Annotated in this window: 89 protein-coding genes and 4 tRNA genes (2 of these 93 only partly in view); 28 read left to right on the plus strand and 65 right to left on the minus strand. The window is 49.1% G+C overall.

Annotated features, from left to right (window positions below; genetic code table 11):
* The 3 genes in view from nrdG to B9Y77_RS06750 are tightly spaced (at most 20 nt apart) and all read right to left on the minus strand, a layout consistent with a single transcriptional unit that may run on beyond the window.
* Window positions 1–44, minus strand: partial view of an anaerobic ribonucleoside-triphosphate reductase activating protein gene (nrdG, locus tag B9Y77_RS06745; protein ID WP_085490944.1) — the start only. 517 nt of this gene lie to the left of the window's left edge; 44 of the gene's 561 nt are visible here — the first part of the coding sequence; it begins with the start codon at window positions 42–44; the stop codon falls past the left edge of the window.
* Window position 45: 1 nt separating this feature from the next.
* Window positions 46–192 (minus strand): anaerobic ribonucleoside-triphosphate reductase, encoded by a 147-nt coding sequence (gene nrdD, locus B9Y77_RS15765; protein ID WP_109573654.1) that lies wholly within the window; start codon window positions 190–192, stop codon window positions 46–48.
* 20 nt (window positions 193–212) lie between these two features.
* Window positions 213–2543, minus strand: a complete 2331-nt coding sequence (locus tag B9Y77_RS06750; RefSeq protein ID WP_085490945.1) for an anaerobic ribonucleoside triphosphate reductase — start codon at window positions 2541–2543, stop codon at window positions 213–215.
* Between the two features lie 209 nt (window positions 2544–2752).
* Here B9Y77_RS06750 and B9Y77_RS06755 point away from each other — a divergent pair, with 209 nt between their 5' ends.
* Window positions 2753–3280: an NAD(P)H-dependent oxidoreductase gene (locus B9Y77_RS06755; RefSeq protein WP_085490946.1), complete on the plus strand. Its 528-nt coding sequence runs from the start codon at window positions 2753–2755 to the stop codon at window positions 3278–3280.
* Here B9Y77_RS06755 and B9Y77_RS06760 read toward each other — a convergent pair.
* The 6 genes from B9Y77_RS06760 to B9Y77_RS06785 form a co-directional block, all read right to left on the minus strand.
* Window positions 3272–4057: an SIMPL domain-containing protein gene (locus B9Y77_RS06760; protein ID WP_085490947.1), complete on the minus strand. Its 786-nt coding sequence runs from the start codon at window positions 4055–4057 to the stop codon at window positions 3272–3274. The genes B9Y77_RS06755 and B9Y77_RS06760 overlap by 9 nt on opposite strands.
* A 153-nt stretch (window positions 4058–4210) precedes the next feature.
* Window positions 4211–5053, minus strand: coding sequence for an FISUMP domain-containing protein (locus B9Y77_RS06765; protein WP_085490948.1), 843 nt, complete (start codon window positions 5051–5053; stop codon window positions 4211–4213).
* Between the two features lie 181 nt (window positions 5054–5234).
* On the minus strand, window positions 5235–6734 hold the full coding sequence (locus tag B9Y77_RS06770) for a sodium:solute symporter (RefSeq protein WP_085490949.1): 1500 nt from the start codon (window positions 6732–6734) through the stop codon (window positions 5235–5237).
* 3 nt (window positions 6735–6737) lie between these two features.
* A complete protein-coding gene (locus B9Y77_RS06775) occupies window positions 6738–8483 on the minus strand; it encodes a sensor domain-containing diguanylate cyclase (protein ID WP_254899947.1) in 1746 nt (581 codons plus the stop codon).
* Between the two features lie 74 nt (window positions 8484–8557).
* Entirely contained in the window at window positions 8558–9658 is a 1101-nt protein-coding gene (locus tag B9Y77_RS06780) for an LptF/LptG family permease (protein ID WP_085490950.1), read from the minus strand.
* Window positions 9655–11055: an LptF/LptG family permease gene (locus tag B9Y77_RS06785; RefSeq protein ID WP_073423366.1), complete on the minus strand. Its 1401-nt coding sequence runs from the start codon at window positions 11053–11055 to the stop codon at window positions 9655–9657. The genes B9Y77_RS06780 and B9Y77_RS06785 overlap by 4 nt, the downstream gene beginning before the upstream one ends.
* Window positions 11056–11119: 64 nt before the next feature.
* Between B9Y77_RS06785 and bamD the strand changes: the two genes are divergently transcribed.
* The 4 genes from bamD to B9Y77_RS06805 all read left to right on the plus strand — a co-directional run bounded on the left by bamD (window position 11120) and on the right by B9Y77_RS06805 (window position 15979).
* On the plus strand, window positions 11120–11971 hold the full coding sequence (gene bamD, locus B9Y77_RS06790) for an outer membrane protein assembly factor BamD (RefSeq protein ID WP_073423367.1): 852 nt from the start codon (window positions 11120–11122) through the stop codon (window positions 11969–11971).
* 42 nt (window positions 11972–12013) lie between these two features.
* Window positions 12014–13138, plus strand: a complete 1125-nt coding sequence (locus tag B9Y77_RS06795) for a hypothetical protein (protein ID WP_254899948.1) — start codon at window positions 12014–12016, stop codon at window positions 13136–13138.
* Window positions 13138–14757, plus strand: a complete 1620-nt coding sequence (locus B9Y77_RS06800; RefSeq protein ID WP_085490952.1) for a CehA/McbA family metallohydrolase domain-containing protein — start codon at window positions 13138–13140, stop codon at window positions 14755–14757. Before B9Y77_RS06795 ends, B9Y77_RS06800 begins: the two co-directional genes overlap by 1 nt.
* Window positions 14758–14935: 178 nt before the next feature.
* Window positions 14936–15979, plus strand: coding sequence for a rhomboid family intramembrane serine protease (locus B9Y77_RS06805; protein WP_085490953.1), 1044 nt, complete (start codon window positions 14936–14938; stop codon window positions 15977–15979).
* 8 nt (window positions 15980–15987) lie between these two features.
* Here B9Y77_RS06805 and B9Y77_RS06810 read toward each other — a convergent pair whose 3' ends face one another.
* Entirely contained in the window at window positions 15988–16236 is a 249-nt protein-coding gene (locus tag B9Y77_RS06810; RefSeq protein WP_254899949.1) for a hypothetical protein, read from the minus strand.
* Window positions 16237–16425: 189 nt separating this feature from the next.
* Entirely contained in the window at window positions 16426–17112 is a 687-nt protein-coding gene (locus B9Y77_RS06815; protein WP_085490955.1) for a tetratricopeptide repeat protein, read from the minus strand.
* 113 nt (window positions 17113–17225) lie between these two features.
* On the opposite strand from B9Y77_RS06815, the gene B9Y77_RS06820 reads away from it, so the two are divergent.
* Together B9Y77_RS06820 and B9Y77_RS06825 are read left to right on the plus strand one after the other, a co-directional pair.
* Window positions 17226–17298: transfer RNA gene (locus B9Y77_RS06820), tRNA-Thr, on the plus strand.
* A gap of 210 nt (window positions 17299–17508) precedes the next feature.
* Window positions 17509–19284 (plus strand): DNA repair helicase XPB, encoded by a 1776-nt coding sequence (locus tag B9Y77_RS06825; protein WP_085490956.1) that lies wholly within the window; start codon window positions 17509–17511, stop codon window positions 19282–19284.
* Between the two features lie 234 nt (window positions 19285–19518).
* Here B9Y77_RS06825 and B9Y77_RS06835 read toward each other — a convergent pair whose 3' ends face one another.
* The 18 genes from B9Y77_RS06835 to B9Y77_RS06920 form a co-directional block, all read right to left on the minus strand.
* Entirely contained in the window at window positions 19519–21666 is a 2148-nt protein-coding gene (locus B9Y77_RS06835; protein WP_254899950.1) for a T9SS type A sorting domain-containing protein, read from the minus strand.
* 101 nt (window positions 21667–21767) lie between these two features.
* On the minus strand, window positions 21768–23477 hold the full coding sequence (locus B9Y77_RS06840; RefSeq protein WP_085490958.1) for a Na/Pi cotransporter family protein: 1710 nt from the start codon (window positions 23475–23477) through the stop codon (window positions 21768–21770).
* A 213-nt stretch (window positions 23478–23690) separates the two neighbouring features.
* Window positions 23691–27401 carry a peptidase A26 gene (locus B9Y77_RS06845; protein ID WP_085490959.1) on the minus strand — a complete coding sequence of 1237 codons (3711 nt, stop codon included), beginning with the start codon at window positions 27399–27401 and terminating at the stop codon, window positions 23691–23693.
* 133 nt (window positions 27402–27534) lie between these two features.
* Entirely contained in the window at window positions 27535–28020 is a 486-nt protein-coding gene (gene ispF / locus B9Y77_RS06850) for a 2-C-methyl-D-erythritol 2,4-cyclodiphosphate synthase (protein WP_073423378.1), read from the minus strand.
* A gap of 52 nt (window positions 28021–28072) precedes the next feature.
* The gene (locus tag B9Y77_RS06855) at window positions 28073–28648 is read right to left on the minus strand and encodes a hypothetical protein (protein WP_139829270.1); all 576 of its coding nucleotides are present in this window, start codon (window positions 28646–28648) and stop codon (window positions 28073–28075) included.
* Window positions 28649–28735: 87 nt separating this feature from the next.
* The gene (locus B9Y77_RS06860; RefSeq protein ID WP_085490961.1) at window positions 28736–30220 is read right to left on the minus strand and encodes an NADH-quinone oxidoreductase subunit N; all 1485 of its coding nucleotides are present in this window, start codon (window positions 30218–30220) and stop codon (window positions 28736–28738) included.
* Window positions 30210–31850 (minus strand): complex I subunit 4 family protein, encoded by a 1641-nt coding sequence (locus tag B9Y77_RS06865; protein ID WP_085490962.1) that lies wholly within the window; start codon window positions 31848–31850, stop codon window positions 30210–30212. The genes B9Y77_RS06860 and B9Y77_RS06865 overlap by 11 nt, the downstream gene beginning before the upstream one ends.
* Window positions 31850–33793 carry an NADH-quinone oxidoreductase subunit L gene (gene nuoL / locus B9Y77_RS06870; RefSeq protein ID WP_085490963.1) on the minus strand — a complete coding sequence of 648 codons (1944 nt, stop codon included), beginning with the start codon at window positions 33791–33793 and terminating at the stop codon, window positions 31850–31852. The genes B9Y77_RS06865 and nuoL overlap by 1 nt, the downstream gene beginning before the upstream one ends.
* 6 nt (window positions 33794–33799) lie before the next feature.
* Window positions 33800–34114 carry an NADH-quinone oxidoreductase subunit NuoK gene (gene nuoK / locus B9Y77_RS06875; protein ID WP_085490964.1) on the minus strand — a complete coding sequence of 105 codons (315 nt, stop codon included), beginning with the start codon at window positions 34112–34114 and terminating at the stop codon, window positions 33800–33802.
* A complete protein-coding gene (locus B9Y77_RS06880) occupies window positions 34114–34656 on the minus strand; it encodes an NADH-quinone oxidoreductase subunit J family protein (RefSeq protein ID WP_014546782.1) in 543 nt (180 codons plus the stop codon). Before B9Y77_RS06880 ends, nuoK begins: the two co-directional genes overlap by 1 nt.
* Window positions 34656–35222 (minus strand): NuoI/complex I 23 kDa subunit family protein, encoded by a 567-nt coding sequence (locus B9Y77_RS06885; protein WP_015732213.1) that lies wholly within the window; start codon window positions 35220–35222, stop codon window positions 34656–34658. The genes B9Y77_RS06880 and B9Y77_RS06885 overlap by 1 nt, the downstream gene beginning before the upstream one ends.
* The gene (locus B9Y77_RS06890) at window positions 35222–36577 is read right to left on the minus strand and encodes a complex I subunit 1/NuoH family protein (protein WP_085490965.1); all 1356 of its coding nucleotides are present in this window, start codon (window positions 36575–36577) and stop codon (window positions 35222–35224) included. The genes B9Y77_RS06885 and B9Y77_RS06890 overlap by 1 nt, the downstream gene beginning before the upstream one ends.
* Window positions 36577–38166: an NADH-quinone oxidoreductase subunit G gene (locus tag B9Y77_RS06895; protein ID WP_085490966.1), complete on the minus strand. Its 1590-nt coding sequence runs from the start codon at window positions 38164–38166 to the stop codon at window positions 36577–36579. Before B9Y77_RS06895 ends, B9Y77_RS06890 begins: the two co-directional genes overlap by 1 nt.
* Before the next feature lie 4 nt (window positions 38167–38170).
* Window positions 38171–39478: an NADH-quinone oxidoreductase subunit NuoF gene (gene nuoF, locus B9Y77_RS06900; RefSeq protein WP_073423386.1), complete on the minus strand. Its 1308-nt coding sequence runs from the start codon at window positions 39476–39478 to the stop codon at window positions 38171–38173.
* A 2-nt stretch (window positions 39479–39480) separates the two neighbouring features.
* A complete protein-coding gene (locus tag B9Y77_RS06905) occupies window positions 39481–40542 on the minus strand; it encodes an NADH-quinone oxidoreductase subunit NuoE family protein (protein WP_085490967.1) in 1062 nt (353 codons plus the stop codon).
* Complete coding sequence (locus B9Y77_RS06910; RefSeq protein WP_085490968.1) at window positions 40539–41732, minus strand: NADH-quinone oxidoreductase subunit D; 1194 nt, start codon at window positions 41730–41732, stop codon at window positions 40539–40541. Before B9Y77_RS06910 ends, B9Y77_RS06905 begins: the two co-directional genes overlap by 4 nt.
* Window positions 41729–42331: an NADH-quinone oxidoreductase subunit C gene (locus B9Y77_RS06915; protein WP_085490969.1), complete on the minus strand. Its 603-nt coding sequence runs from the start codon at window positions 42329–42331 to the stop codon at window positions 41729–41731. Before B9Y77_RS06915 ends, B9Y77_RS06910 begins: the two co-directional genes overlap by 4 nt.
* 4 nt (window positions 42332–42335) lie before the next feature.
* The gene (locus B9Y77_RS06920; RefSeq protein ID WP_085491464.1) at window positions 42336–42971 is read right to left on the minus strand and encodes an NADH-quinone oxidoreductase subunit B; all 636 of its coding nucleotides are present in this window, start codon (window positions 42969–42971) and stop codon (window positions 42336–42338) included.
* Window positions 42972–43199: 228 nt separating this feature from the next.
* Between B9Y77_RS06920 and B9Y77_RS06925 the strand changes: the two genes are divergently transcribed.
* Together B9Y77_RS06925 and B9Y77_RS06930 are read left to right on the plus strand one after the other, a co-directional pair.
* Entirely contained in the window at window positions 43200–44039 is an 840-nt protein-coding gene (locus B9Y77_RS06925) for a TIGR02147 family protein (protein WP_073423909.1), read from the plus strand.
* Window positions 44036–45508, plus strand: a complete 1473-nt coding sequence (locus tag B9Y77_RS06930) for a carboxypeptidase-like regulatory domain-containing protein (protein ID WP_085490970.1) — start codon at window positions 44036–44038, stop codon at window positions 45506–45508. The genes B9Y77_RS06925 and B9Y77_RS06930 overlap by 4 nt, the downstream gene beginning before the upstream one ends.
* A 133-nt stretch (window positions 45509–45641) precedes the next feature.
* Here the strand turns inward: B9Y77_RS06930 and B9Y77_RS06935 are convergent, their stop codons facing one another.
* Window positions 45642–47114: an amidophosphoribosyltransferase gene (locus B9Y77_RS06935; protein WP_085490971.1), complete on the minus strand. Its 1473-nt coding sequence runs from the start codon at window positions 47112–47114 to the stop codon at window positions 45642–45644.
* 253 nt (window positions 47115–47367) lie between these two features.
* Between B9Y77_RS06935 and B9Y77_RS06940 the strand changes: the two genes are divergently transcribed.
* Window positions 47368–48117, plus strand: a complete 750-nt coding sequence (locus tag B9Y77_RS06940; protein ID WP_085490972.1) for an MBL fold metallo-hydrolase — start codon at window positions 47368–47370, stop codon at window positions 48115–48117.
* A 4-nt stretch (window positions 48118–48121) separates the two neighbouring features.
* On the opposite strand, the gene B9Y77_RS06945 is transcribed toward B9Y77_RS06940, so the two are convergent.
* Genes B9Y77_RS06945 through B9Y77_RS06965 form a run of 5 tightly spaced genes read right to left on the minus strand, consistent with a single transcriptional unit; the run spans window position 48122 to window position 53294 of the window.
* Window positions 48122–49066 (minus strand): glycosyltransferase family 8 protein, encoded by a 945-nt coding sequence (locus B9Y77_RS06945; protein WP_085490973.1) that lies wholly within the window; start codon window positions 49064–49066, stop codon window positions 48122–48124.
* A 21-nt stretch (window positions 49067–49087) separates the two neighbouring features.
* The gene (locus B9Y77_RS06950) at window positions 49088–50104 is read right to left on the minus strand and encodes a glycosyltransferase family protein (protein ID WP_085490974.1); all 1017 of its coding nucleotides are present in this window, start codon (window positions 50102–50104) and stop codon (window positions 49088–49090) included.
* 2 nt (window positions 50105–50106) lie between these two features.
* Complete coding sequence (locus B9Y77_RS06955; RefSeq protein WP_085491465.1) at window positions 50107–50922, minus strand: glycosyltransferase family 32 protein; 816 nt, start codon at window positions 50920–50922, stop codon at window positions 50107–50109.
* A 39-nt stretch (window positions 50923–50961) separates the two neighbouring features.
* The gene (locus B9Y77_RS06960; protein ID WP_085490975.1) at window positions 50962–52419 is read right to left on the minus strand and encodes an oligosaccharide flippase family protein; all 1458 of its coding nucleotides are present in this window, start codon (window positions 52417–52419) and stop codon (window positions 50962–50964) included.
* Window positions 52419–53294, minus strand: coding sequence for a glycosyltransferase (locus B9Y77_RS06965; RefSeq protein WP_085490976.1), 876 nt, complete (start codon window positions 53292–53294; stop codon window positions 52419–52421). The genes B9Y77_RS06960 and B9Y77_RS06965 overlap by 1 nt, the downstream gene beginning before the upstream one ends.
* Window positions 53295–53400: 106 nt before the next feature.
* Between B9Y77_RS06965 and B9Y77_RS06970 the strand changes: the two genes are divergently transcribed.
* From B9Y77_RS06970 to B9Y77_RS06980, 3 genes are all read left to right on the plus strand, one after another.
* Window positions 53401–53913 (plus strand): hypothetical protein, encoded by a 513-nt coding sequence (locus B9Y77_RS06970; RefSeq protein ID WP_139260770.1) that lies wholly within the window; start codon window positions 53401–53403, stop codon window positions 53911–53913.
* 4 nt (window positions 53914–53917) lie between these two features.
* On the plus strand, window positions 53918–55798 hold the full coding sequence (locus B9Y77_RS06975) for a UbiD family decarboxylase (RefSeq protein WP_085490977.1): 1881 nt from the start codon (window positions 53918–53920) through the stop codon (window positions 55796–55798).
* 72 nt (window positions 55799–55870) lie between these two features.
* Window positions 55871–57466, plus strand: coding sequence for a hypothetical protein (locus tag B9Y77_RS06980; protein WP_254899951.1), 1596 nt, complete (start codon window positions 55871–55873; stop codon window positions 57464–57466).
* 87 nt (window positions 57467–57553) lie between these two features.
* Here B9Y77_RS06980 and B9Y77_RS06985 read toward each other — a convergent pair whose 3' ends face one another.
* Genes B9Y77_RS06985 through B9Y77_RS07000 form a run of 4 tightly spaced genes read right to left on the minus strand, consistent with a single transcriptional unit; the run spans window position 57554 to window position 63027 of the window.
* Window positions 57554–59161, minus strand: coding sequence for a glycoside hydrolase family 57 protein (locus B9Y77_RS06985; RefSeq protein ID WP_085490979.1), 1608 nt, complete (start codon window positions 59159–59161; stop codon window positions 57554–57556).
* The gene (locus B9Y77_RS06990; protein WP_085490980.1) at window positions 59161–60354 is read right to left on the minus strand and encodes a DUF4912 domain-containing protein; all 1194 of its coding nucleotides are present in this window, start codon (window positions 60352–60354) and stop codon (window positions 59161–59163) included. Before B9Y77_RS06990 ends, B9Y77_RS06985 begins: the two co-directional genes overlap by 1 nt.
* Before the next feature lie 22 nt (window positions 60355–60376).
* Window positions 60377–61621, minus strand: coding sequence for a hypothetical protein (locus B9Y77_RS06995; protein WP_085490981.1), 1245 nt, complete (start codon window positions 61619–61621; stop codon window positions 60377–60379).
* Complete coding sequence (locus tag B9Y77_RS07000; RefSeq protein WP_085490982.1) at window positions 61621–63027, minus strand: hypothetical protein; 1407 nt, start codon at window positions 63025–63027, stop codon at window positions 61621–61623. The genes B9Y77_RS06995 and B9Y77_RS07000 overlap by 1 nt, the downstream gene beginning before the upstream one ends.
* Before the next feature lie 170 nt (window positions 63028–63197).
* Here B9Y77_RS07000 and thrC point away from each other — a divergent pair, with 170 nt between their 5' ends.
* Window positions 63198–64538, plus strand: a complete 1341-nt coding sequence (thrC, locus tag B9Y77_RS07005; protein ID WP_073423410.1) for a threonine synthase — start codon at window positions 63198–63200, stop codon at window positions 64536–64538.
* Between the two features lie 552 nt (window positions 64539–65090).
* Here the strand turns inward: thrC and B9Y77_RS07010 are convergent.
* Window positions 65091–66389, minus strand: coding sequence for a hypothetical protein (locus tag B9Y77_RS07010; protein WP_073423411.1), 1299 nt, complete (start codon window positions 66387–66389; stop codon window positions 65091–65093).
* Between the two features lie 101 nt (window positions 66390–66490).
* Between B9Y77_RS07010 and mutL the strand changes: the two genes are divergently transcribed.
* Complete coding sequence (gene mutL / locus B9Y77_RS07015; RefSeq protein ID WP_085490983.1) at window positions 66491–68386, plus strand: DNA mismatch repair endonuclease MutL; 1896 nt, start codon at window positions 66491–66493, stop codon at window positions 68384–68386.
* Here the strand turns inward: mutL and B9Y77_RS07020 are convergent.
* From B9Y77_RS07020 to B9Y77_RS07030, 3 genes are all read right to left on the minus strand, one after another.
* Window positions 68348–69514, minus strand: a complete 1167-nt coding sequence (locus B9Y77_RS07020) for a glycosyltransferase family protein (RefSeq protein WP_085490984.1) — start codon at window positions 69512–69514, stop codon at window positions 68348–68350. The two genes, mutL and B9Y77_RS07020, sit on opposite strands and share 39 nt — an antisense overlap.
* Entirely contained in the window at window positions 69501–73358 is a 3858-nt protein-coding gene (locus tag B9Y77_RS07025; protein WP_085490985.1) for a DNA polymerase III subunit alpha, read from the minus strand. The genes B9Y77_RS07020 and B9Y77_RS07025 overlap by 14 nt, the downstream gene beginning before the upstream one ends.
* A gap of 72 nt (window positions 73359–73430) precedes the next feature.
* The gene (locus tag B9Y77_RS07030; protein ID WP_085490986.1) at window positions 73431–75047 is read right to left on the minus strand and encodes a LamG-like jellyroll fold domain-containing protein; all 1617 of its coding nucleotides are present in this window, start codon (window positions 75045–75047) and stop codon (window positions 73431–73433) included.
* A 215-nt stretch (window positions 75048–75262) separates the two neighbouring features.
* Here B9Y77_RS07030 and B9Y77_RS07035 point away from each other — a divergent pair, with 215 nt between their 5' ends.
* Complete coding sequence (locus B9Y77_RS07035) at window positions 75263–76372, plus strand: glycosyltransferase family 4 protein (protein ID WP_085490987.1); 1110 nt, start codon at window positions 75263–75265, stop codon at window positions 76370–76372.
* Between the two features lie 12 nt (window positions 76373–76384).
* Here B9Y77_RS07035 and B9Y77_RS07040 read toward each other — a convergent pair whose 3' ends face one another.
* Window positions 76385–77008 carry a class I SAM-dependent methyltransferase gene (locus tag B9Y77_RS07040; protein WP_085490988.1) on the minus strand — a complete coding sequence of 208 codons (624 nt, stop codon included), beginning with the start codon at window positions 77006–77008 and terminating at the stop codon, window positions 76385–76387.
* Between the two features lie 59 nt (window positions 77009–77067).
* Here B9Y77_RS07040 and B9Y77_RS07045 point away from each other — a divergent pair, with 59 nt between their 5' ends.
* Window positions 77068–78009 carry a lysylphosphatidylglycerol synthase transmembrane domain-containing protein gene (locus B9Y77_RS07045; protein WP_085490989.1) on the plus strand — a complete coding sequence of 314 codons (942 nt, stop codon included), beginning with the start codon at window positions 77068–77070 and terminating at the stop codon, window positions 78007–78009.
* Between the two features lie 66 nt (window positions 78010–78075).
* Here the strand turns inward: B9Y77_RS07045 and B9Y77_RS07050 are convergent, their stop codons facing one another.
* From B9Y77_RS07050 to B9Y77_RS07075, 6 genes are all read right to left on the minus strand, one after another.
* The gene (locus B9Y77_RS07050; protein ID WP_073423419.1) at window positions 78076–78714 is read right to left on the minus strand and encodes a hypothetical protein; all 639 of its coding nucleotides are present in this window, start codon (window positions 78712–78714) and stop codon (window positions 78076–78078) included.
* Window positions 78715–78816: 102 nt separating this feature from the next.
* A complete protein-coding gene (murI, locus tag B9Y77_RS07055; RefSeq protein WP_085490990.1) occupies window positions 78817–79626 on the minus strand; it encodes a glutamate racemase in 810 nt (269 codons plus the stop codon).
* On the minus strand, window positions 79610–81910 hold the full coding sequence (locus B9Y77_RS07060; RefSeq protein WP_085490991.1) for a UvrD-helicase domain-containing protein: 2301 nt from the start codon (window positions 81908–81910) through the stop codon (window positions 79610–79612). The genes murI and B9Y77_RS07060 overlap by 17 nt, the downstream gene beginning before the upstream one ends.
* A 130-nt stretch (window positions 81911–82040) precedes the next feature.
* Entirely contained in the window at window positions 82041–83057 is a 1017-nt protein-coding gene (locus B9Y77_RS07065) for a lysylphosphatidylglycerol synthase transmembrane domain-containing protein (protein ID WP_085490992.1), read from the minus strand.
* Window positions 83054–84187, minus strand: a complete 1134-nt coding sequence (locus B9Y77_RS07070; RefSeq protein ID WP_254899952.1) for a glycosyltransferase family 4 protein — start codon at window positions 84185–84187, stop codon at window positions 83054–83056. The genes B9Y77_RS07065 and B9Y77_RS07070 overlap by 4 nt, the downstream gene beginning before the upstream one ends.
* 41 nt (window positions 84188–84228) lie before the next feature.
* Window positions 84229–85005, minus strand: a complete 777-nt coding sequence (locus B9Y77_RS07075; RefSeq protein ID WP_073423424.1) for a class I SAM-dependent methyltransferase — start codon at window positions 85003–85005, stop codon at window positions 84229–84231.
* A 351-nt stretch (window positions 85006–85356) separates the two neighbouring features.
* Between B9Y77_RS07075 and B9Y77_RS07080 the strand changes: the two genes are divergently transcribed.
* Window positions 85357–86169, plus strand: a complete 813-nt coding sequence (locus B9Y77_RS07080) for a sigma-70 family RNA polymerase sigma factor (protein ID WP_014545470.1) — start codon at window positions 85357–85359, stop codon at window positions 86167–86169.
* Between the two features lie 78 nt (window positions 86170–86247).
* Here B9Y77_RS07080 and B9Y77_RS07085 read toward each other — a convergent pair whose 3' ends face one another.
* Window positions 86248–87408 (minus strand): coproporphyrinogen-III oxidase family protein, encoded by a 1161-nt coding sequence (locus B9Y77_RS07085; protein WP_085490994.1) that lies wholly within the window; start codon window positions 87406–87408, stop codon window positions 86248–86250.
* Window positions 87409–87506: 98 nt separating this feature from the next.
* Here B9Y77_RS07085 and B9Y77_RS07090 point away from each other — a divergent pair.
* From B9Y77_RS07090 to B9Y77_RS07100, 3 genes are all read left to right on the plus strand, one after another.
* Window positions 87507–87579: transfer RNA gene (locus B9Y77_RS07090), tRNA-Gly, on the plus strand.
* A 410-nt stretch (window positions 87580–87989) separates the two neighbouring features.
* A tRNA-Gly gene (locus B9Y77_RS07095) sits at window positions 87990–88062 on the plus strand.
* A gap of 198 nt (window positions 88063–88260) precedes the next feature.
* Window positions 88261–88333: transfer RNA gene (locus B9Y77_RS07100), tRNA-Gly, on the plus strand.
* A gap of 811 nt (window positions 88334–89144) precedes the next feature.
* On the opposite strand, the gene B9Y77_RS07110 is transcribed toward B9Y77_RS07100, so the two are convergent.
* The 4 genes from B9Y77_RS07110 to B9Y77_RS07125 form a co-directional block, all read right to left on the minus strand.
* On the minus strand, window positions 89145–89933 hold the full coding sequence (locus B9Y77_RS07110) for a hypothetical protein (RefSeq protein WP_085490996.1): 789 nt from the start codon (window positions 89931–89933) through the stop codon (window positions 89145–89147).
* A 302-nt stretch (window positions 89934–90235) separates the two neighbouring features.
* Window positions 90236–91777 carry a sodium/proline symporter PutP gene (putP, locus tag B9Y77_RS07115; RefSeq protein ID WP_085490997.1) on the minus strand — a complete coding sequence of 514 codons (1542 nt, stop codon included), beginning with the start codon at window positions 91775–91777 and terminating at the stop codon, window positions 90236–90238.
* A 42-nt stretch (window positions 91778–91819) separates the two neighbouring features.
* The gene (locus tag B9Y77_RS07120; protein ID WP_085490998.1) at window positions 91820–92539 is read right to left on the minus strand and encodes an NAD(P)H-binding protein; all 720 of its coding nucleotides are present in this window, start codon (window positions 92537–92539) and stop codon (window positions 91820–91822) included.
* Window positions 92536–93603, minus strand: a complete 1068-nt coding sequence (locus tag B9Y77_RS07125) for a histidine phosphatase family protein (RefSeq protein WP_085491466.1) — start codon at window positions 93601–93603, stop codon at window positions 92536–92538. The genes B9Y77_RS07120 and B9Y77_RS07125 overlap by 4 nt, the downstream gene beginning before the upstream one ends.
* A 234-nt stretch (window positions 93604–93837) precedes the next feature.
* Between B9Y77_RS07125 and B9Y77_RS07130 the strand changes: the two genes are divergently transcribed.
* Window positions 93838–94461 carry a GNAT family N-acetyltransferase gene (locus tag B9Y77_RS07130; RefSeq protein WP_085490999.1) on the plus strand — a complete coding sequence of 208 codons (624 nt, stop codon included), beginning with the start codon at window positions 93838–93840 and terminating at the stop codon, window positions 94459–94461.
* A 153-nt stretch (window positions 94462–94614) separates the two neighbouring features.
* Here the strand turns inward: B9Y77_RS07130 and B9Y77_RS07135 are convergent, their stop codons facing one another.
* The 5 genes from B9Y77_RS07135 to B9Y77_RS07155 form a co-directional block, all read right to left on the minus strand.
* Window positions 94615–95589: an Rpn family recombination-promoting nuclease/putative transposase gene (locus B9Y77_RS07135; protein ID WP_085491000.1), complete on the minus strand. Its 975-nt coding sequence runs from the start codon at window positions 95587–95589 to the stop codon at window positions 94615–94617.
* A gap of 571 nt (window positions 95590–96160) precedes the next feature.
* On the minus strand, window positions 96161–99274 hold the full coding sequence (locus B9Y77_RS07140; protein ID WP_085491001.1) for a restriction endonuclease: 3114 nt from the start codon (window positions 99272–99274) through the stop codon (window positions 96161–96163).
* Entirely contained in the window at window positions 99271–101178 is a 1908-nt protein-coding gene (locus tag B9Y77_RS07145; RefSeq protein WP_085491002.1) for a site-specific DNA-methyltransferase, read from the minus strand. Before B9Y77_RS07145 ends, B9Y77_RS07140 begins: the two co-directional genes overlap by 4 nt.
* A 13-nt stretch (window positions 101179–101191) precedes the next feature.
* Entirely contained in the window at window positions 101192–101998 is an 807-nt protein-coding gene (locus B9Y77_RS07150; RefSeq protein ID WP_085491003.1) for a PD-(D/E)XK nuclease family protein, read from the minus strand.
* On the minus strand, window positions 101999–104629 hold the full coding sequence (locus B9Y77_RS07155; RefSeq protein WP_085491004.1) for a UvrD-helicase domain-containing protein: 2631 nt from the start codon (window positions 104627–104629) through the stop codon (window positions 101999–102001).
* 288 nt (window positions 104630–104917) lie between these two features.
* Between B9Y77_RS07155 and B9Y77_RS07160 the strand changes: the two genes are divergently transcribed.
* The 3 genes from B9Y77_RS07160 (at window position 104918) to B9Y77_RS07170 (ending at window position 108821) form a co-directional block, all read left to right on the plus strand.
* The gene (locus B9Y77_RS07160; RefSeq protein WP_085491005.1) at window positions 104918–105112 is read left to right on the plus strand and encodes a hypothetical protein; all 195 of its coding nucleotides are present in this window, start codon (window positions 104918–104920) and stop codon (window positions 105110–105112) included.
* Window positions 105113–105294: 182 nt separating this feature from the next.
* Window positions 105295–107769, plus strand: coding sequence for a glycogen/starch/alpha-glucan phosphorylase (locus B9Y77_RS07165; RefSeq protein ID WP_073423442.1), 2475 nt, complete (start codon window positions 105295–105297; stop codon window positions 107767–107769).
* A gap of 116 nt (window positions 107770–107885) precedes the next feature.
* A complete protein-coding gene (locus B9Y77_RS07170) occupies window positions 107886–108821 on the plus strand; it encodes an N-acetylmuramoyl-L-alanine amidase (protein WP_085491006.1) in 936 nt (311 codons plus the stop codon).
* A gap of 51 nt (window positions 108822–108872) precedes the next feature.
* Here the strand turns inward: B9Y77_RS07170 and B9Y77_RS07175 are convergent, their stop codons facing one another.
* Together B9Y77_RS07175 and B9Y77_RS07180 are read right to left on the minus strand one after the other, a co-directional pair.
* A complete protein-coding gene (locus B9Y77_RS07175) occupies window positions 108873–109802 on the minus strand; it encodes a Gfo/Idh/MocA family protein (protein WP_085491007.1) in 930 nt (309 codons plus the stop codon).
* Window positions 109803–109809: 7 nt separating this feature from the next.
* Entirely contained in the window at window positions 109810–110679 is an 870-nt protein-coding gene (locus B9Y77_RS07180; RefSeq protein ID WP_085491008.1) for a sensor domain-containing diguanylate cyclase, read from the minus strand.
* 144 nt (window positions 110680–110823) lie between these two features.
* On the opposite strand from B9Y77_RS07180, the gene ybaK reads away from it, so the two are divergent.
* Together ybaK and B9Y77_RS07190 are read left to right on the plus strand one after the other, a co-directional pair.
* Window positions 110824–111327 (plus strand): Cys-tRNA(Pro) deacylase, encoded by a 504-nt coding sequence (gene ybaK, locus B9Y77_RS07185; protein WP_085491009.1) that lies wholly within the window; start codon window positions 110824–110826, stop codon window positions 111325–111327.
* Window positions 111328–111351: 24 nt separating this feature from the next.
* A complete protein-coding gene (locus B9Y77_RS07190) occupies window positions 111352–112359 on the plus strand; it encodes a glycoside hydrolase family 16 protein (RefSeq protein WP_085491010.1) in 1008 nt (335 codons plus the stop codon).
* Here the strand turns inward: B9Y77_RS07190 and B9Y77_RS07195 are convergent.
* Window positions 112349–113029: a 4'-phosphopantetheinyl transferase family protein gene (locus tag B9Y77_RS07195; RefSeq protein WP_254899953.1), complete on the minus strand. Its 681-nt coding sequence runs from the start codon at window positions 113027–113029 to the stop codon at window positions 112349–112351. The genes B9Y77_RS07190 and B9Y77_RS07195 overlap by 11 nt on opposite strands.
* Window positions 113030–113114: 85 nt before the next feature.
* Here B9Y77_RS07195 and rd point away from each other — a divergent pair, with 85 nt between their 5' ends.
* Window positions 113115–113276: a rubredoxin gene (gene rd / locus B9Y77_RS07200; RefSeq protein WP_073423447.1), complete on the plus strand. Its 162-nt coding sequence runs from the start codon at window positions 113115–113117 to the stop codon at window positions 113274–113276.
* A gap of 53 nt (window positions 113277–113329) precedes the next feature.
* On the opposite strand, the gene B9Y77_RS07205 is transcribed toward rd, so the two are convergent.
* Complete coding sequence (locus tag B9Y77_RS07205) at window positions 113330–114475, minus strand: GGDEF domain-containing protein (protein WP_085491011.1); 1146 nt, start codon at window positions 114473–114475, stop codon at window positions 113330–113332.
* Between the two features lie 121 nt (window positions 114476–114596).
* Window positions 114597–115343: the 3' end of a threonine--tRNA ligase gene (gene thrS / locus B9Y77_RS07210; protein WP_085491012.1), read on the minus strand. It continues 1191 nt past the right edge of the window; the window shows 747 of its 1938 coding nt (coding positions 1192–1938); its start codon lies beyond the right edge, outside the window — the gene reads right to left on this strand; the stop codon is at window positions 114597–114599.

Below are 115343 nucleotides of genomic sequence, written 5' to 3' on the forward strand. Positions count from 1 at the left end.
TCGGGCTCAATCCCTGCAATCCGCAGTGGAGGATATTCATCCATCTTATACGCCGTGCTTCACGCGATCGTTGACTTCAGCGCGCTTGGCGTTGTTGAAGCGGTCGACTGTACCGACGAGGTAACCTGTAATGCGGCGGATGCGTTCGAATCCGACACCTTCACCATACTGAGACATTTCTTTTTCAGACATTTTTTGCACTCCTTGTAAAATCATCTGATCCCTCTGAAAGCGGGCATTCCAGGGAATTTCTTTCTAAGTTCTTCGAGCTTTTCGCAAGAGATAGCGTGGCCTTCGCTACGTCCGCAACGCGGGCAAACATCGCCAATCACACCCACAAATCCGCAAACCGGATCGCGGTCCACCGGATGGTTGATGGAGCCGTAACCGATACCGACCTTTGCCATGTACTTCACGATCTTTTCGAAAGCGTCCAGGTTCTGCGTCGGGTCGCCATCGAGTTCGATGTAGCTGATGTGGCCAGCGTTGGTGAGCGCATGGTACGGAGCTTCGAGCGAGAGCTTCTTGAAAGCAGAAATCTTGTAGTAGACCGGCACGTGGAAAGAGTTGGTGTAGTAATCGCGGTCGGTAACGCCCGGGATAATGCCAAACTTCTTCTTGTCCATGCGCACAAAACGGCCCGAGAGGCCTTCAGCCGGCGTTGCAAGCAAGCTGAAATTGAGGCCAAGGCGTTCGGATTCCTTGTCGCAGAATTCGCGCATGTGGCCGATAATCTTGAGGCCGAGTTCCTGAGAAGCTTCGGATTCACCGTGGTGCTTGCCCGTAAGCATCACCAACGTTTCGGCAAGGCCGATAAAGCCAATCGAGAGCGTACCGTGCTTGATGACTTCGCCCACGGTATCTTCCCAGCCGAGCTTGTCGGAATCAATCCACACGCCCTGTCCCATGAGGAACGGGAAGTTCTTGACCTTGCGGCGGCTCTGCACGGCAAAACGTTCCATGAGCTGATCGCTCACGAGTTGCATCATGCGGTCGAGTTCCTTGAAGAACAGGTCCACGGACTTCATCTTGATAGCGATACGCGGGAGGTTGATCGAGGTAAAGCTCAAGTTGCCACGACCGTAAGAGATTTCGCGGCTCGGGTCGTAATGGTTGCCAATCACGCGGGTACGGCAGCCCATGTACGAAATTTCGGTTTCCGGATGGCCCGGCTTGTAGTACTGCAGGTTGTACGGAGCGTCCTGGAAGCTGAAGTTCGGGAACAGGCGCTTGGCACTCACGCGGCAAGCGAGCTTGAACAAGTCGTAGTTCGGTTCGCCCGGATTGAGGTTGATGCCATCCTTGACGCGGAAAATCTGGATCGGGAAGATAGCCGTTTCGCCACCGCCGAGGCCTTCTTCGGTCGTGAGGAGCAAGTTCTTCATGACCATGCGGGCTTCGGGTTCGGTGCACATACCATAGTTGATGCTAGAGAACGGAGTCTGGGCACCAGCGCGGCTGTGCATGGAGTTCAAGTTGTGGACAAAAGCTTCCATTGCCTGGAACGTCGCCTTGTCGGTTTCTTCATAAGCCATCTTTTCGGCAAACTTCTGGGCGTTCTTTACCGTTTCGACGTCATAAGTTTTGGAAAGTTCGTGGACTTCAGTTGTCTGGAACTTTTCATTCGGCACGAGCGTTGCGACCATGCCCATTTCAGCCATTTCGCCGTGGAGCTTTTTCACCACCGGCAGGACTTCTTCTTCGGTTTTGCCCGTCAAGAGCATGAGAGCCTTGACCATGTTCGAAAGGTAAGCCTTGCGGTACGTGATGCGCACACCGTTAGCCATGGCGTAATCGAAGTTCGGCACGGACTGTCCACCGTGCTGGTCGTTCTGGTTACTCTGAATGGCGATAGCGGCCAAAGCGGCGTAGCTGCGGATATCCTTCGGTTCGCGCAAGTGACCGTGACCTGTGTTGAAGCCGTTCTTGAACAACTTAATGAGGTCAATCTGGCAGCAAGTCATCGTAAGAGAATAGAAATCGAGGTCATGGATGTGAATGTCACCATCCATGTGGGCACGGCTATGTTCCGGCTTGAGCATCATCATCGTGTAGAAGTGCTTAGCGGATTCGCTCCCGTACTTGAGCATGGTACCCATGGCGGTATCGCCGTCGATATTGGCGTTTTCGCGCTTGAGGTCGGATTCCTTGGCAGAGCTGAACGTAATGTCGTGAAGCGTCTGCATGAGACGGGTGTTAACTTCACGTACGCGGGTACGTTCGGCACGATACAAGATATAGCTCTTGGCGGTATCAGCGTAACCGCCTTCGGTCAAAGCTTTTTCAACAGCATCCTGGATTTCTTCGATGTCCGGCTTGGTCTTATTCTCGGCTTCAAGATGGCCAACAGCTTCGGCAGCAACCTTAAGAGCAACGTTTGTCAGAAGGTCGTCGTTTCCAAGCAAATTCATTTGAGCTTGGGAGGCCTTAATCTGTTCATCCAACTCGCCAGAGGCTCTAAAAGCCTTAATTACGGCATCAGCAATCTTCTCAATGTTGAACGGCATTTCGCGGCCGTCGCGCTTTTTCACAGTAAAAATCATCTAAAAAAAACCTTCAATTCCCGATTCCTCAAATATAGTCAAATTTTTCTGATTTTACTATATCTTGTGTCCGAGGTCGAACCACACCCACAAGATGTAGGTCGACATCAATACAAGTATAATAAATCTTAGCCTTTTTTGAAAGACTTTTTGCATGTTAGATGTAATTTTTTTATAATATATCATCAACTTATCAACAAGAAAAAATAATGAACAATCAAATCACAATTCTTCTATCGCATCCGAACATTTCTAACTCAATGTTTAACAAACACTTAGTGGATATCAACAGAAAAAATCCCAATTTTGTATTTCACCACCTTGACAAAAACCGAGTTAATGGCTACTTCGACTTGGAAGCCGAAAAGAAATTGTTGAGGGAGTCCAAGGCGATTGTGTGGCAGTTCCCTATATATTGGTATAACTCCCCCGCAAGTTTGCGTGACTGGCAAGATCAGGTCATGAGTCCGATTGTGTACAGCGCCGACAACTTCTTGAAGGGTATGCCCGTACGCGTCGTATTTACGGCAGGCGCCGCCGCCGAACATTACACTCACGAAGGACTCAACCGCTACACCGCAGACGAGATGCTCATTCCATTCGAAATGACGGCAAACGCCGCCGGGATGAAGTGGTTTAAGCCTCTCGGATTCTACGGTTGCAGCCCGGATATGACAAAAGCCGCCCTCGAAAAGGCGGCTCAGGAATACGAAAAAAGCCTGTTAGAACTACTTTAGTTCATAAACGACGCGAACCGAAGCGCTTACCTCGACGGAGTCGGCAATAGCCGTTTCGTCGGGAGCGGTGGCACCGTCCATCATAGCGTTTGCCGCAAGCATGACACCCTTGGCGCGATAGACGCGATTGTACTGGTTGTAAATAATTCCGCCACCTTCGCCATTGATTTGAAGAACGCGGCCAAGCTTGGCACCAACGCCTTCGGCATAATCATTAGCCTTGGCGGTAGCCTTTTTACCCGCCGCCTTGATGACTGTAGACTGCACAGCATCCACATCCTTGAGCTGGGCGGACGTGCGCTGGATTTCGACATCCGGTTCCGAAGAAAGCGCCTGCACGAGAGCGGCGGCATCAATCTTACGATTCACCGTAATCACAAAGCTCTGTGTCGCCACATAACCGACGAGTTCGCGCTTGCTATTGCGATAAGACCATTCCTTGTGCATTTCGACGCTGTTCTGTTCTACGTTGGATTGCGGAATTTCAAGCGATTTCACGTTTTCGAAAATCACGGAACGGCGTTCTGCCAAGCGCTTGGAAACCGATTCTTTGTCCTTGCCGCGGATTTCGAGGCTAAAGCCCATTTCGAACTTGTCAGCGGCAAATTTCTTGGTTTCGGACGCCGAAACTTCGATTTTCGGGACTTCAAACACCGTTGTGCCATTAGATGCAGCTACAGGAACTGCAGCTGGTTCCGCCTTCACGACGCGAATGAGAACGCACACGCAGACGATCAGCAGTACGAGATAGATGATATTGAGCAATTTTGAGATCATCAAATGACCCTCCATAAAAAATCTGTTTTTAAATTAAAATTTTTTGCAGCGAGAGACCAACACAGAAAAAAGTTTTACACCAAAACAACAAAAGGCAAATCCATTTGGAATTGCCCTATCTTGACGATAACAATAATTCAGAAAGTATGATAGTTAGTCCATTACGCAACGGAGATATGTAAATATTGATGTTTTGCTCTTCGCTTCGACCTTTATCGGTTTAGACGGTTCTTCACAATAAAGCACAACCGCATAATTTTTTGTTGAATTAGCTTCATCAAGCGCCAGGAACTCTGGGATATTTTCTTCATCTTCATTAGCGGCGTTCAACGACAAGCCATAATCATCCGTGCCAACAAAATAACGCATTTTCCAGTCAGTCGAAAGGAGCTCTGTTAACGGAGCGGCATTAAAAAGTTCTTGCCATTCATCAATTGAAGGAATATGCCATCCTGTTGGGCAAAGTCCTTGATGGGGCTGTTGAATTTCCGATTTAGCCAACTGTTCTTCGTACTTGCATGAAATCTGCATCGCGGTCATCCAGCCATAGTGATGACCGTACTTTTGCAAAACAGCTTCATCTTTTATAGTGTAATCGTAATAGTTGCTAGAGCAATCGTCTAAAGTATTGGGATTTTCCAAACGCAGATTCTGAGCCATCCAAATCTGGTTCCCAACCTTAGCGGTCTTATAGACATTGCCATCGCGTTCATCGGTCAGCAATCCCGTTGCAGGATCATAGTTCGAAACAACCTTTTTCGAGCTACTCGATGCAACCGAAGAGCTGCTGGCAACATTATTTTCGGCAGAGCTTGACTGTCCATTATCTGCAATGGACGAACTAGAAGCTACAGAAGCAGAGCCATTATCAGAACTTGAAAGCGGGGCAACCGCAGAAGAATTCGGAGTATTTTCGGTAGCAGGTCCCGAAGAACTATCATCACCACAAGCCGCAAAAAGAACAGCAGCCCCCAAAAGCAAGTATTTGCACTTCATATAAAATCCTTTTATTTTGTTACACTTCGAATATAACAAAAACTAAAGGCAAAATAATTCTTCGCCGCAGAAAACCAATAAAATTACCGGATCCTGCTCCTACGAACCTAATTCAACTAAGGCACTAAAGTGCCAAGTTTCATATATCGACTCAGCTCAGGATGACGCGATTAATCCATTCTTATTTGCGTTTTGCGCAAACAGCATTCGCCACGAAGTTCACGACAAGCGCTACGACGATGGTGGTGGTCATGCTGATGAAGGGCAACCACGGCCAGCTAAAGACGCCGTCGAATACGGCTTTCACGCCAAACGCAGGGATTCCCTGGAACAAAACGAGGCTAGCCATGCCGCAAAGCACGGCGACAATCACAACCCACGCGCGTAACGCTTTTTCAGCGGCTCCAAAAATTTTGTCGGCAAAGAACGCAAGGAGAAACATGCCAAGAAGCGGTCCCGTGAAAAGTCCCGTAAAGAAGATGGCGTTCTTGAGGAGGCTTCCCTGCTGCGTTGCTGCAAAGAGCGCAAAGAACACGCCGAGCACGCCCCAGACAACCGTCCAGATTTTTGCACGCTTAAGCCCGCCCATTCCCGTCGATTCGCCCCAACCAAGGAAGTCGCGCTCGGACGTATTGCTGAGAGAATTGATGGCACTAGAAAGGCTACTCATCGCAGCCGCGCAAATGGCGGCGACAATCAAGCCCGTCACACCAGACGGAAGGCCGTTCACGATGAAATACGGGAACACGTCATTTTGACCAAGGTTTTCCGGAAGCGTAGCGACCTGAGCCTTTTTGTAAAAGACAAAGAGCGCGGCTCCGACCCAGTAAAAGAGAATCGAAACGGCGCAGCCAAGCACCATCGAAAGTACGCTCGAGCGGTTCGCCGCCTTCACATCCTTGCAGCTGAGGTAGCGCTGAACAAACTGCTGGTCGCAACCGCGAATGGCTATTTCGAGAATCGCATACGCAAAACCCGCCGAGATGAGCGTGCGTGCATCAGAAATGTCCATCGACGGATTCCACCAGCGCGTTTTGCCCGCTTCGCTAGCGAGTGTCGCCATTTCGCCAAAGCCACCCACCTGACTTGCGATAATCAAAAGCACAAGCACGCCACCGCCAAAGAACACGCAGAATTGCATCACGTCGGTCCAGATGACCGCCTTGATGCCGCCAAACCACGTGTAGAAAATGGCAATCGCCGCCGAGACGATAATTGCAAGTTTCAAGTCAATGTGCAAAATCTGTGCAAGCACAAGCGAAGGCGCGTAAAGCAAAATGCCCGTACGCAAAAGCAAATGCAAGCAGTAAAAAATCGCAGCCAAGCGGCGCACCGAGCGGCTCCCAAAACGCACTTCGAAAAGTTCATAAGCGCTCGAAATGCCCGACGAGCGGAGCCTCGGGATAAACACAAAGCCCACCACAAAAATGCTAAGGAGCGCACCGATCTGGAACATCAAAAAAGTCATGTCATCGCCGAAGACATCGGCAGGCGCGCCAAGAAACGTCGTTGCACTCACGGAAGTCGCAATGAGGCTAATCCCCACAGCCACCCACGGCATCGAACCGCCGCCGAACATGTATTCCTTGAGGTTTTTGTTGCCACGAGAAACCCAGAGCCCAATCGCCAAGGATAAGAGCAAGTAAGCGACTAAGACAATCCAATCGAGAGCTGTGAACATAAACTACGCCGTTACGGCTTCAGATTCTACGGTTTCAAAACGCACGACCTGATTGCGGCCGCCATCCTTCGCCTTGTAGAGCGCCTGGTCGGCATTGTTCACCGCCTTCTTCATGTCCGTAAATTCCGGTTCCACAAGGAAGGCGCCAATGCTAACCGTCACGCGGAGCGGGTCCGTCAAGTGCACGTTGAATTCGAGCTTGCCCACCGCCTTGCGGATGCGTTCTGCCGTTTCAATCATGCCTTCCGGAGTCGTATCGATAAGCGCCACCACAAATTCTTCGCCGCCATAGCGAGCCACGACATCAATTTCCTTGCGGATTTCACCGCTAATCGCCGTAGCAATACCCTTGATGACTTCGTCACCAACCGGGTGTCCATACGTATCGTTCACGTTCTTGAAGTGGTCAATGTCCATCATCAAGACGCCAATATTATACTTCTTGCGGTCAGCGCGAATCTTTTCGGTGCGCAGCGTCTCTTGCAGAGAGCGGTGGTTCATGAGCCCAGTAAGGCCGTCGCGTGTAGCAAGGTCCTTGTCCTTTTCAACCTGACGGGCACGGGCGTAAGCAAAGCCTGCGACACCCGCAAATGCCTTGAGGAGTTTCTTTTCGTGATCCTGATAGCGGTTCGTGTAACGGCTTTCAAGGCAAATAGCAAGTTCAGCCGTTTTCGCTTCGGGTTCCGAAGCCACCGGCATTACAAACAACTGACGCAATTCCATATTGCGCTTTTCAGAATCGTTCAAACGAGGCACGTAATCGGTATATCCCGACGTAAACGAACGGAACACCGGACGGTTCCTCATGAGAGCAAGAACAAAGATGCCCTTATCGGACAACGTAAATTTCTTATTGGCAAACTGCTCGGAATCCACACCCACGCAGTAGACCACACGACCGACACCTTCATCCAGCCTATCCATAGCGAGAATCGTCAAGCGGTCAAACGGGATATTTTCCTTCACGTATTCGAACATCTGCTTGTAAATATCCTTGACCGTCATCGTCTGGAAGAACTTGCGCTGGTAGCGGTAAAGCGTACTGAACTGTTGCTGTTCGATGTAGTTCTGCGCCGAGGCATAGCTCTTGAAACTGACCATGTACATCGCATGCGAAATGAACGTAAGAGCCTGGGCTTCTGCAGCAGTAAACGCATTCGGGTGCAAGGAGTCCACCAAGATGATTCCCAAGCGGCGTTCTTCGCGGTCCAAGAGCGGCACACCGACCAAGGAGCGGATCATTCGATTTTCAATGTAGTACGGGAGGCGCTTGCCGACAAGCAAATCGCCTTCCAAAATGCGAGAGACTTCCGGGCGCAAAAGCTGGCTCAAGATACCCATGTTCTCGGTAATCTTAGCCCCCGTATCGATACAGTTCGGGATATCGCTCTGGAACGTTCTCAAACGGAACTCGGTTGCACTACCGCCATTCGTAAAAATCGTAATCGTGTTAGCCTGCGGCATCAACACCTTGAGGCAACGCAACATATCGCCAAACGCCTTGTCGACATCCGCATTAGCACGGGACCAGATCTGGTTCACACGGAGCGAGGAATTCGGTTCATTGGTATCCATCTTGACATCGTTCGTAAACTCGTTACGAATATCCGGAGACACAACCGGAGTAAGCGCCGTCGAACGCTTGTTCTTGATCACAGGAATAACAGTCGTGCCATTCGGGAGACTCGGACGGTTCATGATGGCAAGTGAAAACGCAACGACAGCAAAGGGGGTAAGGAAAAGAAACATGCCCCCCTGAAAAGCAAGACCTATTAACGCACCAGCGACAACAAACAATATCTCAGATACGGACATACAACCCTCTACAAGCGGAATGATCTATATAACATGACAAATGCGAGACTGGCATAAATAAAGTGACTGTTCCACGCCGCCCAGAACGGCGACAGAGCCCCGTTTTCACCCATTTTAAGTCCAATCCTCTCTAGAATATAATAGCTAAAAACAAGCAACAAGCCAACACCAAATTTCTGGGAGAGCCCCCCAGAACGGCTATACCGGTGGCAAAGCGCAGCCCCTATCAAAAGGACAATCAGGTTCATCCAGTGTGCGGAATACTTAAACTGGAGCGCCGTCTCCATCGCACGGGTATCTTCACCTGAACGGCGAAGCACATCGATACGAGCCTTGACCATCTTGGAGTCCATTTCGTCGGCAAGCTGCCTTTCGTTAATCAAGTCATTCGGGTGCGTGCTGACCTTGCCCTTCATATTTGCAAAACGGACCGGGAAAACCTGAACGGAACCATCCTTTTTGAACTTGCGGTGGAACCCGTTTTCGAACCTCCAGAATCCATCACCGGTCACAGAATCTTTTACGATCCAGCGGATGGCACGAACATCGTAACGTTCGACCAGACGCCCTTGCTCGCGGATCAGGAGAACCACATCTCGCCCGACTTTACTTTTGCCCGAGTAATGCTTGAAGAACCAGCTATTCTTTTCGCTATCAATAAACGTAAAGTCCTGTTTTTCCTTGATGCGCGGGTTCTTACGCTTTTGCGCGTTGGTTTCCATGATTTCAAAGCGTTTGTGGTTAGCATCCGGGAGCCAATGTTCACTCATTTCGTACGAGCCAATCGACATGAGGATGCCCAAGAAGAATATCGGCATTAGCGTCTTGAACGGACTTTGGCCCGAGCTCTGCATCGCACACATTTCGAGGTGGCGTGCCATATTGCCCACCGATGCTAGGACCGCAATAAACAGAGCGACCGGGGTAATCAAGTACAAAATATACGGAAGGTAGCTCAAGTAGTAATCGGTCACCGCCTTCATCTCTCGGGCTGACCAGGTCTTGATATTACCGACAAAGTCAATTACCACAAAGATAAGGACTGCACCGCAGACCACGATGAGGAACATCTTCAAAAAATTCCAGATAAGGTATCTTGAAAATTTCATCCGAACCTCTTCGTGATTTTACCAAAGAATCGACCAATCTTCCTAAAGAAGCGGGAAATTTTGGAATCGCCCGAGAAGCGGTCGCGAATCATCGCACGCGTCAGGAATATGCCGAATATGCCGATAATGATATTCGAAATCCACATGGCAAGTTCCGGAGAGACCACCAGGCGGTCGGCAAGGTTTTCGCCACCGATAAGGCAAATCCAGTAGATGACAAAGAACGCAAGGCTATAGAGAATGCCTGTGCCAATGCCACCCTTGCGCGCCATGATTCCAAGCGGAGCGCCGATCAGCACGAACACAAAGCATGCAAAAGCGGTGCTGAACTTTTTGTGGATTTCAACCATGTACTGGGCGGCACGCTTGAGTTCGCCTTCCATGCGCCCCCAGGCACGTTCTGTGGCACGAAGCGAAGCCGTTTCCTGCACGCGAACTTTACGGAGGCTCTGCACAATCTGCATCGAATCGCCCAAAGGAAGTCCCTTGACGTCAGCCGAGAGAACACTATCGCCATCGACAAAATCACGGATGCGAAGGAGAGTCGGCAAGCGGCGGGTCTTGGCTTGCACTGCTGCCGTATCGTAGTTCTTACGGGCTTCCGTCACCACGTCCCACATCATTTCGACAGGCATTTCGCGGTCACTGCGGTAACTGCGGCTGCGGCGTTCCAAGCGGTCATCCACATTCTGCATCGCAAGATCCTGCGAGAAGAATCGGATGCGGAAGTAGTTATCGGCATCATCCGGATCAACGAGATGCGTTTCACCACTGCGAAGCCTAAGCATGAGAGTCGCACCGTTGTCCACATAGTCCATCGAGGCGCTATCGGCATAGACAATACGCGGAGCGCCCTTCTTTTCCATTTCGAAAATCTGGATCCCGTACAAGGTTCCCGACACGGGGTCAATTCGGTTTACCCAAAGTTGCACGCCGGGGAACTGCGTAATCAGGCGCCCGGCATCAATAAACACGTGCGGTTTCTTGCGCGACACCGCATTCATGAGTTCCACAGACCTATGGTTTGCCTCCGGGAGCACCCAGTTATTGAACACGACCATCAAGACCGAGAGAAGCAGCGCCACAAGCAACACCGGGCGCATCAGCGACAAAGGCGATATGCCTGCTGCCTTGACCGCCGTAATTTCCTGGTCGCCAGACATACGACCAAACGTCATGAGGCTTGCGACAAGCACCGCCATCGGGATCGACAGCGAAAGCATCCACGCCAAGTTGAGCACAAAAATTTCAAGAACTGTAGATGTAGGCAAGCCCTTGGACAACACATTGTCCAAGATTTTGACCAAAAAGTCAACTACAAACAAAAAAGTAATGCCAAAGAGCGACGCCAAAAAAGGGGCAATTAGCTCTTTCAAGACATAGCGGACTAAAATCATTTTTCTCTAGAGTCGTTTTTTTCTACTTTACAGCGTGAAAGTTAGAATTAACCAAAGAAAAAAAATGAAAAAAGTTTTCAAGTATACCCTGTTCGTTCCTTTTTTCCTTTATATGGCAACTGTGATGGGTTGTTCTTCGACCTCCAACAAAAAAATGACCCACACGGAATGGTGCAAAACGCGCTACGAAGCCGCCGAAGAACTCTACAAGGCAAAAAAATACGGCAGAGCCACCGAAAAACTCGAAGAAATCCTTTCTACCTGCGCCGGTTCCGGATACATGGAACAAGCCCAGTTCTTGCTTGCCGAAAGCCGTTTCAACCTGGAGCAGTGGATTGAAGCCCGTGGCGAATACGGAAGCTTTATCGTAAACTTCCCGGGTTCTCCGTTTGCTGAAACCGCCGAATTCCGCAAGGCAGTCTCTTCGTTCAACATGGAATACAAGATTGACCGCGACGAATCCAACACGACAACCGCCATGAAGGATTTTGAACGCTACTTGGCAAACCACCCGGAAACCCCGCTCCGCGACTCCGTCAACTACTACTACAACCTCCTCGTCGACCGCGTTGCCGAAAAGGAATTCCAGACGGGCCGCCTCTACTTGCGCATGGAAAAGCCGCAGGCAGCCGTCATCTACTTCAAGGAATTTTTGGAAACGTACCCCAAGGCAAAACGCCGCCAGGAAGTACTCTTCCTCATCTCCGACGCTTACACGGACCTCGACCAGTTTGAACCGGCAAGGCAGTACCTCGCCATCGCCCAGAACGAAGCCAGCGATGATCAGGACATTCAAAAGCGCGTGAAAAAGGCTGAAGCCAAAATCGCTAGCGCCGAAGAATCCTACGAAAAGCGCCTGAAGAAAGAATCTGAAAAGAAGCGCCTCCAGAAAGAAGAAAAGAAACTGGCTGAATAAGGCAACAGGATGAAATCGAAATCCGGAAAGATATTTTCACTTTTGGCATCTTTGCTGTTCTCTGCAAATGCCTTTGCTGCAAGTGAAGAAAAACTGGATCACGACAATTCCATCCTTTCTGTATTTGTACAGCCGTCGATTTCGTTCATCAGCTTTGAAGAACGAAAATACTTCCAAGAAGCCATCGATACCATTTATTACGGATTTAGGGCAGAAGCCGTTACCAGCGCCGAAACGCTAAACGTCGCCAAGCAGGATTTCCAAAAAGTGAACTTCTGCTTCCCGATTACGGCAGGTATCCAGTGGCAATTCATGGAAGACCAATTTTTAAGCGCGGGCATCGGATTTATCTACGACAATGAATCAGTCGTCTTGACCGACCGCAGGAGCGGCACCCACAGTTACGAATACACGCTGCAAGGCATTCCGCTGTTCCTCGAATACCGCTTGGCACTCCCCAAGAACTTCATCACGCTCAGCACGGGCGGGCTCTTTAGCATAGCCGTCCGTTGGTACTGGGTGTTACCGGGCACAGAAATCTACACGACCTGGGGTTACCTCGGTGCAGAAACTCCACTCCTTGGAGCAGGCTTTGGCGTAAGCGTGGGTTACCTTTTTGCAAGCTGGAAAAACTTTAAACTCTATGGCGATATTGGGTTCAATTCCATTTCGGTGAAGTCGGACAAGAAGTTCTCGGACATCGTCCCGAACGGTCCGGAAGAAAAAGCAAAGTGGAACTTGGGTGGAATTCAGTTGCAAATCAGAGGTTCTTTTGGTTTCTGGAACAAGCCGGAACCCAAAGACGATGAAGATGACGACGACGATGACGATGGAGACAAGAAACCCAAAGTCAAATTTATCGACGATACGAAAAAAGATTCTGTGAAGGTCGATTCAGTGAATGTCGCCGCACAGGATAGCGCAAAGATTGATACGAGCGTAGTTCGTGATACATCCGCAGTGCAAGACTCCGCCGGAATTGCAGATTCACGGAAAACTGCAGTGCAAGATTCAACAGCTGCACAAGATTCCGCAAAAATCGATACGAGCGTCATGAAAGCTTCTGTTGGTACGGCTCCGGAAAATGCGCCGAAAAATGCGCCCGCACCACAAGACGCGCCTAAAAAGAGCGCGGATCCTGCAAACGTAAAATCAAAAGGTGACTGATGAGTTTTTGGCCGGGGGAAAAATTGCGTTATGCAGAAACGCATTTTAAGTTCAAGCTACCCTGGTCGCTCCTTTACAAGCCGTGGCCCGAAATTATTTTCGATGCGCCGTTCCAGTTTGTGCCAGGCATCGAACCTTACCTCTGGATTGTCGTGCGCGATGCAGACCATTTCCCGACAATCATAAAAAGTGCGGAAATCGTTTTAAAAGCGCAGGCACAAGAAACGCAACAAGATGCGTTGCAATTACAAGACGCGCCGCAGCCGGACATCGTCATTTGCAAAGAATTGAATATCGAAGTCCGCGAACAGATGAAATTCATTCCGCTTGCGCTTGGGAAAATTCCGACAGGCACATACGAAGCCCATTGCAAATTGACCGTCGAACGCGAAGGCAAATCGCAAACGTTTGAGCGCTGGAACTTGCCAAGACTCAAGCATGTTCCGCTCCGCTTTAAAGTCCTGAACGAGATGCCGCCCATCGCCCCCGGCTACGCCGCGGGCGAAATGCACTGTCACACGCACTACTCCGCAGACCATGTGGAATACGGCGCCATACCAGAAGTTTTGCAGCTCGCCGCCAAAGCGGTCGGGCTCGACTTTGTAAGCTGCACGGACCACGCCTACGACTTTGCATTCACACAAGAAGATTACACCAAGGAAGCGGACTCGCCTGTACCGAGATTCCAGAAATTGCGCGAAGAGATTGCAGCGCTCCCAAAGAAAGATGAAAACGGCAACGACATGCCGCTCATGCTCGCAGGCGAAGAAGTATCTGCCGGGAACAGCAAAGGCGAGAATGTACACATGACTGTCCTCGCCCCCGAAGGTTACCTCCCGGGGCTCGGCGACTGCGGCCGCTATTGGCTTGAAAACAGACCAACGCGTAGCATCAAGCAAATCCTGAACATGACCGAAGCGCACTGCTTCGCAGCGCACCCGTTCCAGCAAATGGGAATGTTGGAAAAGTTCGTGTTCCGTCGCGGTTACTGGAAGCCCGAAGATTTGCAGTTGAAAAACAAGCACTCTATTCGCGGACTGCAATTCTGGAACGGCATCCGCGATGAAGGATTCAAGCTTGGCAGAGAATTTTGGATAAATGAATTAGGCAAAGGCAATTACCTGCTCCCCATCGGCGGGAACGACGCCCACGGTGATTTGAACAGCATGACCGCCGTTGACTTACCGCTCATTTCGCTCAAGCACACCCGTGCGCATACTTTCGGAAATGTAAGAACGGTGATTAAACTAGATGAGAGTGGAGCAAAACAAAAGTCCCCACTCACCCTCGCCACCATCAACACAGCGTTCGCCGCAGACAACTGCTACATCACGGACGGTCCGGCCCTCTGGTGGGAACGCGACAACAACGGTATCACGTTCCATGCCCGCAGCAACAAAGAAACCGGCGGCGGTTTCCGCTACGTCCGCATTTACGGTCGCCGCATACAGCCAAACGGCAAGCTCGCCCCCGAAGAAGAAGTCATGATCGGGAGCCTCATCGCGACTCCCGACCACGCCGACATTCCGGTCGCGACACTCGGCTTTGCCTACGTCCGCGCCGAATGTGAAACGGCAACCGGCAAGTTCGCCCTCACCTCGGCAGCAAAGTTGCTCTGACAGCGTTTCAAAAAAGTCCTTAAGTATTTGTTTTTGAAACGTTTGTATGTTATCTTTTGAATAGATAGCGAATCTATTTGAGCTAATTTTAGCTCTCTGGGTTTGTTTGAGGTAAATTTCCTTTTTTGGCACGGAGTTTGCATTTAAGGAAAAGTTTCCAAAAATCAGGAAGGTTGCCATGCCACACTTTATGTCGCCCATGATTCGCCGCAGGCCATCCGCCGAAGAATCGCGCTCAACCTCTGCAAATCAAGAGTCCGCGCAACCTTCAATTGTACAAAGCATCGATTTTTCACAGCCAACACAGCCTTCGACTGAACAAAGCGCCGAGCAATCCGCGCCGTCCGAAGAACAGCAACAAATTCTGCCCGATGTCCGCGTGAGCGAAGGCGGTTTCAGGCAAATCCGCGACGAGAGTCTCGTGCTTTTGTCGCAAGGCATTACGCACCGCATCGAACGCTCCGAAGAAGGTCCGTTCCAGATTTTTGTGGAGCCCGAAAAACGCCGCATGGCACAATTCCAAATTCGTCTTTACCACCACGAAAATCCACCGCTCGACGAGAATCCGCCCCTCCCGCTAAAGCTTACGCTACACCCGCTCTGGGTGCTTGCCATTCCCATCATTTGCACGCTCTTAGATTTTTCTGACATCTCCGTTCAAATGCACAATTCAGGCATTGCCGATGCCTCCAAAATTCTACGCGGAGAATGGTGGCGCACGATTACAGCCATGACGCTCCATGCCGACAGCCGCCATCTCGGGAGTAACCTCGTATCGGGATTTCTCGCTTTGAGCCTATTGCACTACCGCATCCCACTTGCAAAGCTCGTGCCTTTCCTAGCGGTCGCCAGTGCCGTTGCCAACTTCTTCGTAGCGCTTACCGTGCAAACAAGCTTCCGTTCGCTCGGCTTTTCCGGCTTCGTTTTTGCAACCATCGGTTGCCTCGCCGTCATCGAGTTCCGTCTCATGCCGCGCGAAACGCACGGCATGCTCCGTCGCTTTGCGCCGCTCTGCGGCGCCGCCTCGCTTGCCGTATTCCTCGGTCTTGGCGAAAACGCAGACATCCTCGGTCACTTTTACGGTTTTATAGCGGGCCTGCTTTGCGGATTCATCCCCACAAAAAAGACGCTCCGCTGGGGAGCGCCTACTACAGCCGCCGACATCTTTGGAGTCCTCGCCTACTACGCATTGTTCGCCGTAGGCTGGGCATTAGCCCTTTAACAACAGGCCTACAGCGTAGGCACAGCTTTTGCATTCTTGTCGTTTAGCTTTTTCAATTCAATAAAGAACTTTTCAACGACCTGTTTCTGGATGCGTTTCTGTTCTTCTTCAGTAAAATTGTGATTGCGCGTACGAAATTCTACAGCGAGCTGATCGCACTTCGCCTCGTCGTACTCGTGCGTTTCGCACTTGATTCCGCTATCAACCACATCGTTCACAAACTTTTCCGGGGAATCTCCACATGCAGTGAATAACAATGACAAAAAAATCATTGTTAAAGACCATAAAAACATTTTCATGGTGCACCCTCCCATTTTAGGTTGTGTATAATACCAATATACTCTTTAAAAGCGCGCCCGTTTGTAAATTGATTTTTATGATGAGAAATCAATAAAAAAAGCCCGTCCCCAAAACGGAGACGAGCCAAAATTCAAAAAAATCAGCGATTAGAGAGCGGCGAGGAACTTGCGAGCCTTGTCAGCAAAAGCGCGGTTGTCGCCATAAATCTGGAGGAGACGTTCGGCAGTAGCCTTAGCCTTGTCGCTTGCACCAAGCTGCTGGTACACGAGAGTGAGCTTCCACATGGCATCTGCAACCATCGGGACCTCGTCAGCCGGTTCGTCCTTCTGATAGCGGTCTTCCTTGTCGCCAGTGCGCTTGCCGTATTCAGCAATGTACTTTTCGAGGAAGTTTGCAGCAGCGGAGAAGTCACCCTTTTCCATCTTCACAGCGGCAAGACCATGCATGGCAGCCGAACGGACGAGAGCCACGGAACCAGCGTTGTCAAGAGCATTCTGGAAGAGGAGAGCAGCACCATCAAAGTCCTTCTTTTCGAACTTGATGTTACCAGCGAGGAGGGATGCCTTAGCGAGAGCAAGACCTTCAAGCTTGCCAGAAGCAATCTTGCCTTCGAATTCCACGAGAGCGCTATCCTTTTCGTTCGCATAGAGATAGGTAAGACCCACGCCGATAAGTTCGCTCTGTTCGGCAGCAGCGACCTTGCGAGCTTCCTTATACTGGACAATGCCAGCAATAATTGCGAAGAGGACGACAAACGCTACAGCGATCTTGGTGCCATGGTGGACAAAGAACGCTTTAAGTTCAGAATTATTGTTATTAGATTCGTTAGCCATATGTTAAGCTTCCATGTTTAAAATTTTCTCGTAGACCAATCATAGAAAAAAAAATAAAGGTTGTCAGTAAATCTTGACAAGAAATCATTGTTTTACTATCTTTGTCTTCGCTCGCCGCTCTAGCTCAGCTGGTAGAGCAGCTGATTCGTAATCAGCAGGTCGGCAGTTCAAATCTGCTGGGCGGCTCGAAAGACTCCTCGGACACAAGTCCGGGGAGTTTTTTTCATGTCATTCCCGCCTCCGAGCTCTTTGACTACTTGCAGCTCTGCTGCTTAGTAGTCATGATCCGCGTATGGGGAGGGATTCTCCTTTTATATACCAGAGCCTTTTTGTAAGATTTTCAGCAAAAATGCGAGTCTTGCGAAATGCGCCCTAAATAACTAAATTTGTCGCTCTATGAATCCGAATGGCGCAATCATTGTACAAAGTAACCTCGAAATTATGGTCGAGGTCGATAATCCTAATTACACTACCGCACGTGATGCAATCGCTCCTTTTACAGAGCTTGTCAAAAGCCCGGAGCATCTGCACACTTATAAGATTTCTCATTTGAGCTTGTGGAACGCCGCCGCAACAGGCCTGCGCGCTCCCGAAGTCCTCGAACGCTTGGACAGCCAGAGCCGTTACCCCGTGCCGCCGACCGTCGTGACCGAAATCGAAGACTACATGGCTCGTTACGGTTTACTTCGTTTGAAAAAAGAAGACGACCGCTTGTTGATGGAATCTGATGATAAATTAATGTTCCTTGAAATTTGCAAGCTCAAGGACGTTGAACCTTTTATTATCGAGCACATTGACGACACGCACGTCGTTGTTGACCCGGAACGCCGTGGTCACTTGAAGATGGTCCTTACCAACGCAGGTTTCCCGGTCGAAGACTTGGCTGGTTATACCGTTGGCGACCCGCTCCCCATCCAGCTCCGCGAAACAACCGTTTCCGGCAAGCCGTTCAAGCTCCGCGATTACCAGAAGGACGCCGCACAGGTGTTCTACGCCAGCGGTAGCGAAAAGGGCGGTTCCGGTGTGATCGTTCTCCCCTGCGGTTCCGGTAAGACTGTGATTGGCCTTGCCACGATGGCTTTGGTACAAACTAAAACTTTGATTTTGACTCCGAACATTTCGTCTTCCCGCCAGTGGATCCGCGAAATCTGCGACAAGACAAACCTCACGCTCGACCAGGTCAAGGAATACTCCGGTGAAGTCAAGGAAATCGGTCCAGTGACGGTTGCCACTTACCAGATTTTGACGCAGCGCAAGCGCGCCAAGAAGGGCGAAGAAAACAAGGAAGGCAAGGAACCAGAAATGACCGAAGAAGAGGTCAAGAAGGAACTTGCAAACTTCCCGCTTTTCAGCCAGGAAAAGTGGGGCCTCATGATTTACGACGAAGTCCACTTGCTCCCGGCTCCGGTGTTCCGCCTGAGTACCGAAATGCAGGCCACTCGCCGCTTGGGCCTTACGGCAACGCTCGTCCGTGAAGACCACAAAGAAACCGAAGTGTTCAGCTTGATTGGCCCGAAAAAGTTCGATATTCCGTGGCGCATCTTGGAAGCACAAGGCTGGATTGCAACTGCCGACTGTAACGAAATCCGCATCCCGATGGATCCGGAACTCAAGATGAAGTACGCTCTTGCTCCGGTGCGCGACAAGATTACGCTTGCGAGCACGAACCCCGAAAAGACGGACATTGTCGAACGCTTGCTCAAGTACTTCAGCAAGCCGGATGACCGCGTACTCATCATCGGCCAGTACATCGACCAGCTCGAAGCGCTCTCCGAAGACTTGCAGATTCCGCTCATTACCGGCAAGACTCCGAACAAGGAACGCGAAAAGCTCTACGGAGCATTCCGTTCGGGCGCGCAGAAGAACCTCATGGTTTCGAAGGTCGGTAACTTCGCTATCGACTTGCCGGACGCCAACGTACTTATCCAGATTTCGGGTACGTTCGGAAGCCGTCAGGAAGAAGCCCAGCGCCTCGGCCGCGTGTTGCGCCCGAAGAGCGACGGCGGTGCAGCACACTTCTACAGCATCGTGACGCAGGACTCCAAGGAACAGGAATTCGCCATGAACCGCCAACTGTTCCTCACGGAACAGGGCTATGCCTATAAAATCATCAAGCGCGGCGACTGGGATATTCTCATGAGGTCGCCCGAGGAACTCGCCGCACGCCCGTAGTCTCGTTAGAAGCGTCGTCTAGCGACGTTCTCGACCCACTCGCCGTATTTATATACGGCTTCGGGGTCTGCGGCCTTGCTATACTCGCTTCTAACTTCGACTATTATGCAAGCATTCTCGCTACTCTCGGCTTCTACGTCATTCTGAGCAGCGAATAGCCGCGAAGAATCCAGTCCAAGTCTCGCATGTAAAAAGGCTCCGCCACTGCGGAGCCTTTTTTGCATTGCCAAGTCTTTATTTCACGGCAATTCTTGCGGTACGAACCATGCTATTGCTTTCGACTCGCACCAGATAATTGCCTCGGTTCAAATGAGCGAGACTAATGCTCTTTGCGCCATTCACAGATTCTGCAAACGTTTCGACCAAATGACCGGTCAAGTCGAACACTTGCACACGCACCATCGAAGATGTGGGCACCGCAATCGTCAGCGCATTGTTTGCATAGCCAAACTTCACGCCGTTCATCGCCACCGTCACAATCTTAGTAGTCTTTTCGCTCGAAGAGGATTCGGCCTTTTCGCTAGAGCTGGACTGCACGGCAGAACTGCTGGACTTCGCGGAACTTGAAGAGGACTTGTCATTCTTGCCGGAGCTAGAAGACTGAGTCTTTGCTGAACTAGACGAAGACTTCGAATCGCTAGACTTAACCGAGCTGGAGGACGATTTATCATCCTTTTTGCTAGAGCTTGAAGACTTCACACTGGAACTAGATTCTTCGACAGAGCTGCTAGACTTTGCAGAACTTGAAGATGTCGCCTCCGAGCTCGAAGATGCCACAACGCTAGAGCTGGACTGCACGGCAGAGCTACTACTCGTTGCCGAACTCGACGAAGACGAAATATCGTCAATAGATGCAACGACATTAATCTTGCCCGTTACAGTCTTTGTTTCTCCATAATAATCCGTCAGTTCGAACCAATAAACGTATTCATAGGCCGCCATTTCAGGATCCACAGTTCCATAAATCTTAACTTGCTTTTTTTCTTTATCTTGTTCCACTTTCAAATCAGCAAGGATTTTTTTACCATTAATAAGTTTCACATGGTTGTACTGATAAACTATCGGAACAATCTCTTGGCCAGCAACAACCGTTTGATTATCGCTACCTTCAATAACATCGAACGACATAACCCCAGCTGCTACATTAATCGTCGCCTTGGCACTCGCATTGTTGTCGGCACCAGTGACTGTAAGCACAACTTCATACGGACCCTTAGCATTTTCTTCAACCAGCCCTGTAATAGTCACCGTATTACCATCTTTTTTAAGCCCGTAACCACCCGGGAAATTCGTAAGCTCAAGATTAGAGCCATGTTCTACCTTGAAAACAATCGGTTCGATCGAATCGCCGGCGGTCACCGTCTGCGTTTCATTTTCAACAACAGATACACTCGTCACGACAGACTTATGAATCACATCAACGTTTGCAAAAGCGGTATCATTGTTATTTTCACCAATTGCAATAACTCTTATCGTGTATAATCCACCCTTCAAATTCTCATCGACAGTTCCACTGCACGTGAGCTTATTTCCTTCTACACTATACGCAAACGATCCTTTTAACGATCCTTCGAACTTAAATGAAGATAAACTTTCATCGTCACGAACATTTGCAAATTCGAACACGACAGGCTCAATCTCATTGCCCGCCAGGACTTCCTGTCTTGCTTTTTCACTAACAAGTTTTATTGATGTGCGAGCCTTGCCACTTTTCACAACAATCGTTCCCGACATGCTCTTTTCATCGCCTTGGTCGTTCTTAACAGTGACTTTGTATTCATAATCACCAGACATTACATCGCTATTTACAGAGCCGACAATCATGATTTTATGTTTTTTTTCATCAATATTCTTTACAAGTCCAGACGGGAGTCCACTCACGCTATAACTTGTTATTCCCTCGTAATCGAAAACGATAGGTGTAATAGACTTACCCGCAGTGACTTCCTGATTCACGTCACCGCTACTTTTATTCCATTTTAAAGACAACGTTTCTTCTTTTTCCAGCACAGTGAACTCGAACTCTGTCTTGGCGAACTTGCCTTCATTGTCCCGGACGACGATAAATGCAGTGTACGTACCAGCGGAAATATCATCCCTCATCTCTCCCGCAATTTCACAAGCGGGCCCCTTAGTCCACCTTTTCGACAATCCAAAATTTTCCAAAAAGTTCGTCGATGAATATTCTGGAACAACATTTTCGGCAAGGCCAGTATTTTCATATAGAATCGTAATCGGCTTAATTTCATCGCCAGCATACACGGTCTGGGTAAGTTCCCCTGACAGAACCTGTTGCGTGATCTTTTCCGAAGCCACGTAAGTTTCAGCGGCATTTGCTACCGCAAAGAACAAGGCAAAAACCAACGCCATGATTTTTTTCATATAGCCCTCCATTTTTCGCCCCTAAAAAGGGCCAAGGTCACCTACTAAATTGCAAATATAAAAATATTGAAAGAGCCGCATTCCCTGCGGCTCCATTCCGATTACTTTCCGAGCAATCTGTGGTTCACGTGCGCTTCGACGACGTTCACCACGTAGTCCCCCAGCTTTTCGCAGTCGTTCACCACATCCATGTAATGCACGCCAATCTGGTAGCTGTAGCGCTGCGCATTGATATCTTCGATATTCAAGTCCTTGAGCATCTTGCGGTAATCGTTGATTTCAAATTCAAGCGTCATCGTATTCGAAGCCTTCGTATGCGGCTTGTCCTCGATAACATCCACCATCTGCACTAGCGCCTGGTCGCAAAGTTTCATCATGTTTTCTATGCGGCTGTACTGTTCCTCGGTAAAATCTTCCTCAAGATGGAACTTGCGGTTGATGGCGCGAGCCATGTTGTAGCAAGCATCGCCGATACTTTCGATTTCAGAAATTTCCTTCTGCATGCACTGCAACATCGTCTTACTTTCGATACTCAAGCGACCGCCGCTGACCTTGTTCAAGTATTCACCAATTTCAATTTCAAATCTGTCGCTGATACCTTCGTACTTTTCGATGCGGGCGAACAGCTTTACAAAGTCCTCTTCATTTTTCATCTTGAGGAGGTCCGGCAAGAAGCGGAACATCTTGAGAGTGCGTTCTGCAAAAACGTTAATTTCCTTGCGGGCTTCAAAGAGCGAAAGTTCTGCCGTACTCATGAGGCCACCGCTGATAAACTTGATACGGAAATCTTCGCCGTCGTCCTTTTCCTTGATAATCTTGCAAATGAGATTTTCCATCGGCTTAATGAACCAAATCAACAAGAGCACGTTGCACAGGTTAAATGCCGTGTGGAATCCAGAAAGTGCATACGTCACACGCACACTTGCATGGGCAATTTCTTCTTGAGTCTGCGGCACAAAATTAGGGTCAAAGCCAACAAAATGGCAAACCATGTTCACAAACGGGTGGAACAAAATCAGCACCCACACCACACCGAACACGTTGAAGAGCATGTGCGCCAAAGCCGCGCGCCTAGCCTGCGTACTTGCCGATAGCGCCGCCAGGTTCGAGGTCACCGTCGTACCGATGTTTTCGCCCATCACAAGCGCAATTCCCTGGTAAATCGGGAGCACGCCACTAGAGCAAAGAATAAGCGTAATCGCCATGATAGCCGCCGAAGACTGCACGCACATCGTAAGGATACCGCCCAGGAGCAAGAACAAAAGCGTGCTCCAGATGCCGTAGCCGCCCGTCGAGGCAAAGAAATCAATAATCGTCTGGTTATGCGAAAGGTCCATCGCCACCGCGTTTTCACGGAGCGTCGTGAGCCCGAGGAACATAAACGAGAAGCCGAACACAAATTCGCCAAAGCTCTTGACACTGTTTTTGCGGACGTAGGTTAGCACAATGCCAAGCGCAAAGAACGGCCACACCACGCTGCTCATGTTGAACTGGAATCCGAAGATGGACATGAGCCAAGCCGTTGCCGTCGTACCGATATTTGCGCCCATAATAACAGGAATGGCCTGCTTAAGAGTAAGCAAGCCAGCATTCACAAAACTAACAGTCATGACGGTAGTCGCAGTCGAAGACTGCACAGCAGCAGTAACGGCAGTACCCGTAAGAAGTCCTCCAAGCCTATGCTTGGTCATAGTTCCAAGAACAGTACGGAGATGTCCACCAGTAAGCTTTTGCAAGCCTTCACTCATCGTCTTCATGCCAAACATGAGGAGAGCAAGGCAACCGATCATCTTGAGAATCATAAGAGTCATAGGTCAATCCTATAGAAGCGCCTCTTACCGGGGTCATCGTCGCTGCCTTTCAGCTAGTCCGGATTCGAAACGTAGTTGTTTTTTGTTTTTAGAACTATATAAAAAATAGAAATCCCCCTCTGATTCGTCAAAGGGGGGAAGCTTACATTTTTAGTAGGATGCTTCTTGTCATGCCCGCCACCAAACGGGCATCTCCATCTAAGCAATCCAGCACTACCTTACAGTCACAATTCTTGCCAGCGAGCCACTGCGGACGATGTAGCGCCCTGCCCTCGGGACCGCAATATTCACCGACGGACCATGCGCACGGACGGACTTCACCAAGCGTCCCTGCATATCCATCACGAGCACCGGTCGATTTTCAGAAAGCCCCGAAACCGCAATGTCACGGGCAACCACCTGGACATTCAACGGAGCAACCTTCGCCATCACCGGAGTCGGAATCGCCACGGGACCTTCGCCACTACCCGAGCCCGCCTCAGCAAGCACAACCGTTTCCTTATAGCCCACAACATACGGCTCATCCGAATCGCCAAAAGAATCCTTCACCACCGATTCTGCACAAGCCGAGGTCGTATCGTAAGCAAATACCGGCAAGCATCCGTTATCCACCCACGGGTTCGACAAGTATCTCGAGGATTCCTGCGAAATTGACGCAAACTTCATCTTTTCAAAGTTCAGCGCCTTAATCAAAGTGTCACGACGAATTGCATTTTCTGCCACAGCCCCCAAAGCCTGATAATCCGCAAAATTTGCGCCATAGAAAATATCAGACAAGTCGTTAGAGCCCGTCACTTCATAAGCCACATTGGCAACTTTATCCCCCGACAAAACATCCACATACGAATATGCATTCGAAATAATAGAAGTATCCATTGTAGCAATGAACCCGCCCGTTACCGATTTCGGAGACTCGTTCTTAATTTCGCCCCTATTATAAACGGTCTGCAATACAACACCCTTGCTCTTACCGACAATACCGCCAGCATAAGCCTCCTCAGCAGCCACCTTCACCGTTACCGGACCGTAGTTAAACAAATTGGACACTGAAGTTGTCACAGAATATATCTTCTGAGCCGGAACGTAATAGATATACCCGTAAGCACGACCTTCTATACCACCGGCGTAAACCGTCTTTCCAGAAAGTGCATGCACGCGTCCCCAGTTACCGCTATCCGTAACCCTCGTCGAATCATGGCTACCGATAATACCACCCACAGAGAGGATCCCCGCCACAGAAGCTCCTTCCACCAAGCCCGTATTGAACACGCTGCTTACCGTCGCCTTATGCGAGTAACCTGCAATGCCGCCACCCGAAACAGAACTTTCCCCGGAAACAAGAACCATGCCCGAATTGGTATTTTTACCAACATACGCCGGATCGCCATTAGAAACCTTATAGGCATAGCCCACAATACCGCCAGCAACGCGTCCGTAAACGCGACCCGAATTGTTCAAATTTTGTAGCACGCCATAAGATTCGCCAGCAATACCACCAGCAATATTCATAGAAATAACAGTCGTATTCTCGTTCTTGGAATTCATCAGAACGCCATACGACATGCCCTGATTGTAAGCCACGATTCCACCGACAGATTCTCCGCCACGCACAAGGCTTTTGCGGACCGTCACGTTCCTAATGCAACCGCCATTCTTAATTGCAACCGCAGCCGCAGATGTTCCATAATCGTTTTCAAAACGGCTATTCGCAATCGTCAAGTTTTCAACAATCGAATTCGTATCCACGCAGAAGAACATCGCACGCGTCATGTTGAGTCCATAAATCGTGTGATTCTGACCATCAAAATTCATCTTAAAGCAACGACCGCTCGTATCGATAGAGGTCTTGCGCATCGAAAGGTGCACAGAATCCTCCCCCATCACGATATCGTTTGATAACTGGACCTTGAACTTCTTGTAGCCAAAAGACGTACCCGCTTCAAGCAAAGTCGAGAGTTCGTCCGCCGTCGAAATCGTGTAAACGACAGTATCATCTACAACCTTCGATGCTGGGAACGCATATTGTTGTACATCAAAGTAAATCGAATCATTTTTGTACAAGCTATCAAACGAAAGCACCGGATACCCGCCACGGCGCACCCACAATTTGCGGTCCGCAACGGCGCCCGCTTCCGTATTCAAGAGAGCAAGCATCTCATCGCTTTGCAATTCAGAAGTTTTCTTTTCGCTCTCCGGATAATCTATTTCATTGTAGTTTTTGCCCGCCGCCTTAACACCAGCAAGAGTCTTGTCAAAGTAAGTATTACGCGGAGCATCGATATCAAGAGCATAACCAACGACACCGCCCACAGAATCACCCTTAAGACTCGGAGACGCGCTATACGCATTTGCCACATAAGCGGACGGATAGCGGCTGAGTCCCAAGATACCGCCAACATAGCTATCGCCATAAGAAAGCTTGCCATTCGCTAAAAGTTTTCCACGGTTGTAGACATCGCTAACCACGACAGCGTTGCAGTATCCGGCAATACCGCCCACGTTCAAAGCTTCGGATTCACTCGACGTATCGGCAACAACACCCGTCACATCGCCATAGTTAAACGACTGGCGCAATCCCGGTTCCTTCAAGAAAGGTCCTTCCATCGAACCGACGACACCGCCCACATGCGTACGGAACGTTCCACTACCATAGACGTCACCGCGATTTCTGAGTTTAGTCAAGCCATTCGAGTAAACATGCAATTCGGTCCAACCAATAGCACCACCAACATACGTTTCGGTCAACTTGCCAAAGCCATAAGCCGTAACAGAGCCACGATTAAGCGCATTCGTGAGGCTCGCCTTATCGGACTCGCCCACAATACCGCCGACCATGAGTTTGCCCTTTTCAATCCTGTTGTCAAGAACACCAAGCACATTCCCTGCATTCAAGAAATCGCGATTGTCGCTAGACTGATCCACATGCAGCAAGTGCGCCCCCGCAATGCCACCGACAACAGCAATCGAAGACCAAAAAGATTTTGCAGTATCTGATGCAAAGAGCACCTTAGCCGTAACTTTTCCATAGTTCTGGAGATTTTCCATGTTTCCAAGAACAGAGCCCGCAATGCCACCCGCATACGTCTGCATATACGGAGATTCAATTTCAACATCGCCATGGTTGACGCAACTTGCGATAGCCGTACCACGACCCGTTTTAGAGTAACCTGCAATACCGCCAATGTAGACATCGCTATTAGGGTCATTCTCTTTCAGCGAATCATTCGCAAAGTAAACACGAGCTGAATTAGTACTGCCCAAGATTCGCCCTGCAGCAAAACCTGCAATACCGCCCACGTAACCATTGGCACTAACAGAACCGCCAACAACATTGCTATTGAGAATCATGGCATAACGTCCGTCATCTTCAGAAACGCTCGACATGTAGGCCGCAATGCCACCCGCATAATAAAGCGCCCGGACATCCGTATTATAAACATTCACGTTCCAGATGCGGGCATGCAAATGTTCCGCAATCGCAGCTGCAGACACCGCCGAATCACTACCGAACGAGCTATTCGCCACATTAAAATCGTGAACAGAACCCGCACTCGTGCCGACCAAGCCAAACAAAGCATGTTCTGCATTTACGCCATAGACCGTATGCCCACGGCCATCGAAATCGCCTACAAAATATTCTTCTCGATCGCGATTTTTCCATCTTTTATCACTAAGCTTGGATGTATCGGCACCAAAAACAATATCATTTTTCAAATAAGCCTTGATATTCTCTTTGCCTGTATTCGCTGTAGTTACCGAATCCAGGAAGCCAATCAATTCTTCAGGGGATGTGATTTCATAAAATTTTTGACCATTCTCGGTCACAACTTTCGGCACCCTCGCCGAGCCATTCCACGCCGCAAACGAAACTTGAGCCAGAACAGCAACCCCCATGGCTACCGCAGTATAAAACTTTTGGTGCATAAACACTCCTGCCAAATTACCTATAAGCTATAATATACAAAATATATTACGGACAAAAAAAGCCCGACCAGGAATAAAACCTTGTCGGGAATACACTCGTGCCATCCTGAGCGAAGTCAAAGCACCAGTAAAATTACAGACTGCGCACCATCGCAACAGCTTGGCTGGCAATGCCTTCGCCGCGACCCGTAAAGCCGAGTTTTTCCGTCGTCGTCCCCTTGATGCCAATCTGCTTCACATCCAGACCGAGCACGCGAGCGATATTTGCCTTCATTTGTTCCTTGTGCGGGTTCACCTTCGGGCGTTCGCACATCACGATGCTATCGATGTTGATGATTTCGTAGCCCGCCTTCTTGACTTCTTCGCCAACCTTGCGCAAAAGTTCCAGGCTATCAGCGCCCTTGAACGCCGGATCCGTATCCGGGAAGTACGTGCCGATGTCGCCAAGACCCGCAGCCCCGAGCAAAGCATCGCTAATCGCATGCAAAAGCACATCGGCATCGCTGTGGCCGAGCAAGCCCTTTTCGTACGGGATGTCCACGCCGCCGATAATGCACTTACGGCCTTCCACCAGCTTGTGAACGTCAAAACCAATACCAGAACGATAAATCTTATCCATAATAATTCCTTTTTTTGCGCTTGGAAAAATAAAAAAATACAAGCAAAACCATTTAAACCATATTTGAAATTTTCCTAACTATTTCAAAAGCAGTAAAACCAACCATAAACTCGCTAACCCACACTAAAATGCGGATATATAAATCAGATTTTTTTTTCACAAATAGCAATACTATAATTAACCAAAGAGCAATAGATAGTAATGCCGCTCCAAAAAAGCCAAGCATTGGATTGGACGGGAATGCTGTTTGAAAAAATTTTGCAAGCCAAAAATTCAAAAAGACAACATTAGGCAAAACAATAAGGACATACACCAAAATTTTCGGAATTTCCTTAAGCACTAATGTCAATGAAATTCTTTTTTTCGGCATTGCTTCCATTGACTTTTCTTTAAAATCTTCTGTAAGGACTATTGACGGCTTCTCATTCAAAGCATTTTTTATTTCATGAAAAGCCGTTACCGAGGTTTCTTTTAGTTCCTCCAAATTATCATGTAAAGTAAACTGTTCCGCTTTTTCTTCAGCCCTCAAACGTTCCATAACAGCAGCATGATCCGGATTCGGAGCATCGCACCAAAGGCAACGAGGCATATCATCTTCGTACTTTTCACCACATTTCGGACAAATCATATTTAGTTCCTTTTTAAGAACAAAATACAAAAAAAACATCCCGACTTATTCAGCCGGGACGTTTTTCAATTTGGTAATGGTGATTTACTAGCCGATCAATGCAAGTGCCGGGCGAGCGCTAATCACGAGGAGTGCGATAGCGGACACGGCAACAGCAAAGCGGAGCAAGTAAACGTATGCGTAGTTCGACTTGCAGCAGATATGGTCGCCACCACAGCACTTGTCGTCCTTTGCCGGGGCAAAGAGCACGTAGGCAATGCGGAGGTAGTAAACCGCAGCCACCAAGGAGAGGCCAAAGCCAACAGCGGCAAGCCAGCCGAGGTCAGCATTGAAGGCTTCGGTGAACAGCGTGAACTTGGCAAGGAAACCTGCAACCGGCGGAAGGCCAGCGAGAGAAGCAAGGCAAACGGCAACGCCAAGAGCCACAAACGGACGACGGCGACCAGCACCCTGGAGGTCTTCGAGATTTTCCTTGCAATCATCCTTGCCCGACATGTAGGCAATACCCGTCAAGGCGCCTGCAGAGGCAATCGCATAAGTGATGAGGAAGTAGAACATCGGGCCCATCTGGATTTCACCCTTGCCGAGGTAATTCGGGACCAAGAGACCAATCACGATAAAGCCAGCGTTCATCACGGCAGAGAAAGCCAAGATGCGACGCACAGACTTCTGAGCAAGGCCACTAAATGCACCAATCACCATGGAAAGGATTGCGACAACCAAAACCACGTAGAAGAGCGGCTTAGACGGATTTGCGACAGTCACCTTTTCGGCGAGGTTCCACACAGCTTCGGCACCGGAGCGCGTCACGAGAACGCTTACCCAGACCGTACCGAGAGCGGCAAGAGCACCGACCTTCACGACAGCGGCCATAAAGCCCGTCACAGCGACAGAGGCGCCCGTATAGACGTCAGCCACCCAGAAGTGGAGCGGAGCTGCACCAGCCTTGAAGAGGAGGCCAGCAATCACAAAGAGCATACCGACGCTGTAGATTGCCATACGGCCTTCGAGCACGTGACCGCAGAAATGCGTCGAGCCCGTTGCACCGTAAATGAGCGAAACACCGTAGAGGAAGATGGCGCAGAAAACAGCACCCGAAACGAAGTACTTGAACACGCCTTCGTTAGCGTTCACGTCCTTACGGCGGATGCCCACGAGAGCGTAAATCGGGAAGCTCGTGAGTTCCATAGCAATGAACAAGGCAACAAAGTCGATAGCCTGAGTCATGAGCATAGCACCGCTAGTAGCAAGCATCATGAGGCCATAAGCTTCACCGCCCTTGAACTGTTCACGACCAAGAGTCCACTGGAGGCCCGAAATACCGAGGAAACCGCAGAGGAGGATAGCCATGCAGAGCACGCGGCGAACCGGGTCCATCGCGTAAAGGTTCAAGAGAGCTTCGGTCTTTGCGTAGTACAAAGCGGCAACGCTAAGAGCAATGAAGAAAGCAGCCACCCAAGGAAGAACCTTGTGCTTGTTTTCGTCGCGCAAGAACGGTTCAGCAGCGAGAGCCACCATGCCGCCCAAGACCACGAAGATCACCGGCAAGAGATAAACAAGATTACTTAGCATCGGAAGCCTCCTTCACAGATTTTTCAGATTTTGCATCAGCGGAAGCGTCGCCCTTCATCTGAGCGATGATCGAAGCGCGTTCGTCATCCTTGAAGCCTGCTGCGGCAAGCGTCGAATCCAGCTGGTGGATTTCTTCAGCCGTCATCGGAGCTTCGCCGTTATTGAGGGCGGCATTGTTTAGCACCTGAACTGCAGCCGGATCTTCGTTCACATCAGCTTCGTTGAGGGTATCCGTCACGTATGCCGGGTGGAAACCGAACACGAGGAGGAGCAAGAGCATCACACCGATGCTAACGCCTTCGAGCGGCATCGTGCGACGGCCTTCTTCGTATTCACGAGCCTGCTTACCGAAGATGACCTTCTGGATAAAGCGGAGCATGTATGCAGCGGAAAGTATCAAGGTGAAACCTGCCACGAGAGCCGGGAGCGGGCCCATGTCCCACAAAGTGAGGAGCACGGAGAATTCACCGACAAAGCCTGCCGTACCAGGAACAGCGAGAGCCATCACGCCGGCAAAGCCAAAGAGCGTCGAGAACACCGGATTCTTGGAAGAAAGACCGCCAAGCTTATCAAGTTCGCGCGTACCCGCCATGCGTTCTGCAATACCCATGAGGTAGAACTGAGCGCCAGCCGAAATGCCGTGAGCGACGAGCAACACGAGCACAGCCGGAAGCATAGCTTCGGAGAGGCTGAATACGCCAGCCACAGCGAGACCCAAATGGCCCATGGAGCTGAAAGCGAGGAGCTTCTTGCCATCCGTTGCGCGGAGAGCCATGAGAGCGCCGTAAACTGCCGTGAAGAGGCCAAGCCACATCAAGCCAGAGACAGCATTCATCGAAAGCGGGAAAATCGGGAGGATCCAGACGATAAAGCCAAACACGCCGGCCTTACTCATTGCACCCGTGAGGATTGCAGAGAGCGGAGCCGGAGCTTCGGCGTAAGTGATCGCCTGCCAGCCGTGGAACGGGAAAATCGGAGTCTTCACAAGGAATGCCAAGAGGAAGCACACGAGAAGCACGTTCTGGGTTCCTTCCGGGAGGCCCTGGACAGCAACGGCGAGCGAGATGAGCGTCGAGTTATCGGCAATCGTCAAGATGTACCAGAGAGCGACCATCATCGGAGCAGAACCGACCAACGTGTAAATCGCAAACGTCATCGCAGCCTTCATTCTGTCCTTGCCACCGAAACCAGCGATGAGAACCGCAGCCGGAATCACCATGGCTTCGAAGAAGAAGAAGAAGAGCACTGCATCAGCCGCAAGGAAGGTGCCGTTCATGGCGCCCATCAAGGAGAAGATGCCGATAGCGAAGTTGCGATAGCTTCTGCAAGTGATTCCACGAGCAGAAATCAAGGACACGAGAGAAAGGCCACTGGAGAGGAACACCATCCAGGAGGCAAGTCCGTGACTCGTGAGGTAGTAGTAGACAGGTCCCTTGCAGCCAGGAATCTGGAACCATTCAATAGCTTCCGTCGAAACGCTACCGCCTGCAATCAAGGCGACAGACATGGCCGTAAAGCCAATACCCATCAAAATGGCAAGGCGGGAAGAAGACTTGGAGTCTTCCTTGGACGTCATCACCATGAGGATGGCGGCAACGAACGGGGCGAGGACAAGGAGATGTAACAGCATTAGAGAGTACCTCCAGTCAAAATAACAATAGCCAACAACGCCACCAGGCCAAGAATGCTAAGGGCAATCTGGAGGCGAACCTTGCGCACCTGGAACGAGGCGGCACCGTCACCGAGAATCGTTGCGATTGCACCAATCGTCCACTGGGCAGCCGCGAGAATCTTGTCGACAACGACATCGCAGATCCATGCAAGCACGTTAACCGGGATGATACCCACGTACTTGTGGATGGAATCGAACAGGAACGTCCACGTAGCCTTGCCACCTTCAGGAGCGGAGCTACCCTTAGCAGCCGGGATACGGGCATTGGCGTAAATCTTGTAAGCGATGAACATACCGAGAAGTGCAGCCACCGTACCGAGAGCGGCAAAGACCACCGGGTTCACGTGAGTAACCACAGCCGGAGTGTTGTAAGCCTGAGCGGCGCCAACGACCGGAGCGAGCGTTTCGGCAAAGAACTTGATGCCGATGGAATCAGCCCAAAGGTAACCGGCAAACACAGCACCGAAAGCGAGAATCACCATCGGGATGAGCATGACAGCCGGAGCTTCGTGGATGTGTTCTTCACTTTCCTTAGAACCGCGGTAGCTACCGAAGAACGTAAGGATAATGAGGCGACCCATGTAGACAGCGGTAATCACAGCCGTAATGAGACCCACGACGTAAACAGCCTGGCCCATCGTGCCACTCATGAAAATCTTTTCGAGAATCAGGTCCTTGGACCAGAAACCAGAGAAGCCCGGGAAGCCTACAATCGCGAGGAACGCAAAAATCATCACGCAGGCAGTCACCGGAGTCTTCTTCAAAAGACCACCCATCTTGCGCATGTCCTGTTCGCCCGAGAGAGCGTGAATCACGGCACCAGCGCCTAGGAAGAGTGCAGCCTTGAAGAAGGCGTGCGTAAACACGTGGAAGATAGAAGCGTCAAAGGCGCAAACACCAGAAGCCATGAACATGTAACCGAGCTGGCTAATGGTAGAGTAAGCAAGCACCTTCTTGATGTCGTTCTGGAAGAGACCTGCAACTGCAGCCCAGAAAGCAGTGAGCATACCGACCACCACGATAATGTCAAGCACCACCGGGAGGAGGGCAAACATGCTGCCGAGACGGGCGAGCAAGTAGACACCAGAAGTCACCATCGTTGCGGCATGGATCAAGGCAGAAACCGGAGTCGGACCCGCCATAGCATCCGGAAGCCAGGTGAGGAGCGGAATCTGAGCAGACTTACCCGTGCAACCGATGAAGAAGAGGATACCAGCGATAGAGAGAACCGGGATAACCAGGTCAACGTGGTTACCGCTGATGACCATGCTGATGAAGTTCGAAAGCACATCGTAGTTGAGGATAGCAGAGCCACCAATCGTCACGAGGCAGAGCATACCGAGCAAGAAGCCGATATCGCCCACGCGGTTCACGATGAAAGCCTTGTTAGCGGCATGGCAGTTCTTGATATCCTTGTTCCAGAAACCGATGAGGAGGTAGGAGCAGAGGCCCACGCCTTCCCAACCGAGGAACGTGAGGAGCAAGTTGTCCGAGAGCACGAGCACGATCATGCTGAACAAGAAGAGGTTGATGTAGGCGAAGTAACGGGCAAAGCCGCGGTCGCCGTGCATGTAACCGATCGAGTAGAGAGCGATGAGGGAGCCAATACCCGTCACGAACAAGAGCATGATGCGGGAAAGACCATCGAACAGGAATCCGATATCCACGCGGAACATCGGGATGTCGATCCAGTTGCAGAGCGTTTCACGAACGCCGCCTTCCGGCATGTTAAGCGAAAGGAGAGCAACACCTGCAAAGGAGAGAGCCGGGAAGAGGACTGCGAGAGTTCCAACGAAACCTTCAGCAGGGCCCTTCTTGCTGCCCGAAGAAATGACGGCGATAGCACCGAGGATAATGCATCCCAACAACGGGAAGAGAGGTATCAAACCAAGAGAAATCATTGCTTATTACCCCTTCATGTTAGAATACGTGTCGGCGTCAACGCTTTCACGGTTGCGGAAAATGAGAATGACCATAGCAAGGCCGACGCAAGCTTCAGCGGCAGCGACTGCGATGGAGAACAGCGGAACCACCTGGCCCACAATGCTTGCCTCCGCAGGGAGCGTCTTTGCAAAGCCCACGAAAGAGAGGTTCACGGCGTTCAGGGCAAGTTCAACGCCCATCAGCACAAAGAACACATTGCGGCGAGAGACCGCGACCATGAGGCCGATGGCGAAAATGACCAGGGCCAAGATCTGAACATATATAGCTTGGAGTTCCATTAGTGTTTATCCTCCGTTTTTTCGGATTCCACAGAACCAAGGCGCTTCTTGGCGAGAAGCACTGCGGCACCCATGGCAGAAAGCAGAAGCACACCGAGGACTTCGAAAAGCACGAAGTAACCAGGGCCGCTCTGAGCTACATCAAAGAGAGTCTTGGAAGTGATTGCCACAGAACCGCGAACCGTTGCAGCATCAAAGGCGATCGGGGCGCGGACGAGGGCAAAGCCCACGAGACCAGCAAGCACGATGACGGCAGGAATCACAAAGAGCGAAACCTTGTCAAACATCGGCGTGTGGGAGTCACGGGCGCCATTCAAGACCATGATCACGAACGTGAGGAGCATCATGATTGCACCTGCGTAGACCATGATCTGCACGACGCCGAGGAACGGGCTTCCGAGAAGACCGTAGATACCGGCAAGAGACACCATCGAGGCGACCAGCGAGAGGGCGCCATAAAGCGGGTGTCTAGAGAGGAGCACGCAAACGGCACTGCCGACTGCGATTACTGCGAGGACAATGAAATAAATCAATGCAAGCATTATTTGACCTCCATGCCCCAGACCTTGCGGGCCTCGGCATTCTTTGTACCGCCCGGAGCCATCTGGCTCTGTTCGTCATTCGGGTAATCCTTCGGATCCCAGTTGGTGAGATCGTAAAGGTGAGCCACGAAATCTTCGCGGGAACGGTGTTCGAAAATGATTTGCTTCGTATCCATGCGGAGGGCATCGACCGGGCAAGCTTCTGCGCAAAGACCGCAGAACACGCAAGTCAAGTGGTCAATGTCAAAGCGCATCACGCGCTTTTCGATACGCGGGTCATCGCTCTGCGTTGCCTCGATGAAGATGCAGTGGGCAGGGCAAGCCGCAGCGCACATGCCGCAGGCCACGCAGCGAGGCGTACCATCCGGGCGAAGCATCAAGCGGTGCTTGGCACGGTAGGTATTGCGGATTTCGGGCTGACCTTCCGGATAAGAAATCGTCGGAAGTTCTTCATAGCGGAACAAGCCACGAGCCGCATGCTTAAGGGTTGTCCACAGACCGCGAATCGCCTCGAAAATGTAAAGGCGTTCAATGACGGTCATCGGTTTTTGCTTAATAACGCGCATTAGTTACCCCCTAAAAGTTTTGCAATGACCGCAGTCACCACGAGGTTGATGAGGGCGATATTCAAGATAATCTTCCAGCCGAGGTGCATCACGTGGTCATAGCGGAAGCGCGGGAGCGTCCAGCGGACCCAAATCCAGACCCAGCAGAAGATGAGGCTCTTTGCCACAAGAACGAGCAAGTGGATGAGTGCCGTACCGACTGCGGTTGCAAAGCTACCGACAGCGAGACCGTTCACCACGAAGTTTTCAGGATTGTAGAAGAACCAGGCGCAAACACCGAGAGCAATAAATGCAGCGGCAGCGACCCAGGCCACAATCTTGTAAAGCTTGTATTCCTTGAGAATTTCAAAGCGGTTTGTAAGATTCGTTGCCTTGAGCTTTCTGGAATAGCGGTAAATCATGTGGAGGAAAGCGAGAGCGATGAAAGCGAGCACGCCACAGAGAATGGCAAGGGAGCCACCCATGTGTTCCTGCATCGTTTCGGTCGTCACAAACGGAACGGCATAACCGCCAAGGAACAGTGTTGCAATGAGGAAGCTGTTGATGCAGATGTGCGAGTATTCGCCCATGTAGAAGAGACCGAACTGCATAGCACCATATTCCGTATGGTAACCGGCAACGAGTTCAGGTTCACCTTCAGCGACGTCGAACGGAGCACGGCCCGTTTCAGCAATGCTTGCAATGAGGAAGCAGAAGAATGCGACCGGCTGGGCAACGATGCCCCACACGTGATTTTCCTGCCACTGCACAATGTCCGTGAGGTTGAAAGAACCGGCGAGGAGCAAAATGCCCATGAGCGAAAGTCCGAGGCAGACTTCGTAGCTGATGGTCATGGAGCTCGTACGGAGAGCGCCCAAGAAACTGTACTTGGACTTGGAAGCCCAACCAGCGAGCATGGCACCGTAAGCCGAGATCGAGGAGAAACCGAAGAGCAAGAGCACGCCCACATCGGAATCGATGATGGAACCTGCAATGCGAACCGTTTCGCCACCCCAGTCAAAGATCATCGGTCCAAACCACGGGATCACGCACGGAGAGAGGAACACGATAGCGAACGGGATTGCCGGAGCTACATAGTAAAGGAGCTTGTTCACGCCAGCCGGTGCAAACATTTCCTTGAAGAAGAGCTTCGTACCGTCGCACATGTTCTGCACGTAACCGAGCAAGCGGATCTTGCCGAAGTACGGGATCTTGATGTAGGAGCGGTTCGGGCCCTGACGGTCTTGCATGAAGCCCGCGCCACGACGTTCCATCGGGATTAAAAGGAGGATGTAAAGGACAGGTACGAAGCAGAAAGCGAACTTCGCAATCGTAATTGCCCATTCAATCCAGGTTTTGGATTCAATAATATCCATTATGCGTTACCTCCCAGGAGCTTTCCTGTGCTCTTGATGGCATCATAGGTAATGTCGGCGAAAGCCGGCACGTATTCACGAGCCTTCTTGAAAGCTTCGCAAGCCGAATTGAACTTGTTGCCAGCCAAAGCGGAAATCACTTCGTAAGCCGGGGCAAGCTTTTCATCCGGGCAAGTCGGAGCAGCAGAGAGCTTCTGCAAGATGTTGAGGCTGTTGACCATCGTACCCTGGACTTCGCTCCAGTGGCGGATACCGAAAGCGACCTTCGCCTTCTTGGCAGTAGCGTCATCGAAAGCGGAAAGGGCGATGCGGTTCGAAATCTTATCGAGAGCCTTAGCTGCAGCAGCGTCTTCGCCGTAGAGGTCAGCGTTCACCGTGATGAGGTTGCTGAATTCTCCTGCGCGCTTGAGGAGTTCTGCAACATCTGCAAAACCCATGAGCAGCATGCCTGCGCGGTTTGCCACCGGGTCACCGCTCTTGGCGATACCGTCCGGAGCGTTAACCTTGAGGAGGGAACCACCGAAGAGTTCAGCGCGGTCACCGAGAGCTTCCTTGAGCATCTTGAGAGCGGCGAGGTCTTCGTTCGTGCAAGCGCCACCAGCAACGAGGGCGACCTTACCGCCAACCAGCTGGAGTGCAGAAGCGTCGATTGCCGGCAAACGGTTCTTGTCGAACTGCTGGAACGCAAGACGGCTCGTGTTAGAGAGCCAGCTGCGGTTCACTTCCGGGTTGCAACGCGGCATCACGCGGTAGATGCGGCCATCGGCGTGGTCAAGCCAGATGTTTGCACCGAGGGAATCGTCCATCGAAATCGTCGGCGTGTGGGCAAGGAGCCAAACGCGCTTCTGGAAGCGGAAGTACTTTGCCGTCATGGCGCCCGTCGGGCATACATCCGTAACGCAGAGGTCGTATTCATGGTCGAGCTTTTCGCCCGGGAAGGTAGTAATGTAAGTATGGTCGGCACGGCCAGCAAGCTGGAGCTGTTCGTCCTTCGCGATGCTACGCATAAAGCGTACGCAACGGTCGCACTGCACGCAACGTTCTTCGTCGAGCAAAATGCGCGGACCGATGTCCACATGCTTACCGCCACGGAGCTGCCCCTTCGCATCAATGAACTGATGTTCCGGATTGCCGTGGTAATTCTTGCCGTATTCCGGACGGAGGCGGCCTTCGTTCTGGCCTGCTTCCATGTAGTTTTCCTGCAAGGTGCATTCACCGGCCTTGTCGCAAATCGGGCAATCGAGCGGGTGGTTCACCAGCATGAATTCCTGTGTGGCCTTGCGGGCGTTTTTCACGCGGGCGCTGGATGCCGGTGTATAAATCTTCATACCCGGAGTCACAGGAGTATAGCACGAAATCACGAGCATGCGACCGCGCGGGCCTTCCTGCTCTACCAGGCACTGACGGCAGTTACCCGACACCGGCAAATACGGATGATAACATACGTGAGGAGTTTCAATCCCGACAGCCTTCAGGGCTTCGAGGAGGTTGGTATCGCCAGGAACCATCACGGCCTTGTCATCCACGAAGATTTCCACCTTCGGGCTTGCTTCGGTCGGGAGTTTCGGCATATTGTAGTAGTTACTCATATTATTACCAGAAAATTCCAGGACGACTTGTTTCTTGAATACGCGGTTTTGCGTGTTCGGGGTTCTTAGCGATATATTCGTCAAAGTCCGCACGGAACTTTGCAGTGTAGCTCGAGACCGGGCCACCCAAAGAAATGGAGAGCGGGCAAATCGTCACGCCACCAAATCCGCTAGAAAGGCTCTGCATGAGTTCCACATCGCCATCGTGACCGTTGCCGGCCACCATCTGGTTCAAGATGCGGTGCAAGAGGCCTGTACCTTCACGGCACGGCGTGCACTGGCCGCAAGATTCATGGCTGTAGAAGTTGCCGAGGCAATTCAAGAGGTCTGCCATGTTGTGCGTATCGTTAATCACGATCATAGCGCCAGAACCAAACATCGTCTTCATCGAGGCGAGGCATTCATAGTCCATCGTGGCGACTGCTGCTTCTTCTGCAGTGAGCGGAGCGCAAGAGGAACCGCCCGGGAGCACAGCCTTGAGCTTGCCACCCACAACGCCACCGGCGTAATCGTTAATCATAGTCATCATCGGAGTGCCGAGAGGAGCTTCGTACACGCCCGGATTTTTGACGTCACCGGAAATGCAGAACACCTTCGTACCACCGGCGCGCGGCGTACCCATCTTGGCGTAGTCGCTCGGGTCGTGGCTCAAAATCCACGGAAGCGACATGATGGTTTCGACGTTGTTCACGCAAGTCGGGGACTTCCAGGCACCACAAACAGCCGGGAACGGCGGCTTCAAGCGCGGCTGGCCCTTCTGGCCTTCAAGAGAGTTAATAAGAGCAGTTTCTTCACCGCAAATGTAGGCGCCAGCACCGCGATGCACAAAGATATCAAAGCTGAACTTCGTGCCGCAAATGTTTTCGCCGAGGTAGCCAGCAGCGTAAGCCTGGTTCAAAGCCTTGTTCAAGGCTTCGATGCACGGGAGGAATTCGCCACGGCAGTAGATGTAGGCCGCGCGAGAGCCAAGAGCCCAAGCGGCAATGATAAGGCCTTCAATCAAGCGGTGCGGATCTTCGAGCATGAGGAAGTGGTCCTTAAAGGTACCGCCTTCGCCTTCGTCAGCGTTTACGACAATGTAAACCGGCTTGCCCGTACCACGCGGCACAAAGCTCCACTTCATGCCAGTCGGGAAGCCTGCACCACCGCGTCCGCGGAGGTTAGAACGTTGCACGTAATCGATGAGCTCAAACTGGCTCATGTTGAACAAGCGTTCAGAAATGTTGGAGTAGCCACCCAGCTTCTTATAGACTTCGATATCCTGGGCGCCCTTGCCAAAGTTCTGCGTACAAACTTTTACACATTCAGCCATAATTAAACCGCCTTTTGTTCCGGTGCGGGCTTCTGCTTAGTCACAGCAACAGCCGAGGGTTTAGCAACACGTTCACCGGAGGTCGCAATCATACGGTATTCGTCGCCGACCTTTCCGTTCGGGTCCACAAAAGATTTGTCCTTCACGCCCGGCTCGCCCACAGCGACCCAGTCATTGCCGTTCTTCTTTTCGACGACAATCTTCGTGAATTCCGGAGCGCCCTTCCAAGTGAGGGTAGCGCCCGTTTCGTCAGCTTCGGACTTGACATTCAAAACCGGAGAAGGAGGAGCGTAGTCAGCAACCTGCGGCTTTGCAATAGCACCCGGAGCGCCCGGATGACCGCAATGGCCCTTCACCGTACCGCCGAGCACATCGTGCTTCGGAATGTTGTCTTCATGAGCATAGCACCACTTGAGGATGCGGTCGATGCTGTCGGTCGTAAGCTTTGTACCCGGCTTCATCGTGAGCACATCGCCATCAGCGTCTGTAGCGAAGTCGTCGTTCACGAGCATCATCGGGCCGTTACCGCAAGAACCGAGGCATTCCACCTGGAGGATCGTAAAGAGACCATCCGGAGTCGTTTCGCCCGTCTTGATGTTCAAAGCATGTTCCACATAAGCGATAAGGCTCGGAGCGCCCTTGATTGTGCAGCTGATGTTACGGCAGAACTGCAAGAGGAACTTGCCCTTCGGAGCGTGGTTGTACATTGTGTAGAACGTAGCAACGCCAAGAGCATGAGCCGGAGCGCAACCGCAGACGTTTGCAGCCCAGCGGATACCTTCACGCGGCACCCAGCCAAACACGCCCTGCACAAGCCAAAGCACTTCAAGAAGTGCGGCCTGACCGACCGGATAGCGGCTGAGCAAATCAGCGCAGCGTTCCTTGATTTCAGGCGTATTGAGCTTGGCGAGCACTTCAGCCGTAGGCGGCTGCGGCACAGGCTTGTTCACATAGCCAAACTTCTGGCCCGGATCCGGCAATGCATCAATCGGCTGTGCCGGACGGTCGAACTTCAAATGATTGTTCGAGACAAATTGGACAGCGCCAGTAATATGTTCTCTCATCGGTCAAGTTCTCCAGCAATAATGTTGAGACCCGAAAGCACGGCCATGGAGTCAGCCAAGAGACCGCCTTCGACGAGTTCATGGAATGCAGCAAACTGCGTGAGGCAAGGCGGACGCACCTTGATGCGGTACGGATGGCCAGAGCCGTCAGAAATAATCGTGAAGCCAAGTTCACCGTTAGCGCATTCGGAACCGCAGTAGTATTCGCCTTCCGGAACGCGGATGCCTTCGTAAACGCTCTTGAAGCGACCGATAAGGCCTTCCATATCCTGATAAGCAAGCTTGTGAGCCGGCACGCGGATACGCGGATCGACGATATCGACCGGACCCGGAGCGAGGCGCTTCAAAGCCTGGCGCACAATCTTCACGGATTCTTCAATTTCAGCCAAACGAACCTGCAGACGGTCATTGCAGTCGCCCTGAGTGCCGACCACGACTTCCCAGTCGTAGGTTTCGTAATCGTAATACGGTTCGTCCTTGCGGAGGTCAGAGGCAACACCGGATGCACGGAGGCAGGGGCCCGTCCAGCCGTAGCTGATAGCCTTTTCAGCAGAAATCTTGCCGATGCCCACCGTACGGTCGAGGAAGATGCGGTTTCTATCCAAGCAGGCGTGCAAGTCCTTCAATGCCTTTTCGGTTGAATTGAGGGCTGCGAGAACGTCCTGTTCAAAACCTTCATAGCTATCGCGGTAGAGGCCACCAATGCGTGCAAAGCTGTTCGTAAGACGTGCACCCGTGAGCTTTTCCCAGATGCACATGATTTCTTCACGCGGATTGAAGGCGTACATGAACGGAGTCGTACCGCCCAAGTCCTGGAACGCAGCAGCAACGCACACAAAGTGGTCGTTGATACGGGAAAGTTCGTTCACAATCACGCGGAGCACCTTGCAGCGTTCCGGGATTTCAACCTGGAACATATTTTCGACTGCACGGCAGAACGCAATGTTGTTCATGATAGCAGAGCAGTAGTTCAAGCGGTCCGTGTACGGGACAACTTGCTGCCAAGTGCCGCGTTCGACCATCTTTTCGAACCCGCGGTGCAGGTAGCCGATTTCTTCGACAGATGCCACGATGGTTTCACCATCCATAGCGGTCAAGAAGCGCAAGCAACCGTGAGTCGCCGGGTGGCTAGGCCCAACGTTCAAGGGCATCAAATTCAGCTTTTCGCCATTCGGATCTAATACGATCATGCCTTGATACTCCCTTCCAAAAATTCATTGTCGTTCGTTTCCACTTCCTTAGAGCGCTGGATGACCTTGTAGCCAAGTTCTTCGAGACGCTTTTCGAGTTCCGGAAGCAGGTAGTCGTTTGTCGAAAGCCACTGGCGCTTCTGGGCAGGGTAATCCTTGCGGAGCGGATGGCCAACAAATTCAACGTGGTTCAACAGGCGGCGGAGGTCCGGATGACCTTCAAAAATCACACCGAACTGGTCATAGACTTCGCGTTCGTACCAGTTCGCATTGGCATAGAGGTCGCTAATCGTCGGGACCTTGAGGTTTTCTTCGGACACCAGCACCTTAAGACGGATGCGGGCACCCGGATTCTTCATGCTCTTGAAAGCATAAGAGACCGCAAAGCGAGGGCCTTCGTGATTCGGGTAAGTCAAGTAGTCGATACCGGCAATGTCCACGAGCATATCGAACTTGATGCCGGATTCTTCCTTGAGGAACTGGACTGCGTTATGCAGATAGGGAGCAGCAACGACAGCCGTAACACCCCACTTGTCGAGCGGTTCGCGCTTGACGTCAAACTTTCCTTCAAGGGCGGCGAAGATTTCTTCAACAGTCATTCTTCTACTCCTTCCAGAACTGGGCTTTCTTTACAAGATTTTCTTGTTTTTCTTTCATGAAGTCCTTGATATCCACGACCTTTTCGCGGGCGCAGGCAGCTGCTTCACGCTTTGCTTCGGCAGTCTTTGCCTTGATCATTTCAAGCTGTTCCTTGATGCTTTCGGCACGCTGCTTCATGAAGGATTCGTCTTTGACCTTCTTCTGCAAGTCAAACATGGCATCGAAGAAGGCTTCCGGACGCGGAGGGCAACCACCGATATACACATCCACCGGGATAATGTGGTCGATACCGGGCACCGTGCAGTAGCAGTCATAGAAACCGCCAGAGCTTGCGCATGCACCCATGGCAATGACCCAACGAGGTTCAGCCATCTGTTCGTAGATGCGCTTTAAGATCGGAGCCTGCTTATAAGTAATCGTACCTGCAACAAGCAGCACATCGGACTGACGCGGCGTAAAACGCACGTATTCAGAACCGATACGTGAAAGGTCGTAACGACCCACTTCCGTACTCATGAATTCGATTGCACAACAAGCCGTACCGTAAGGGAACGGCCACAAGGAATTGGAGCGCCCCCAATTGACCAAAAAGTCAAGCGAGGACGTAATGATATTCGGCTTTTCTGCCTCATTACCCATAGGAGTTACCTCATAAAATTCGCGCCTAAAGATAGAAACTTTCGTGACCGAACGCACAAAAAACGTAAAGCCAACACACAGGAAAAGCAACATTCCCCGCCCAATCTTCAAATGCAACAAAAATGTAAGAAACGGACGGAAGGCAAGAGAAAGGAGGAAAATCACATTTTAATGTTATTTCTCAAAAAATGTTCTCATCTTAGTTCTCATAAATATTATATTAAGCACGTGGAAAACTATATCGACATTTACCAATTTACGCACTTCCGCAAGTACTTGGAAGAATACCAGGCGGCTAGAGTCCAGTCCGACCCGGAATTCACCCGTACCGGAATCTGCAATATGCTCGGCCTCCCCAAGACACGTAGCTACTTTGCCGATGTTCTCAGAGGGAAAAAGGTCAGCCCCCGCATGACAGCCAAGTTTATCGAAGTCCTCGGCCTCAACAAGAAAGCCGCAAAGTACTTCGAAACGATGGTGAAGCTCGACCAGGCAAAAACCGAGACAGCTCGTAGCGCTGCCATGGAAGAACTCCTGCACCTGCACCCGAATCCGCAGCATATCCTCGATTCGAACACATACGAATACTATAACCATTGGTACCATAGCGCAATGTTTGCTATTCTTGATGCTATGGACGTTACAGATGACTTAAACCCCGTACAAAAGAGAATCTTCCCGAAAATTCCACTAGGGAAGCTCAAGGACTCGCTCGCCCTTCTCGAAAAGCTTGGACTCGCCCGCAAGAACGAATCCGGTTTTTGGAAGCCGACCAAGGAATCCATCTCCAGCGGTCCGTACAACAATGCGGAACTCATCAAGCAGTACCAGCTGCAATGTTTTGAACTTTCAAAGCAGGCGCTCATCACGCGCCCCAAGATGCCGACCGTCATGAGTACGCTCACGTTCAGCATCTCGAACAACGCCTACAAGAAGCTTGAATCCGAACTCCAGGAATTCAAGGCAAAGGCAAGACGCATCATCAGCGAAGATAACGAAAAGGCAAATGGCGTTTACCAGATGAACCTGCACTTGTTCTCTAACCTCGATCCGGAGGTTAAGGCATGATGAATTTTAAGATTATAAATACAGCAGGGATTTTTGCCCTCGCATCGATTTTCTCCGCCTGCTCCGACGAAAACCACGCCGGCGTGCTCACGGAAACTGAATCCGGCACGACCATCGCAAGTATCGTCATCGACGGAAATGGCTCCCCTGTCGTAAGCGCAAGAGTTAGCCTCCTCTCGGCAAACCACGTCGCCACGCGCATGGCCCCCATCAAGACCGCCACGACGGACAAAGATGGCAAATACACCATCGACAGCGTCTCTGCTGGCGAATACGCCTTGCAGATTAGCAACACAGAGAACACGCAGTCCGCCTACCAGACGATCACAGTCGAAGAAAACAAGACCGACTTGCAGACCATAAACGTCCCCGAAGCAAAGCTCGAAGAGAACGCAAGCCTTGAACTCGACCTCAGCACGTATGACCTCGTCAAAGGTGACACGCTCTGCATCACGGGTACACTCAGCTGCACAGGCGTGAGCGAAAGCGACATCAAGTCTGGAACCCTTACCATCGACGAAATTCCGCCCGCTGAATTCACGAACATCATTCTCATCAGAGGCTCCGGTCGCGACACAACGTCAAAGCACGTCAAGTGGGACTTTGTCCCTGGCGAAAAACTCGAAGTCTCTTCAGATTTCGTAACAGTCAACGTTCCTGAAGAAGCTTTGAAAGCCGCAAAGAAGTTGAACGGCAACAAGACGCTCGAATCCATGATTGTTCCGGTAACGATCCCCACGAAGGTAAAGAACCCGGTTCTCATTGACAACAACGGAGACTCGCTCGCAGTCTTTAAAGCCGAAAACGATGCGGACTCGTCGCTTTACTTCACGGCAATTCCAAGCATTGACGCAGGCACATACAAATTCTCAGTCACATCAAGCGAATCCGTTTACAAGACTTCGGAAATTTCTAGAGTGTTTGCCGAATCCAAATCAGGTTTGTCCGTCACCGAAGGTGATTTCATGAATACATTCATCACGGACACGTCAAGCAACAGCCTCGGCATCAGTTTCTGGATCGAAGAAGACGGTAGCAAAATCGCAGAAAGCGATTCCTTGTTCCTCGATTCCAAGGAAAACGACGTCACGTACCGACTGAGAACAGGTGAAAAGCCGGAACAGCTCTGCGCCAACTTCTACAGAAGAGTCTCAAAAGACACGACGTATACGGATTCGTTTCCTGAACTCGGTAACTCTTACTGCCACGATGTCTTGGACGGGGAACGCCATCACTACGCCTTGTACATCAAGGCAAACCATGTCGTTATCGCCATTGACGGAAAGACCGTCGAAGACACCAAGATGAAAAACGCCTTCATCATATTCCCGGGCTTCGTCACAGGAAACCACAAGCTCAAGAACCTGACCGTATTCTCGCTCAAGCAATCCGCAATCGCCCAAAGCGACGACAGCGGCTGGGAACGCCTGCAAGCCTGGCTCAACGCATACTACATGATGCAGAAGTAAATGAATATAATTCTTTAAACAGAAAGTCCCGCACAACGTTGCGGGACTTTTTCATAACTGCAAAAAATCCGACCTCTCATGAGGTCGGATTTTTCAATTTCAATTTTCGCCGTCAGGATGACGAGAAAGTGAATTATTCCTTATCCTTTTCCTTATCGTGGCAATGGCACGGGCAATGATAGCAGTCACCCGTTTCGGCGTAGTCCTTGCCAGTCCAGCAGTAAGTGCAAAGGTCTTCTTCCGGGAGGCCGATAGCCTGGATCAAGTCGTCAATGCGCTGGAACGCAAGCGACGTGAGGTTCAGCTTTTTGCGGATGTATTCGACCATGTCCTTGTACGGCTGGCCATTCGGATCGGTGTACTTGTCGAGATCGGCGTTTTCACCTTCCTGGTCGCGAATGTAACGGCGCGTGATGAGGTCGTATTCATTCTTGGAGCGGGAGAAGTTGATGAACTTGCACGGATAAACGAGCGGCGGGCAAGCGATACGCATGTGCGTTTCCTTGCAACCCATCGAATAAAGTTTCTGGGCTTGCTTACCGAGCTGCGTTCCGCGAACAATGGAGTCATCGCAGAAAACGAGGCGACGGTCCTTGATAAGTCCCGGAATCGGGATGAGCTTCATCGAGGCGACATGTTCACGCTGGCGCTGGTCCTGCGGCATAAAGGAACGAGCCCAAGTCGGCGTGTACTTCACGAACGGGCGGGCAAACTTGATGCCTGCTTCATGAGCATAACCCAAAGCGTGAGACGTGCCGGAATCCGGAATACCGCAAGCGGCATCGGCTTCGGTCGGGGTGCGCTTCGCAAGAGCAGAACCGCAACGATAGCGAGTCATTTCAACATTACGTCCTTCGTAGCTCGATGCCGGGTAACCGTAATACACCCAGAGGAACGAACAAATTGCCATCTTCTTGCGTGGCGGAACGAGCGTTGTTTCGCCATCCGGCGTGAGCTCTACCACTTCACCCGGACCAAGATCACGGACGTATTCGTAACCAAGATTCGGGAGTGCACAGCTTTCTTGCAAGGCGATCATGGCGCCATCCTTCTTACCGAGGATGATTGCCGTACGGCCCCACTTGTCGCGGCAGGCATAAAAACGCCCCGCGCTATCCATAATCAGCACGGAGCAACTTCCCTTCACCTTGTCTTGAACGTACTTGAGACCGTCAATAATTGAATCCTGCGTAGCGATAAGCGCTGAAACAACTTCGGTCGGACCGACCATGCCACTCGTTGTAGAGAACTGGAGCTGCATGCAGTTGTTGCGGAAAAGTTCGTTCTTAATATCTTCGATGTTCGTGATGAGACCAACGGTCACAATCGCGAATGTTCCCAGCTTGGAGGTCATGACGAGCGGCTGCGGGTCCGTGTCAGAGATGACGCCTAAGCCAACCTTGCCGGAAAAATGGGTTAAATCGTGTTCAAACTTACTGCGGAACGGAGTGTTCTGGATGTTGTGAATCGAGCGATGGAAAACACCATCCGATTTCAAAACAGCCATACCGCCGCGGTGAGTGCCAAGGTGAGAATGGTAGTCGGTTCCGTAAAAGAGATCGCAAACGCAATCTTCTTTGGAAATAACACCACAAAAGCCGCCCATATAAGACTCCTGGATAGAAAAGGATTTTCCACGTACAAAAATAGAAATCTTGCGCCATCTGCAAAGACTAAACCTGAAAATTTTTTCTTTCAACCGCCGGGCAACCCCTGCAAATAGCCATATTTTTTGCTTACCAGCCCTCAAGTCCGCCACATTCCGCAAAAAATCCGATTTGGAATATTGCCTTATTTTGATTTAAGACCTTTTGAGTATATATTGGTATAAAAGCATACATTTTCAGAAGGGGAAGCATATGGAAATTAAAGCCGTACGCATGTTTGACCATGGTTTCATGAACCAGGCGTTTGCCTTTGGCGGTGAAGAAGGCAAGGACAAGTTTGACGAGCAGATTATCTACCGCAGTAGTCTGCAAAACTTTCTCATCGACACCGGGAGCGAAGTCATCCTCGTCGATACGGGATTCGTCAATGACTTCGCAGCACCCGAAAAGAAGCTCGGCGCTCCGCTTTACATGGGCGAAAAGCTAAAGGACTACACCAAAGCCTTTGCGGAACTCGGCTACAGGCCCGACCAGGTCACTAAAATTCTCATCACGCACAAGCATCCGGACCATTCCGCAGCCATCCAGTATTTCCCGAATGCAAAGGTTTTTGTCTCGCCCGAAGATGCCGATGCCATGAAGCTCGAAGGTCCAAACATCGTGCGCAGCACTTACAAGGACGGACCTTACCACAACTTCCCGAAATGCGAAAAAATCGCAGACGGAATCTATTTCATTGAAGCGAAGGGACACACCAAAGGCAACAGCATCATCGTCGCCGAAAACGAAGGACTCTTCTACATGATGCATGGTGACGTGACCTACTGCGATGCCGCCCTTAAGGCAAACAAATTAAGCATTGTCTTTGAAGACATTGCTGCCGCCCGCGAAACGCTCGACCGTGTCCGCGAATTTATCGCCAACAACCCGACCGTCTACCTTTCAACGCATTGTCCCGAAGGCTACGAAAATCTCGAAATGAAGCGCGTGATGAAGCTGTAGAGAGTTACTTAAAAACTTTCTTCAGGAGGCGCCACCAATTGCCAAGCGTTCCCGGTTTTGCCCCGCGATTCAGCGGAACATCCCTGAACGGGGACTGCATATAGCGGCGCCACCATTCATGCGCTAAGAGCACATCGTAGTATTTCCAGGGCTTGCCAGCACCCGTCCAATGTATCACGGACGGGTCGTCAAACGCTTCGCGAACTTCTTTGGCAGAATACAGCGCAGTCATTCGCTTGGCATGTTTGATGTTGCTCATCGTCACGTTGTAGCGGCACGGGATAAAGCCGATTTTGCCATAGCACACGTAATTCAAAATCAGCTGGTCGGCAGGATCAAGCGGCGCAAATTCCTTTTTGCCCACAAGCGCCAGGCACTTGTTTTCAATACCGTCATCGCGCATCGCCTTGAGGTTCATTAAAAGCACACCGCTGTTCACGTAAAAGTCCATGCCAGGAATTCCACTTTGCTTGAGCCAGCGATTTCGATCGCTCTTTTTAATTTGCGCCCAAACGACAGGCACGCCCGCCATGTAAATTCCGTCCATCGGCATTTCAAAAAGTTCTCGCAAATCCGTGCGCACCATTGTATCAGTATCGAGGTACAGAACCTTATCCAAAAGCGGCAACACCGACGGCGCTTTTAAGCGGTAAAGCGCAGGCGTCGTCACGGAATGCACCATCCCGACCTTTCCACTGTACTGGATTGCATTATCCTTGAAATAAGGCGACATGTCCACCAGCGTCACGGAACAATTCTTTCGCGGGGTATCCGCACATTGCGATAAACGGTTACGATTTTCTTCAGTCACGTTATCCGAAAGAAAACAGTAAAAATCGTAATACGTCCCCTCGACCGCCGTCTCAATAGCAGACGTCATAACAACAGCCATGGCATTGATCTGATTGTTATCGCTCGAAAGGATAATCGGAATGTGAACGTTTTCCATGTCGTTTTACTCCAAGAATCTTTAGAAAAGCTTGCCCAGGATTTCCAAAGGCTTCACGAGGAAAGGCATTTTCTTGTACAGCCAAGCAAGAGACTTTGCAAACGCGTAAGAGCGGATGATGTAAGCGCCAGCAGCACCGACCTTGTTCGTCTGGTACATGAACGCATCCTTCGCATGCGCAATCACGTCATCGTAATACTCGTTGATGTGAATGGACTTGTCCGCGTTTACCGTCACAGGGAGGTTCTTCAAGTTCGTGTAAAAATCCTTGCGCAAAATCTTCGGCAAAAAGATATTCATCGACTCCGGCACCTTGCGGCCACGCGTATCGATAATGCGCGAACCGAAGAAGTGCAACACCTTCGCCGTCGGCAAGAAGCGATTGCCATAAGCAAGCTGGCAGTTCCAGCCGCCATCCATCTTCTTCGTCACGTAACCGAACTTGTAATTGGTTTCAGCAAGCGAAGCCATGTCATACGGGAAGTTCTTGGAAACGCAGTAAAGCCAAAGTTCGTGCCAAGTCTTGAAGAACTCGCGGGCTTCAGGCGTATCGGCGGCGAACATCACGCCCCCGTTGAAAATCTCGTCGTTGAGGATTGGCGAAAAGCCCATCATCTTCGCGTTGTTCAAGACCTTCTTACGGTTAATCGCCTTCGAGAGATTCGTGTGGAAGTCGAGCACGGCATAAATGCCACCACGCCATTCGTCTGGAATCGTCAAATCATCAACAATCGCGATGTCCGAATCCATGTACAAGAAGTCGCCATCGACCACATTGCGCATCACAGTCTTGAGGTAACGAGAACGAAGCATCGGTGTGAACTTTTCATCAAGCGTCAAGACCTTGAGTTCATCGACAGCGTCCTTCAAGACCGCACGCGGTCCCGTCAGAGTTTCAGCCGTCTTGTCATCAGTCAACAACGTCACAAATGCATTCGGGTTATGGACGCGCAGCGAAGCAATCGCCACAAGCGTCTGCTCGCAAAAAAAGTCCTTCGGGGAGCTCGTCAACACAAAAAGATATTTCACGGAAGGCATAATTATCCTTGAATCTTAAGAGGTTCCTTGTTTTCGTAAGCAGCGAGTCTACTTTCGACAGAGCCACGCGGGGCGTTCCTGAGAAAGCCCTTGATACGCTGCCACAGCGGGCGCCAGCTGCCGTTGGTCACGTGAATTGCAAAAGGCTTGACCTTGGATTCATTAATGCTCGGCAAGAACACATCGCCCGGATAAATCGTAATCCCTTCGGAAAGTTTTTGCATTTCGTTCTTGTACACAAAGCCAAACTGCTGGGCGGCATGGGCATAAACGCACGGCGAAATATTCTTGATATTCAATTCGCCATTCGGCAAAATGAACTTTTCCGTCTCGTAATATTCCATGCACTTTTTAAGGAACGGGTGCCCCCCCTCGCCACCGAAAATTGCTGCCTGCAAAGCAATCCCCGGAATTACCATCTGGTTCGGGTCTTTCTTGGTTCCGTCTTCGTTCAAGAATCTCCAGGACCTGTTTTTCTTATAGTGCGAAGTAAATTCAATGCTCGAAAAATAGCGGTTGTTCAGGAACGGATCAAAACTCTGGTACATGAAAACGTCTGTATCGCAGTAAATGCCACCCTCGTGGTAAACCGCATAAAGACGGATGTAATCGCTAATAAAAGCCCATTTAGAAACGCTTTCCGCTTCACGGAGGTACGGAATACTTTCAATAATATCCTTGCACTTATCAATATCCCACTTTACGATTTCGTAGTCGGGGCAATGCCTCTTCCAGCTAGAAACGCAAAGTTCCGAAAGCGGGGAAAGCGGGGCGTTATTCTTAGAAAACCAAATCAGATGTAATTTTTTAGGAATCATTGCCATAATTTACGAAATTACGCTCCGCAATGTGCAAGGCTATACATTTTTTGGCGGTTTTTCGGCAGCTCGCTTGATGACCAGATAAACGAGAGATGCGGTAGTCACCACAAAAATGGCGATTTTCTGCCACATTTCAGGTTCAAATCCAGTATTCAGGAGCACAAACAGGATAAGCAGAGCAATCGCCCACGCAAACTGCACCCACAACCCACGGCGATAAGGCCAAATTCCGTTTTTCAAAAGCTCGGCGTTCATCCAAATGCCCTGGAAAATTTGGAAACTGAGTGTCGAAATCGCAGCACCGACCAAGCCAAATTTCGGGATTAGCAACAAGTTCATGGACACCGCCAAAATAAGCGAATAGACATTCAACTTCAGCAAGAACTTGCTCTTGCCCATTCCATTAAGCACCATGCCTGTAAAGCAGAACGAGCCATCAAAGAGTCCTGCAAAAAGGAGAATTCCAAGAACTTCCGGGTTTTGAACAAATGATTTACCGGCAAGCATCAAGGTCTCTTCCGGGAAAAGCACAATAAAGAATCCAATGCCAATCTGAATCGTCGAAATCAACGACACGCAATAAGAATACACATGCGGAAGTCCCAGCTTCATTCGTTCCGGCTCCATCCCCGCCACAACCGGGAAGAGGATGGAATTGAAATTCTGGCGCACCGTCTTAATCGCATTGGAAATCGTCACCATGATGGCATAGACACCAGCGTATTCAGGACCAAGCAACACGAGGACCATCCAAAGGTCAGCTCTCAACAAGAACGCGACGACAAATTCAGAAAAGCCAATCGGCAGCGAAAACGAAAGCAGCGCCTTAGGAATCTTTTCGGACGAAAGCCACTTCATTCCAGGGAACTGGCGCGGCATCAAGCGCATATAAATCAAGACCGCAATGCAATTGGCGCACAGCAAGCCGATCGGAAGCGAATAGACCTTGTCACCCGTAATAAAGTAAATAATCAAGGCAAAAAGCGGTGCAAAGGTAAAAACGGCGAAATCGTTAATGAATATGCGATACTGCGGTTTACGATTTCCTTCCGACGCCCCCGCAAAAATCAAGTTAAATACCCACGGGACAATGGACATGATGTACAGGATTATTTCCGTCGAAGAAAGCGATTCAAGCCCCGAGAATATCGTGTAAGAGCCCGTCAATGCCATCACGACAATCACCGCAAACACAAGGAGCGCATAATAAAAACCAAGGCGAAGCGACTGAGCAATCCCGTCATGTGCTACTCGGTTGTAAAGCTTATTCTGCGGAACGTACCAAGTCAAGCCCTTGTCCAAACCAAGCACGGCTGCACGGCTCATCATCGACACCCAAAGCTGGGTGGATATATAAATACCAAAAGCCTCTTTTCCAAAATAACGCGCCACCACAAAATTCAACGCCGGACCGGAAACCTTAAGCACAGCGCCGATAATGTTGAGGATGGAACTTTTCAGCAAAAATTTCTGATCATTCTCAGCAGAAGACATTAATGCACCTTTTCAATATCTTTCAGAACGTTCAGCAAGACTTCAGACGAAGCTAGATAATTTGTATAGACAAATATTTTCTTTTTACGGGATCCCTTGCAGACCGAATTCGTCGATGCGTTTTCCATGTGGTAAATCTTCAACGCCGGATTGTAAACCATGAGCATCTTGTCACGGAGCATTTCAGCATACAGGATATCTTCTTCCTGGTACATGAACGTTCCCGAATTCAAGCCGTCGTAACGGGCTACATAGTCGGGCGAAAACACAAGGCAGCAGCCGTGCAATTCCACATTGACTTGGCGGCGGTCATTAGCGGGTTGGTAGCTGTTCGGCCCAGGTCCCAGGCGATCAGCAAAGAACGAGTACCAAGTGTCTAAAAAGCCCAAATGCAGAATGTTTCTCACGCGGATTCGGCGCCAGCGCGCCCTTTTGCGCTCGAGTTCTGCAACCGTCATCAGCTTGTCTTTGACTGGGTTTGCGTTAATCCCGTTCGGGCAATGGATTTCAGGGCCTAAAACGGCAAAATGGCTTTGCTCATATTCATCCAGAATGACCTTGTAAAAATCATCCTGAATCAAGTACGTATCGTTGTTCAGCATCACGATAAAATCGCACTTCTTTTCGTTCTTCAAAAAGCGGAAACCCACATTGTTCCCACGTGCAAAGCCTAGATTTTCTTCGTTCAAAATGACGGACACATGAGCTTTGCCTTCAAACAGCGCCTTTACTTGAGGCCCAGACTTATTCGGAGAGCAATTATCGACAACGACAATCTCAAAATCATCGGTATCAATCCGTTCCAGGATCGATGCGACGCACTTTTCTGTTTCAGCGACAACATTATAGTGAAGTACAACAAAGCCTAGACGCATCTCTGTCCTTTTTAGAAAACATAATTTTATGCAAAATTAAAAAAATTTCGGTATAAAAACATAATATTCCCGTTTTTCCGTTTCATCTTTTACTACATTATACGGCATGGTAAAATTCAGTCAAACTTCTTGGCAATACGGCACTCTTTCGGACACGCTTGATATTTTGCGTTATGCGCCAATGTCCTTGTCCGTCGGAACGAACGCCGTTCTATACTACACGTTGCCCAAGAACATTGAATCTGGCGAGTTTATCCGCTACACCATTATGGCGGGTTTCAGAAAATTAAGTTGGACTGGCATCATTGGAGCGGTCACACCGGGCAAGACGAACAACGTCATCGAAATCGCAGTACGCCTTGGTGAAGGCCCATTCCGTGGTTTTACCGCCACGCACAAGTTTGATTCCGTCAAGGGAATGACGACCTGCTTTGACGACCTCTCGTTCCAGGGATGCAAGGATTTTGCTGAAGATACATTCGCAATTGTCATGAACAGCGCAAGCTTGGTTTACGCCATGAAGGCTAGAGAAATGGCTCGCGAACAAATCGCATTTATTGAAGCAAAGAAGAAAACGCAGGCTTTTGAAGCGTTAGACCAGTCCGCAACCGCCGGATAACATCATGTACAAGTCCCTCGAACAGGCCCTGCTGGATTTGGAAAAAGCGGGAATGCTCAAACGTATTCACGCCGAAGTCGATCCACACTTGGAAATGGCCGAAATCGCGAGGGAAAATTTTAGAGAGGGCGGTCCAGCACTTCTTTTTGAACATGTCAAAGGGAGCAAGTTTCGCGCCGCCTGCAACATTTTCGGAAGCGACGAACGATTCAATTTTCTGTTCCGAGATGGCTTTGAGCAGACAAAAATCGCAGTCCAATTCAAGTCTAATCCGGTCGAATTTTTCAAAAATGCTTTCAAGCACCCGCTACAACTGTTCAAGGCGGGATTCGCCGGAATAAAGTCTTTGCCGAGACGCTCCGGCAGCATCAAGGACTTCGAAGAATGCAGCCTTAGCGACTTGCCTCAGCTGGTCAGCTGGCCGCTAGACGGCGGAGCGTTCATCACGCTCCCGCAAGTCGCCACACGTCCGAGCGAAAATTCAAGCATCATGCAAACGAACGTGGGCATGTACCGCATCCAGATTTCAGGCAATGAATACGTCCCGAACGAAGAATGCGGTTTGCATTACCAGATCAAGCGCGACATCGCAAGGCACCACCAGAAGGCACTCGAAGAAGGTCGCCCGCTCAAGGTGAGCATTTTCATTGGCGGACCTCCATCGCACACATTTGCAGCCGTGATGCCCATGCCCGAGAACCTCTCGGAACTGCTTTTCGCAGGCATGCTCGGAAACCGCCGCTTCCGTTACTTTGAACATGACGGTTACCTTGTCTCTAGCGATGCCGACTTTTGTATTTTAGGAGAACTCGAACCCGGTTTAAAGCCCGAAGGTCCATTTGGAGACCACATCGGCTATTATTCCGGCAAACACGATTTTCCTTGTATGAGAGTCCAAAAAGTGCTTTGCAAAAAGAACGCCATTTTTCCGTTCACAGTCGTCGGTCGCCCGCCCCAAGAAGATACGCTCTTTGGCAAATTCATTCACGAAATCACAAAGCCGATGGTCCCCGCTTCGCTCCCGGGCGTTTACGGGATTCACGCGGTCGATGATGCTGGTGTACACCCGCTTTGCCTAGCACTCGGTTCAGAGGCGTTCCGCCCCTACGCCAGCCCCGAAGAACGCGAGCCCATGGAACTTTTAAAAACGGCAAATGCGCTGCTCGGATTCAACCAGGCGAGCCTCACCAAGTATTTGCTTATTGCCGCAAAAGAAGACTCTGCTGACACGAAAGCCGTCGCAAATAAAACCGCCGCGAGCCTCGATGTAAACAACGTCCCTGCGTTCTTCGGACACGTTCTCGAACGTGTCCACTTCGACCGCGATTTGCATTTCCAGACGGCGACAACGATCGACACGCTCGACTACACCGGCACAAGCCTCAACCACGGTTCCAAAGTCGTGATTGCAGCCGCCGGCGCAAAAATTCGCGAACTCCGCAACAAACCGAGCGATCTAAAAACGCTTGCGCTCCCGCAAGGATTCAAGAACGCGACCATCGTGATGCCCGGCGTGCTCATGATCGAAGGTCCGGCGCATCTCGAAAACGGCAACGAAACATTCCGCGAGTTCAAAGAAACCCTCGCCCACTGGGAATTCCGCGAAAACTACCCCTGGATTTCCATCATCGACGAAGGCACCCTTAACGCAAACAATGGCACAAGTAACATCTTGAGCGATTTCCTCTGGCTCACGTTTACGCGCTCCGCCCCCGCCCAAGACATTTACGGTCTCGACGAAGTTGTCGAAAACAAGCATTGGAAATGCAAGGCGCCCTTGATTATCGACGCCCGCATCAAGCCACACCATCAAAAACAGCTGACGGTTCCCGCCGAAATCACCGCCAAGGCAAAGCAAATTCTCAAAAACGCAGGAGTTGTATAAGCAATGCGTTTAAATCCATTTCACAACATCTTACAGGCACCTCTTTTTTCTCTCGCCATCACATTAATTTGTGTGTCAGGCATTGCTTATGCTTATGAAAATGGCTGCGGAACCGCAAAAGTCATCGAAAATCTGATAAAATATCAAAAAGACCCGCATTATGCCGCCTCGCTTTACAGCAGCGAAAAATGTAGTCCCGAAAGTTATTACGATTCCGTCTACACAATCGAAACGCCACATTTCCAAGTGATGTACGTTTTGACGGGTCCCCACGCCACCACCAAAGCGTTTGCCGATTCTACCGCAGCAAGTTTTGAAGATGCATGGGAGCTTTACGTCAACAACATCAAGATGCAAGCGCCCAAAGGTCCAAGCAAGAGCCACCATTTTCAGCAAGATGTTAAAGCCGGTCTATACCCCGTCGAAATCATCGATGTCGACCAAGTCCGAGACGGACAAATTTTCTTTGGAGGTTCAAGCTCATGCGGTGCCTGCTTTGCAGTGACGGTTCCCATGAACAACGGTGCAACTTCACAAATTTTCTTAGACAACGATTTCAATTACGGTGCGACTTACAACATTTCAAAAGAGTCTATAATCGTCGATAAAGACACTTGTTATTATTCCAAGGCTGATATTCCTCTGTATAACAGCACCCACGATTATTACTACACAAATGAATGGGCAAAAGGGATACGTCTTACAGCATTCCACGAATTTTACCATGCCGTACAGCTAAGCTACCTCAACATGTATTCCAATTCTACGTTCTGGTTCGAAGCTTCAGCCACGGGCTTTGAAGAAATTACCAACCCCGAAGTAGACGATTATCTCAGATATTTGCCATCCTTTTTCGACAAAACAGGGAACCCGCTCTCCGCAACATTCCGGAATTACGGAGCATCTACTTTGTTCCTTTATCTATACTACAAAGTTTCAAAAAATCTTGACAAGTCCATCTGGGAAAACTTTTCCAAGAACCCCAATAAAAATTTTGAATCGCAGCTCGAAGCTTCTTTAAAAGCACACGAGCTTGACGCCGACAGCGTTTTCCATGACTATGCAGTTCGACTTTCGTTTTCTGGAGCACGCAGCAAGAAACTGCAAAAGAAGGAATGGATTAACGAAGATCAATCGCAATGGGCTTCCGCCAGATACCGTTTAGACGACTTAATAAAGCCTGAACTAGAAAGTCTCGCTTTTGATTTTTTCAGCAAACAGCAAAACACCCAAGATGTAGACCTTTCTAATTTTGTCGGTAAAGCGACAGTCATTGCTTACCACGATTCAGAGGCAACGATCCATAGAATCAGTAGCAACAAAACACTGGATAGCTTAGCTTCATTCTTTTCTACATGCGATTCAACCACTTGGGTTTTCAGCCGTTTCGGAAAATCCGAAAGCATCCCCATCACCACAAGCACTTCAGATCCGCATGCATTCCCCGTTCCCTGGAAACATGGCGCACTCTGCTTCGGTCCACTCCCCAGCGACAAGAAATTCTTTGAAATCCGTAACAGGCGCGGTGATTTAGTCACTCAGCAAAAGTATGAAGGAACAACATTCTGCCTGCAAGAAGACCAAGTCAAAGCGATGATGGCACCAGGCATTTACCGCTTCCGCGTCGGGAACAAAAGCAAAACGAAAAGTTTTATTGTGATTTACTAGTCAATAGTCATTAGTTATTAGAAGATGTCATGCCCGTCCCGGCTCAGAGGCCGGGATAAACTCCAGCGGGCATCTCCTTTTTAAAAACTACAGGCACTCGCCTATGAATGGGAACAAATTGTTCTTCTGCTCTAGCATCTTGAGCAACTTGGTATCGGGATTTGCCTTGACCGCTTCTTTATAAAGTGCACTGAGATTTTCGTAATGACCATTCAATCGGGCACGTGCGTAATCCGCCGCCGAATTGTTATGAATCATAAACGCCCAGTCCGAAGCCTGGAACAGCACGAGTTCGCGCGCCATCTGCGCCAAGAAACGCTTGGCAGTCGCATTTTTTGAACCGCGCGCAGTCCCAACAGCATTCCCTGCATTAGAAATGCGCGACTTCAAATCGTCCATCATCTTACGCATTCTAAAAAACATCGGGTACTGGAAAGCAACTTCATCGTTCATCCAAACGTCACCAAAGCCGCCCTCGCCCCAAGACGAGAAAATCGGATTGTGAACATCTGTATCCGCAGGTTCGCGCATCGACTCTTCAAAAGATGCCATCTCGACCACGCTCGAGCTTGCCGCGCGTTCAAACATTTTCTCGATGAACAGCGGACCTTCAAACCACCAGTGTCCAAAAAGTTCCGCATCGTACGGACAAAGGATCGAAACCTTATTGCCATCCATGTTCGGAAGCAAATTCGACACAGTCGCTTCGCGATTGGCGACAAAAAGTCGCGCATGGTCTTCCACCAAGCGGAGCGCATTCCACGGGCGATAAATCTCCTTATTTTCGCTTCCCGTGATGCGGTAATACTTGAGACCCGTTTCAATAGGCGTGCCCGCCGATAAGAAATAATCGCCTAGATATTCGCTTTCACGTTCGTGCGCAATATCCCTAAAGAACTCGCGATATTCAGGATGCCCCGGGTAGCCCGTTTTGCGGCTCCATACTTCCATGGAACTGCTCTGTTCACGCCCCATGCAATAAAGCCCTGCCGGAGTCTTGATTGGCGAGAACACGCCATACTTCGGTGCAGGCTTTGCCAAGAGCACGCCATGCGTTTCCAAGAAGAAATACTTGAATCCGAATTCTGCAAGGATCGCGTCCAGACCTTCAAAATAGCCACATTCCGGGAGCCACAGCCCGCGAGGCTTTTTGCCAAAAGCGTCTTCGAATGCGCGGACTGTAATCTTCAGCTGCAAACGGATCGCTTCGACATCGTTCTGGTACGCGGGCAAAAACGGATGCGTCCCCACGCAAGTGAGCAAGTTGATTTTTCCAATCTGCTCCAAGCGCTTTAACGCAGGGATAATTTCGCAACCGCAATCGCGCTCCCACGTATTGATGAGCGCAAGCTGCCTGCGGTAATAAAAATCCACCACTTCCATAAGCTCGGAATTGCCCTGGAAGCGGACTTTTTCGCGTTCAATCAGTTCAAGCTGTTTGTGCAAATGCACCGAAAAACGGGTAAGCAATAGCTTATCCGTAAGCATCGAGAGCAGCGCCGAAGAAACGCTCAAATTGAGAGTGCCCGGCACGCCCTTTTCTTCCAGACGGTTGAGCATCTGTATGACGGGCAAATAAGTCTCCGCCATAGCCTCAAAAAACCAGTTCTCTTCCAAGAACCGGTCAAAAGAGGGTTCACGCACAAAAGGCAAATGTGCGTGAAGCAAAAGATGTAAGCGACCAGGCTTTGCCATTATTCCGTGCGCTTTACCACGATCGGAACGATTGTCGTCGGGAAATCGCCATCCTTATCGGTTGCAAAGACAGGGATAATCTTCGTCACGTCCGGGAGGTCTTCTTCAAAGCTGAAAGTGCCATCCGGGTTGAGCGGGAACGGTTCGCCACGCACCTGCAAGTGTGCATCCGGACGCGTACCACCGTAGACGATCAAGCGGGTCTTCACCCACAAGAAGAAGTCCTTGCCGTAGTTCACAGAATCCTTCGGGAGTTCAAGCTTGTTGCTCTTGAGAGCGGCACTGGAAAGTGCGCCAGAGAACATGGAGCCCGAAGAGCTCGAAAGCGATTCAAGCCAGGTCTTTGCAGACATCGAAGAAAGTCCCGAGCTGCCAAAGCCACCGAGAGTAGCACCGCCGAGGGAAGCGCGAACAAATACGTTGTCCGTATTCACTTCGGAACCTTCGAGCGTGAACGTCTGCATCGGACCAGCTTCGACCAGCGGTTCGAATTTGCCAGCGGCAACAACGCCAAGCGCTGCAGCGCAGTTCTGCGTTGCCTTGTTTTCCACGTACCAACTACGGGCGTCTGCCGGAACTTCGATATCGTGGAACTTGAGCTTCTTGTTGCGCTTCACGGTCAAGTCGTTCGAGATGTCGAACAAGCGAAGCACGAGCTTGCCCTTGCCCTTCTTGGCAGCCTTGATGCGTTCTTCAGAAACTTCCCAGAAGGCCTGCATCCAGTTCGGATCCTTCTGCATGAGCACGAGGTATTCAGCATCGAAGGATTGCGGCAGAGCTTCCGGAGCAGCGGACTTAGCGACCTTAGCCTTCGGAGTTTCAACAACTTCAACGTCGACCTTCTTTGCCTTCGTAGCGGTCTTCACAACCTTCTTAGCTGCTTCTACAGACTTTTCCGTCTTTGTAGAAACCTTGGCAGTCTTCGTTGCAGTCTTTGTAGCCGGCTTTTCAGCCTTTTCGGCCTTAGCCTTTACAGTCTTCTTTGCCGGAGCCGTCTTAGCAGCAACCTTTTCAACGGTTGCGCTCGGCTTTTTGGCGACAACCTTCTTTTCGGCAGGAGCTTTCTTTGCAGCAGTCTGCTTCTTTTCAGCTGTAGCCTTCTTCGCTACAGTCTTCGTTTCAGAAACTTTTGTAGAAGCCGTCTTCTTAGTAGCGGTCTTCTTTACTTCCTCTTCATTCTTCTTAGTAGCCATTTCGATCTCCTTCTGTTGAATCTTATTGACCACGGGTTTTACCCCAACTTCCGACACCGAGCAAACCGAGACGTATACCAATATAGGATTCACTCCAGTTGCGGTCATCGTCTGTCAGGCGAACGCCCCCCTGAATGGACAAATCCAGCATCGTTCCCTTTCGACCGAGCGGGAAACCAGCACCAATGGATCCACCAATTTCAGAAACATCTTGAACATACCAGTTCTTGAACCAGACACCGGCTCTATACGTAATGCGGTTCCAGTATGATTCATAGAAAATATCGCTACCATCGCGCTGGTAACCAAGAGAGATATTGAAATCGTTCTGCGTCTTGGTCACCTTGGACAAATTCCAGCTACCAGCAGCATTCTCGATATCCTTATTCCAGGCACGCCATGCAATATCAGCCATCACGTTGTGGCGCTTGTTGAAGCGGTAGTTGACACCCGTTGCAAGCATCGCCGGAACGCGGATTTCACGAGTGTGCTTAGCCGGAACAAGCGTATCGGTTTCACTGTACCTGAAGTTGTATTCCAATTCATTTTGGAGCGTGTAAGGCGTCGTAAACGAGAAGAAATACGAAGCCATGCGACCGCGGTACTGGGCAGCAAAAGTGTAGTACGCCGGATGGTTCTTGATTTCCCAGTCCCCATTCACGTAATCCGAAACATCGGTGTTGTTCGTAGCCCAGGCATCCGCCTCATCAATTTCAGAGTTGTCCGGACCAAGCGTAAGTTCACGAGTATAGCTGCCCATCACAAAATGAGCCGAGGCGCCCAACGAAATCGCGCGGTAGAACGGGAGTCGAATTGCATAAGTCGGCACCAGTTCATAAATACTGCTCTGGTATTCAATTTTCGCTTTTTGGTTTTCTTCCTGATTTTCAAAATCTTCACGCATCGAAGCGGCATAATGCTGCCACAGCGAAACACCGAACGCACCAAAATCACCCATCGGGAACGAAAGGTTCATGGACGGCATCGAAAGATTCGTCTTCGTAAAATGGGAATTCGAACGATCTGCAGTCGAGACATCAAGCAAGAAGTTCAAGTTCAACACAACCTTGGTATCAAAAGCCTGGCGAGCCGGGTTCACCACAGAAACGCCTTCGGCATCACCGGTCTTTGCATTACCCGCAAAGCCACGACCTGCCATGGCGGCAGAGCCACCCGCAATCTGTTCCTGACCCATAGCTTCAAGGCCAATCATCGACGCAAAGGAAAAACTCGAAACACAAAGTAAAGCACTAATAAACTTTTTCATTATTCTTCCTCCCCGCGCTTCGAGGCAAGCCACAGCTTAAGCGTTGTCGATGTATTTTTGATCGACGAAAAATCATAGCGAGCGTAATCCGGATAAGGGAAGAATACGCGAACGGAGTCTCCCTTACTATTCACGTAGTAGGAGTTGGAACCGTAGAAATACTCATCCTTGTCCAAAACAAGTGAGCGATCCAAAACCATCTTCATCTTGAAAGAACGTCCGTCGCTAGCCCTATTGATAAAGTCGCGCATCCCCGTAGTGACCTGCAGAGTAAGCGAGTCCCCGTCATGGAACACAAGATTCGGATGTCCTTTTTCTGCGATTAAAGAATCGTTGTACTTGGAATAGTTATCCCTACTGCAAACAAGACTATCTTTATCGCCAGTATAAGTGTAAGCTTCAACAGCTATAGGCATGTCAAGCTCATTACTACCTTTAGAATCATCCCTGTAGAACGTCACCTGAGCCATGACAACGGACTGGCGGACATCTTCTGCATCATAAGGGAATTCATCACCGTAAAAATCAGACAGCGCCTTCATGATCGGCTTAGACGGGAATTCCACCAAGAGAGAGTCTTTGACGCCACCATGCAAGACAAGGCAATCTGAACATTCTTCACGATTCGAAATGAGCGTTGCAGCACGCAAAGAACGGTAACCCCTATAGGAATCCTTTTCCATTTCCACCATGTACAAAATCGGAGAAACCAAGAGGCCTACAGACGGACCGTAGAAACGATAGGCATGCGGAGCTTCAGGAGCAGATACACGCAACTGCAAACGGCGATTGCCTGAGTTCTTGCGAACGTCGTCAATAAATGCGCTCGGCAAATCCAAAACCAGGACAGAATCTTTCTTGGTAATGGAAACAGAAACCGTCGTGTCTGCAGTTTTCTTCGTCTTCCAAGACTTAAGACCATCAATCCATTCCGAATCAACAACCGTTTCCAAGGCATTAAGTTCGGCATCCGTCAGCTTTTCAGAAAGGGTCCAGCTGATGTTGACATTGACTTCATCTTCAATAGGCAATACCGTCGATGGCAAAACCTTAGACCAATAAACAGCATCAAAAAGGTAAAGCGACAAATAAGATTTTGCAGAATCAGCCGCCTTCAAATCTGCCAAGAAAGCGCTGTCCACAGCAAAGTCAAAAACAGCATCGTGCACCATGCCCGCAGAAGCACCGAAAGTTCCGAAAACACCGGCAGAACGAGGGAGCGAATCCTTGTACAATACAGCGGACGTCGGTTTCAAGTCATTTACGGTCACCATCTGGACTTTATAACTGCTAGGCATTCCCTGGTCAGAAAGCCAGCTGGACAAGCCATCGTCATCCGTATCAAACAGGCAGGATGACAAGAACATCGCTAAAAGCGGGAATAGAATAAATGTTTTCTTTTTCACTCAGAACTCCGAGTATTGCTTATAAATAAAATTCGCCCATAATATAGCAAAAACGCAATTGAGAAATTAGACGCTACAACCAACTACTAACAACTAAAGACTAATAACCAATGACCAACGACCAACCACTAAATTGCTATATTTGCCTCGTAAAATTCAAGAGGATTATTATGTCTCAGTTTAACGCTCATTTTAGAAACATCAACGGCGACGATACCTACCCGCTGACCGACGTCATTTACCGCAGCAAGGTGGACGGTAGCCTGCTCGAAGTCGAACACGACCGCGCAGCACTCGCCAGCCGCAGCCCGGAAGAATGGAAGAAGCTCTTTGCCGAACGCCGCATGAGCTTTAAGCCCGAAGACATGAGTGGTATTTGGAGCAAGCGCGAAATGGTACTCCCGGATATTCCGGTCGAAGACATCGTCACCATGCGCGAAGGCTGGAGCCCGCTCTTTGACGCAGCCCCGCTCGCCAAGGAACTCGGCATCGGAAGCCTCAAGGTGAAGCTTTGCGGCAACTCCCACACGGGTTCCTTCAAGGACCTCGGCATGACGGTTCTCGTGAGCCAGGTGAATCACATCATCAAGAAGGGCATCCACCCGATTGACGCCGTCGCTTGCGCTTCTACCGGTGATACTTCTGCAGCCCTCAGCGCCTACTGCGCCAAGGCAGGCATTCCTTCCATCGTGTTCCTCCCGGCTGGCAAGACCAGCACCGCACAGCTCATCCAGCCGATTTCTAACGGCAGCATCGTGCTCGCTCTCGACACCGACTTTGACGGTTGCATGAAGATCGTTCAGGAAGTCACGAAGGACAACCGCATTTACCTCGCCAACTCCATGAACAGCCTCCGCGTCGAAGGCCAGAAGACGATTTCTCCGGAAATCTGCCAGGAACTCGGTTGGACCGTTCCGGATACAGTTATCATCCCGGGCGGTAACCTCGGTAACGTGAGCGCACTCGCCAAGGGTTTCGAAGACTGCAAGGCCATGGGCCTCATTGACCGCATCCCGCGCATCATCGTCGCTCAGGCAGAAAACGCCAATCCGTTCTACCAGGCATACGAACGCGGCTTCGACAAGCTCGTTCCGGTTCAGGCAAAGAAGACTCTCGCATCTGCTATCCAGATCGGTAACCCGGTCAGCTACCCGAAGGCAGTCCGCGCTATCCAGAAGACAAACGGCATGGTCGTAAGCGTCTCTGAAGAAGAACTCGCCAACGCAGCCCACCGCGGCGACCGCATCGGTCTCTACTGCTGCCCGCACACGGGTGTCGCTCTCGGCGCTCTCGAAAAGCTCGTTGCAGCAGGCAAGATTGCTAAGGATGAAAACGTCGTCGTCATCAGCACGGCACACGGCCTCAAGTTCACGGAATTCAAGGTCGGCTACCACGAACAGAAGCTCGAAAACATCGCAAGCAAGTACGCAAACCCGGTGTTTAAGGCTCCTGCCGAAATCGGTGCCGTCATGGACATCCTTACTAAAGAGATGGCTGCCCGCCGCCGCTAATGCGCAAGCATTAGTCAATGGCCCTAAGCCGCCGCTAATTACTGGTTAGTCACTAGTCAATAGTCATTAGTTATTAGAGAGGTCCGCATCACATGATGCGGGCTTTTTTATTTCATAAATAGCGTGACTGATATACAATCAATAATTTAAAAGCAGAACGTTGTGAGAATAGAGCGTCGGCCACAACCTTAAAAGGCGAGTGCAGTGACCATACTTGTATGGTCATGGCTGAGCCGTAAGGTTGGCGCTTGCGCCAGGATGAAAGTGCATAAAAAAAGAGAAAGGGCTCTAGAAGAGCCCTTTCCTAAGAAGGAGAAAATATTGAGCGGTTTCCAGAACCTTGAACCTATCAGGAGGGGAGCAATGATAAAGTCGTTTCAGGATTTACCTTTCCAACCATTCTCAACACTCTAAATATACCAAATTGATAGGGGGCCGATTCTTTCGTTTTTCTTATTTCTTCACTTAATAAAATTTACCGTTCTTACCTTTTACTACCAATCATAAATTTCACTTTACAATCACCAGCAAAACAATAAGAACAAAGTAATTTTACTCTTCTCTGAAGATGATTTTGCACTTCGGAACGAAACGGAAACCACCGCGACGATGACGTTCGATTTCGAAGTACTTCTTGACACCTTCACTCGGATGTTCCGGATCGTCAGAGCCATTGATATGGGCAATGACGCGGTTCAACCTGCTCTCGAAGTTCGGACGGAGCGGGTCCATGCAGATAGCCGGATCGCGTTTGAATTCGCGGTTTTCATATTCTTCACGACCAGTCACAGTGTATTCGCGGAGCAAGTTGCGGAGGATTCGAGCCGGAACGTTACGCATGAGGTGCTTGCTGTTCACGGAGATGGAGTCATCGCTCTTGTAGTACACGATTGTGACGGAATCGTTCATGGCATCGAGGAGCTGTTCGTGAGCCTTCTGGATCGGAGCCCAGGCAGCAAATTCCTGTTTCACAACAGAGCTCATGAGCTTGAGGAACGGTTCGGAAGCATTCACGTTTGCCTTGAAGTTGAACTCGAGAACGTAAGCCGGAGCGCCGTAGTAGCAATCCTTTTCGATGAGGAGAGCGCCGGTCTTCGGGTCGCGGATGTCGGTCAAAGAGCGGACGCAACCAATGCTCTTTTCAACATCGTTCTTCCATTCGAGGTTGTGTTCCTTGATGCAATCTTCAAATGTTGCATGGCGGCCAACAAGTTCACCCTTGATATAGACACCACCGTCTTCCTTCATTTCGGCGGGGACACGATTTTCAAGAGCTTCTATAAACGAGGTCTGCGTGGCGAGGTAGCTAATGTGTTCGTATGCAGGCGTGTTCAAGAGGAGAGGTCCGATGTTGATCATGCTGCGGATCCAACGCATCGGGTTCGCAGCGAGGACACCCGGAGTCTCGAACTGGAACGTGAAGTCCACCCTGCGATTGCCATCAATAACGTCGTTACGGAGGATGTTTGCCTTCGTAAGGAACGGGTAACGTTTCGGGATGATTTCCAAGCAGAGTTCGCGAGCATCTTCAGCAGAGTAGAACGAAGAGACGAACGGCAAGTAGGAGCGGAGAACGCTACGAGCGGGAACTGCTTCAAATGCAGCGCAACGCTTCACGATGCGTTCGATGAATTCATCAGGATTTTCACCGCGTTCGTACAACCACGCGACGATGTTGTCCATTATGAAACGGTAAGCGCTTTCATCTACGTATGAATCTTCGAAGTACAAATCATTTAGAAGTTTCACGTTGAATCGCGAATCTCGTTTGACCAAGGTCAAAATGTCCTTGACCGGGTAAGACATCAGTAATTCAATGTGTGCTAGCTGAAGGAATAGATTTGAAACCATTTCACTCACCTCACTTGTTCATAAAAATTCATTAGCTATATTTATAATATAGCAATCAAATATTAAAAAGTATATACAAAGAGCTACATATAAAAGCGAAAATGGCTGAAATTCACCTTTTATCCGATGAAATCATCAATAAAATTGCTGCTGGCGAGGTCATTGAGCGCCCTGCATCGGCTGTCAAGGAACTTATAGAGAACGCAATTGACGCCGGAGCAACCCGAATTCAAGTCCAGATTGAACAAGGTGGAAAGAAAAAAATCCAGGTCACAGACAACGGTAAAGGCATGGGTGCCGCCGATTTGGACCTGTGCTACCTCCGTCATACTACATCTAAACTAACAAATGCAGACGACTTATTCCACCTCCATACAAACGGTTTCCGTGGTGAAGCAGTAGCCTCCATTGCAGCCGTTTCCAAGCTGACCATCACGAGCGCCACGCAAGAAGGCGAAAGTGGCCGGATCGTCGTGAAGGGTGGCGAAGTTATCGAAAAAGAGGACATCCAAGCAAGCCGTGGCACCACATTCCTCGTCGAAGACCTGTTCTACAACACGCCCGTGCGCCGCACATTCCTCGGCAGCGAAACGTCCGAATGTTCTCGCATTTTAGACATTGTATTGAAGACAGCCATTTCGCACCCGGAAATTCGCTTTGACTATAAAGTTGGCGATAGAACAGTCTTTACAGGCGTTCCTGGAGAACTCCGCAGCCGCATCGCCGAAGCCATCGGCTCCAAGGTCGCGAAGGGTTTGCTCCCAGTCGATTACACCGAAGCGGGCGTCCATGTAACAGGCTATATCTCGCCCACGACCGAAACGAACGGCAAGCGCAACCACCAGTTCCTTTTCATGAGGAACCGCCCCATCGAAAACAAGATGGTAAGCAAGGCCGTTTCGCAAGCATACGAGCCGTATGGAGCGCAGTGCAAGCCCGTAACGGTACTGTTCTTGGACATGCCGGACATGGAATTCGACATCAACGTGCACCCGGCAAAGCGCGAAGTCCGTTTCGCCAATGGGAACTTGGTGTTCCTCGTCGTCACACATGCCATCCGTGATACGTTTACTAAGGATTTGGAAGCGCACTCCCCCATCATCGACTTGAGCGATGAGTTTATGGGAGGTCCGACACAGGTTTCTCAGACGACGCCTGCGCAACCCGCGATGCCAGAAACGCCCGCACAGCCGCAAAACGACTTGCCGTGGGAAAACCCGTTCCAGCAGGCAAAGCCATACGCAGCCTCTGTAAATAAGCCGTACGCAAAACCCGCAAGTACCGCAAACTCGCTTTCGGACAAAAAGTCTAAATACGACGTAAGCGACGACGTTCAGGACCTCTTTTCGCTCCCTGAATATGGCAAGATTATTTCGCTGGAACCCGACCACAGCAAGCCCGCACCGCCTCCCGAGACGCCGTGGGCGCCGCCCTCGTTCTTCCAGATTGCAAACACGTATATCGCAGGTGAAGATTCCAACGGTCTCTTGATTATCGACCAGCACGCCGCCCACACGCGAGTGCTCTTTGAACAGGCCATGGAATCGCTCCAGAACAACATCATGCAGGACAGCCAGGAACTCCTGTTCCCGGAACTCATCGACCTTTCCAAGCAAGAAAAAGAAATCTTCCGAAACGTCGATGAGCAACTGCGCAAGCTCGGATTCTTTGTCGAACCGTTTGGAGGCGACACCTACCAGATCCGCTCGATTCCAAGCGCACTCCCGCTTTCGCGTGCCGCCAAAGCGGTTCACGACTTTTTGAACGATGTCGACGAAAACGACACCAAGAATGACATGGTCAAGTTCCAGGAAGCGATTGCGAAATCCTGGGCAAAGACAAATGCTTACCAGGCAGGCGACAAGCTCAAGCCCGAAGAAATCACGGCGCTCGTCAGTCAGTTGATGATCACGCAGGATCCGCTCAAGTCCCCATTCGGGAGTCCGACGCTAATGCGTTTAACGCTTGAGGAACTGAGCAAGAAATTCAGACACTAGTTCGCTAGAAGTCTTACCGACATCCAGAGCCTTGCGGAGACGCAAGGCTATTTCGTCTGCGGATCCAATATCTTGTTGGAAAAGCGCTTCAACAATCGCATCGGCCATGCGGTCGTTCAGCTTATGGCGAATGATGAATTCCGGAGTCACGCCACAGCCAAAAATTGCATTCGGAAGCGACAGGAATTCGGACTTGACCATAAACTTGCCCATGGCGTACGTGAGGAAATCCGGCATCGTACAAGCGGCAAACGGAATCCCGACACAAGCCATTTCAAGCGTACTCGTTCCAAACGAGGTAAGCGCCGCGGAATATGCCGAGTAGAAATTCAAACGTTCGCTAATAAGCTTAGGCGCCACAACAACTTTTAGCCAGCTCGGCAATCGCCCGTCATAAAGTTTTTCGAGCGCCACCAGAAGCGGCACTTCCAAATGCTCACGCGATGCAACTACAATCACGTCCGGGAGCGGTCCCGAATTGCGTTCTGCCCACGTGTTGCGATACCTTTCGGCGACCTTTACAAAAGACGGCAAATTGCGCAAGGCGCTATCACGGCGGCTTCCCGGCAAAAGCAACATATCAGACCGCGGTTCAACCTGGTCGTAAACCCAGCCCGCAATCGGGTGTTTGATACGAACCGTTTCAACGCCCATCTGCTGATAAGCCTTCGCTTCAATATCAAAGAATACCGCCAAACGGATATTATTAGCTTGCTTAAAGAGGCTCGCCCGCTTGGATTTCCATGCCCAGACTTGCGGAGGCGCCACATAAAGCATGGGCTTTCCCCACTTTTTGGCAAGGCGCGCAAGCTTCATGTTAAATCCGGGATAGTCAATCGCCACAATGCCAAGGCATTTCTTGGATTCTGCGGCATCGCTCAAGACTTCAAAAACGTTCTTTAACGAGAAATACTTCGGCACCACATCGCCCACACCCGAAACCGGGAGTTCATTGTAGTCCCACAAGGGCTGGAGGCCTTTCTCCTGCATCAACGGACCGCCCAAGCCAATGACCTTGAAGCCCTGCTGCACGGCAGTCGATACCATCTCGGCGCCAATCATGTCGCCGGAATCCTCCCCTGCACAGAAGAGGATATAAGGAGAATTTTCTTCGTTAACGTTTTGCACGATTCGATACCCAAACCTTCAGAGCGCCCAAATCTGTTTTAAGCCACTGCAACAATTCCTGAGTATATACAACTTTATATTTTTTCAGGACAACGACATGCTCAAATCCGGAATCAGCCTCCAAATGGAACACCATTTGGCAACCATGGCTGTATTCATCGGCCAAATTGGCCTTCATTTCGACTTCAAGCTTGTCCAAGAACTCGTCTGTAAGCATGCCGACAGTGAAGTTCGCATGTATGTAATCCACCATGTCGCAACGCACGCGGTCAAGCTGGATGACTTCTTCAACGATAATCTGGTAGCCATCGCGGTCGCGCTGCTGTTCTAGGACGCCCTTCACAAGCACGCGGTCATCAATAGAAACCGTATCGCGCAAGCGTTCCCAGACGTCCTTCTTGAAGAACATTTCAACTTCGCCCTGAAAATCCTGGATTGCGCCAGAGCCAATCGTATCGCCACGCTTTGTTTCAATGGAGCGCATGCGGATAACGACACCGCCCACGACGACCGTATCGCCCACATAGCGGGTGATTTCGTCTTCCGAAAGCGAGCAGCTCGTAAAGCCCGTGAGTTCCGGACGGAATTCATCAAGTGGATGCCCGGAAAGGAACAAGCCAAGCACGCTGCGTTCCTTGTTGAGCATTTCCATCGCCGTCCATTCTTCGGCTTCTTCCAGAACTTCGGCTGTATTCGGAATGGCGGCAGGGCCACCCAGGTCAAACAACGAGACCTGGCCCTTGGCTTTGTCTTCCTGGCTGCGCATGGCGACTTCCAAAGCACGGTCCACCGTTGCACACTGCACAGCACGGCTACCCGGCAAATCGTCCAAGGCGCCCGCCATGATCAAGCATTCCAAGACTTTCTTATTGAGCGGCGGGCGTTTTTCAGGCTGTGCCGCCTGGTATTCCGTCACGCGCTTGCAGAAATCAAAGATGTCCTTGTAGATGCCACGGCGTTCACGTTCCGCGACCACGTCTTCGACAACCGCGATACCCACGTTGCGGATACCTGCAAGACCATAAAGAATCTGACCCTTTTTATTTGCAGAGAAAACACCCAACGACGAGTTGATATTCGGAGACAAAACTTCAATGCCGAGGCGCTTACATTCCAAAATGATGGTCACCGTATCTTCGGTCTTACCCATCTTGGAGGTCATGGAGGCCGCCATGTATTCCGGGCCATAATGCGTCTTGAGGTACGCCGTCTGGTAAGCCACGTAAGCGTAAGCAGCGGCATGGCTCTTGTTAAATGCGTATCCGCAGAACGGGAGCACGGCCTTCCAAATCTTGTCGATGACCGCATGATCGTAACCTCTCGCTTCGCACTTTTCAAAGAACTCCGGCTCGAGTTTTGCCATCTTATCGGGCATCTTCTTCGCCATGATACGGCGAATGTTGTCAGCGCCGCCCAGCGTGTAGCCACCCAAAATCTGGGCAAGCTTCATCACCTGTTCCTGGTACACAATAACGCCGTACGTTTCGCCTAGCACCTGTTCCAAGTCCGGATGGTAGCAGTCAATCTCTTCCTTGCCGTTTTTACGGGCAATGAAGTGCGGAATTTGGTCAATCGGCCCCGGTCGGTACAGGGCGTTCATAGCGATAAGGTCAAAGATTCGGGTCGGCTTCAGTTCGCGCAGGTACTTCTGCATACCCGGAGATTCGAACTGGAACACTGTCGTCGTAAGGCCCTTGCCCAAAAGTTCGAACGTTGCCTTATCATCAATCGGAATCTTGTTCATCACAAGCTTGATGTTGCGGTTCTGTTCGACCATTCGCACCGTATCCTGAATGATGGACAAGTTGATAAGCCCAAGGAAGTCCATCTTCAAAAGTCCGATGTCTTCGGCGTAGTGCTTATCGTACATCACCACCGGCGTATCTTCCGGAGCGGCTCGGTACAGAGGAGCAAGGTTGTAAATCGGAGTCGGCGTAATCACCACGCCGCAAGCATGCACGCCCGTTTGGCGCGGCAAATCTTCAAGTCGCTTTGCGACATCCCAAAGGTTCTGGTAGCTCGCGCGGCTGCCAATCATCGCCTGCAACGGTTCCGGGCTGTAACCATCTTCGAGGTTGTTGCCCTTCTTGTCTTTACCCGTCCAGGCCTGCTTTAAGCTAAAGTTCAACGTGCGCTGCGGGAAGAGCTTCGTAATGGCCTTCGCTTCGGCAGGCGGAATCCCGAGCACGCGGGCCACGTCCGTAATCACCGCCTTCGACTTGAGCATACCGTAGGTAATAATTTGGCCTACGCACTCCTTGCCGTACTTGTCCGTCACGTACTGGATCACGCGGCCACGGTCACGGTCTGCAAAGTCCGTATCGATATCCGGCATGGACACACGTTCCGGGTTCAGGAATCGTTCAAAAAGGAGGTCGAACGTCAAGGGGTCAATGTCGGTAATACCGATGATGTAAGTGACCAGGGAACCTGCAGCAGATCCACGCCCCGGTCCCACAGGAATACCGTGTTCACGAGACCAGTTGATGAAGTCCCACACAATGAGCAAGTAGCCTGCGACGTTCATGTTGCGGATACAATTAAGCTCCTTGTACATGCGCTTGCCCACGTCTGTTTCGTGAGCCGGGAACTTAAAATCTTCGTCCGGGAATCGCCACTTTAAGCGTTCATTGCAAAGGTGGATGATATAGATATCGGCATCGCCACCCTCTTTACACCAACGGTGGATGTTCTTTTTCCAAGCCTTGTTATCGTCTTCGTCAAAGAATTCCGGCTGCGAAAGGCGATCGATTTCTGCATTGTCCGCATCGGTCAGCGCCTCTTCGGCTATGCCTTTTTCGGCGCAGTAATTTGCCTTGACCTTCTTTTTGCGGTCCTTGATGATGCCCTTAAGTTCACGTTCACGCACGACAGGATATTCAGCATCGTATTCCGCCTTCATGATGGCCTTGATGTTCTGGTATTCCTCAGACGCGAGGAATTCATCAGGAATCTTGAAACGCGGCCAGAATTCATCACCGATACCGGTTTTCACGGTAAAGTTACAGCGTTCGGCAATCTTGACCGTATTCTCGATGGCGCCCGGGATATGCCCAAACAGCTCCACCATTTCCTTTTCGGTACGGAAATAGAACTTTTCCGTCGGGAAGCGCTTGTCTTCAAAACCGTTCAGCGTGACCTTGAGCGAGATGCAACGCAAAATCTTATGCGACGTAGCATCTTCGGGCTTGATGTAATGGACATCGCCCACGGCAACGACTTCACGACCGTACTTTTTTGCAAGTTCCACGTTAAAATCGTTCACGCGCTTTTGCTGCGGAATTCCGTTATCGCAAACCGAGATGTACAGGTGGTCGTGGTCAAAAATCTCGTTCAGGCGGTCCATGTACTCGAGCGCAAGAGAATCCCTGCCCGAAGCCACATTCTGGCCGTAACGGCTAAAATAATCGCCCGCAATGGCGATAATGCCTTCCTTAAATTCGTTAATCGTCTCGAGCGGCACGGATGGGATTTCTGCCCAGCGCTCCCCGTCTTCGTAGCGGTAACTCACAATGCGGAGCAGGTTGTAATAGCCCTTTTCGTTCTCAACGAGAAGCGTCAATCGTTCAAATGTTGTCGGATCTTTTTGGCTTGCACTCGGCGTATCCACGTAAATGTGGCAGCCATAAACCGTCTTGACCGGCGGGAGGCCCTGTTCCTTGCGCTTTTTATTCAGTTCCTTGCCACGCGTCTGGATTTCAAGAATACCAAACATGGCACCATGGTCCGTCAAAGCAACAGCAGGTGCGTTTTCTGCCGCAGCAGCCGCCAAAATATCATCAAGTCGGGCCGAAGCCTGCAAAATCGAAAATTCAGAATGAGTCTGTAAATGAACGAACGCCATGCTTGCAATTTAGCATTTTGAAAACAAAAAATCCCGGACGAGTCCGGGACCTTTTAGAGATTTGATGATAGCTTACTTAGCCTGTGTCGTATCAGCCGGAGCGACATCAACCTTGACTTCGTAGCGCGCCACAGAAGATATTCTGAGCTGGTCGAAATCACCAGAAGTCGTCAAAGGATCACTCTGAGCAAGACGTTCCATGCAGCAACCGGACTTACGGCCAATCACAATGAGGTTTTCGTTTTCACGACCACGTGCAGCAGGTTCATAACCTTTCTCATGAGCCTCGCTTGCAATCATTTCGCCATTGACCCAAAGGCTCATGAAGCCATCGCCCCACTGACCGGCAATCAGGTTCCAATCCTTCTTGAGAGTCATCTTGCCATAAGTAAAGTAATGCGTATCGGAATGATTTTTCTGGAAGAAAAGGGTATCAAATCTTACGAAGAAGTGAATTCTGGCACCGTCATTACCAAGAAGAGTGTGTGAAAACTTTTCATCGAAATCTTCACCCGGACGGAACCAGAATTCCACTGTGCCGGCAGGCATTTCGTCAATCAGGTTAATCCCCGTCTGGATGCTTTCGCCATCCTTGAGGGAAATAGCCTTACCGCAGACGCCTTCTACCAGCGTACCTTCGTCATATTCCGCTTCCAGTTCGTCGAAATAAAGGGTCTTCTCGTCCATAATAAGAGAAGAAGTCTTGCAAGTGATATCGTCCTTCTTTACGGTATCCGTTGCAACGGTATCTTCCTTGACTTCTTCATCCTTAGTGACATCTTCCTTGACGACTGTATCCTTTTCATCAACCGGAATATCCTTAGCCGTCACAGAATCCGGCAAGGTATAACGATTGATGTTCGAGATACGGAACTGGTCGAAAGAACCCGACGTGGTCATAGCCTCGTACTGCCCTGGCCCCTCCATGCAGCAACTAGACTTATAACCAATCACGACGAGATTTTCGAACGGAATATCACGCTGAGCAGGCACATAGCCCTTGTCATGCTCCCAATAACCGACAAGTTCGCCATTGAGCCACAAGCTCATGTAGCCATTTCCCCATTGGCCAGCGATCAAGTTCCAGTCATCTTCCTTCAGCACGGCTTTGCCCTGCACGTAGTAATGTTGGTTATGATGATTCTTCTGGAAGAAGAGTTCGCCCTTCTTGTAGAAGAAATGGATTCGAGCACCATCATTGCCAAGAAGCGTTCTTGCTTGCTTGTCAAAGAAGTCATCGTTCGGGCGGAACCAGAATTCGACTGTTCCAACACTCATAGAATCAATCAAATTCACGCCAAGCGGAGCCACCTGACCGTCGCTCAGCTTGATAGCCTTTCCGCAGACACCTTCGACCTGTTCACCTTCGTCAAAGAGGGATTCCAGTTCGTCGAGATAGCGGGTGTTCTCATCCATTTTAAGAGCCGGAGCTGCGCAACGGATATTGGAACGAGTCGAAGTTCCAATAACAGGAGCACCTTCCTCCTTTGAAAGGGAATCGAAGTAGCTTGCAATACTGCCGCTTGCATCAATTCGAGCCCACATGCCCTTAGCGTCATTTTTCAAATAGACGCCATCGTTTACTGTAGAGGCAAACGGATCTGAAGAGTTGGTATCGGAGCATCCTGCAACGAACGCTCCCATTGCCACCAGGGATCCAGCCAGCCATTTTGTCATCTTACCACTCATTATTTTCTCCTACAAGGCGGTTTAACGATTTGACTATTTGTAAATTATCTATTAATTCCTTTCTTGGCAATTTTTCATCCAACCTATTTTTGTATATTTCAGTTTACAAAGGCGTTTTTTAATCATCATGATACACTTACCTAGTAAAACGCGCTAAAAATAATGTATTTTGACATCGTACAAATTATTTGTATCATGAAAAGGACCCTCAAAAGATGAGCAATACCGACAAAAAAGACCTTGAAAAAGCACCAAAAATTGCCATCGACGCACGCATGGTGAACAAGTCCGGTATTGGCACCTGTATCCAGCACTGGCTTAAGGATGTCGGCTATTCCATCGCCCTCGGCGACCCCAAGGAACTGGAACCTTATAGCAACATTCCCAAGCACATCCGCTTTATCAGTAGCATTTACGGCTACAAAGAACAGCTCAAATTCCCATACCAGGCACTTTATCGTGAAAACCCCGATATTTTGCACGTTCCGCACTGCAATGTACCTCTATTCTACCGAGGCAAGATGCTCGTGACCATTCACGACCTCACCCACCTCGTCTATCCCGAATTTTTGCCGTTCAAGCTCGTCCACTATTATTTCAAGTTCATTTTCTGGTTTGTCAGCAAGCGCGCGGACAAGATTATTACCGTTTCCGAAAGCACCAAGCGCGACCTTTTGCGATTCTACAAGATGGACGAATCCAAAATTACGGTCATCCCGCTCGGCGTAGGCAAGGAATTTGTCAAGAAATCACCTGCCGAAATCGATTATCTATACGACAAATTCAACATCCCGCGCGACAAGAAGATTTTGCTCTATGTCGGTAACTTGCTCCCTCACAAGAACTTGAACATGCTTTTAGAGGGCTTTGCCCAAATGCAGGGGCGTGAAAACTGCCGTCTCGTGCTTGTCGGAAAAGCCTTTGACGGTCGCTCCAAAGAGACTTGCGAAAAAGATCTCGGCATTGAAGAATTCACAATCCATGCGGGAATGGTTTCACAAGAAGACCTCGTGAACTTCTACAACATCGCCGACCTCTTTGTATTGCCTTCGCTGTACGAGGGCTTTGGGCTCCCCGTGCTCGAATCGCTTGCTTGCGGCACACCTGTGGTCTGCTCCAACACATCGTCACTCCCAGAAGTGGGCGGCAAAGTCGCCAAGTATTTCGACCCGCAAGACGCCTCCAGTATCGCTCGCGCACTCGAGAATTCCATTGATGACAAGGGCAAGCACGATGATGAAATTGCGGAATGGGTCAGCCATTTCACTTGGGAAGCTTGCGCGCAAAAAATAAAGGCGCAACTAGGCGCCTTATATAAAGAATAAAGATTAAAGATTTTACTTTTTGAGTTTCGTCAGGAATCCGTACTGGAACGGGATAAAATACGAATGGCTCAACAAGTTCGGCATGAACTTGAGCTGTTTGCGGATACCCACGACGCGTTCCACTTCAAGACCGTTTTCCTTCGCAAAGCGCACAAAGCTCTTCTTTGTCCAGAACGTCTTGTGGTTGATATCGAGAACGCCAAGCGCATGTTCACCTTCATCCGGTTTAAAATAGCGGAAATCTCTCGTGATGATAATCTTGAGGAGGTTCTCGATGCAAATAAAGTTCGGCAAAGAAACGAGAATATGACCATCGGGATTCAAATGTTTCTTGCAGAAATTGATTAAATCCACCGGATCGTTCACATGTTCCAAGACATCGCACATGACCACCAAGTCAAACTTGCGGTCTTCGGTATATTCCTCATAAAATCCATGATGGTATTCGTTGAAGCCCCCCGGGACCTTGTCAATCGTCTGTGCATCGGTACGCTCTTCGGGTTCGATAGCGACCTTGTAAGAATCCTTGGGGTAAATAACGTAATTCATTCCGGCGCCCGCCCCAATTTCAAGAACGCTCCTAGCATCCTTCGGGACAAGCGTAGCAACATCATAACGAATCTTATTGCGATACATAAAAACCTTTTTTCTTAAATATAAATTTTTCAAAATCAAAAATGCTATTTTTGCAGTCAATGGCAACCGATAAGACAGACACAAAGCTCTTTGTCAAGCGAATTATCCAGCTTCTCGTAAGCATTGGTGGTTTTGCCTACATATTCTACAAAATCCCGCTCAGCGAAGTCATCGACAACTGGAATATCGGTATGACACCGTGGATTTTGGCAATGCTTGTCGCGGCAACGCTCGTCATGGCAATCCAGGCAAACCGCTGGAAAGGGCTTTCGGTACAAGGTCCAGAAATTCCGTTCAAGACGTACTACGCCTACACCGCCATGGGGTACTTTTTCAATAACCTGCTCCCGACCGGTTTTGGCGGCGATGCCGTGAAGTCCCTAGCATTTGGAAAGAAATTTAACCAGACCAGTCAATCCGTTTCGGCTGTATTGCTCGCCCGCATCCAAGGGCTACTTGCTATGTTCCTCTGCTTTTTCATAGCGCTCCCCTTTGCACTGAACCAAGCCGAAATTCCCATCGCCTACACCATCACGATGACTGTTGCATTGCTCGCCTGCATGGTCATTGTCGTGCTCTGCCTGTTTTCGGACAAAATCCCGATTCCCCATTTTTTTTCGGACAGGCTTGCCTTTATCCCGAAATTGCAAAACAGCCTCTCTATATATAGGAAGCATAAAAAGCAAATTTTGCTCTCGTCACTCGATTCGCTGTGGTTACAGTTATTGACGTTGTTTATAGCCTATGCCTATTTCCGGGCGGTCGGAGTCGATATCGACATCAGCATTCTAGTCGTATTCACTAGCATCACTACCGTTATTTCGATGGTTCCGATTTCACTCAACGGCATCGGTGTCCGCGAAGGGACTCAAGTGGCTCTGTTCACGGGGATTCTTGGAATTCCGGCATCGGTCGTGCTGTCCGCCGGGCTGCTAGGCTACATTCCGCTACTGTTCCAGACCGCCCAAGGTGCGGTCGTGCTCCTCGCTCGGAAAAAATAAAGCATCTCCTTTTTATACAAAAAAGCCCCGCCGAGGCGGGGACTTTAGACTTCGCATTTCGAAGAATTATTCTTCGGCGAGGGCTTCCTTGTATTCATCGACGGTAGCGATATACTCGTCAATCATGTCTTGCTTGGAATCCAAGTGAGCGAGAATCTTTTCGAGGTGTTCCTTGGAGAACACGGTCTTGAGCTGGCGGGATGCATGACCCTTGTAGCCCCATTCCTTGAGAATTTCATCGGTCACCACGAAGGAATCGTCGAGGGAGACAAAACGCATCGGACCGTAGACAGCCCAGTTGTGTTCCATCTGCATGCATTCCGGTTCTTCCATTTCCGGGTTTGCCATATAGCGCTGCACGTGACGGGTACGCACATCCTTGATCTTGTCGATACGCATATAACCCATGATGAGGTACTTGTTGCGCATTTCAGAATCGCTCAAGCCTTCGTAACGGGTACCGAAAAGAATGTAACGGCTCTTGCTCTTCACGATCGTGTTGATAGCCTTCACATTGTAGCAGCTCATCAGACCATAGGTGCTGGTTTCATAGTTCGGTTCGTAAAGAAAACCCTTTTCATTTTCATTCAGCTGGTCACGGACAGGCATTTCGGACTGATGGCTAGTTTCGACATAAAGCAGGCTACCCGCCATGTTGCCACGGTAGTCTTGCCAACCTTCGAGATTGATCTGTGTTTTCGGCATTTTATAAATCCACTCAAATAGTTTAAAGTTCGAAAATTAAAACGAGTACAAGCGGACCGAGTACGGTTCGTCAGTAACAATTATCAAAATACAATTTACTTATTAAAAAGTCAACGACTCCGCCGAAATATTCTCCATTCCAAAGCGAAAAGCGCCTTTTTTGAAGAATTCTGCGGTATCAGTCGTCAAATAATGCACGGAACCGCCCTTCGAAAGCCGATTTTCCATGTCCACATGGCGCTTGAGGTAGTCCAAAGTCTTGTCGGCGACGATATCGCCCTGGACCACCAAGCGGACGTGCGGTGGAAGAGCGACCCGAATTTCATCCTCGAGGAGCGGGTAATGCGTGCAGGCCAGTAAAACTGTATCGATTTCAGGGTCAGCCGCAAGCAGCTGGTCCACGTCCTTTTTCACGAAGAATCGGGCGCCCTCGGTCCCGCGTTCGCCGTATTCCACGAGAGGCACCCACATCGGGCAGGCGTGCTGCGTCACCTTCAAGTTCGGGAAAAAGTGGCTGATTTCAAGGACATAGCTGTTCGAAGAGACCGTCCCCGCGGTGGCGAAAATGCCAATATGCCCCGTCTTCGAGAAGTTTCCAATCTCTTCGGCGGTCGGACGGACAATGCCCAAGACGCGACGGTCCGGGAATTCAACCGGGAGCACCTGCTGCTGGATGCTGCGAAGCGCTTTTGCCGATGCCGTGTTGCAAGCGAGAATCACCAGCGGGCATCCGCGGTGGAAAAGTTCACGCACGGACTGGAGCGTGTAGCGGTAAATCGTCTCGAAACTGCGGGAGCCATACGGTGCACGAGCGTTATCCCCCAAATACAGGTAATCGTACTGCGGGAGCGTGTGGCGAAGCTTCTGCAGAATGGTAAGTCCGCCAAAACCAGAATCAAAGACGCCGATCATAAGCTTCTTCCATCTTGCCGCGGACGTACGGGAGCAGTTCATGGCGCGGGTCCATCGCATCGCCGCCGTGAGTTTTCTTGAATTCGACCGTATCTATCGGTTCGAGAATCTTGATGTTGACCGGGTGATGCTTGGAATCCTTGCGGTGTTCCCAAAGCAAGTCGGAACCACGAGTGACCATCGGCAATATAATTGCGTTTGCCTCGACGGCAAGTCTAAAGCAACCGCTCTTGAAAGCGACCATGCCATCGCGCTTGCTGCGGGTACCTTCCGGGAAAATGAAGAGTCTCGGCATCTTGCCCGACTGGATAGCCTTTTGGATAATCGCGGCGCCGCCGCCCTTTTCGCGGTCGATAAAGACGCAACCGAGCTTGTGCATCCAGAAGTTCAGAATCGGGATGCGCTGCAACTGAGTCTTCGCGATAAAGCCCACGGTTCGCTGCAAGGCAAGGAACGCGAGCGGGATATCCAGGTACGAACGGTGGTTGCCCATCACGAACACCGGGCGAGTCCAGTCCACTTTCGCAAGTTGCGCCTGGTCTTCAATCGTCAAATCCACACGCAAGACCTTCATGCAGAAGCGGGAGAAGACCTGCACCTTTTCTTCAAGCCAAGGATCCAAGTCTTTACGACGGAAAATGTACATGAATGCAATCTTGAAAATATATTCGAGCATAAACGCAAAAATTCTTGCCGCTCCATATATCCTAAATAACATAACTGGCATATTACACTCTGTTTTTGAATTTTCCCTGGGCAAAAAACGAGACCGTTTGAGTTTCGTCAGGCGCCCTTTCCAATATCTACGTTTGCAATATAGCAAAACCAAAAAAGATTCAGCCCGCGTGACCCCGACGTAAAACAATCGGCGTTCCTCATCGAGCTGTTTTTGACGTTCCTTACGCGTGCCCAAGCACGAACCCGGCGTAAGCCCCTCGGACATTCCCGCATAATAGACCACCGCATACTGGAGCCCCTTGGACGCATGGACCGTTTCCACATGGATTCCATTTTCAAGGACTTCGCCCTCCCCCTCTACGTTACCCGCCTCCGACACGACCGTCCCTGCGATCGGGAGATGCGCATCGCGAAGCGCTTCTTCGTAATATAGGCGTTGCCTATTATAGCGCACGAGGATTGCAAAGTTTTTCCATTGGAGGTCATAACTTTCGCGGAGCAACTTGATGCTCGTGATGATTTTTTGCATTTCTTCGACAGGGTCTTCACTCACCCAGATTTCGGGTTCACGGTTTTCCTTAAAAATCGGCGAGCCACCCGAACCATTCATATTACCCGCACGCAAGACCTTCCGCAAGTGGATAGGCTTGTTTTCAAAAATCCTATTCGAAAAATGTAAAATATTCGCGACCGAACGATAATTCCATTCCAAGCGAATCAGAGAGCTCTCCTTGAAGTCATCGCGGAAACGGTTGATATTCCCGATATCGGCCCCACGGAATCCGTAAATGGCCTGGTCGTCATCGCCCACGACAAACAGCGACTTGCGTTCACCTAGTAGCGCCTTGACAAGCCGATACTGCGACGGGTTGATGTCCTGATATTCATCGACAAGTATTTCGGTCCATTGATTTTGGAAATAGGCACGCGCCGACTCATGATTTTCGAGCAGATTAATTACCTGGTAGATGAGGTCTTCGAAGACAACTTGCCCCGATTCCAAAATGCGATTGCGCAATGGCTCAAGTTTTTTGAGGAGCTTCGCGGGATGCGCATCCGAGAAAAGTTCTTCGCGCGAGAAGCGGAATTTTCGACCGCCGACTTTCGCGAGTTCCTGCATAAAAGTCTTGTCCGCCGATTCCGTCGGGACCGGCATTTTCTTGAATCCGACAAGTTCGTACGCAAGGCAAGATCTGCAAGCGCCCACTGCACTTATCCTCCCGACCTCAGCCGTCATCCCGTCCCCTGTTGTCATCCCGGATTTATTCCGGGATCGCCATTCCTCATCATGTCCAACAGGAATCTTAGATTTAAGAATAAACAGTGCAAGCGAGTGGAACGTGCAGAGCCGCACTCCGGCATTCGGGAAGAGCTTTTGCACACGTTCCCGCATTTCAGCAGCCGCCTTCGCCGTGAACGTGAGCGCCAAGATTTTCTCCGGCTCAATGCCCGACATAATCCGGTACTGGATTCGCTTGGTCAAGACCGAAGTCTTTCCCGAGCCTGCCCCTGCTAGAATTAAAAGTTGTCCGTTCTTTTCATGATCGTGGAGTACCGCTGCACGTTGGTCGGAGTTCAATCCGACCAAAAGACTTTCTACATCCATATTTTCATATAAGCAGCTAGATCCTTCGACTACGCTCAGGATGACACTACTGTTTTAGCGTTCCTTTTTAACGCTGGTTCATATAATAATGGATATAAGTAACGGATATAGCAAACTATTGATCCCGTCGCTACGCTCCAGGATGACCTTTCGCGGAGTCTACCGGCGTAGGCTTCTGCCCCACCAAAAAAGCGACCGCGCCAAACAAGCTCAAAATCAAACTTACAAAATAAGCGAGCAACTGAATCACAACCGATTCAAGTCCAGGCACGCCTGCACGCGCAAAAAGCGACTGTGCCAAAAATTCACGTGGACCAAAACCGCCAATCGAAATCGGGAGCGCACTCACAATGGCGACAAGCGGAATGTAATAGAAGTACCAAGACATCGAGAGGTTCACGCCCACCGCAATCCCGCAGAAAAAGTGCACAAAGATGCGGAGCGACTGCGTGACCATCGAAAGGCAAATGATGTTAATCCAGAGTTTTTTTGAACGGAACTTTTGGAAACGGTCAAACATGCGGAGGAGTCGCGTCTCAAATTTCTCGGGCAGCACCTTCCCTGCCATGCGGCAGAAGAACTTGCCAATGCGACGGCTCAAAAGCCCTGCAAACATCACACAGAAGCCAAGGAAAATCCAGACGGACGGCCACATGAACGCACGCTGTTCCGGATCGTGAATAAAGAACAAGGCTCCCACGCCAAGAGCAAACAACGTGATAAAGAAAAGTCCAAACAAGCGGTCAAACACCGTTGCCGTAAAGCCCGCGCCAACCGTATCTTGCCCGCCCTGCACGCGGATGTCGTAAACCTTCTTGACATCACCGCCGACGTTCCCCGGCATAAAGTTGTTGAAGAACAGACCCACGTGATAAAGCTTGAGGAGCCTAGCGTACTTGAGGCGAACGCCCTGCTTTTCGAGCAAAAGCTTCCACTGGAAGCAAGCGGTAAAGTTCGAAACCGCGAGACAAAGGAGTGCAAGCACAAGCGGGAAAACGCTGTTTTTCTTGAACAAGTTATAGAGGTCGCCAACATCCCATTCCGGGTCGCTTACAATGTTACGATAGACAAAGTAAGCAGGAACGAGCGTTACCACCAGCTTTAAGCAAAAAACAATTACCGATTTGAGCTTCGGATTCAACATCATTTTCGTACGCTCCAATCAACCGTACGTTCCAACAATTCCAATGTTTCGCGGGCAGAATTTTCCCAGCTGAACGATTCGGCATAACGCTTGGCATTCTTGCCAAGACTTGCGCGCAGTTCAGCATCGCTATAAATTTTTTCCATGGCAGAAGCGCACGCGGCCGCATCTCCCGACGGGAACAGAATTCCCGTCTCGCCGTCACGGACGCTATCGCAGAGTCCCGGCACATCCGACGCAATCGTCGTCTTGCAGAGCTGCGCCGCTTCCATCACCGTAAGGCCCCAGCCTTCCTTGTAGCTCGTCTGCAACAGCGCAAGCGAAGACGAAAGCAGTTCGTACTTGCGAGCAGCAGGCACAAAACCCGTCAGTTCCACCTTGCCATCCAGGCCGTGCGATTTAATCCAGGCCGGAAGCTTTTTCAAAAGCGGACCACCGCCCACGACATACAGCTTGACTTCAGGGTGTGACTTCGAGAATTTCTCAAACGCTTCAAGCGCCGTCCAGATTCCCTTGTAACGATGCACGCGAGAAAGCCAGATGAAATACGGATTCACCGCACTCGTTGCGGGATTCGCCGCCATCTCACTAGATTCTGCAGTACCTGTCGCGAGGTCCGCGCATCCCGGGAAATTCGGCTTTTCAGAACCGTTATAAATCACGGAAATTCGGCTTTCGTCCACGCCGATTTCGGCGAGTTCTTTTTTTGTACTCGGACTCACCACGACAAACGGCTGCGTACGGTAAAAGAACGGGATAATCCGCTCAAAGAACCAAACCATAAACGCAATCGGGAAAATCGCTTCGGCAAAAATCGACTTGCGCCACAAGTGATGCATCTGCACCAGGAGCGGCTTGCGGACGAACCAGTGGGCAAAGACCGGTAACTTGTTCAAATCTTCAACAACAACATCAAAGTTGAATTCGCAGTCGAGTTTCTTCAGATTCAGCGCTACCGTGAGCTGGAACATCAAATCGCCACCCTTGCGGATGACCTGAATTCCATCGACAACTTCGCGTTCCTTTGCGCCCGGAAACGACGTCGTAAACAGGACCACCGTGTGGCCCATTTCTACAATCTTTCCGAAAATGCGATGCAAATGCTTTTCGGCGCCGCCGGCAGCCGGATGCATGCGATCCCGGTAATTTACGACGAGAATTTTCAAGCAATCACCTAAGGCTTACGACCGATCACGCCAATGCAAAGCTGCGTGTAGTGCATCACCGGCACGGACTGGAGGCTATCCAAAATCTTGTCCTTAATCTTCTGGTAGGCCGTTCCATCGAGCGGATACTTCGGGAGTTCAATACCGAACTTGAAGCAGAGTTCGCGCAGAATGCGGTAGTAAAGATTCGGGCGCATCCAGTCGCCATAAGCATAAACACATTCGAAGCCTGCGTCACGCATAAGCGTCTTGAGCTGACCCATCGTGAACTGTTTTTCCCAACCGGCAAACCACTTGTCGAGCGCAATCAAGATATGCTTGATAATCGTATACGGGTGGACCGTCTGCGGGACATCGCAAAGGCAGCAACCGCCGTGCTTGACGATGCGGAAGTTCTCTTGCAAGAGCGGGAGCGAATCCTTGAAATGTTCGGCCAAGCCCTGATGGAACACCAAGTCAAAAGTGTTGTCTGGGAACGGGGACTTGAAAGCGTCGCCACGAACCAAGTGCAAATTCTTGAGACCTTCACTCTCGCGGAGCGAATTGACAATTTTCAAGCTATTGTCGGCAAAATCGAGAACATAGACATCGGCGCCCAAACGAGCGAGTTCAGCACTGTCGCGACCGGTACCTGCACCGACCTCAAGCACCTTCAGGCCCTCAAGCTTAAAATTCTTCTTAATAGCTTCTATAATAGACGGCGAAGACGGATAGACTTTGTCCATGTCGTTCTTGCGCTGCCAAAAACGGTTCCATACGGATTGATCAGGCTCTTTTATTGACATAACGGGGATAATATATGAAAAAATGAGAGTAGGAAGTAGGAAATAGGAAGTTAGAAGTGGGTTATTAGTCAGTAGTCATTGGTCAACGGTGTATTCCAAAATGAAACACAGGGCTTTACATTTTCTATTCGGCTAGAGTAGATTGCCTCGTTCAACTTGTCACTTTTTGAAAAATTTGTTATATTTTTACGACATTTTTACAAAATTACGACAGAAATATTGGACATCCACGGCTCCGAAAACCGCGAAACCGACATTTAAAGGACTTTTTGTAAAAAATTTGGAAAATTTTACACAATTGGCACGCAACTTGCTTTAAAAAAGCGATATTATAAGGGCAAGGTTTTTAAAATGCATATTGATTCTACCGATACCACTCTCAAAAGATACCTAGAAGACATCCGTCGTACCGCACCCCTATCACGCGAAGAAGAACAGATTCTTTTCCAGAAAGCTAAAGAAGGCGACAAAATCGCCCGTAAAAAACTGATTTCTGCAAACATGCGTTTTGTGCTCAAAGTCGCCATCCAGTACCGTGGCTGCCCGATTCCGCTTCCGGACTTGGTCAGCGAAGGCGCTATGGGTCTCGTCCGCGCAATCGAATCCTTCGAACACACCCGTGGTCTTAAATTCATCAGTTACGGCGTTTGGTGGATCAAGGCATATATTACCCGAGCCATTAACGAACAGGGCAACCTCATCCGCTTGCCGGCAAACCAGCACCTCCGCGTGCGTAAGGCTTTGCACGAACAATCCCGCGGTAAGGAAATCAACGAAGAAATCCGTGAATTGATCCAAATCGGTCAGCGCGGTGTTTCGTTCGATAGCCCGCTCAAGGCTGACTCCAAGGCTACTTACGCCGAAGTCCTCCCGGACAGTGGAGCATCGAACCCGGAAGCCGATTCCGAAATCCAGAGCGTCGAAGCTTTGGCTCGTGACCTCATGGAACAGCTCCCGGAACGCGAAGCCCGAGTCATCACCGGCATTTTCGGCATCAACCAGGAAGCTCCGCAGACTCTCCGCGAAGTGGGCGAATCCATGAACATCTCCCACGAACGTGTGCGTCAGTTGCGTGACCAGGCTCTCCGCCGTATCCGCAAGTACAATAGCAAGGACTTCTTGCAAGAAAAGAAGGACGCATTCTTGGCTGCGATTAATAAGTAGTAAGCCGAGAGTCGCGCTCAAAACACAAAACTTTTCCAAGCCCGCCGCAAGCGGGCTTCTCTTTTTATGGGGAAAACGCTACCGGCAGGCGTTCAGCACGTCAGTCACGACGCTATCCATGAAGATCCAGCCGCGGTCGACAAGTTTCAAAATTTTGCCATCGAACGTTGCAAATCCTTTCTTGACCCACGGTTCATAGCCATCTGGCGAAACAGAAATTCCGTCAGCAGCAAGCGCGTTCAGATCGAGACCAGAGCGTTGGCGTAGCGAGAGCCATACGCGCTCCGTCAGGATGTCATTTTCATCTAGATCGTCGTAAGTCAGGGATGCATCAGGCGAATCCGCATTCACGTAATCGCGCCAACGCGGATACATCTCTGGAGCGCAAAAACGGCGACCATCAAAATAGCTGTGCGCCCCCGGCCCAAAGCCAATATACTCGCCGCGATTCCAGTAGTTCATATTATGCAAGCTTTCATCGCCCGGCTGAGCAAAATTCGAGACTTCGTAACGCGCGAAGCCTTTTTTCTCAAGAATCTCGACGCCACCAAGATACATCGGCTCGTACAAGCTCTCGTCAATTTTTTCTTCACCACGCGATACGCGACCGCCCAAAAGCGTCCGCTCGCCCACATTCAATCCGTAAAAGCTCAAGTGCCCAAGCGGAAAGCCCGACAAACGGTCCACATCTTTCAAGAAAGAATCTACCGATTGCCCCGGCAAATCAAACATCAAATCCGCCGACACTTTAGCCTGCGGAAGCGAGGTCAACAACCGCAGCGCTTCAAACCCACGTTCCACCGTATGCCTGCGACCAATGCGGTCCAAGAGCGTTTGCGAAAACGTCTGGAGTCCAAGACTAAAGCGACGCACACCGCACGAGAGCGCCGTCTGCACAGATTCTTCGGTACACGATTCTGGATTGAATTCCATCGAGACTTCATCGAGAGCATCTACGCGAACGCCACATTCACCAAGTACAGCGAAAATTCGCTCCAGACACGCGCTCGGCAAAATCGACGGCGTCCCGCCGCCAAGATAAAGCGTTCGTGCTTGCGAAAGAACGTTTTGAGGAGATCCCGAATGTAATACAGGATGTGCCGCCACAAAAGCACGGATTTCACGCTCCAACAAGCCAACATACTCCTCGAACAGTCGAGCATTCGCAGGCATCACGCGGAAGTCGCAATAATCGCAAATCTTCGTGCAAAACGGAACGTGAATATAAATACCGAACATAGAACTACAATAAACGAAATTTTTCCGCAAAAATATAACTTTTTTCGTCCTACCCCCTTTACAATCGGAATTTTTATTTTTATAATTGGGTCACCCTCGCGGGAATAGCTCAGTTGGTAGAGCACGACCTTGCCAAGGTCGGGGTCGAGGGTCCGAGTCCCTTTTCCCGCTCTAAAAAAGATAAACCACCTACAAAGGTGGTTTTCTTTTTTTATATCGTAATTTGGACGAGGACCCGAGAAGAGGGGTCGACTAAACAACGAGATGCACAAAGTGCATACGAGTTGTTTAGGAATTATCGCGTAGCGATAAGCCCGTAAGGGTGAGGAGTCAGCCCGTGCCTTAGCACGGGAGACTGACGACGAATCATTCCCGTTCCCGTTCTAAAACAAAAGAACCACTTTCAGAGTGGTTCTTTTTGTTTTTGTGTTGATATGGGTCGGATGTTCGCCCCCTTGGGGTCGAGGGTGCGACGAATCAACAAGATGCACGCTCCCTCTCTTTAACAAAAAAAATTTCACTTTTTTCGGCTCTCACCCCTTTATAATTACAAATTTTATTTCTATATATGGGCTGTCCTCGCGGGAATAGCTCAGTTGGTAGAGCACGACCTTGCCAAGGTCGGGGTCGAGGGTCCGAGTCCCTTTTCCCGCTCTAAAATAAAAGAACCACTTTCAGAGTGGTTCTTTTTGTTTTTGTGTTGATATGGGTCGGATGTTCGACCCCTTGGGGTCGAGGGTGCGATGAATCAACAAGATGCACGCCCCCTCTCTTTAACAAAAAAAATTTCACTTTTTTCGGCTCTCACCCCTTTATAATTACAAATTTTATTTCTATATATGGGCTGTCCTCGCGGGAATAGCTCAGTTGGTAGAGCACGACCTTGCCAAGGTCGGGGTCGAGGGTCCGAGTCCCTTTTCCCGCTCTAAAATAAAAGAACCACTTTCAGAGTGGTTCTTTTATTTTTGTGTTGATATGGGTCGGATGTTCGACCCCTTGGGGTCGAGGGTGCGACAAAATTCGGCTCATGCACGAAGTGCGAAAAGACGAATTTTGCGCTTGACGCGAACGCAGGGAGCGCAAGCCCGAAGGGGCAAAGTCCAGCCGCGAAGCGGGGACTGGACTTTGACATTCCCGTTCCCGCTCTAAAAAAAGATAAACCACCTACAAAGGTGGTTTTCTTTTTTTATATCGTAATTTGGACGAGGACCCGAGAAGAGGGTGCGACTAAACAACGAGATGCACGAAGTGCGAACGAGTTGTTTAGGAATTATCGCGTAGCGATAAGCCCGTAAGGGTGAGGAGTCAGCCCGTGCCTTAGCACGGGAGACTGACGACGAATCACAAAATTCGGCTCATGCACGAAGTGCGAAGAGACGAATTTTGCGCTTGACGCGAACGTAGTGAGCGCAAGCCCGAAGGGTCAAAGTCCAGCCGCGCAGCGGGAACTGGACTTTGACCCTAAATTCTTTCGTGGGCGTAGCCCGTGGAAAAAATTTAGGATTTATCGCACAGCGATAAACCCGTAGGGCGGCAAGCCATCCGCGTAGCGGAATATGGCGAAGCCGTCATTCCCGTCACCCGCTCTAAAAAGAAGACGCTGCAAAGCGTCTTCTTTTGTTATCAGGAGCCAGGCGTTACGGGCTGGCGTCTGAAGCCCGTTAGAAGGGGTGATGGAAGACCCGACGAGCCGGGGCTGCAATCAGGGGGAAACCTCCCCCCCCCCATCCAATTTATCAAATCGTCATTTTAAGTTTTAAATCAGCCATAAACGGAGTATCTTCTCCGATTACAACGCTTTTGCCCACCGCTGTCTTTGCGGATGCCTGCAAAACGACATTCGGGGTAATCGCATACTTTAAACCGACATAGGGGTAAACAGCAAATTCACCCGTAAGATTGTCGTCGTAGCTTTCTCCAGCCTCGTTTTTCCCAGTAGCATGCCCCATTAGCACCAGAGCATCAGCGCCGACAAATGGAGTCAAAGGAATGTTCAACTTAAAATCCGCCTCAGCACCAAAATTCAATCTCAACGGAACAGAAAAATCATCATCGGTATCCACGTTTACAGAAAGGCCCAATTCCGAGCCGAAATCAACAATTCCAAAATTTTTAGAAAATTGAGCACCAAAACTCAAAACCCACACATCGTAATATTCGTAGCTTTGGTTTACAGGAACCAAGGCTTCCAAGAACACGTTCAAAAAAGGCGTAATCTGATATCGCGCCATAAGTTCTGGATTTCCAAGTCCGTTATTCTTATCCAAATTCACATAGCGTGTGCAAAAAATTTCACTCAAATTCACATAGTACGGGAGCAACACTGCCAATTCCAAATTCGGTGCGACCGTAAAACGGGAACCTAAATAAGGCTTGAGCAGCATAAGTTCACTAGAGCCCTCATAGTCAAAGCCTATTCCAACCACTGTTTCGCCCTTGTGATCTTCAAGGACTGGGAATTTGTCCCAAGTTGCAAAAGATGCGGTTGCACAAAATGCAGCCGCGAGAACTAACTTTTTGAACATACAATACCTCCGTAGAAATTGTTCGCAATGAAAATCGATTGATCATCATTTGATGGCGAAATTACAAAAGCAGACAACCTGCGGAAAAGTTTTTTTGTTCAAAATTACAAATAATCTAACAAAACACAAAAACCAGTCACATTTGTGACTGGCTCTGTACAAAATAATGACAATTGACTAATTACAGCTTCATATCGCTCAGGCGAGTGCTTTGTACTTTCGCTACGCTCAAGTACCAAATGCTAGGCTCGGAAATGTCAATGCAAGCATTGACGCTTCGCTCGCCTGACGCATTTGTCAACTTATAGTTTAATGTCAGAAAGTCTCGTGCTTTCCACGCGGTCAAATTCCAGCTGGATTTCGGCAGAGGGTTCCTTGGTCAAGAGGCTCACGACGACGATCGTCACGAAGGAGAGGATAAAGCCCGGTACGAGTTCGTAAATCTGGAAGATTTCAGCGGAGAATCCGGAGAGGTAGAACTTCCAGATAAACGTCGTAAGTCCGCCCACGAGCATACCGCTGACAGCGCCAGCGAGAGTCGTACGCTTCCAGAAGAGAGCAAGCAACATAATCGGGCCAAACGTCGCACCGAAACCGCCCCAAGCAAAGCTCACGAGGCTCATCACCACGTCAAGGAAGCTCTTGCCGTGCTTCACGCCGTCGGCACTCGGAGCGCCCTGCATAGCGACAAGCACTGCAATAAGCGTAATCACAACGACCACGCCACGGCTTACCCACATCACTTCCTTGTTGCTTGCGTTCTTGCGGAACAAGTGCTTGTAAAGGTCGTTACTGAATGCGGATGCGGACACCAAAAGCTGGGAGTCGGCAGTACTCATAATCGCAGCGAGAATGGCGGCCATGAGGATGGCGGCAATCGCCGGGTGGCAAAGAGCCTGGCAGAGAATCATGAAAATGCGTTCCGGATCATCAACGGTAATGCCGTGAGCCGTCACATAATAGCGACCGAGAAGAGCAATCATCACGACTGCAGCAAGGCAGATAATCACCCAAGTCATAGCGATACGGCGAGAATCCTTGATTTCTTCAGCGTTCTTGATGGACATAAAGCGCACGAGAATGTGCGGCATGCCAAAATAGCCAAGGCCCCACGAGAGGCTAGAAATCAACGCGATCAGACCTATGGACTTGCCCGTCGTTGCGTTCGTGAAAAGGCTCATCAAGTACGGATTCTGGGCATTCACCGCATCCATCGTCGAGGCAAAACCGCCCGAGCCGCTCATGATCATCAGCGGAATCACGAGGACCGCGATAAGCATCATCGAAGCCTGGATAAAGTCCGTCCAGCAAACGGCAAAGAAGCCGCCCATGAATGTGTAGCTCACGACCACGATAGCACCGAGAATGAGACCCGTGGTGTAATCCATACCAAAAATCGTACCGAAAAGTTTTGCGCTAGCGACAAAGCCAGATACCGTATAGAACAAGAAAAATGCGAGAATGAAAATCGAGGCAATCACGCGGATGATGCCCTTATTGTCGCGGAAACGGTTGGAGAAAAAGTCCGGGAGAGTAATCGAGTCGCCGCAGAAATGGCTGTACTTGCGGAGCCTGCGACCGACAATTTTCCAGTTGAAGTACGTACCAACCACAAGGCCGATACCGATCCAAGCTTCGGAAAAACCGCTCACGAACACAGCACCCGGAAGACCCATTAGCATCCAGCCACTCATGTCTGAAGCCTGGGCGGACATGGCGACCACCCACTTGTTCATACCGCGGTTACCGAGGTAATAGGCGTTCAGGCTGTTCGCCTTGCGAGAGAAATACGCTCCGATGCCAAGCATCATCAGCAAATAAAGGATAAAGACGACAATCGTCATAAGACCTCCGTTAGAATTTTTATAAAAATTAAAAATTTTCTTCTATACGCGGAGTTGGCGGTTATAGACGATGCGTTTGCCTTTTACACCATCGGTTGCGCAAATGTGGTCCACGGGAGGCTTGAGCATGTTTGTCACGAGATGCGCGGCAACAGTCTCCGCACGCACCGGACGGAAATGCGCCGGCACCCATTCCGGATGCGCCCCAAAAAGTTTTTGCAACAGCCCTTCGCCAAAACGTTTATCCTTGTGTTTGCCCAAAAGCAACGACGGACGCACGAGCGTGAGCGATTCAAAACCCATCATCGTGAGACCTTCTTCGAGTTGCCCCTTCAGGCGATTATAGAAGAACGGCGAATGCGAATTTGCCCCCATAGCACTCACACACAGGAAATGCTTGACGCCCTGGCGCTTTGCCAAAGCCGCAAGCGTGAGCGGCAAACGCAAATCGACCTTTTCTTGGGCAGGTTTACTCCCCGCCTGCTTTAGCGTCGTTCCCAAGCAGCAAATCACGGCATCGCAACCGGCAAAGTTTTTGCAAACGTTAGATACCCATTGTTCTTCGGGCTTTGCACTCAAAAGAGCATCAAAATCCACCGCCTCATAATTACACTTCGATACGCCATTAAAAACGCCCAGCGCATTCAAGTCTGGGACCGAACGCACCGGGCAATAAACACTATCAACCTCGTCCAACCGGGCTAACAGCTGAGCGACATTTTTTCCAACAAGACCTGTAGAACCGAGGAGCGCTATTCTCATTGAGCAGATTCGTCCACTTCGTCTCTCGGCACCATCCAACCGACTTCATCGCCACGAACCGGGAGAGCCGTTACAGCACCAGCTTCGTCAACAATCACAGCGATACCCGACAGGTAATTGACCCAGCGGAACGGATTTTCATACACCTTCAAGTTGATGGTTCTGTTAGAGACAAATGCAATAAGCGGTTCAACAAGCATGTCATGGCTTACAAGCACGCTCACGCGCTTCCAGCTCGGCATGTTCGCCACAATAACTTCGTTCACGAACTGGTTTCCGCGTTCGAATAAATCGTAGAAATAAGACGGAATGGCTGCAGCAACGACAGCGTTAGAGAAAGGAACACCATAAGAATACTGTGCAATATACTTCGGGTTTCCACCATATTTAGAGACAACCGCATCCAACGTATCGGACGGAACCGTCAAGAAATAACCACCGTTAATGCCATCCCACGTCACAACTTCGACATCCGTTTCGCCACGACCAGCTGCAATGTTCTTGCAAGTTTCACGCGTGCGGATAAAGTCCGTTGAAGCATAGTAGAAAGCATCATCACCCACAAGCTTTGTACCAAGCGTCTGCGCCATCTGGATGCCAATCGGAGTCAACTGCGATTCCGTGCCCGTGCTCTTTTGGCGCTTAGAATGGCGAATCACAAAAGCAATCTTGCTCGTCTTGGGGGCAGCCTTGTAGATATCGCCCATGTCATAGAAACCATCAGCATCGGCAGCAACAGCGAGTGCACCCGGAGTCGTTGCAAAGGTAAACGGACCATTTACAACAGGAGCAGCGCCGGAACTAGACTGGACAGCAACATCAGACGAACTTGCGGGAACACCAGAATCCACAACCGAGGAACTCGATGCCGGACTAGAAGCAATATTTTCGCTAGAAGAAGATTCGACAGACTCACTTTGCGGCAGATCTGCACTAGACGAAGAAACAGCCCCCGTATTCGGCGCTACAGGAAGCGCGCTAGACGAATCGTCGCCACAACCGGCAAACATGCAAAGCCCGACAAAAAGGGCACTCACAAGATACTTTGCGGAAATATTTTTCATTTTCAAAAAATCCTTATATACTAACATTGAAATTTAGATTTTTCCGAAAAATTTCCTCGTAAAAAATTCCTAAACACGGCAAAACTATGTATATTTAGCGCATCACTTTTATCAGAGGCTGGATGTTATCTAGTAAATATTGGTTCATTGTTTAGCGCCTTGGAAGACGAATGTTTTCAAGGCGGTCTTCCAAGGTGATTGTGCCTATTCACACAAAAATTTTGTAGATAAACAATGAAAAAATACAATATCCGCACGGAACAACCGCGCGACTTTAAAATCGTCGAAAATCTCACCCGAGAAGCATTCTGGAACGTTTACCGTCCCGGCTGTGTGGAGCATTTTGTCCTCCACCATTACAGGAACGATCCAAGCTTTATCCCGGAACTCTCGCTCGTCATGGAAGTTGAAGGACAAATTATCGGACACGTGATGTACGCGTGGTCGAAAATCGATGATGACGATGGACGCAAAATCCGCATGATGACCTTCGGGCCCATCAGCATCCACCCCGACTACAAACGGCAGGGCTACGGCAAGGCACTCCTCGACTATTCCATGGAACTCGCCCGCAAGATGGGCGCAGGTTGCCTGCTCATCGTCGGAAACATCGGATTCTATGGCAAGAGCGGATTCGTCCCAGCTTACACCCAAGGCATCCGCTACGCCGACGACCCGAACAGCGACGCGCCATACTTCTTGTGCAAGGAACTCGACGAGGGATTCTTGAACGGAGTGACGGGCTCGTACAAAGACCCAGAGGGCTACTTCGTGACCGAGCGAATGCCCGAAGAATTCGAGAAGTACGAAGCCAGCTTCCCACCTAAGGAAAAGCTAGTACTCCCCGGACAATTGTAATCAAACGCTTTTCCCGCAATAACGAGATGCGCGGCGACGAGATGTGCGGCAACACAATTGGAATGCGTCGCGATGTTCCCGGGAATGCACGGAAAATAGCAAAGGCAGCTCGCGAGAGGCGGGCTGCCGATTTTTATTTGATAAAACCGAGAATTAAAGAGAGTTAATCTCTTCTTCGCTAAGGCCAGAAGATTTCACGATAATTGCCATCGCGACATTCTGCTCCTTAAGACTTTTTGCCATTTCTCGAGTTTTCTTCAGTTCGCCCTCACTCACCCCTTCAGCATAACCCTCAGTTTTGCCTTGAACAAAACCTTCGGCATGACCTTCTTTCTTGCCTTCGGCAAATCCGATTTCATGTTCTGCCATCAAATCTGTCACGTTTTTAACCTCGCAGTTGAAAAGCTCTTCTGCAAAATTAATCAATTTTACCGAGTCAAGCAACCTCCGGAAGGTTTCATTCTGCATAATCTTTTCGGGAACGGGTTCCTCGTTGATAACAACCTTGATAGCGCGGAGCCACTGGGCTGCTTCGGAGTTGTCGTTCGTGGAAATTCCCTTTTCTTCGAGCCTGAAAAATTTCTCGATTTCCACGAAAATTTTTTGGATTTTCGGGAAAAACTTTCTCCCGTTGCACATTTCGTCAACATGGTGGATGTACTTTTGCGGTTCTTCAGGGAATAGCGTAAAATCCAAAAGTCCAAGGAAGTAAATGCGCGGCAGTTCATACTTTTCACTCGTATGCACCTGATTCTCAATGACACGGGACGTATAGTATTCTACACGGTCACGATAGAAGTCATCGCCTTGTTGCTGCACTTCGACAAGCACACGCTCACCCGCATTGGTCGTTCCGATAATATCCACGATGCAGTCCTTTTTGGTGAACACACCAGGAAATTCCTGCATTTCAAGCGAGATATCCTTAATGGCATCGCCATCATGCAAGTCAAGCATCGCGTTGACGAGCGAAATAAGGAGCGCATGGTCCTTTTCTTCGGCAAACACAATCTTGAAAATGCCGTCGCTGAGGATGTAGGCGTAGTTGTAGATTTCCTGGTACTTGAGAAGGTTCTTCTTGTCAATTTCCATTGCCCTGAGCAAGGAATAATGTTGAGCACGATTCATTTGAATCTCCAAATTTTAAGTTATAATGGCGAAACCACGGTCGCCGTCCGGCAATCGCTTGCAAATTTTTTTAATGACACGCGTTTAACGTCCACCATTTTTACGGCAGACGGAGCTCTACGTTGATCGCCAGGGGGCCAGTTTCCCCATAGGGTGTATGCTGCCTCGAATTTTTCGCCTGTCGAGCAAAATAAAGGGAGGTCGGCGTCAAGCAGATAGTGGAACTTCCTGCCCTGAATTTATCGGCGTCGGCAGGGTTAATGCAATCTACAGGGAATAATATACCACTATCCAAACAGCGATGCAAGGGGTCGAAATTTTGCGAAAAATCAGCGACAATCCGCCTACAACCCCGTATTTAAACCAAGCTTGAAGTGCATTTTTTTACAAATCAAGATTTTTTGTAATACAAGTATTCCACCCAACTTGAAGTCAAAAAATTTGACTTCAAGTTGTTTTTTGGGGTTCAAGGCCGAAAATTTCGACCTTGAAAATCAGTAGTTTTCAAGGTCATTTGGGTATTCAACAAAAAACGAGTCGCATTATGTGACCCGTTTCGTATTCTTTAACTTTATGCTTTATATGGAGCTCTTGGCTCTGCCGCCATAGACCATTCAGGTTGTTGTGGAATCTTGTATTCATCCTCCAACAGCCTTCTTTGCAAATCTACAGGGGATTTTTCGAACCATTTTTCATCTTTGTCATCAACAAAACGATAATCGACTCCTACAGCCGCAAAGTGTTTATAACCGCAGATAATCTTTCTTGCTTCGTTAGAGTGAGGCAACGCATTGATATCTTCCGTACCTTTGGTTTCACGAACAATTTCAAGTTGTTGATTCGCTCCATCCGTTCGCAAGATAGCCCAGTCCGGATTATAATTTCCGATAATTTTGGGCAACTTGACTTTGTATTGTGAAGGGAACTTGAAATAGAGCTGAACATTGCCTGGAGCACCAATTTCATTTAAGCGCTTGACAAAATTTTTCTCTACATTGGAATCAACTTGAATTTTATTGTAAATCGATTGATCAATATTAGCGACTTCCAATTCTGAGGCCGGAAATGTTTTGCTATCTGGGAACAATTCGTTTCTATCATCTTCCCCAGAAGATGATGTTGGCGTGTATTCGATATACTTTGCAATGTGGTCCTTGACGACCTCACTCAAAATCTGAACAAATTGGGCAATGAACGCCTCCGGATTCCTAAGGAACTCCATTTGATGAGTTTGTTTAATTCCCTTAAAAATATTGAGAATGGTTGCTCGAGTTAAAGGAACCTCACTTGACACACGCGCAAGCAAATTCGGTTTTGGGACATCAGGATATTCAGCATCCTTACTATTTACTGTAAGTGCTTGCCCCGACTGAAATTCAAATTCTCGAGGAACATCTTTTTCCAAAGGTTCCTTGAAAATATTCACCGACACCGTTTCATCTTCGGTATTTACGGATTGTACCTTAATTTTTGCCAAAACAGCATCGGTCTTATCAACCGCTTTTCCCGCTGCAATCTCTTTCTCACTGCGGTTATTTTCAAATTTACGACCGTTAGAATCACTTATTTCAACAAGCAATGTTGCTGAACCCGTTTTCGAAATATTTTTAAGAGTAAAACGATACTTAGTCGTGACATATTGACCTTTGGTAGTCACGATTTGCGCTGGTTTAAAGGCAGCACGATTCACTTTTTCAACAGCCTCTTTTATGAGTTCTTCAGTATTGATTCGAATATTATAAGTCGTCTTTTGGTTCATTTTTGTCCAAAGGGAATCAAATTCGGGGCTATCAAATTTAGCAGTACGCTTAACAGGCACATTTCTGCGATAATTTCCGGGTTTCGTCATATTATCGGCATTGATGCCATCTTTACGATACTCTTCATATAGTGACTTAGCATATTTCTCAAAACTTTCGCTAGCGACTATAACAAGCTTATTCAATTCGTGATCTGTGATTCGCGTACCAGCAAATTCAGGGTGTTTTTCAGTCCCCTCCTGTACAGGTAAACGTAGTCCACGGCCAATAGCTTGGCGTCGAGTGCCTTCGCTCTTTATCTCACGCAAGGAACAAATCTGGAATACATTAGGATTATCCCAACCTTCACGCAAAGCCGAGTGTGCAAATATGAAATGGTGCGGTTCACGCGTATCCAGCAGTTTTTCCTTATCTTGCATAATCAACTGATAAGCAGCCTTTTCCGCTTCCTTTTCATCCGTGGCAATTTTTCCACTTTCACCAATATCTATTTCGGTTTCTTCGCCAGTTTTCTTATCCCTCTTTTTGGCGAAATATGCAGTACGAACATCTTCCGCGTTCATGTCTTTAAAATGACTAGAGGCGAGTTTCATCTTATTGAACTCTTCATCAAAGATGCGTTTGATGATTGGATCTTCGCCATTATAACTTGAAACACGATCAACAAAGAATAAGCTCAGAACTTTAGCTTTATAACCTGCAGCATTTAACAAGCCTTCGCGTTCAATATGAGCTTCAATGGTATTATGAATCATTTCCCTAAAAATGGATTCACGGCTAAGAGATGCACAACTAGATTCATCTAGACCATAGCGGAAACCATTAGAAAATTCAACATACTCGTTATCTTTTATTGCACTAATATCGGTAACAGTTAAATCGAGATATGAATTATTTTTTGTCTTTGACTTAAGAGAATCGTTTGGCTTAAATGTTAATGTTTGGGATTTCAGAGAGCCCTCAATCTTACAATTGACCAGCATATCTACAGATAAGGGTTTCTTGTTTATTCGTTCAATCTTGAAATAGTCTTCTTTTTCAGAAGCTGCGGTATCTTCTTCACTACCAAAAATCTCAATTTTCTTGACAAGATTCATCTGCATGGCATCGAATGGTGTCAAGTTATAGAGAAGATTGGGCGGATTTGTCCCCGGAGTTGCCGAATATCCAACACTAAAAAGCGGATGCAGAGTTCGTAAAGCTCGACGAGCTGTATCTGTCTGATAATTTTGAACTTCATCAAGAATGAGAACGGGACGTGTTTCTTGAATGAATTCAATGGGGAGTTTGCCACCCATGATTTTGTCAGTTTCTTTGAACAGGACATTCGAAGCCTTGTTAAAAGAATCTATCGTCATGAGCATGATTTGCACAGAATTTGATTGAGCAAAATCTTTACAAGCCTTGACATTCCCATCGTATTCAATAATATTATTCGGTATCGTCCCCTGTGGGAATAGTTTGTGAAAATGCGTTCTAGTAGCATTAAACGTAGCTACCGCACCTTCGTAAATGGCTACAGACGGAACAACAACGATGAACTTGCGGAAACCGTATTTTTCACGCAGAGAATAGATAGTCCGCAGATAGACATATGTCTTACCGGTCCCCGTTTCCATATTAACGGTGAATTCTGGATAGGAATAGAAATCAAATTCACCCGTGAGCGTGTCGCCAGAATTTTGCGCACTTAGCCCACTTTGAACATCTATACCATTGCGTCGTTGGATTTGAGCAAGATTGTCAGCAAGCCAATATTCTTCAAAAACTTCATCCGTATTAGCCACAACATCGGCCGAAGTAATACTTTCAAAGCTCAAATCATCATCTGTGCGAGAAAGGCCATCAAACAAATCAACAACTGCATTAACGGCTTTGATTTGGTATTCCTGATTTTCGTCAAACTTGATTTTTACCTTACTCATATTGTTTCAACCCTACCTTTGTCCGAAAGTTGGGCATAGAGTTCATCATCAATAGCAGAATTCAAGCAGATAAATTTATCATTTTCTTCAAAAGTGATGTTCTTGACGGTTTCAGTTTTGATTTTTTCATCAAGACATACATGCAAAACGATGGGGCGGCCCTCATCCACAATGCGATAGATTGTGTTGCCTGCCAAACTTGTAACTTTTTCGATTTTAGAATCGAGGGCAAAACCCTGACGCAGAATGATTTCAACGAGAAGTCCTTGAACATCGTTCGGGTTATTCATATCAAAACCATCGCGAAGTGGTGTTACTTGCTTTTCCATGGAGCCAATTGCTAAGTCAAGAGCCAACTGGTCAGAACCTATTGTAGGCTTGTATGCAGCGATATTGGATTTTGCAAGGCGATAGACCTTAAAACCGACATCAAGTTTATCTTTTAATTCAGGATGCTCTTTGAGAATCTTTTTGCCTGCACGACGGATGCGTTCCTTGCCAATTTCGCAGATAGTATGTTTGGACTTCTTTATTGATTTTAAAAATTTAACGGCATTTTCCGCTTGCTTTTTCGAATCACCTACTCCACTTTTCGCTTCTACATCTAAATCAAACGGCATCTGAATCATTACGAATTTTGCATTACCATACTGAAGAAGGGCATCTGCAGCAGAAGCACTACCAGAAAAGAAGTCTAAAACAATATCATTTTTCTTTACATTTGAAATTTTATACAGATTCAAGAGCAATTTTGTCGGTTTAGGATTACTGAAAATATTTTTTTCTCCAAACAAATTTGTCAATTCATCATTTCCACCCTGATTGTGACCAAATTGTTCATGAGTCCACCAATTAGTAGCGCACTGCCCTTCTTCTTCTCTTTCAGATTGATAATATTTTTTTCGAGGCATTCCATCTCCACCTTTTGGAAAATAGATTCTACCTTCTGCTAAAAAATGCTCATATGTAGATTTTTCACCCATCCATTCTCCAGACAACACTTTACCATTTGGTGCTACAATGTCATATTTAGAACCAGATTGATCCGAGCCAACTTTCCAAGGTTTACTCGCCCAAGGACCTTTTGGGTCATTGTCTGGATTTGTAAAATCTGCAGTCAAATCAAGTTTACCAACACCAGCCTCTTTATACGCAGCGGAATCTTTCGCATAAACTAAAATGTGTTCCGCAACCAAGCCAATCATTTTTGTTTTGTCATTTGGTTGATTATGGCGTCTTCTCCAATGTATATGGCCCTCAAAATTTTCTTCCCCAAAAACTTCATCACACAATAGTTTCAGATTTGCCTGTTCGTTATCATCTATACTAATGCAAATAATTCCATCCTGCCTTAAAATTTCACGAGCAAGTTGCAAACGCGGAAGCATCATGTCCAACCACTTGCGATGATAAGCACCACTGCTTTTGGGATTAGCAACAAGCGAAACACCTTTTTCATCCACTTGTCCCGTAAATTTCAAGTAGTCTTCTACAGGTTCAGCAAAATTATCGGGATAAATAAAATCCTTACCCGTATTATACGGAGGGTCGATGTAAATCATCTTAACACGACCACCATAGCTCTTTTTCAAGCAACGCAGAACTTCAAGGTTATCACCTTCGATATAGATATTGTTGGTTTTATCTTCATTTACGCCATCACCAGGAACGGGTTCAAGCGTACCCTCCGCTGCTTTACGAGCCAATTTCTTAGCATTCCTTTTGCCCGGCCAATAAAGGTTGTAACCAACATCGCTTTCATCATAAGATTCAGCATCAAATAAATCCTTTAATGCTTCTGTATTCAGTTTTCCATCTCGCACAAGTTCTGGATAGAGTTGCTTGAGAGCTTCAAAGCGTTCGTCTTTGGGAGCCGTAGCATCCATAAAAGAATTGCGTTCCATTTGGTAATCCTCTCTAATTTTCGTTTAAATTTCCTTCAATAAATTCGTCGTTTTCTTCGGCAGAATTCGTCATGTACTTGAGCATGTTGTTTTTTGTCGCACTGCGAGTTTTTTTCATGTATCCCACAAACGAAGAACAGGAATAGCGAACATCGCAGTTATGGCAAACATGCGTTGCAAAGTTGAACTTCATTCCCGGCATTTTTGTTTCAAGTCGAGAAACTTCAGGTGGCTTAAATTCCGAATTTTCAATATGTTCTACGGTGTTGCCGAAATTTTCAATCATATCAGCAACTTCGTCTTCGTCATATCCAAAAGGAATAACCGGTTGCCATTTATCAAATTCTTTTTGAAGCCTATCTTCGTTTCCTTCTTCAAGTGCTCTTTTTAAGGTAGTTGGAAGTGGTGTTGCAATAACAGCAGTGTTGTCAAGTTTATTTTTCTGTAGCCCCTTCCAAATATGAGCGTATATATTCAGCTGTTCCTTGTATTTTTGAGGCTCAGCCTTGATGCGTTCAGGTTCATGAGTTTTCAAATCATAAAGCCATGTTTGTTCACCTTCGCGCACAATATCCACAATTCCTTCAATTGTATAAGGAATTTTATCCTTGGGCGTTTTCTGTTCAGGAAGAGACAACTTTACTTCAGCTCGTGTAATCTGCTCTATGATTTTCTTATTCTTGCGGTAATAGCAGAGAACTTGCTTGAACGCAAGTTCCTTCATATAATCATTAATGGTATGTCCTGCATTTTCGCGTAAAAAACGGAAATTGTCTTCAAACATTTCACGAAGTTTTTTCTCAAATTCAGACTGATTCATTTAGCGTCCCTCCATCACAAAATTCTGAAGATCTTCTACAGTTTGGTGAACTAAAGAACCAAAGAACATTGTTTGGCTACGGCTTGGCACAAAGCCATATTTGTGGAACACCATATAATTGCGAGGACAATTATTATAGGGCAAGTAATCTGCTGTATAGGTATAGACATGTGGAAGTCTGTCCGATGCATCTTCTGATTCCGGGAATGTATTGACCTCAAACTTCTGACATGATTCAAACTTACAGTCCTCAACCAATGTTTTAAATGGACTATAGGTCGCTTGTCCTTGGCCTCTAAATTGCGGAAGAATCAGTAAATTTTTCGCACGCGACAACGCAACATAGAACATGCGCATAGTATCGTAGGCATCCATCGAATCTAGAGGTTCGCACACCGTCGGCAATATGCCTAGATGCTCTTGCATATTGCGAACAACGACATCTAAAGTTCTCGGAGGCCTCGTATTGTGCGAAAGCGAACCTAAAATAACTACAGGGAATTCCAAGCCCTTAGATTGGTGGACAGTCAAGAACGGCACACACCCCTTTGGGAACGGATCGTCAGCATCTTCGTATTCCGTTTCGTTCAGGCGGAATAGCGAATACATATACGAGCCAAAGAAAACCTTGCGGATGATATCGCCATCAAATGTTGAACCCGAAAGAATTGGGTTCGTCGTTTCTTGATATTGGGCAATGTATTTTGTTATCATTCCAAGATTATAGAGACCCGAATCTTCACCACCATTTTCTGCAAGCTCATATTTCTGTGAAAAATACTCAAAGCTGTTGAGTTTATAGAACAAGTCAAGCAGAGTCCAGTCCATAGCGGTTGCACGAGAAAGAGCGTATGAAACATGTAACGGTTTGCCGTCTTTTCCTCGACGCGTTGTAAATGCAAGCAAATTTTTGCTCATCAGCACCCTTCGAACGGAATCTTCAATCTTAGGAATTTGAGCAAACTTTTTGAGCAATGTTACTGTCAATTCTGAATCTGTAGCAATTCCATTTTTTTCGCAGAATTCTTTAAGACTCCTATAGTTTTCTTTACTTGATTTAATTGCATTTTGGGTATCTTCAATAAAGCTCTTTAAAGACTTGTCGTGACCTATGATTTTTTCTGCAGCTTCAAGAGCTGCTTTGTTCCAATTTGAGTAATCCTTCATCCCGCCATAAGCACAATCAGCTGATGTGTACTTGAATATTTTTGCAAAAAGGCCGAACGTAATTAGAGATTCTTCCGTGTACAAGAAGTTTTTAGCACGTGGAGCATAATACTTGATACCAGCCTCGTCTAAAGCATCTGCAAAGGCCTGAACTTTGGGAGCCATTTGACCACTAGCGTTGCCACGAATGGTAGGGAACAAAAAAGCACACTGATTGTAATCTTTGATTTTGCCTGTTTCCTTCAATTTTTTGATAAGGGCAACAACATTTCCGGCGACGATTTTTTTGTCGCCAGACTCAAAAACAACAGATGTCTGAAAGTCTGTGCTGTGAGCTGTGATATTTTTGTTTTGAATTCTGAAAAATTCGTTGTGCTTGGTGGGATTTTTCCATGAAACAAGATCAATAAACTTGGTGTAAGTATCAACAATCTGTTTACGAGAACGATAGTTGATATTCAAGTCTATTCGCGTTGGCCTTACGCCTATTGCCTTAGCGCAAATATTTTCAAAATCAACTAAGTTTTCTACGGTCGCTCCACGGAATCGGTACAAAGCTTGGTCATCATCACCAACAACACAAATGTTCTTCGTTCCTTCCGCAAGTTTTAGGTAAATTTTCTGCTGAATCGTATTTGTATCTTGATATTCATCAACGATTACATGCTTGAACACCGAGCCCGCCTCATTCTTATGACAGATGTACTCGTAAGCCCGCTGTTGTAATGTTGAAAAATCTACTCGGTCTACACCATCTTCTTTAAGGCTTTGCCGATAAAGAGAAGTCATCTTGAAAAGTTTAGACAGAGTCTTGTCCCCAAGGTCCAAAGCAAATTCTTGGTCACTAAAATTCTCTTCACTCATGCGATTGAAGAAAGAAATGCAGTTGGTGATAGCATCGGTACGAGAAGCCGAATTATTCTTACGCGAATCAAACCACCCATTTATTTCCTTGTATGAATCAGTGTTTTTTTCAGCTTCAAAGCCAGATTCTAGGAGTAATTTATTAAAATGGTCACGCACAAAAAGAAACTGTCCAAAATCGTCCATAATGAGCGGGCGACGACTGCGTAAACCATGTTCTTTGAAACGTCGGTCTGTTAAAAGTTTTTGACACAGAGAATGCAATGTTCCCACATACATTTCTGCAATGTCGTAAGGTTTATGCGTATATAAACTCGCTATGGAAAGCAGTCCCTGCAAGCCCTGCTTTAACTGCAAGGCTGCCTTTTCGGTGAATGTAGCGAGGAAAATTTCATCTGGCGACACATTTTCAAAAACAATCAGGTTTACACAACGCCAAAGCAAAACACGTGTTTTACCAGAACCAGGTCCCGCAGTCAATAAAAGTGGGCCCCTGGTATTTTCGATAGCCATTTTTTGATTGTCATTCGGTTTAAACCCTTTTTTTAAGAAAAGGGAATCCAAAGAAACACCACTACACTCTGATGAGTGAGCCGTCATATACAAAACCTCATTTAATACGATATCCCCTAAAATCTCTCGAGGTCTATTACAGAACGCATCGAAACAGAGACTAAAGCAAATACCCAATAAAAACGAACGCTTTTGAATTCCTTGACAAGCTCAGAAAACAGAAGCTATGTTACCTTGTAAAATAGCTCTTTTTTTACAAACAGGAATAAAAAAATGCTTTTTTGCATCATTTATAGTCGCTTAATCATCCGATACACAGTCAAAAAGCAATTTGCATATTTTGCAAATTCCTAAAAATCTATTTTTCGCCTAGCTATGACTTTCAAAATAAGAAACATCCCCATTCTCACAGGTCTTGTTGCAGAATCATTTATTCAAAATGCAGAAGAACGCGAGAAACACCCTCGCCATCAAAAGCTCAAGGTATCATTTGCCCAAATTGACGAAATGGAAGCACGCAAGCACTCTTATTTAAAAGAGCATAACGGGAAAAATCCGTTTAGTGTTTGAACCTGTGAAAAAATTGCACAGGTTCAAAGCTCCACAGCACATACTCCCATAGATAGCCCACATCATTTACATATCCTGAAAAGGCTTACAACTGTGGTTTACAGAATTAACGTATTGCAAATCTCGTAAAAATTTCTAAACTTTCCATGGATTGAATAAACAATACCAGGCAGGTTAGATTTATGGCTAAAACTACCAAGAATGCAAGTGACATTACCGTGCTCGGTACCGATGCGGAAGCCTTCCGCAAGGCATTTACCGACCACATCCACCACACGCTCGCCCGCAGCAAATACACGGTGACGGACCACGAAAAGTTCCTCGCTGTGGCTTACGCCGTGCGTGACCGTCTTGTTGACCGTTGGATCAAGACGCAGAACACCTATTACGAAAAAGACGTCAAGCGCGTCTATTACCTCTCTCTCGAATTTTTGATTGGCCGTACGCTCGGCAACTCCGTGTTGAACCTCGACGTCGAAAGCGCCGTGACGGAAGCTCTTGACGAAATCGGCATGACGCTCGAAGAACTCCGCGAACAGGAAGTGGACGCAGGTCTCGGCAACGGCGGTCTTGGCCGTTTGGCAGCTTGCTTCCTCGACTCCATGGCAACGCTCGAACTCCCGGCAACCGGTATGGGCATCCGTTACGAATACGGCATGTTCAGCCAGAAGATTGTGAATGGCGAACAGGAAGAACAGCCGGATAACTGGCTGCGCCTCCCGAACCCGTGGGAAATCGCCCGCCCGGCTAACGCTATCAAGGTGCCGTTCTACGGCTACGTGGTCAGCTGGATGGACGAAAACGGTCGCCTCCGCAACCGTTGGGAAACGAAGGACTACGTGATGGCCCTCCCGTACGATACGCCGATCCCGGGTTACAAGAACAACACTGTGAACAACCTCCGCCTCTGGAGCGCCAAGTCCGCTGACGACTTCGGTCTTAGCTACTTCAACAACGGCGACTACATCGCCGCTGTGCAGGACATGGAACTTTCCGAAACGATTTCCAAGGTCTTGTACCCGAACGACGCTTCCATGAACGGTAAGGAACTCCGCCTCAAGCAACAGTACTTCCTCTGCTCGGCCTCCCTGCAGGACATCATCAAGCGCTTCAAGAAGCTTCACAACAACGACTGGAAGCTCTTCCCGGAAAAGGTCGCCATCCAGTTGAACGATACGCACCCGGCAATTTCTATCGCCGAAATGATGCGCATCCTCCTCGACATTGAAAACCTCGAATGGGACGAAGCTTGGGACATCGTGACGCACACGTTCGCTTATACGAACCACACGCTCATGCCGGAAGCTCTTGAAAAGTGGCCGGTCAGCTTGTTCGAAAAGCTCTTGCCGCGTCACCTCCAGATCATTTACGAAATCAACGCTCGTTTCCTCCGCATGGTCTCCATGAAGTGGCCTGGCGACAACGCTCGTCTCGCTCGCATGAGCCTTATCGAAGAAGGCGGCTGCAAGATGGTCCGCATGGCATACCTCTCCATCGTGGGTTCGTTTGCTGTGAACGGCGTGGCAGCTCTCCACTCCGACCTTTTGAAGACGACGCTCTTCAAGGACTTCTACGAACTGTGGCCTGAAAAGTTCAACAACAAGACGAACGGCGTGACGCCGCGTCGTTGGGTCCGCAAGGCTAACCCGGCTATGTCCGAACTCATCACTTCTAAGATTGGCGAATCCTGGGTCAAGGATTTGGACGATTTGAAGAAGCTCGAAAAGTTCGCCAAGGACGCCGATTTCCAGAAGAAATTCATGGAAGTCAAGAAGCAGAACAAGGAACGCCTCGCCAAGTACCTCAAGGCAACGCAGAATGTCGATGTCGACACGAACACGTTCTTCGACGTGCAGGTCAAGCGTATTCACGAATACAAGCGCCAGCTCTTGAACATCCTCCATGCCATCCACCTTTACATCCAGGTGAAGGACGGCAAGGAAATCATGCCGCGCACCATCATGATCGGTGGTAAGTCCGCTCCGGGTTATTGGATGGCTAAGCAGATTATCCGTCTTGCTAACGCTGTGGCTTCTATCATCGACGCTGATCCAGATTGCAAGGGCAAGCTCAAGATGGTGTTCCTCGAGAACTACCGCGTGTCCTTCGCCGAAAAGATTATTCCGGCTGCAGACCTTTCCGAACAGATTTCTACCGCCGGTACCGAAGCTTCGGGTACGGGTAACATGAAGTTTGCTTTGAACGGCGCTCTCACGATTGGTACGCTCGACGGCGCTAACGTGGAAATGAAGGAAGAAGTCGGTGACGACAACATCTTCATCTTCGGTCTCACCGTTGAAGAAGTGACGGACCTCCTCGCTAAGGGTTACCGTCCGCGCGACTTCTACGAGCATGATGATGATCTCCGCCGCGTGATTGACCTCATCGCTTCTGGCTTCTTCAGCCCGGATCATCCGGAAACCTTCAAGCACATTGCAGAAAAGCTCTTGTCGCATGACCCGTACATGCTCTGTGCAGACTTCCGCAGCTATGTGGATATGCAGAAGAAGGTTGCCGATGCTTACCAGGACAAGAAGCACTGGGCAGAAATGGCAATCCTCAACGTCGCTCGCATGGGCAAGTTCAGCTCCGACCGTACCATCAAGCAGTACGCCGAAGAAATCTGGAATGCCAAGCCGTGCAGCATTAAGCTGTAATAAGCATCCAAATCAGGATATAAGAGAGTCCGCGATGAAAGTCGCGGACTTTTTTTGTTCTTAAAAATTTTATTCTAAAAAAGTATATATTTTATGTTAAAAAACCAGGAAAAAATATGACACCCACCGAGATCAAAAAAACAGAAGACGATTTTATATCAAAACTGACAGCGAACGGAGTCAAGTATACATTAAAAGAAACACTTGATATCGGAAACAACATAAAAATCTATTCCATCCGTCCGAGTTACGACACTTACTATTACAAAACCAAGACAACGAAGAAAAGCATCTGTCTGCACTTTACGGTTGGGCATATCAAATCTGACGTCAGTTCACTTTCGGCAAAGGACAACCACGTTTCCGTTTCTTACGTAGTCGATCGTTCCGGCAGAATCTACGAACTTTTCCCCGACACATACTGGAGTTATCACCTTGGCGCCAATGCCGTTGGCAAAAACGAGGTCATGTCAAAGCAATCCATCGGCATCGAAATCAGTAACTACGGTCCTTTGAAGTTATCTGGCGAAAATCTGATGGACGCTTACAACAAAGTCTATTGCAAGTTGTCCGAAACCGAATACTATTACAAGCACAATTACAGGGGATACGACTACTATGCCACTATGACGGACATCCAGACCGAAGCGGTCGCTGCCCTAGTCAAGTACCTCGGACGAAAGCACAACATTCCGATGAACTTCAAGAGCAATGACGAGCCTTTTGCAAGCGCCACAGAAGCAGTTTCTTTCAACGGAGTCTTCTACCACACCAACGTGAGAAAAGACAAATTCGACTGGCCGTTCGGCCCGGCATTGAAGGCTGTTATTGCAACATGCAACAACGAATTGCCGAACAAAGTCGAAAGCAAGCCCGATGCAACCAAGACGGCTTCCGTCAATGCAGACTCCAAGCCCGTACAAAAATCCGAGCCCAAGCCACCCACCAAACCTGTATATACAACAAGCCAAGCAAGCACACCAGTAAAATCCAAGCCCGTCTTCCAATCGATTATAGACAGCATCTCAGGTCTATTCCGTAAAAAGAGATAGCCTACTGCATTTTTACAGTTTGAAAAATCTGCGGCAATCGTCGCAGATTTTTTATACAGTCTTGATTGTTGCAAGTTTAACGGCGTTTGCGGCGCTTTGCGCTGCTCGCCTACCCCATTCAGAACAGGCGCCCACCATCAGCTTCAGAAAGAATTTGTGTTCATTCTCAAGCGAATCCGAGATGTGGATAACTTCGCCATTCTCATTATGCGGTGCAAGACTCACCGAGTAATCGCAAGCCGGGCCACCATCGCCCCCGAACTCCACAGAAATTGTCCGCACATCGATATCGCTATTGCGGTCTACAATAAAGTCGAGTTCAGCCCCAGCAAGCGCACCTTTTATAATGCTTATTTGCATTTGCGCACGGTCTTCGTTTTTCGAAATCGTGAACTTTTCCACTTTCAAATCTTCATAGCGGAACATCGAAAGGCAAAGGCTCAAGTCATGCACCAGCAAATCGAGCGCCACGTTCACATCGCGGCAACGCGCAGAATACTTGTGTTCGCGACGGAATTCCAAACGGAACGACGAATTCGCACATTCACTCATGCGCGCGGTTTTTCCAGCGGCACCAAGTTCAGCCATAAAATGTTTGCGGAAATTCAAGAAAACCGAATTAAAACATTCCGACTGCGCCACAAATAAAATCACATTATTGCGGATAGCCAAATCCACCAATTCTTGCGCTTGCGCACCAAGCGTTGCAAGCGGTTTTTCTACAAATACGGAGATTCCACGTTTCAAACAAAGCTTTGCATACTCGTAATGCGTTGTTGCCGGAGATGCAATCACGGCAAAATCAACCTTATCTTTAGAAACAAATTCATCGACGAGCGAAGCGCGCACATTTCCTACGCTATCTAAATCTTCTAAATCAAAAATTTTTAAAAACTGTATGTCGGAATACTCAAAAAACTTGCGATGGCGTTCGCCCATGGTGCCATTGCCAAACAGCACCGCCTTGTAATCTCTTCTCATGGAATTTCTACTCTTTCGGTTCAGAGTACTTTGTACTCTTTTCCATGTACATTCGCTTATCCGCAATTTCCATAGCCTGCATAAAGCTGAGCGATGGCGACGGAATTTCGCAAGAACCCAAAGAAACGCAAATCGGCTTGCCCTTCAAAAGCAACGCACGCGAAACTTCATTCATGTTATCGATATATTTTTTGCATTCATCTTGCGTCGTATTCGGGAGCACAAGGAAGAACTCGTCACCACCCACGCGAAACATCATTGCTTTTTCCGGGAGCACCACGCGGAACAGCGATGCCGTCAGGCGAATCAGTTCATCGCCGATAGCATGTCCGTACGTATCGTTCGTTTTCTTTAAACCATCGCAGTCCGCAGAAATCACGCACATCGGGCACATCTCTGGCTTTACAGGACTCGAAACCCACTCTTCGAAATAATTACGGTTGTACAAGCCCGTGAGCATGTCGGTGTGGGCATACTTTTCGAGTTTCTTTTCGAGCAAGACTTTTTCGGTCACGTTGTTGATAAGACCGACAATACCAATAATATTGCCATCGTCATCGCGAACCGGATTCTTGATGAGTTCCAAAAATTCAGTCACGCCATCCTGATTGATTTCAATGACGTACTGCGTTCCCTTGCCTGTACGGAGAATTTCGCGATCCTGTTCCATCGCGAGTTTTGCATTTTCCTTATCCTTGCGGATTTCCAGGTCGGTCTTGCCGGCAATATCCCACGAAGGATCCTCGGCACCTTGAAGGTGGCGCCAGTAATGCGTCGAAAAAACGTAGCGGCATTCGGTGTCCTTGAAGAAAATATTCGACGGAATCTCTTTCAAGATTTTCTTGAACAAGTCATAGTCAATCTTCATTACGTCCATAGAATACTCCTTCTCCACCAAAGCACCATACAACTACACTTTTTTAATTTAGCTTTCACTTACAACTATTGCAACCGGTACCCTCAAAGATTTATATTTGAAATTGGAATATTCAAGGGGTTTAAACCCGCTTTTGAGGAATTTATGGACATCAAAAAGACTAATGCCGCCCGCATTTTGGACAGGCAGAAGATTCAATACGAACTAATCCCATACAAGGTTGATGAAAACGACCTTGGCGCACAGCACGTGGCCGACAGCCTGGGCGAAGATATCAACCAGGTTTTCAAGACGATTCTCGTGCATGGAGACAAGATTGGTTACCTTATTTGCGTTGTTCCTGGCAATCTCGAAGTGGACTTGAAGGGCGCCGCCAAAGTAAGTGGCAACAAGAAAATCGACACCGTCCCGCTCAAGGATTTGACTCCGCTGACGGGTTACATTCGTGGCGGTTGCAGCCCGCTCGGACTCAAGAAGAACTACCCCATTTTCATTCACGAGACTGCGATGCAGTTCCCGTACATTTACGTGAGCGCAGGCGAACGCGGTTTGCAGTTGAAAGTGGCGCCAGCAGACTTGGTCAAGGCAACGCGAGCCACAATTGGCGTGATTGCACGTGTCCACCCAGAAGATCCAGACGCAAAGTAATTAGAAAAGTAAGGGGTTGGTTTTATGGTTTATAAATTTGTTGTAATGGGATGTGCCGCCTCAATCGCCTATTTAGCCGCATGTTCCGATGATGCGTCACCCAGTTTCGCGGAACCCGCAGAAAGTTCCGCGGCATCCTCCTCGTCCGTCATTCTGAGTGGCGATAGCCGCGATGATTCGGCTGGCTCATCAACCAAATCCAGTGACTATAGGAATTCCTCAAGCAGCGCGGCAGGTCAATCTTCGAGCAGTTCCGAAACGGTTTCCTCAAGCAACTCAGAAACAACTTCTTCGAGCAGCGCAGAGCCCGCCGCACAATACCTCTGGCATGATGAATTTGACGGCGAGACAATTGACACAAGCAAATGGACTTTCGAAATCGGAACGGGCGCAAGCGGCTGGGGCAACAACGAATGGGAATATTACACAAGCCGTAAAGAGAACGCCTACATCAAGGACGGCGTCTTGCACATCCGCGCCCAGAAAGAAGACTACGAAGGTCAAAAGTACACTTCCGCCCGCATGCTTACCAAGGGCAAATTTGCGTTCAAGTACGGCACGGTAGAAGCGCGCATTGCACTCCCGACCGGCAAGGGAATCTGGCCTGCATTTTGGATGCTCGGAGAGAATTTCGACACTGTCGGATGGCCCGCCTGCGGCGAAATTGACATCATCGAAGCGGTCAATATAGAAAACAAAATCTACGGCACAAACCATTGGGCGAACGGCGCCGAATACGCGACCTACGGCAATAACACCGGCGATTACCGCAATCAGAAATTTGAACTCGACATTACACAGTTCCACACGTACAAATTCACGTGGGACGAGAAATACATTCGCATGTTCGTCGATGACTTCATGTACCACGAGATTCTAATTGAAGGCAACGAAGGCGATACCGAGGAATTCCACAAGCCATTCTTCTTCTTGCTGAACGTCGCCGTGGCAGGCAACTGGCCTGGTTTTGAAGTAGACGATTCGCAGTTCCCGAACGAAATGCTCGTCGATTACATTAGAGTTAGCAAGTAAATTTCACTTGCTTTATTTCGGACGGTGCAATAAAGCCATCGTTCTTGATGCAATAAGCATAGCGGTAGCCGTCGTGCAAGTTGATTTCTCGGAATGAATATTCCGGGCGCTTGCCGTCATGAAATAGCGTCACATTCTCGAGTTCGTCCATGTGCAGCGCAAACATGTCCGGCATAAGCGACAGGCCTCGGCCCGTCACTTTCATATAACATTCCTTGAGCGTCCACAATCTGTAAAATGCCTCGGACTGCGCCTCAAGCGTTTCGAAATGCTTGATCCATGCGGATTCTTCGGGCTTGAAAAATCGCTCAGCAAGTCTGCCACGATCGCCCTTGATGATTTCCACATCGCAGCCAACCTCGAATGGAGAAATCACGCACATCACGCGTTCGCCCGAATGCGACAAGTTAAAATGCACTTCCGGGAAATCCAGCAAATACGGCTTGCCATTTTCGCCATACGCAATATGATTGTCCGCGCCTTCAAACCCAGCATCGCGACATGCCATCTGGAGCAAAAGTCCAACGCCAAGTGATTGCATTTTCCCTTTAGGGAACTTAAACGACATTGCCTTTTTTTGGCGATATTCGGGAACCTGCCCCAAAAAACGCTCAAAAACAGGCGTTTCTTTCAACGCAGAAATATCGGCAATATATACTCGGGTCGTCACAAACACAAAAAAAATATAAAAATCTGACTTTCTACCATTTATTTATATAGTTTAAAAAGAGCACAATTAAGCAAGGAGAAATTTTATGGCAAAATACAAATGCGAAGCCTGTGGCTATATCTACGACCCCGCTGTAGGCGATCCGGACAACGGCATTGCGCCGGGTACAGCTTTTGAAGACCTTCCGGATGATTGGACCTGCCCCATTTGCGGGGTCGGCAAGGATATGTTCGTCAAGGAAGAATAAAATTATCGCCAGGAGCAATACGCATCCTGGCATTTTTCTAAGCAATTTTATCGTCAACGTCTACGTCGGTCGTGTCCCGTGGATTCGTAATACGATTTTTTGTCTTCGTACATGCGGGCGTCAATAATTTCCATAATTTCATCAACGCTATTTTTCCGCATGTTGAAAATACCGAGCCCAATTGATGCAGACAACTTATACTTCTTTTTATTTTTGCTATTAAATTTATTCAAGTTTTCCTTAATCTGAATCCGGCATTCATCACATTCATTTTCGCGATCCGTATTCAAGACAACCACAAATTCATCGCCCGCATAACGGATAACAGTTCCCCGTGCGCCAATCGTTTCGTTCAAGACATCGGCCATCGAGACCAAGGCATCATCACCTTCTGAATGACCAAAGTTATCATTAATCCCCTTGAATCCATTCATATCAATCATCATTATTGCAAGTTTCGGGCGCACCATCAGTTCGCGCGAAATTCGGTCCAAATAGTAACGATTGAACAGGCCTGTAAGTTTATCCAGAAAAATATTTTCATTTTGCAAGGCAAGAACCATACTCGTAAAGCCGACCGCAATCCCTACCCAGATGGTTGAAATACCATAGAAATAATATTGCAGACAAACACAAACAAATATTGGCCACATAAAGTGGATCACGGGGAAAAAGCGGGAACCGCCACTGCGCGCTTTTGCAATCAAGTAAACAAGAACACCATCCGCGATGAACACCGCCTCCCAAAAATTCACAAGAGCAAACAACGGACCTCGCGAGTATTGATTGTTTTCACTGATATCAAATACAAGCGGGTCATAGAAATTGTAAATCAGCAAAACTAAAATAATTGAGACAACAGTTGTCAGGAACACCCTTTGTGGTTTCGAGAGTCTCCCGTTTAAATGCTGCGAGACAATCATCACCCAAAGCGGCCCGATAAATAAATCCGCAAGAAACAGAACAAAATTGGAAATGTAACTTACGATCCTTAAACCATCACCAGTATGGCCATCCACTGTAAAAGTAAGCGCATCCACAATACAAGCAGTCACGATGAGAACCATAATTGCAAACAAAATCCTATTTTCATTGTTTTTGTTTTGCAACTTCCAGGAACTGCTCAGCACAATGCCGAGAATCAGGAAGATCCCCAGCATATCCGAAATGTAGACTTGAGAGAGACAAACTTCGTGCATTGGACACCCCACCAGACAGCTATAAAAAACTTACAATATTTTTGGCGAGATAGTATTGCAATAAACAAAAAACGCAGGTTCACGAGGAACCTGCGCTTAAATATTTGCGAGAGTCAAGCGATTAGCGGACGACTTTTCTGTCGTCTGCGGTCATGTCGATGAATGCCTTGACACTCATCTGGCCCTTGTCGCCGTCCTTACGCTTACGGACAGAAACAAGACCTTCTGCAGCTTCCTTTTCGCCTACAATGAGGAGGTACGGAACCTTCTGGAGTTCGCACTGGCGGATCTTGTAACCCAACTTTTCGTTGGATTCGTCGATTTCAGTACGTACGCCGGCAGCCACGAGTTCGTCCTGCACCTTCTTGGCGTAATCCACGAACTTTTCAGAAATCGGGAGCACGCGGGCCTGAACCGGAGCGAGCCACAGCGGGAAGTCGCCCATAAATTCTTCGATAAGAATACCGAGGAAGCGTTCGATGGAACCGACGGCTGCACGGTGGAGCATCACCGGAATGTGCTTCTGGTTGTCCTTGCCGACATATTCAGCACCGAGGCGCTGCGGCAAGTTGAAGTCCACCTGGATGGTACCGCACTGCCAATCACGTCCGAGGCTATCCTTGAGCGTGAATTCGAGCTTCGGGCCGTAGAAAGCACCTTCGCCCGGGTTCAGCACGTAGTCAAGACCAGCAAGCTTTGTTGCTTCGGCGAGAGCGGCTTCAGCCTTGTCCCAGATTTCGTCAGAACCCACGCGCTTTGCCGGGCGGGTAGAGAACTTCACCTTCACATCGTCGAATCCGAAGTCGTGGTAGATTTCCTTGACCAAGTGGCAGAAGTCAGCCACTTCGCTTGCAATCTGGTCTTCGGT

The organism is Fibrobacter sp. UWB13 (assembly GCF_900177805.1).
Lineage (GTDB): Bacteria > Fibrobacterota > Fibrobacteria > Fibrobacterales > Fibrobacteraceae > Fibrobacter.

Coding starts and splice junctions, on each gene's coding strand:
- nrdD (WP_109573654.1), bottom strand. CDS start 192: ATGTCTGAAAAAGAAATGTCTCAGTATGGTGAAGGTGTCGGATTCGAA.
- B9Y77_RS06750 (WP_085490945.1), bottom strand. CDS start 2,543: ATGATTTTTACTGTGAAAAAGCGCGACGGCCGCGAAATGCCGTTCAAC.
- B9Y77_RS06755 (WP_085490946.1), top strand. CDS start 2,753: ATGAACAATCAAATCACAATTCTTCTATCGCATCCGAACATTTCTAAC.
- B9Y77_RS06760 (WP_085490947.1), bottom strand. CDS start 4,057: ATGATCTCAAAATTGCTCAATATCATCTATCTCGTACTGCTGATCGTC.
- B9Y77_RS06765 (WP_085490948.1), bottom strand. CDS start 5,053: ATGAAGTGCAAATACTTGCTTTTGGGGGCTGCTGTTCTTTTTGCGGCT.
- B9Y77_RS06770 (WP_085490949.1), bottom strand. CDS start 6,734: ATGTTCACAGCTCTCGATTGGATTGTCTTAGTCGCTTACTTGCTCTTA.
- B9Y77_RS06775 (WP_254899947.1), bottom strand. CDS start 8,483: ATGTTTCTTTTCCTTACCCCCTTTGCTGTCGTTGCGTTTTCACTTGCC.
- B9Y77_RS06780 (WP_085490950.1), bottom strand. CDS start 9,658: ATGAAATTTTCAAGATACCTTATCTGGAATTTTTTGAAGATGTTCCTC.
- B9Y77_RS06785 (WP_073423366.1), bottom strand. CDS start 11,055: ATGATTTTAGTCCGCTATGTCTTGAAAGAGCTAATTGCCCCTTTTTTG.
- bamD (WP_073423367.1), top strand. CDS start 11,120: ATGAAAAAAGTTTTCAAGTATACCCTGTTCGTTCCTTTTTTCCTTTAT.
- B9Y77_RS06800 (WP_085490952.1), top strand. CDS start 13,138: ATGAGTTTTTGGCCGGGGGAAAAATTGCGTTATGCAGAAACGCATTTT.
- B9Y77_RS06805 (WP_085490953.1), top strand. CDS start 14,936: ATGCCACACTTTATGTCGCCCATGATTCGCCGCAGGCCATCCGCCGAA.
- B9Y77_RS06815 (WP_085490955.1), bottom strand. CDS start 17,112: ATGGCTAACGAATCTAATAACAATAATTCTGAACTTAAAGCGTTCTTT.
- B9Y77_RS06825 (WP_085490956.1), top strand. CDS start 17,509: ATGAATCCGAATGGCGCAATCATTGTACAAAGTAACCTCGAAATTATG.
- B9Y77_RS06835 (WP_254899950.1), bottom strand. CDS start 21,666: ATGAAAAAAATCATGGCGTTGGTTTTTGCCTTGTTCTTTGCGGTAGCA.
- B9Y77_RS06840 (WP_085490958.1), bottom strand. CDS start 23,477: ATGACTCTTATGATTCTCAAGATGATCGGTTGCCTTGCTCTCCTCATG.
- B9Y77_RS06845 (WP_085490959.1), bottom strand. CDS start 27,401: ATGCACCAAAAGTTTTATACTGCGGTAGCCATGGGGGTTGCTGTTCTG.
- ispF (WP_073423378.1), bottom strand. CDS start 28,020: ATGGATAAGATTTATCGTTCTGGTATTGGTTTTGACGTTCACAAGCTG.
- B9Y77_RS06855 (WP_139829270.1), bottom strand. CDS start 28,648: ATGATTTGTCCGAAATGTGGTGAAAAGTACGAAGATGATATGCCTCGT.
- B9Y77_RS06860 (WP_085490961.1), bottom strand. CDS start 30,220: ATGCTAAGTAATCTTGTTTATCTCTTGCCGGTGATCTTCGTGGTCTTG.
- B9Y77_RS06865 (WP_085490962.1), bottom strand. CDS start 31,850: ATGCTGTTACATCTCCTTGTCCTCGCCCCGTTCGTTGCCGCCATCCTC.
- nuoL (WP_085490963.1), bottom strand. CDS start 33,793: ATGATTTCTCTTGGTTTGATACCTCTCTTCCCGTTGTTGGGATGCATT.
- nuoK (WP_085490964.1), bottom strand. CDS start 34,114: ATGGAACTCCAAGCTATATATGTTCAGATCTTGGCCCTGGTCATTTTC.
- B9Y77_RS06880 (WP_014546782.1), bottom strand. CDS start 34,656: ATGCTTGCATTGATTTATTTCATTGTCCTCGCAGTAATCGCAGTCGGC.
- B9Y77_RS06885 (WP_015732213.1), bottom strand. CDS start 35,222: ATGCGCGTTATTAAGCAAAAACCGATGACCGTCATTGAACGCCTTTAC.
- B9Y77_RS06890 (WP_085490965.1), bottom strand. CDS start 36,577: ATGGATATTATTGAATCCAAAACCTGGATTGAATGGGCAATTACGATT.
- B9Y77_RS06895 (WP_085490966.1), bottom strand. CDS start 38,166: ATGAGTAACTACTACAATATGCCGAAACTCCCGACCGAAGCAAGCCCG.
- nuoF (WP_073423386.1), bottom strand. CDS start 39,478: ATGGCTGAATGTGTAAAAGTTTGTACGCAGAACTTTGGCAAGGGCGCC.
- B9Y77_RS06905 (WP_085490967.1), bottom strand. CDS start 40,542: ATGAGAGAACATATTACTGGCGCTGTCCAATTTGTCTCGAACAATCAT.
- B9Y77_RS06910 (WP_085490968.1), bottom strand. CDS start 41,732: ATGATCGTATTAGATCCGAATGGCGAAAAGCTGAATTTGATGCCCTTG.
- B9Y77_RS06915 (WP_085490969.1), bottom strand. CDS start 42,331: ATGACTGTTGAAGAAATCTTCGCCGCCCTTGAAGGAAAGTTTGACGTC.
- B9Y77_RS06920 (WP_085491464.1), bottom strand. CDS start 42,971: ATGGGTAATGAGGCAGAAAAGCCGAATATCATTACGTCCTCGCTTGAC.
- B9Y77_RS06930 (WP_085490970.1), top strand. CDS start 44,036: ATGATGAATTTTAAGATTATAAATACAGCAGGGATTTTTGCCCTCGCA.
- B9Y77_RS06935 (WP_085490971.1), bottom strand. CDS start 47,114: ATGGGCGGCTTTTGTGGTGTTATTTCCAAAGAAGATTGCGTTTGCGAT.
- B9Y77_RS06940 (WP_085490972.1), top strand. CDS start 47,368: ATGGAAATTAAAGCCGTACGCATGTTTGACCATGGTTTCATGAACCAG.
- B9Y77_RS06945 (WP_085490973.1), bottom strand. CDS start 49,066: ATGGAAAACGTTCACATTCCGATTATCCTTTCGAGCGATAACAATCAG.
- B9Y77_RS06950 (WP_085490974.1), bottom strand. CDS start 50,104: ATGCCTTCCGTGAAATATCTTTTTGTGTTGACGAGCTCCCCGAAGGAC.
- B9Y77_RS06955 (WP_085491465.1), bottom strand. CDS start 50,922: ATGATTCCTAAAAAATTACATCTGATTTGGTTTTCTAAGAATAACGCC.
- B9Y77_RS06960 (WP_085490975.1), bottom strand. CDS start 52,419: ATGTCTTCTGCTGAGAATGATCAGAAATTTTTGCTGAAAAGTTCCATC.
- B9Y77_RS06965 (WP_085490976.1), bottom strand. CDS start 53,294: ATGCGTCTAGGCTTTGTTGTACTTCACTATAATGTTGTCGCTGAAACA.
- B9Y77_RS06970 (WP_139260770.1), top strand. CDS start 53,401: ATGGTAAAATTCAGTCAAACTTCTTGGCAATACGGCACTCTTTCGGAC.
- B9Y77_RS06975 (WP_085490977.1), top strand. CDS start 53,918: ATGTACAAGTCCCTCGAACAGGCCCTGCTGGATTTGGAAAAAGCGGGA.
- B9Y77_RS06985 (WP_085490979.1), bottom strand. CDS start 59,161: ATGGCAAAGCCTGGTCGCTTACATCTTTTGCTTCACGCACATTTGCCT.
- B9Y77_RS06990 (WP_085490980.1), bottom strand. CDS start 60,354: ATGGCTACTAAGAAGAATGAAGAGGAAGTAAAGAAGACCGCTACTAAG.
- B9Y77_RS06995 (WP_085490981.1), bottom strand. CDS start 61,621: ATGAAAAAGTTTATTAGTGCTTTACTTTGTGTTTCGAGTTTTTCCTTT.
- thrC (WP_073423410.1), top strand. CDS start 63,198: ATGTCTCAGTTTAACGCTCATTTTAGAAACATCAACGGCGACGATACC.
- B9Y77_RS07010 (WP_073423411.1), bottom strand. CDS start 66,389: ATGGTTTCAAATCTATTCCTTCAGCTAGCACACATTGAATTACTGATG.
- mutL (WP_085490983.1), top strand. CDS start 66,491: ATGGCTGAAATTCACCTTTTATCCGATGAAATCATCAATAAAATTGCT.
- B9Y77_RS07025 (WP_085490985.1), bottom strand. CDS start 73,358: ATGGCGTTCGTTCATTTACAGACTCATTCTGAATTTTCGATTTTGCAG.
- B9Y77_RS07030 (WP_085490986.1), bottom strand. CDS start 75,047: ATGAGTGGTAAGATGACAAAATGGCTGGCTGGATCCCTGGTGGCAATG.
- B9Y77_RS07035 (WP_085490987.1), top strand. CDS start 75,263: ATGAGCAATACCGACAAAAAAGACCTTGAAAAAGCACCAAAAATTGCC.
- B9Y77_RS07040 (WP_085490988.1), bottom strand. CDS start 77,008: ATGTATCGCAATAAGATTCGTTATGATGTTGCTACGCTTGTCCCGAAG.
- B9Y77_RS07045 (WP_085490989.1), top strand. CDS start 77,068: ATGGCAACCGATAAGACAGACACAAAGCTCTTTGTCAAGCGAATTATC.
- B9Y77_RS07050 (WP_073423419.1), bottom strand. CDS start 78,714: ATGCCGAAAACACAGATCAATCTCGAAGGTTGGCAAGACTACCGTGGC.
- murI (WP_085490990.1), bottom strand. CDS start 79,626: ATGATCGGCGTCTTTGATTCTGGTTTTGGCGGACTTACCATTCTGCAG.
- B9Y77_RS07060 (WP_085490991.1), bottom strand. CDS start 81,910: ATGGATGTAGAAAGTCTTTTGGTCGGATTGAACTCCGACCAACGTGCA.
- B9Y77_RS07065 (WP_085490992.1), bottom strand. CDS start 83,057: ATGATGTTGAATCCGAAGCTCAAATCGGTAATTGTTTTTTGCTTAAAG.
- B9Y77_RS07070 (WP_254899952.1), bottom strand. CDS start 84,187: ATGCATCCGGCTGCCGGCGGCGCCGAAAAGCATTTGCATCGCATTTTC.
- B9Y77_RS07075 (WP_073423424.1), bottom strand. CDS start 85,005: ATGTCAATAAAAGAGCCTGATCAATCCGTATGGAACCGTTTTTGGCAG.
- B9Y77_RS07080 (WP_014545470.1), top strand. CDS start 85,357: ATGCATATTGATTCTACCGATACCACTCTCAAAAGATACCTAGAAGAC.
- B9Y77_RS07085 (WP_085490994.1), bottom strand. CDS start 87,408: ATGTTCGGTATTTATATTCACGTTCCGTTTTGCACGAAGATTTGCGAT.
- B9Y77_RS07110 (WP_085490996.1), bottom strand. CDS start 89,933: ATGTTCAAAAAGTTAGTTCTCGCGGCTGCATTTTGTGCAACCGCATCT.
- putP (WP_085490997.1), bottom strand. CDS start 91,777: ATGACGATTGTCGTCTTTATCCTTTATTTGCTGATGATGCTTGGCATC.
- B9Y77_RS07120 (WP_085490998.1), bottom strand. CDS start 92,539: ATGAGAATAGCGCTCCTCGGTTCTACAGGTCTTGTTGGAAAAAATGTC.
- B9Y77_RS07125 (WP_085491466.1), bottom strand. CDS start 93,603: ATGAAAAATATTTCCGCAAAGTATCTTGTGAGTGCCCTTTTTGTCGGG.
- B9Y77_RS07130 (WP_085490999.1), top strand. CDS start 93,838: ATGAAAAAATACAATATCCGCACGGAACAACCGCGCGACTTTAAAATC.
- B9Y77_RS07135 (WP_085491000.1), bottom strand. CDS start 95,589: ATGAATCGTGCTCAACATTATTCCTTGCTCAGGGCAATGGAAATTGAC.
- B9Y77_RS07140 (WP_085491001.1), bottom strand. CDS start 99,274: ATGAGTAAGGTAAAAATCAAGTTTGACGAAAATCAGGAATACCAAATC.
- B9Y77_RS07145 (WP_085491002.1), bottom strand. CDS start 101,178: ATGGAACGCAATTCTTTTATGGATGCTACGGCTCCCAAAGACGAACGC.
- B9Y77_RS07150 (WP_085491003.1), bottom strand. CDS start 101,998: ATGAATCAGTCTGAATTTGAGAAAAAACTTCGTGAAATGTTTGAAGAC.
- B9Y77_RS07155 (WP_085491004.1), bottom strand. CDS start 104,629: ATGACGGCTCACTCATCAGAGTGTAGTGGTGTTTCTTTGGATTCCCTT.
- B9Y77_RS07160 (WP_085491005.1), top strand. CDS start 104,918: ATGACTTTCAAAATAAGAAACATCCCCATTCTCACAGGTCTTGTTGCA.
- B9Y77_RS07165 (WP_073423442.1), top strand. CDS start 105,295: ATGGCTAAAACTACCAAGAATGCAAGTGACATTACCGTGCTCGGTACC.
- B9Y77_RS07170 (WP_085491006.1), top strand. CDS start 107,886: ATGACACCCACCGAGATCAAAAAAACAGAAGACGATTTTATATCAAAA.
- B9Y77_RS07175 (WP_085491007.1), bottom strand. CDS start 109,802: ATGAGAAGAGATTACAAGGCGGTGCTGTTTGGCAATGGCACCATGGGC.
- B9Y77_RS07180 (WP_085491008.1), bottom strand. CDS start 110,679: ATGGACGTAATGAAGATTGACTATGACTTGTTCAAGAAAATCTTGAAA.
- ybaK (WP_085491009.1), top strand. CDS start 110,824: ATGGACATCAAAAAGACTAATGCCGCCCGCATTTTGGACAGGCAGAAG.
- B9Y77_RS07190 (WP_085491010.1), top strand. CDS start 111,352: ATGGTTTATAAATTTGTTGTAATGGGATGTGCCGCCTCAATCGCCTAT.
- rd (WP_073423447.1), top strand. CDS start 113,115: ATGGCAAAATACAAATGCGAAGCCTGTGGCTATATCTACGACCCCGCT.
- B9Y77_RS07205 (WP_085491011.1), bottom strand. CDS start 114,475: ATGCACGAAGTTTGTCTCTCTCAAGTCTACATTTCGGATATGCTGGGG.